Source organism: Streptomyces sp. AB3(2024), assembly GCF_041862025.1.
Classification (GTDB): Bacteria; Actinomycetota; Actinomycetes; order Streptomycetales; family Streptomycetaceae; genus Streptomyces.
Genome location: NZ_JBGWAB010000012.1, coordinates 1 through 103,564 on the forward strand (window position 1 = coordinate 1; position 103,564 = coordinate 103,564).

The 103,564-nt window shown below is 69.3% G+C and carries 97 protein-coding genes and 8 pseudogenes; 47 read left to right on the forward strand and 58 right to left on the reverse strand.

All coding sequences use genetic code 11. The annotated features are described in order from the left end of the window. Positions 1 to 346: 346 nt before the first annotated feature. Positions 347 to 751 (reverse strand): pyridoxamine 5'-phosphate oxidase family protein, encoded by a 405-nt coding sequence (locus ACEPPI_RS07725; protein WP_373914462.1) that lies wholly within the window; start codon positions 749 to 751, stop codon positions 347 to 349. A gap of 156 nt (positions 752 to 907) precedes the next feature. Then, entirely contained in the window at positions 908 to 1,192 is a 285-nt protein-coding gene (locus ACEPPI_RS07730; protein WP_373914463.1) for an SHOCT domain-containing protein, read from the reverse strand. Positions 1,193 to 1,375: 183 nt separating this feature from the next. Between ACEPPI_RS07730 and ACEPPI_RS07735 the strand changes: the two genes are divergently transcribed. The 3 genes from ACEPPI_RS07735 to ACEPPI_RS07745 all read left to right on the forward strand — a co-directional run bounded on the left by ACEPPI_RS07735 (position 1,376) and on the right by ACEPPI_RS07745 (position 3,292). Continuing rightward, positions 1,376 to 1,840: a cyclic nucleotide-binding domain-containing protein gene (locus tag ACEPPI_RS07735; RefSeq protein ID WP_373914464.1), complete on the forward strand. Its 465-nt coding sequence runs from the start codon at positions 1,376 to 1,378 to the stop codon at positions 1,838 to 1,840. 40 nt (positions 1,841 to 1,880) lie between these two features. Continuing rightward, the gene (locus tag ACEPPI_RS07740; RefSeq protein WP_373914465.1) at positions 1,881 to 2,525 is read left to right on the forward strand and encodes a CBS domain-containing protein; all 645 of its coding nucleotides are present in this window, start codon (positions 1,881 to 1,883) and stop codon (positions 2,523 to 2,525) included. A gap of 74 nt (positions 2,526 to 2,599) precedes the next feature. After that, on the forward strand, positions 2,600 to 3,292 hold the full coding sequence (locus tag ACEPPI_RS07745; RefSeq protein ID WP_373914466.1) for a response regulator: 693 nt from the start codon (positions 2,600 to 2,602) through the stop codon (positions 3,290 to 3,292). 14 nt (positions 3,293 to 3,306) lie between these two features. On the opposite strand, the gene ACEPPI_RS07750 is transcribed toward ACEPPI_RS07745, so the two are convergent. The 5 genes from ACEPPI_RS07750 to ACEPPI_RS07770 all read right to left on the reverse strand — a co-directional run bounded on the left by ACEPPI_RS07750 (position 3,307) and on the right by ACEPPI_RS07770 (position 7,349). Continuing rightward, positions 3,307 to 5,040 carry a GAF domain-containing protein gene (locus ACEPPI_RS07750; RefSeq protein ID WP_373914467.1) on the reverse strand — a complete coding sequence of 578 codons (1,734 nt, stop codon included), beginning with the start codon at positions 5,038 to 5,040 and terminating at the stop codon, positions 3,307 to 3,309. A gap of 68 nt (positions 5,041 to 5,108) precedes the next feature. Then, on the reverse strand, positions 5,109 to 5,378 hold the full coding sequence (locus ACEPPI_RS07755) for a DUF1918 domain-containing protein (RefSeq protein ID WP_373914468.1): 270 nt from the start codon (positions 5,376 to 5,378) through the stop codon (positions 5,109 to 5,111). Next, the gene (locus tag ACEPPI_RS07760) at positions 5,375 to 5,581 is read right to left on the reverse strand and encodes a hypothetical protein (protein ID WP_373914469.1); all 207 of its coding nucleotides are present in this window, start codon (positions 5,579 to 5,581) and stop codon (positions 5,375 to 5,377) included. Before ACEPPI_RS07760 ends, ACEPPI_RS07755 begins: the two co-directional genes overlap by 4 nt. An 8-nt stretch (positions 5,582 to 5,589) precedes the next feature. Then, positions 5,590 to 6,450, reverse strand: coding sequence for a universal stress protein (locus ACEPPI_RS07765; RefSeq protein WP_373914470.1), 861 nt, complete (start codon positions 6,448 to 6,450; stop codon positions 5,590 to 5,592). Beyond that, positions 6,447 to 7,349, reverse strand: coding sequence for a universal stress protein (locus ACEPPI_RS07770; protein WP_373914471.1), 903 nt, complete (start codon positions 7,347 to 7,349; stop codon positions 6,447 to 6,449). Before ACEPPI_RS07770 ends, ACEPPI_RS07765 begins: the two co-directional genes overlap by 4 nt. A 268-nt stretch (positions 7,350 to 7,617) precedes the next feature. Here ACEPPI_RS07770 and ACEPPI_RS07775 point away from each other — a divergent pair, with 268 nt between their 5' ends. The 14 genes from ACEPPI_RS07775 (at position 7,618) to ACEPPI_RS07840 (ending at position 20,029) form a co-directional block, all read left to right on the forward strand. Then, positions 7,618 to 8,304, forward strand: a complete 687-nt coding sequence (locus ACEPPI_RS07775; RefSeq protein ID WP_373914472.1) for a CBS domain-containing protein — start codon at positions 7,618 to 7,620, stop codon at positions 8,302 to 8,304. A 121-nt stretch (positions 8,305 to 8,425) separates the two neighbouring features. Next, positions 8,426 to 10,219 carry an acetate--CoA ligase gene (gene acsA, locus ACEPPI_RS07780; RefSeq protein ID WP_373914473.1) on the forward strand — a complete coding sequence of 598 codons (1,794 nt, stop codon included), beginning with the start codon at positions 8,426 to 8,428 and terminating at the stop codon, positions 10,217 to 10,219. 169 nt (positions 10,220 to 10,388) lie between these two features. Continuing rightward, the gene (gene pdhA, locus ACEPPI_RS07785) at positions 10,389 to 11,324 is read left to right on the forward strand and encodes a pyruvate dehydrogenase (acetyl-transferring) E1 component subunit alpha (protein WP_373914474.1); all 936 of its coding nucleotides are present in this window, start codon (positions 10,389 to 10,391) and stop codon (positions 11,322 to 11,324) included. Then, positions 11,321 to 12,325, forward strand: coding sequence for an alpha-ketoacid dehydrogenase subunit beta (locus tag ACEPPI_RS07790; protein WP_373914475.1), 1,005 nt, complete (start codon positions 11,321 to 11,323; stop codon positions 12,323 to 12,325). The genes pdhA and ACEPPI_RS07790 overlap by 4 nt, the downstream gene beginning before the upstream one ends. Before the next feature lies 1 nt (position 12,326). Continuing rightward, entirely contained in the window at positions 12,327 to 13,658 is a 1,332-nt protein-coding gene (locus tag ACEPPI_RS07795) for a dihydrolipoamide acetyltransferase family protein (RefSeq protein WP_373914476.1), read from the forward strand. Beyond that, a complete protein-coding gene (locus tag ACEPPI_RS07800; protein ID WP_373914477.1) occupies positions 13,655 to 13,906 on the forward strand; it encodes an acyl carrier protein in 252 nt (83 codons plus the stop codon). The genes ACEPPI_RS07795 and ACEPPI_RS07800 overlap by 4 nt, the downstream gene beginning before the upstream one ends. A gap of 155 nt (positions 13,907 to 14,061) precedes the next feature. Next, positions 14,062 to 14,637 carry a universal stress protein gene (locus ACEPPI_RS07805; protein WP_373914555.1) on the forward strand — a complete coding sequence of 192 codons (576 nt, stop codon included), beginning with the start codon at positions 14,062 to 14,064 and terminating at the stop codon, positions 14,635 to 14,637. Positions 14,638 to 14,781: 144 nt separating this feature from the next. Continuing rightward, positions 14,782 to 15,384, forward strand: coding sequence for a CBS domain-containing protein (locus ACEPPI_RS07810; protein ID WP_373914478.1), 603 nt, complete (start codon positions 14,782 to 14,784; stop codon positions 15,382 to 15,384). Positions 15,385 to 15,395: 11 nt separating this feature from the next. Beyond that, a complete protein-coding gene (locus tag ACEPPI_RS07815; protein ID WP_373914479.1) occupies positions 15,396 to 16,025 on the forward strand; it encodes a CBS domain-containing protein in 630 nt (209 codons plus the stop codon). Between the two features lie 9 nt (positions 16,026 to 16,034). Further along, complete coding sequence (locus tag ACEPPI_RS07820; RefSeq protein WP_373914480.1) at positions 16,035 to 16,514, forward strand: CBS domain-containing protein; 480 nt, start codon at positions 16,035 to 16,037, stop codon at positions 16,512 to 16,514. Positions 16,515 to 16,527: 13 nt separating this feature from the next. Next, on the forward strand, positions 16,528 to 17,196 hold the full coding sequence (locus tag ACEPPI_RS07825) for a DUF4389 domain-containing protein (RefSeq protein ID WP_373914481.1): 669 nt from the start codon (positions 16,528 to 16,530) through the stop codon (positions 17,194 to 17,196). A 2-nt stretch (positions 17,197 to 17,198) separates the two neighbouring features. Beyond that, a complete protein-coding gene (locus tag ACEPPI_RS07830; protein WP_373914482.1) occupies positions 17,199 to 18,086 on the forward strand; it encodes a universal stress protein in 888 nt (295 codons plus the stop codon). A 45-nt stretch (positions 18,087 to 18,131) separates the two neighbouring features. Next, entirely contained in the window at positions 18,132 to 19,007 is an 876-nt protein-coding gene (locus ACEPPI_RS07835; protein ID WP_373914483.1) for a universal stress protein, read from the forward strand. Between the two features lie 26 nt (positions 19,008 to 19,033). Further along, the gene (locus tag ACEPPI_RS07840) at positions 19,034 to 20,029 is read left to right on the forward strand and encodes a nitroreductase family protein (protein ID WP_373914484.1); all 996 of its coding nucleotides are present in this window, start codon (positions 19,034 to 19,036) and stop codon (positions 20,027 to 20,029) included. Between the two features lie 470 nt (positions 20,030 to 20,499). On the opposite strand, the gene ACEPPI_RS07845 is transcribed toward ACEPPI_RS07840, so the two are convergent. The 5 genes from ACEPPI_RS07845 to ppsA form a co-directional block, all read right to left on the reverse strand. After that, positions 20,500 to 20,802, reverse strand: coding sequence for a DUF1876 domain-containing protein (locus ACEPPI_RS07845; protein WP_373914485.1), 303 nt, complete (start codon positions 20,800 to 20,802; stop codon positions 20,500 to 20,502). A gap of 22 nt (positions 20,803 to 20,824) precedes the next feature. Then, a complete protein-coding gene (locus ACEPPI_RS07850; RefSeq protein ID WP_373914486.1) occupies positions 20,825 to 23,506 on the reverse strand; it encodes a cation-translocating P-type ATPase in 2,682 nt (893 codons plus the stop codon). Next, positions 23,499 to 24,122, reverse strand: a complete 624-nt coding sequence (locus tag ACEPPI_RS07855) for a hypothetical protein (protein ID WP_373914487.1) — start codon at positions 24,120 to 24,122, stop codon at positions 23,499 to 23,501. The genes ACEPPI_RS07850 and ACEPPI_RS07855 overlap by 8 nt, the downstream gene beginning before the upstream one ends. Before the next feature lie 34 nt (positions 24,123 to 24,156). Then, positions 24,157 to 24,660: a flavodoxin domain-containing protein gene (locus ACEPPI_RS07860; RefSeq protein ID WP_373914488.1), complete on the reverse strand. Its 504-nt coding sequence runs from the start codon at positions 24,658 to 24,660 to the stop codon at positions 24,157 to 24,159. 122 nt (positions 24,661 to 24,782) lie between these two features. Next, positions 24,783 to 27,224: a phosphoenolpyruvate synthase gene (gene ppsA / locus ACEPPI_RS07865; protein ID WP_373914489.1), complete on the reverse strand. Its 2,442-nt coding sequence runs from the start codon at positions 27,222 to 27,224 to the stop codon at positions 24,783 to 24,785. A 534-nt stretch (positions 27,225 to 27,758) separates the two neighbouring features. Here ppsA and ACEPPI_RS07870 point away from each other — a divergent pair. Continuing rightward, positions 27,759 to 29,114, forward strand: coding sequence for a nicotinate phosphoribosyltransferase (locus tag ACEPPI_RS07870; protein WP_373914490.1), 1,356 nt, complete (start codon positions 27,759 to 27,761; stop codon positions 29,112 to 29,114). Here ACEPPI_RS07870 and ACEPPI_RS07875 read toward each other — a convergent pair. The 5 genes from ACEPPI_RS07875 to ACEPPI_RS07895 form a co-directional block, all read right to left on the reverse strand. After that, entirely contained in the window at positions 29,080 to 30,591 is a 1,512-nt protein-coding gene (locus ACEPPI_RS07875; RefSeq protein ID WP_373914491.1) for an ATP-binding protein, read from the reverse strand. The two genes, ACEPPI_RS07870 and ACEPPI_RS07875, sit on opposite strands and share 35 nt — an antisense overlap. A gap of 115 nt (positions 30,592 to 30,706) precedes the next feature. After that, positions 30,707 to 33,109 (reverse strand): glycoside hydrolase family 65 protein, encoded by a 2,403-nt coding sequence (locus tag ACEPPI_RS07880; RefSeq protein ID WP_373914492.1) that lies wholly within the window; start codon positions 33,107 to 33,109, stop codon positions 30,707 to 30,709. Then, entirely contained in the window at positions 33,106 to 33,858 is a 753-nt protein-coding gene (locus ACEPPI_RS07885) for an HAD family hydrolase (protein WP_373914493.1), read from the reverse strand. The genes ACEPPI_RS07880 and ACEPPI_RS07885 overlap by 4 nt, the downstream gene beginning before the upstream one ends. After that, positions 33,855 to 34,541, reverse strand: coding sequence for a helix-turn-helix domain-containing protein (locus ACEPPI_RS07890; RefSeq protein WP_373914494.1), 687 nt, complete (start codon positions 34,539 to 34,541; stop codon positions 33,855 to 33,857). The genes ACEPPI_RS07885 and ACEPPI_RS07890 overlap by 4 nt, the downstream gene beginning before the upstream one ends. Continuing rightward, the gene (locus tag ACEPPI_RS07895) at positions 34,541 to 35,629 is read right to left on the reverse strand and encodes a zinc-dependent alcohol dehydrogenase family protein (RefSeq protein WP_373914495.1); all 1,089 of its coding nucleotides are present in this window, start codon (positions 35,627 to 35,629) and stop codon (positions 34,541 to 34,543) included. The genes ACEPPI_RS07890 and ACEPPI_RS07895 overlap by 1 nt, the downstream gene beginning before the upstream one ends. A 178-nt stretch (positions 35,630 to 35,807) precedes the next feature. Here ACEPPI_RS07895 and ACEPPI_RS07900 point away from each other — a divergent pair, with 178 nt between their 5' ends. From ACEPPI_RS07900 to ACEPPI_RS07915, 4 genes and pseudogenes are all read left to right on the forward strand, one after another. After that, entirely contained in the window at positions 35,808 to 37,235 is a 1,428-nt protein-coding gene (locus ACEPPI_RS07900; protein ID WP_373914496.1) for an MBL fold metallo-hydrolase RNA specificity domain-containing protein, read from the forward strand. A gap of 455 nt (positions 37,236 to 37,690) precedes the next feature. Beyond that, the gene (locus ACEPPI_RS07905) at positions 37,691 to 38,359 is read left to right on the forward strand and encodes a CBS domain-containing protein (RefSeq protein WP_373914497.1); all 669 of its coding nucleotides are present in this window, start codon (positions 37,691 to 37,693) and stop codon (positions 38,357 to 38,359) included. A gap of 173 nt (positions 38,360 to 38,532) precedes the next feature. Next, on the forward strand, positions 38,533 to 39,258 hold the full coding sequence (locus ACEPPI_RS07910) for a hypothetical protein (RefSeq protein ID WP_373914498.1): 726 nt from the start codon (positions 38,533 to 38,535) through the stop codon (positions 39,256 to 39,258). A gap of 60 nt (positions 39,259 to 39,318) precedes the next feature. Then, a pseudogene (locus ACEPPI_RS07915) lies at positions 39,319 to 39,945 on the forward strand (transposase family protein); the annotation flags it as partial. A 65-nt stretch (positions 39,946 to 40,010) separates the two neighbouring features. On the opposite strand, the gene ACEPPI_RS07920 reads toward ACEPPI_RS07915, so the two are convergent. The 3 genes from ACEPPI_RS07920 to ACEPPI_RS07930 form a co-directional block, all read right to left on the reverse strand. After that, positions 40,011 to 40,997: an ABC transporter permease subunit gene (locus ACEPPI_RS07920; protein WP_373914499.1), complete on the reverse strand. Its 987-nt coding sequence runs from the start codon at positions 40,995 to 40,997 to the stop codon at positions 40,011 to 40,013. Continuing rightward, positions 40,934 to 41,407, reverse strand: a complete 474-nt coding sequence (locus ACEPPI_RS07925) for an ATP-binding cassette domain-containing protein (protein ID WP_373914500.1) — start codon at positions 41,405 to 41,407, stop codon at positions 40,934 to 40,936. Before ACEPPI_RS07925 ends, ACEPPI_RS07920 begins: the two co-directional genes overlap by 64 nt. Before the next feature lie 83 nt (positions 41,408 to 41,490). Next, positions 41,491 to 41,910: a CBS domain-containing protein gene (locus ACEPPI_RS07930; protein WP_373914501.1), complete on the reverse strand. Its 420-nt coding sequence runs from the start codon at positions 41,908 to 41,910 to the stop codon at positions 41,491 to 41,493. Positions 41,911 to 42,750: 840 nt separating this feature from the next. Between ACEPPI_RS07930 and ACEPPI_RS07935 the strand changes: the two genes are divergently transcribed. From ACEPPI_RS07935 to ACEPPI_RS07965, 7 genes and pseudogenes are all read left to right on the forward strand, one after another. Further along, entirely contained in the window at positions 42,751 to 43,185 is a 435-nt protein-coding gene (locus tag ACEPPI_RS07935; RefSeq protein WP_373914502.1) for a CBS domain-containing protein, read from the forward strand. A gap of 345 nt (positions 43,186 to 43,530) precedes the next feature. After that, positions 43,531 to 43,878, forward strand: a pseudogene (locus tag ACEPPI_RS07940) (universal stress protein); the annotation flags it as partial. Next, positions 43,776 to 44,228: a universal stress protein gene (locus tag ACEPPI_RS07945; RefSeq protein ID WP_373914556.1), complete on the forward strand. Its 453-nt coding sequence runs from the start codon at positions 43,776 to 43,778 to the stop codon at positions 44,226 to 44,228. The pseudogene ACEPPI_RS07940 and the gene ACEPPI_RS07945, both read left to right, overlap by 103 nt. 54 nt (positions 44,229 to 44,282) lie before the next feature. Further along, positions 44,283 to 44,942 carry a CBS domain-containing protein gene (locus ACEPPI_RS07950; protein ID WP_373914503.1) on the forward strand — a complete coding sequence of 220 codons (660 nt, stop codon included), beginning with the start codon at positions 44,283 to 44,285 and terminating at the stop codon, positions 44,940 to 44,942. A gap of 242 nt (positions 44,943 to 45,184) precedes the next feature. Continuing rightward, complete coding sequence (locus ACEPPI_RS07955; RefSeq protein WP_373914504.1) at positions 45,185 to 45,790, forward strand: CBS domain-containing protein; 606 nt, start codon at positions 45,185 to 45,187, stop codon at positions 45,788 to 45,790. A gap of 12 nt (positions 45,791 to 45,802) precedes the next feature. Continuing rightward, positions 45,803 to 46,429, forward strand: a complete 627-nt coding sequence (locus ACEPPI_RS07960; RefSeq protein WP_373914505.1) for a CBS domain-containing protein — start codon at positions 45,803 to 45,805, stop codon at positions 46,427 to 46,429. A gap of 9 nt (positions 46,430 to 46,438) precedes the next feature. Further along, positions 46,439 to 47,095, forward strand: coding sequence for a CBS domain-containing protein (locus ACEPPI_RS07965; RefSeq protein ID WP_373914506.1), 657 nt, complete (start codon positions 46,439 to 46,441; stop codon positions 47,093 to 47,095). Between the two features lie 852 nt (positions 47,096 to 47,947). Here ACEPPI_RS07965 and ACEPPI_RS07970 read toward each other — a convergent pair. The 8 genes from ACEPPI_RS07970 to ACEPPI_RS08005 form a co-directional block, all read right to left on the reverse strand. Beyond that, positions 47,948 to 49,423: an AAA family ATPase gene (locus ACEPPI_RS07970; RefSeq protein ID WP_373914557.1), complete on the reverse strand. Its 1,476-nt coding sequence runs from the start codon at positions 49,421 to 49,423 to the stop codon at positions 47,948 to 47,950. 103 nt (positions 49,424 to 49,526) lie between these two features. Then, positions 49,527 to 50,402, reverse strand: coding sequence for a universal stress protein (locus ACEPPI_RS07975; protein ID WP_373914507.1), 876 nt, complete (start codon positions 50,400 to 50,402; stop codon positions 49,527 to 49,529). Positions 50,403 to 50,624: 222 nt separating this feature from the next. Next, on the reverse strand, positions 50,625 to 51,989 hold the full coding sequence (locus ACEPPI_RS07980; RefSeq protein WP_373914508.1) for a Ni/Fe hydrogenase subunit alpha: 1,365 nt from the start codon (positions 51,987 to 51,989) through the stop codon (positions 50,625 to 50,627). Beyond that, positions 51,986 to 52,804 (reverse strand): oxidoreductase, encoded by an 819-nt coding sequence (locus ACEPPI_RS07985; protein WP_373914509.1) that lies wholly within the window; start codon positions 52,802 to 52,804, stop codon positions 51,986 to 51,988. The genes ACEPPI_RS07980 and ACEPPI_RS07985 overlap by 4 nt, the downstream gene beginning before the upstream one ends. 1 nt (position 52,805) lies before the next feature. Then, the gene (locus ACEPPI_RS07990; RefSeq protein WP_373914510.1) at positions 52,806 to 53,612 is read right to left on the reverse strand and encodes an FAD/NAD(P)-binding protein; all 807 of its coding nucleotides are present in this window, start codon (positions 53,610 to 53,612) and stop codon (positions 52,806 to 52,808) included. Then, positions 53,609 to 54,010, reverse strand: coding sequence for a cyclic nucleotide-binding domain-containing protein (locus tag ACEPPI_RS07995; protein WP_373914558.1), 402 nt, complete (start codon positions 54,008 to 54,010; stop codon positions 53,609 to 53,611). The genes ACEPPI_RS07990 and ACEPPI_RS07995 overlap by 4 nt, the downstream gene beginning before the upstream one ends. A gap of 71 nt (positions 54,011 to 54,081) precedes the next feature. Next, positions 54,082 to 55,251: a 4Fe-4S dicluster domain-containing protein gene (locus ACEPPI_RS08000; RefSeq protein WP_373914511.1), complete on the reverse strand. Its 1,170-nt coding sequence runs from the start codon at positions 55,249 to 55,251 to the stop codon at positions 54,082 to 54,084. Positions 55,252 to 55,293: 42 nt separating this feature from the next. Then, a complete protein-coding gene (locus ACEPPI_RS08005; protein ID WP_373914512.1) occupies positions 55,294 to 55,830 on the reverse strand; it encodes a hydrogenase maturation protease in 537 nt (178 codons plus the stop codon). 728 nt (positions 55,831 to 56,558) lie between these two features. Between ACEPPI_RS08005 and ACEPPI_RS08010 the strand changes: the two are divergent. Next, positions 56,559 to 56,690, forward strand: a pseudogene (locus tag ACEPPI_RS08010) (CBS domain-containing protein); the annotation flags it as partial. Positions 56,691 to 56,836: 146 nt separating this feature from the next. Beyond that, positions 56,837 to 57,196: pseudogene (locus ACEPPI_RS08015) on the forward strand (hypothetical protein); the annotation flags it as partial. Between the two features lie 8 nt (positions 57,197 to 57,204). On the opposite strand, the gene ACEPPI_RS08020 reads toward ACEPPI_RS08015, so the two are convergent. Next, entirely contained in the window at positions 57,205 to 60,852 is a 3,648-nt protein-coding gene (locus ACEPPI_RS08020) for a hydantoinase B/oxoprolinase family protein (RefSeq protein WP_373914513.1), read from the reverse strand. Positions 60,853 to 60,963: 111 nt separating this feature from the next. Here ACEPPI_RS08020 and ACEPPI_RS08025 point away from each other — a divergent pair, with 111 nt between their 5' ends. Then, positions 60,964 to 62,010: an NAD(P) transhydrogenase subunit alpha gene (locus ACEPPI_RS08025; RefSeq protein ID WP_373914514.1), complete on the forward strand. Its 1,047-nt coding sequence runs from the start codon at positions 60,964 to 60,966 to the stop codon at positions 62,008 to 62,010. Between the two features lie 17 nt (positions 62,011 to 62,027). Here ACEPPI_RS08025 and ACEPPI_RS08030 read toward each other — a convergent pair whose 3' ends face one another. Beyond that, on the reverse strand, positions 62,028 to 62,666 hold the full coding sequence (locus tag ACEPPI_RS08030) for a hypothetical protein (RefSeq protein ID WP_373914515.1): 639 nt from the start codon (positions 62,664 to 62,666) through the stop codon (positions 62,028 to 62,030). 408 nt (positions 62,667 to 63,074) lie between these two features. On the opposite strand from ACEPPI_RS08030, the gene ACEPPI_RS08035 reads away from it, so the two are divergent. The 4 genes and pseudogenes from ACEPPI_RS08035 to ACEPPI_RS08050 all read left to right on the forward strand — a co-directional run bounded on the left by ACEPPI_RS08035 (position 63,075) and on the right by ACEPPI_RS08050 (position 66,310). Continuing rightward, entirely contained in the window at positions 63,075 to 63,539 is a 465-nt protein-coding gene (locus tag ACEPPI_RS08035; RefSeq protein ID WP_373914517.1) for a cyclic nucleotide-binding domain-containing protein, read from the forward strand. Between the two features lie 38 nt (positions 63,540 to 63,577). Further along, a pseudogene (locus tag ACEPPI_RS08040) lies at positions 63,578 to 63,900 on the forward strand (CBS domain-containing protein); the annotation flags it as partial. A gap of 358 nt (positions 63,901 to 64,258) precedes the next feature. Further along, the gene (locus tag ACEPPI_RS08045; protein ID WP_373914518.1) at positions 64,259 to 65,236 is read left to right on the forward strand and encodes a YbhN family protein; all 978 of its coding nucleotides are present in this window, start codon (positions 64,259 to 64,261) and stop codon (positions 65,234 to 65,236) included. Positions 65,237 to 65,401: 165 nt separating this feature from the next. After that, positions 65,402 to 66,310 carry a universal stress protein gene (locus tag ACEPPI_RS08050; RefSeq protein WP_373914519.1) on the forward strand — a complete coding sequence of 303 codons (909 nt, stop codon included), beginning with the start codon at positions 65,402 to 65,404 and terminating at the stop codon, positions 66,308 to 66,310. 124 nt (positions 66,311 to 66,434) lie between these two features. On the opposite strand, the gene ACEPPI_RS08055 is transcribed toward ACEPPI_RS08050, so the two are convergent. After that, positions 66,435 to 67,595 carry a site-2 protease family protein gene (locus ACEPPI_RS08055; protein ID WP_373914520.1) on the reverse strand — a complete coding sequence of 387 codons (1,161 nt, stop codon included), beginning with the start codon at positions 67,593 to 67,595 and terminating at the stop codon, positions 66,435 to 66,437. A 362-nt stretch (positions 67,596 to 67,957) separates the two neighbouring features. After that, on the reverse strand, positions 67,958 to 68,509 hold the full coding sequence (locus ACEPPI_RS08060) for an HPP family protein (RefSeq protein WP_373914521.1): 552 nt from the start codon (positions 68,507 to 68,509) through the stop codon (positions 67,958 to 67,960). Positions 68,510 to 69,022: 513 nt separating this feature from the next. Between ACEPPI_RS08060 and ACEPPI_RS08065 the strand changes: the two genes are divergently transcribed. After that, on the forward strand, positions 69,023 to 70,366 hold the full coding sequence (locus ACEPPI_RS08065) for a phosphoribosyltransferase family protein (protein ID WP_373914522.1): 1,344 nt from the start codon (positions 69,023 to 69,025) through the stop codon (positions 70,364 to 70,366). Positions 70,367 to 70,476: 110 nt separating this feature from the next. Here ACEPPI_RS08065 and ACEPPI_RS08070 read toward each other — a convergent pair. From ACEPPI_RS08070 to ACEPPI_RS08105, 8 genes and pseudogenes are all read right to left on the reverse strand, one after another. After that, positions 70,477 to 70,575, reverse strand: a pseudogene (locus ACEPPI_RS08070) (DUF5994 family protein); the annotation flags it as partial. Positions 70,576 to 70,683: 108 nt separating this feature from the next. Beyond that, positions 70,684 to 71,595: a universal stress protein gene (locus ACEPPI_RS08075; protein ID WP_373914523.1), complete on the reverse strand. Its 912-nt coding sequence runs from the start codon at positions 71,593 to 71,595 to the stop codon at positions 70,684 to 70,686. Beyond that, complete coding sequence (locus ACEPPI_RS08080; protein WP_373914524.1) at positions 71,580 to 71,942, reverse strand: DUF6119 family protein; 363 nt, start codon at positions 71,940 to 71,942, stop codon at positions 71,580 to 71,582. The genes ACEPPI_RS08075 and ACEPPI_RS08080 overlap by 16 nt, the downstream gene beginning before the upstream one ends. Before the next feature lie 737 nt (positions 71,943 to 72,679). Further along, positions 72,680 to 72,856, reverse strand: a pseudogene (locus ACEPPI_RS08085) (pirin family protein); the annotation flags it as partial. A gap of 484 nt (positions 72,857 to 73,340) precedes the next feature. After that, complete coding sequence (locus ACEPPI_RS08090; protein ID WP_373914525.1) at positions 73,341 to 74,174, reverse strand: transposase family protein; 834 nt, start codon at positions 74,172 to 74,174, stop codon at positions 73,341 to 73,343. A 72-nt stretch (positions 74,175 to 74,246) separates the two neighbouring features. Next, positions 74,247 to 74,702, reverse strand: coding sequence for a hypothetical protein (locus ACEPPI_RS08095; protein ID WP_373914526.1), 456 nt, complete (start codon positions 74,700 to 74,702; stop codon positions 74,247 to 74,249). A 109-nt stretch (positions 74,703 to 74,811) separates the two neighbouring features. Beyond that, positions 74,812 to 75,066 carry a transcriptional regulator gene (locus ACEPPI_RS08100; RefSeq protein WP_327686488.1) on the reverse strand — a complete coding sequence of 85 codons (255 nt, stop codon included), beginning with the start codon at positions 75,064 to 75,066 and terminating at the stop codon, positions 74,812 to 74,814. 74 nt (positions 75,067 to 75,140) lie between these two features. Then, positions 75,141 to 75,557 carry a hypothetical protein gene (locus ACEPPI_RS08105; RefSeq protein WP_373914527.1) on the reverse strand — a complete coding sequence of 139 codons (417 nt, stop codon included), beginning with the start codon at positions 75,555 to 75,557 and terminating at the stop codon, positions 75,141 to 75,143. A 284-nt stretch (positions 75,558 to 75,841) separates the two neighbouring features. On the opposite strand from ACEPPI_RS08105, the gene ACEPPI_RS08110 reads away from it, so the two are divergent. Together ACEPPI_RS08110 and ACEPPI_RS08115 are read left to right on the forward strand one after the other, a co-directional pair. Beyond that, positions 75,842 to 76,198, forward strand: coding sequence for a phosphotyrosine protein phosphatase (locus ACEPPI_RS08110; RefSeq protein WP_373914528.1), 357 nt, complete (start codon positions 75,842 to 75,844; stop codon positions 76,196 to 76,198). A gap of 34 nt (positions 76,199 to 76,232) precedes the next feature. Beyond that, a pseudogene (locus tag ACEPPI_RS08115) lies at positions 76,233 to 76,506 on the forward strand (NAD(P)/FAD-dependent oxidoreductase); the annotation flags it as partial. Positions 76,507 to 76,578: 72 nt separating this feature from the next. Here ACEPPI_RS08115 and ACEPPI_RS08120 read toward each other — a convergent pair. From ACEPPI_RS08120 to ACEPPI_RS08140, 5 genes are all read right to left on the reverse strand, one after another. Continuing rightward, positions 76,579 to 76,755, reverse strand: coding sequence for a hypothetical protein (locus ACEPPI_RS08120; RefSeq protein WP_373914529.1), 177 nt, complete (start codon positions 76,753 to 76,755; stop codon positions 76,579 to 76,581). A 19-nt stretch (positions 76,756 to 76,774) separates the two neighbouring features. Then, a complete protein-coding gene (locus tag ACEPPI_RS08125; protein ID WP_373914530.1) occupies positions 76,775 to 77,713 on the reverse strand; it encodes a hypothetical protein in 939 nt (312 codons plus the stop codon). 38 nt (positions 77,714 to 77,751) lie between these two features. Beyond that, on the reverse strand, positions 77,752 to 79,245 hold the full coding sequence (locus ACEPPI_RS08130) for an APC family permease (RefSeq protein ID WP_373914531.1): 1,494 nt from the start codon (positions 79,243 to 79,245) through the stop codon (positions 77,752 to 77,754). A gap of 128 nt (positions 79,246 to 79,373) precedes the next feature. Further along, the gene (locus tag ACEPPI_RS08135) at positions 79,374 to 80,537 is read right to left on the reverse strand and encodes an agmatine deiminase family protein (protein ID WP_373914532.1); all 1,164 of its coding nucleotides are present in this window, start codon (positions 80,535 to 80,537) and stop codon (positions 79,374 to 79,376) included. Between the two features lie 174 nt (positions 80,538 to 80,711). After that, on the reverse strand, positions 80,712 to 81,872 hold the full coding sequence (locus tag ACEPPI_RS08140) for an agmatine/peptidylarginine deiminase (protein WP_373914533.1): 1,161 nt from the start codon (positions 81,870 to 81,872) through the stop codon (positions 80,712 to 80,714). Between the two features lie 244 nt (positions 81,873 to 82,116). Here ACEPPI_RS08140 and ACEPPI_RS08145 point away from each other — a divergent pair, with 244 nt between their 5' ends. Beyond that, a complete protein-coding gene (locus ACEPPI_RS08145) occupies positions 82,117 to 82,338 on the forward strand; it encodes a hypothetical protein (protein WP_373914534.1) in 222 nt (73 codons plus the stop codon). A 17-nt stretch (positions 82,339 to 82,355) separates the two neighbouring features. Here ACEPPI_RS08145 and ACEPPI_RS08150 read toward each other — a convergent pair whose 3' ends face one another. The 10 genes from ACEPPI_RS08150 to ACEPPI_RS08195 form a co-directional block, all read right to left on the reverse strand. Next, a complete protein-coding gene (locus tag ACEPPI_RS08150; RefSeq protein WP_373914535.1) occupies positions 82,356 to 83,156 on the reverse strand; it encodes an ABC transporter ATP-binding protein in 801 nt (266 codons plus the stop codon). Then, positions 83,149 to 84,132, reverse strand: coding sequence for an ABC transporter ATP-binding protein (locus ACEPPI_RS08155; RefSeq protein ID WP_373914536.1), 984 nt, complete (start codon positions 84,130 to 84,132; stop codon positions 83,149 to 83,151). The genes ACEPPI_RS08150 and ACEPPI_RS08155 overlap by 8 nt, the downstream gene beginning before the upstream one ends. Next, complete coding sequence (locus ACEPPI_RS08160) at positions 84,132 to 84,983, reverse strand: ABC transporter permease (RefSeq protein ID WP_373914537.1); 852 nt, start codon at positions 84,981 to 84,983, stop codon at positions 84,132 to 84,134. Before ACEPPI_RS08160 ends, ACEPPI_RS08155 begins: the two co-directional genes overlap by 1 nt. Beyond that, positions 84,980 to 85,939 (reverse strand): ABC transporter permease, encoded by a 960-nt coding sequence (locus ACEPPI_RS08165; protein WP_373914538.1) that lies wholly within the window; start codon positions 85,937 to 85,939, stop codon positions 84,980 to 84,982. Before ACEPPI_RS08165 ends, ACEPPI_RS08160 begins: the two co-directional genes overlap by 4 nt. Continuing rightward, on the reverse strand, positions 85,936 to 87,600 hold the full coding sequence (locus ACEPPI_RS08170) for an ABC transporter substrate-binding protein (RefSeq protein ID WP_373914539.1): 1,665 nt from the start codon (positions 87,598 to 87,600) through the stop codon (positions 85,936 to 85,938). Before ACEPPI_RS08170 ends, ACEPPI_RS08165 begins: the two co-directional genes overlap by 4 nt. A gap of 79 nt (positions 87,601 to 87,679) precedes the next feature. After that, a complete protein-coding gene (locus ACEPPI_RS08175; protein ID WP_373914540.1) occupies positions 87,680 to 88,693 on the reverse strand; it encodes an agmatine/peptidylarginine deiminase in 1,014 nt (337 codons plus the stop codon). A gap of 187 nt (positions 88,694 to 88,880) precedes the next feature. Next, complete coding sequence (locus tag ACEPPI_RS08180) at positions 88,881 to 90,629, reverse strand: urease subunit alpha (protein WP_373914542.1); 1,749 nt, start codon at positions 90,627 to 90,629, stop codon at positions 88,881 to 88,883. Continuing rightward, complete coding sequence (gene ureA / locus ACEPPI_RS08185) at positions 90,626 to 91,330, reverse strand: urease subunit gamma (protein ID WP_373914543.1); 705 nt, start codon at positions 91,328 to 91,330, stop codon at positions 90,626 to 90,628. Before ureA ends, ACEPPI_RS08180 begins: the two co-directional genes overlap by 4 nt. A gap of 317 nt (positions 91,331 to 91,647) precedes the next feature. Beyond that, a complete protein-coding gene (locus tag ACEPPI_RS08190) occupies positions 91,648 to 92,226 on the reverse strand; it encodes a TetR/AcrR family transcriptional regulator (protein WP_373914544.1) in 579 nt (192 codons plus the stop codon). Positions 92,227 to 92,314: 88 nt separating this feature from the next. Then, positions 92,315 to 93,829, reverse strand: a complete 1,515-nt coding sequence (locus ACEPPI_RS08195; RefSeq protein ID WP_373914545.1) for a serine/threonine-protein kinase — start codon at positions 93,827 to 93,829, stop codon at positions 92,315 to 92,317. A 173-nt stretch (positions 93,830 to 94,002) separates the two neighbouring features. Here ACEPPI_RS08195 and ACEPPI_RS08200 point away from each other — a divergent pair, with 173 nt between their 5' ends. The 5 genes from ACEPPI_RS08200 (at position 94,003) to ACEPPI_RS08220 (ending at position 99,302) form a co-directional block, all read left to right on the forward strand. Beyond that, positions 94,003 to 94,596, forward strand: coding sequence for a TetR/AcrR family transcriptional regulator (locus ACEPPI_RS08200; protein ID WP_373914546.1), 594 nt, complete (start codon positions 94,003 to 94,005; stop codon positions 94,594 to 94,596). 262 nt (positions 94,597 to 94,858) lie between these two features. Further along, positions 94,859 to 96,022, forward strand: coding sequence for an agmatine deiminase family protein (locus tag ACEPPI_RS08205; RefSeq protein ID WP_373914547.1), 1,164 nt, complete (start codon positions 94,859 to 94,861; stop codon positions 96,020 to 96,022). A 71-nt stretch (positions 96,023 to 96,093) separates the two neighbouring features. Further along, positions 96,094 to 96,930 carry a DUF4436 family protein gene (locus ACEPPI_RS08210; protein ID WP_373914548.1) on the forward strand — a complete coding sequence of 279 codons (837 nt, stop codon included), beginning with the start codon at positions 96,094 to 96,096 and terminating at the stop codon, positions 96,928 to 96,930. Positions 96,931 to 97,050: 120 nt separating this feature from the next. Beyond that, on the forward strand, positions 97,051 to 98,646 hold the full coding sequence (locus ACEPPI_RS08215) for a sensor histidine kinase (RefSeq protein ID WP_373914549.1): 1,596 nt from the start codon (positions 97,051 to 97,053) through the stop codon (positions 98,644 to 98,646). After that, on the forward strand, positions 98,643 to 99,302 hold the full coding sequence (locus ACEPPI_RS08220) for a response regulator (protein WP_373914550.1): 660 nt from the start codon (positions 98,643 to 98,645) through the stop codon (positions 99,300 to 99,302). Before ACEPPI_RS08215 ends, ACEPPI_RS08220 begins: the two co-directional genes overlap by 4 nt. A gap of 322 nt (positions 99,303 to 99,624) precedes the next feature. On the opposite strand, the gene ACEPPI_RS08225 is transcribed toward ACEPPI_RS08220, so the two are convergent. From ACEPPI_RS08225 to ACEPPI_RS08235, 3 genes are all read right to left on the reverse strand, one after another. Next, positions 99,625 to 100,452 carry a sugar-transfer associated ATP-grasp domain-containing protein gene (locus ACEPPI_RS08225; protein WP_373914551.1) on the reverse strand — a complete coding sequence of 276 codons (828 nt, stop codon included), beginning with the start codon at positions 100,450 to 100,452 and terminating at the stop codon, positions 99,625 to 99,627. A gap of 32 nt (positions 100,453 to 100,484) precedes the next feature. Beyond that, a complete protein-coding gene (locus tag ACEPPI_RS08230) occupies positions 100,485 to 101,474 on the reverse strand; it encodes a 7TM domain-containing protein (RefSeq protein WP_373914552.1) in 990 nt (329 codons plus the stop codon). Positions 101,475 to 101,884: 410 nt separating this feature from the next. After that, positions 101,885 to 102,025, reverse strand: coding sequence for a hypothetical protein (locus ACEPPI_RS08235; RefSeq protein ID WP_373914553.1), 141 nt, complete (start codon positions 102,023 to 102,025; stop codon positions 101,885 to 101,887). A 145-nt stretch (positions 102,026 to 102,170) separates the two neighbouring features. Between ACEPPI_RS08235 and ACEPPI_RS08240 the strand changes: the two genes are divergently transcribed. After that, positions 102,171 to 102,734: an N-acetyltransferase family protein gene (locus tag ACEPPI_RS08240; protein ID WP_373914559.1), complete on the forward strand. Its 564-nt coding sequence runs from the start codon at positions 102,171 to 102,173 to the stop codon at positions 102,732 to 102,734. 521 nt (positions 102,735 to 103,255) lie between these two features. After that, a complete protein-coding gene (locus tag ACEPPI_RS08245; protein WP_373914554.1) occupies positions 103,256 to 103,420 on the forward strand; it encodes a hypothetical protein in 165 nt (54 codons plus the stop codon). Positions 103,421 to 103,564 lie beyond the last annotated feature (144 nt).

The window sequence follows — 103,564 nt, forward strand, 5'->3', positions numbered from 1 at the left end:
CATCGAAGCTGGCCGCCGATCCGCGGCTCCATGCGTACGTCCAGGAGCGACTGTCCGGAGGGATCTGTACGCCTGGCGGCACGGCGATCGCAGGACCGGCGACAGGCGCGTCGGCCCCACCGAGTTCGAGGCAGCCCACTACGCTGACACAGAACCAGGAGCCGACTGATCACCGGCCAACAAACCACCGGCAGGAAAGTCGGAACGGTTCACTGGGGCATGGCACTCCTTCTCGCCGCTGCCCACAGCATCCCGCGAGCCCCCCCTACGTCACGGGTACCGACAGTCCAGGTCCCGCCCGTCGGCCGCTACTTCACACGCCCGCCGACCAGGAGTCCGGGGGCGACTACTCGGCAGCGTCGAGCAGGAAGCCCGTGACAAGATCCGGCCTGATGCGCAGGGCCCTGGTCACCGTCTGACGCACCCACGGCACGAGCAACGCCGCGTACGGGTCCGCCCCGTCCTCTCCTGCGACCAGAGAGGCGTAGCCGGTGACGACGACGCTCCAGCCGAGGCGGGTCTCGGGGTCTACGACATCTGCCTCGTAGGCGACAACAACCCCGGGGGCATTGGGCGTCGCCACGAGCGAAGCGAGCGCTCCACCGTCCTGGAGCCTGACGACGATGTCCTCCCCGTCCACGAGATGGTTGACCAGCCTCACGGCCGGAAGAGCATGCTCGGTGAAAACGATGCGTCCCAGGGATACCGTGCCGAGCAGGCTCAGTGCTTCGCTTCGGTCCAACGGCTTCATGCTCCGAGTCGGCACCCCATCCGGGCCGCTGAGATCTGGTGGCCGCGTCGCTTCGTGGTTCATCATTCGCGCCCCTTGGTCGGCTCCCTCTTCCCGATTGATCGCGAGACCGGGAGGCTTCCTGCCGCGCCTTGGCTCCCTCTCGTAGGGCCGGGTTCAGCCCTCTCCAGGTCCGGGCCGGCTTCGACCAGGCCCGTGCTCACGCAGCACGGTCAGACTCCGTTCGAACTCTTCCTCGTCGATCTCACCTCGGGCAAACCGTTCGGCGAGCACCTGCTTGGCGGAAGGCGTAGCGCGGGGCTCCTTCGGGCCTGAGGGGAGACGGTCGACGCTGCGGAGGAGCAGAAGGACTGCCATGACGGCCAGAGCCACGAGGAGGACCATGCTGAACGACATGGCGACCCAGCCCCATCCGCCCATTCCGTGGTCGTACCAGAACATGGTTCACGCTCCTGGGTGAACGGCTTGGGACTCGGTCCACAGGGCAGGTCCCGCGTGTTCCTAATGTCCACCGGCCTGCGGCGTCAGGGCATGGGCCGGTCGGGGTCACGACCAGGGCCGATCGGCCCATCCTCGCAGCTCTGCCGTGTCCCAGACTGAAGGCGGACTCGAACGGAGGCCGCGATGAGCACACGTTCCCCCACCCAGATCGCCACCGCCCTGTCGGCGGAGTACCGCGCCCGTCTGACGGAGATCGCGCGTGAGGTCGGTTTTCCCGCAGGTACCCGCCTCTTCAATGAGGGAGGCCACGCCGACCGGTTCTGGATCGTGCGATCCGGCACGGTCGGCCTCGACGTCCACGTGCCCGGCAGACAGGCAGTGGTGATCGAGACTCTGGGTTCCGGCGAGCTGGTCGGCTGGTCCTGGCTGTTCCCTCCCTACACCTGGCACTTCGGTGCGGAGGCGACGAGCCCTGTACGCGCCCACGAGTTCGATGCGACCGCCGTGCGCACGATGATGGAGGCCGACCCCCGATTCGGCTCCGCCATGGACCACTGGGTGGGCCAGGTACTCGCCCACCGGCTCGTGGCCGCCAGGGTCCGGCTCCTCGACCTCTACGCACCTCACGGCAGCGGCAGCTCGCTGTGAACCAGATCCTCCCCATCGAGATCATGTGAGGGAGCCGGCCATGCCCGCATCCCAGTACACCGTCAGCGACGTCATGACCCAGACCGCCGTGGCCATCGGCCGCGAGGCCTCGTACAAAGAGATCGTCGAGCTGATGCAGCAGTGGAAGGTCAGCGCACTGCCGGTACTCGAAGGAGAGGGCCGGGTCGTCGGCGTCGTCTCCGAGGCCGATCTTCTGCCCAAGGAGGAGTTCCGGCAGGACGACCCGAGACTGCCCGAGCAGCTGGAGGAGGCGTCCAAGGCCGGAGCGGTGCTCGCCGAGGAGCTCATGTCCAGTCCTGCCGTCACCGTGCACCCGGACGCCACGATCGCCGAAGCCGCCCGCATCATGGCCAGGAAGGGCGTGAAGCGGCTGCCGGTGGTCAATGCCATCGGCCTGCTGGAGGGCGTCGTCAGCCGTAGTGACCTGCTCAAGGTGTTCCTGCGGCCCGACGAGGAGATCGAAGACGAGGTCCGCAATGCCGTCCTCGCGGAACTGGCTCCCCCGGTAGGCATCGACTGCACGGTCGAGGAGGGCGTCGTCACCCTTCGGGGCGACCTACGGGACCGCGCCCTGGCACCTCTGATCACCCGCGCTGTCCGCGCCGTCGAAGGGGTCGTGGACGTGCGGATGGAGCTCGCAGGTCCCGTCGGTACGGCTGTGTGACCCGCTCCCCCAGGTACTTTCCGACCCTTCCTGCGACAATGCGACTGAGACGTACACCGACCTCAGGGGCGTGGATGTCCGATACACCGGCTGCTTCTACGGAGGCGCCCGTCAGGGTGTTCCTCCTGGACGACCACGAGGTCGTCCGCCGGGGGCTGCACGACCTCCTCGACGCCGAGCCCGACATCGAAGTGGTGGGCGAAGCCGCCACAGCCGAGCAGGCTCTGGCCCGGGGTCCGGCCCTGCGGCCGCACGTGGCGGTCTTGGACGTACGGCTGCCGGACGGCGACGGCATCACCGTCTGCCGCGAGCTGCGCTCGCGCATGCCGGAGCTCGCCTGCCTCATGCTCACGTCCTTCGACGACGAGGACGCCCTCCTCGACGCGATCATGGCCGGCGCCGCCGGATACGTACTCAAACAGATCAAGGGATCCGACCTGGTCGCCGCCGTGCGGACGGTCGCGACGGGGCAGTCGATGCTCGACCCCGCGACAACCGCCCGGCTCATGCACTCACTGCGGGTTCCGGAAGCTGCCAAGCCGCCGGAGGACGAGCGCCTCGCCACGCTCACCGAGCGTGAGCGGGCTGTCCTTGAGCTCATCGGCGAGGGCCTGACCAACCGGCAGATTGCCAAGCAGCTCTATCTGTCCGAGAAGACCGTCAAGAACCACATCTCCCGACTGCTCGGCAAACTGGGCGTCGAACGCCGTGTCCAGGCCGCGGTCATCGCCGCCCAAGTACACGAGCACGAAGAAGGCAAGCCCTGACAACCGCTACGGGGTCAGGCGTCGGCCCTGGGCAAGGGAACCGTCCATTCGAGACAGGTGCCGTGTCCAGCCGCGCCTCGTGCCGAGACGGTCAGTCGGCCGCCCAGCTTCTCCGCCCGCTCGGCCAGGTTGCGTAGCCCACTGCGGCGCCCATGTTCTGGGAGCCCGACGCCGTCGTCGGTCACGGTGACCACGAGTACGCCGTCGACCGCCGCGATGGAGACTTCCGTATGCCGGGCACGTGCGTGCCGAACGACGTTGCTGAGCGCCTCACCGATCACGGCCAGCGCCTCATCGGCCACTGGCACCGGCACGTCGGTTTCTACCAGTCCCTCCATCCGCAAGGCGGGGGCGAAGCCCAGCACGGCAGCCGCCTCGTCAACCGCTCGGACGGCGCGGAGCCGGAGTTTCGGCTCCGCATCCGACACCTCGTGTTCTCGAAGGCCGAAGATGGTCGACCGGATGATCTTGATGGTGGTGTCGAGGTCGTCAATCGCCCGCCTCAGCCTTTCGGACGCCTCGGGATGCTCCACGAAGCGTTGGGCGCTCTGCAAAGTCATTCCCGTGGCGAACAGCCGCTGGATCGCGAGGTCGTGCAGGTCCCGGGCGATGCGGTCGTGGTCCTCGAGCAGACTCATCTGTTCCGCGTCCCGCCGGTGATCGGCAAGCTCCAGGGCGATCGCGGCCTGCCCGGCGAAGCCTGGCAACGCCAAGATCTCCGCAGCGGCGAACGGTGCGCGACCGCGTCGACGGGCCAGCATCAGTACGCCGCTCAGCCGCTCCTTGGTACCCACCGTCACCGCTACCGCGGGCCCGAAGCCCTTCCACCGCTCCGGCTGCACGGTCACTCCCTCGTCGCCCTCGACGTCCGGGACCGTGATCAGTCCGTCCTGGGCGAGGGCCGCTGCGGCGAGGGTGCCCTCACTGCTCGGCAGCACGATGCCCCGATGTGCCTCGGCTCCCTCGCCGACGGCCAGCGAGCCGCGCAGCTCGCCGCCCGGGCCGACCAGGTAGAAGACGCCCGTGTCGGCCGCGGTGATCTCGCGGGCCCGCTCCAGCATCCCTTCCAGTACCTGGATCTCGGAGGAGCCGGACAGCAGCTCGTTCGTGAAGTCGGAGCTGGCCTCCAGCCAGCGTTCCCTGAGCCGGACCTCCTCGAAGAGCCGTGCGTTCTCGATCGCGATTCCGGCCGCGACAGCCAGGGTCGACAGGACGGCCTCGTCCTCGGCATCGAAGTCCGCCCGGCCCCGCTTCTCCGTCATGTAGAGGTTGCCGAACACCTCCTCGCGCACCCGGATGGGCACTCCGAGGAAGGTGTGCATGGGTGGGTGGTGGGCCGGGAAACCGTACGAGGCCGGATGGTCGGACAGTTCCGTCAGGCGCAGCGGCTGCGGGTGCCGGATCAGCTCTCCGAGGATGCCGTGTCCGGAAGGCAGATCACCGATCTGGGCGCGCAGCTCGTCGCTGATGCCGACCGGGAGGAATTCCGCGAGTGTCCGGTCGTCCCCGATGATTCCCAGGGCCCCGTACTCCGCGTCCACAAGTACCACTGCGGCTTCCACGATCCCGGCCAGGACCTGGGGCAGGTCGAGTTCACGACCGATCGACATCACGGCTTCCAGGAGACCGTTCACGCGGTCCCGGGTACCGCGTACCTCATCTATCCGCACCTGAAGCTCGCCGAGCAGTTCATCCAGCCTGAGACGAGGCAGCTGGGCGCGTGAGGTGTCGTGGCCCTCCCCGACCATGGCACCTCCAAGGGCACGCGGGAACGAACTGACGTCTCCCTCCACGGTAGCCCCGCGTTGCGATGGGTTCATTTCGGAGAGGTGTGCGGCCGTGTCCCGCGGTCTGCCGGCTTTCCTTCGGCGTCGCCCAAATGCCTGACGTGGGCATCCGGACCGGGAAAGTAGAGCGTGACGCGGCCGGTGTCCGACCAGCGGATGTCGTACGGCGGAGTGCCGTCGTCATGGTGCAGTCCGACGACTTCGCCGTCACGGCCGGGCTTGCCGACAGTGGGTCCGCCCACGACCACCTGGTCCCCCAGGTGTGCGTGGATGCCGCTTCCGGTGGTGTCAGGGTTCATCGTCTTGTCTCCTTGTGGAACGCGGTTCTCGAAAGTCGGGCCGCGGTGCCTCCGGTGATGGCGGCGATTGCCGCGAGGCCGACGCCGGTCCAGCCGAGGGGCTCGCTGTCCAGCACCGCCTGGAGGAACGGCGCGCAGAGCGCGACCGCGCCAAGCAGGACCGAGGCGAGTACGGTGAACGGCTGAGCGGCGGACGTCGTCACGGAAGTCCTCACACGACGGGAACCGTGATCACCGGGCAGTGCGCCCGGTGCAGCAGCCCGTGGACGACCGATCCGAGCCGCATACCGGTGTACCCACCCCTTCCTCGACGACCCACGACTACGGCCAAGGCGTGCTCGGCGGCACCGGCGAGCTCCTCCACCGGGTGTCCGATGTGTATCTCGTGTGTCAACACGACATCCGGGTGCTTCTGCGACCAGCCTGCCGTCGTCTCCGACAACATCCGTCGCTGCGCCTGGAGCTCAACCTCCTCGTCATGGGGCAGGAAGACCGGAGCCTGCCACACGGAAACGGCCCGCAGCCTGGCGCCTCTGAGATCGGCCTCCTCGAACGCCAGCGCCAGCGCCGCCTTCGATGATTCGCTGCCGTCGATGCCCACCACCAGGTAGGGCGGCTGCTGTGTCACGTGCTCGGCGTCGCCCACGACCACGACCGGACACTGCGCTTGCGCGGTGACGGGGACCACGAGGGAGCCGGCGCTGAGGAACTCCGAGGTACGGCTCAGGTGGCGCGAACCGAGGACGATCATGCGGGCCTGCCCGGCCAGGCGGCCTATCGCCGCAGCGGGGAAACCGTCGACCAGGTCCGCGACCGGTTCGACTTCCGGGTGGCGTTCCCTGCTCCAGGCGGCAGCGGCGGTGAGGGCCTCCGAGGCGGCCTGGTGCAGGGCCGTGCTGCGGGGCGTGCCGTCGACGTGCCGCGTGGCGTGCTGCGGGGGTACTGCGGCGACGAGCCGCAGTCCGGTCCGGCGTCGACTGGCCTCGTCCACCGCCCAGGCCAAGGGCAGACGCCAGTCCCTGGCCGGGTCGATGCCGACGACGATCTCATCGTGGTCGCCCGGGGCCGTCACGACTCGCTCCCGTGCTCCTGGGCGTGGCGCGGAATGAGCTGCACGGGACAGTTCGCGTGGTGGACCAGAGTGTGCGTGACCCGCCCGAGGGTGGGCCCGAGGTAGCTGGGGGAACGTCGGCCGCCCATCACCAGCAGGTCCGCCCTGCGCGAGGCCTCGACCAGGACACCGGCCACGGACATGCTCTTCTCCGCGTCCACGTGCACGGTCAGGCCTGGGAACTCCTCACGGATCCGATCCCCCACTGCGTTCAGGTGATGGACGTGCTCGCCTGCGATTTTGTCCACGTCGTCGAGCATGGTCGCGACCAGGCCGACGGACTGCAGGATGTTCCACACGTGCAGCAGCCGCAGTGAGCCCTTGCGGAGCTCGGCCTCGCGTGCGGCGTACCGTGCGGATTCGAGGTCGTGTTCATCGCGGACGGCTGCGAGCACCACACCGGTCTCGGCATCGTCGTCGATCCCTCTGACAACGATGACGGGCGTCTTCGCGCCCGCAGTGACCTTCAGCCCGACCGAGCCGAGCATGAGTGAGCTGAATCCGCCGGCGCCGCGGTTGCCGACCACGATGGTGCCGTGGAGGCCTGCTGACCGGTGGAGGCTCGGGACTGGTGCGCTGCGGCTGAACTCGGTGTCGACCTTCAGTCCGGGGAACTGCTCCGCCACCGCGGTGGCGGTGGTGTCCAGCAGTTCACGGCCCGCCCGGCGGACCTGCTCGATGGTCTCCGCCGAGACGTAGAGGACCCGGCCGTCGGTGTCGGACCCGTACACGATGTGCAGCGGGCGCTCGCGGCGCGCGGCCTCGGCCGCTGCCCACAGCGCTGCCTGGCGGGCCGGCTCGGAGCCGTCGACGCCGACTACGACGGAGCCCGGTTCCGAGCTGCTCGTGGTGCCTTCCATGGTTCCTCCTCAGAGAGCCACCGAGGGTCCGGCTCTCGCGCTGGCACAGCGGACTCCCGCAGTGAGAGGGCCGCTCAGATCCCCGAAAGGGACCAAAGGTCCCGTTCTTGCGGGAAAGAGGCGCCCGCATGTGTGGGGGCAGGTCCGATCGGTCCCGGCTCCGGACCATTCGGCCCTCCTCCTCTGGTAGGGGTCGGTGGATCGTGGTTCTCAAGCGACCCCCGGCCTTCACGTCCGTGCGGATCGCCGGGACGACGGGAGGTGCCTCATGAAGCACATCAAGGTAGGAGACCTGATGACCGACGAAGTCGTCTCGGTCGTCACTTCCACCTCCTTCAAGGATGTCGCGAAGCTGCTCGCTCAGCACGACATCAGCGGACTGCCGGTCCTCGACGAAGAGGACCGGGTACTGGGCGTCATCTCCGAAAGCGACCTGATCGTCCGGCAAACGGCGGAGCATCCGCTGATGAGCGATGCGCCCGGCGGCCGAGGGACATTCGCATCTGAGGTGTCCTTCACCGCTGGTGAGGTCATGTCCGCGCCGGCAGTGACAGTCCACGCGGAGGAGACCGCGGCAGGCGCCGCCCGCCTGATGGCCCACCGAGGCATCGAGCGGCTGCCGGTCGTGGACGAGGAGGACCGCCTCGTCGGCATCGTCACCCGTCGTGATCTCCTCATGCTCTTTCTGCGACCGGACGCGGAGATACGGCGCCGCGTGGTCGAGGAGATACTCACGGACACGATGGGGCTGGGCGCGGGCCCAGTCACCGTCCACGTCCTGGACGGCATCGTCACACTGGACGGCCGGCTGGAGAGACAGAGCCAGGTTCCGGTCCTGGTCCGCCTCACCGGTCAGCTCGAGGGCGTGGTCGGGGTCGTCCCCCGACTGACCGCTCGCGTCGATGACTCCCCGCTCGCTGCCCCGCCACGCAGCCCCCTTGGGATGCCCCGGTGACCGTGAGGGCCGAGCGTGGACCGTCCGGGGGACGCCCGGAGACCGCGCAGCCGCGTTTGCCGCCGTCACAAAGCGTGACGGTGTCTGCTTGATGATTCCAAGGCGAGGCGAGGACCCGGTCATGGACCACCTGATCATCCGCAAAGAGCCCGGACCGGACGCCGTCTTCATGCTCCAGGACTACGAGCGTGCCCGCGCGGACTTCACCTGGGACGAGGCTCGATCCTGGCTGTCAGGGCTGCCCGGAGGAGAGGGGCTCAACATCGGATACGAGGCCGTCGACCGACACCTGGCGGCAGGTCACGGCGGGCGGGAGGCCCTCCGCTGCATCGCGGCCGACGACACCGTCACCCACCTCACATATGGCGAGCTCGGCGGCCTCACGGGCCGCTTCGCCAACGCACTCACAACCCTCGGCGTGGGCCGGCAGGAGAGGGTCTTCACGCTCCTCGGCCGCTGCCCTGAACTGTATGTGGCTGTCCTGGGCACATTGCGCAGCGCGCGCGTGCTGTGCCCGCTCTTCTCGGCCTTCGGGCCCGAGCCCGTGCGCCAGCGGCTGGAGCTGGGCGATGCCCGGGTCCTTGTCACCACCGAGGCGCTGTACCGGCGCAAGGTCGAGGAGAACAGGCACCGCCTGCCCCATCTGGACCATGTCCTGCTCGTGGGTCCGGTCACTGATCCACCCCCGGGGACCGTTTCCTTCGCCGAGCTCATGGAGCATGCCCCGCAGGAGTACGTCGTGCCGCCCACCGATCCGCAGGACATGGCGCTGCTGCATTTCACGAGCGGCACGACCGGTGCCCCCAAGGGCGCGGTCCATGTGCACGAGGCGGTCGTAGCCCACCACGCGACGGCGGCCTTCGCGCTCGACCTTCGCCAGGAGGACGTCTACTGGTGCACGGCGGACCCCGGGTGGGTGACGGGCACCTCGTACGGGATCATCGCCCCGCTCACCCACGGAGCGACGGTCGTGGTGGACGAGGGCGACTTCGATGTACACCGCTGGTACCGCATCTTGGACGGCGAGCGAGTCACCGTCTGGTACACGGCCCCGACGGCCGTCCGCATGCTGATGCGCGCCACGCCCAGGGATGGTGCCCGGGAGCTCCCGGGGCCGTACGACCTGTCGGCCCTCCGATTCATCGCCAGCGTGGGCGAGCCGCTGAACCCCGAAGCCGTGCTGTGGGGGCAGGATGTCCTCGGTCTGCCCATCCATGACAACTGGTGGCAGACGGAGACCGGCGCCATCATGATCGCCAACTTTGCCTCCTGCGACATCCGGCCGGGCTCCATGGGGCGCCCACTGCCCGGAGTCGAGGCCGCGCTGCTGCAACGCGGCGAGGACGGCCGCGCAGAGATCACCGACGGGCGCGTGCGGGTGATCGGCGAAGCGGGTATCGAGGGAGAGCTGGCGCTCCGTCCGGGCTGGCCCTCCATGTTCCGGGGCTACCTGAACGAGGGGGCACGCTACGCGGCGTGCTTCGCAGACGGCTGGTACCTCACGGGCGATCTCGCGAAGCGCGACGAGGACGGCTGGTTCTGGTTCGTCGGCCGCGCCGACGACGTCATCAAGTCGGCAGGGCACCTCATCGGCCCGTTCGAGGTGGAGAGCGCGCTGATGGAGCACCCCGCCGTCGCGGAAGCCGGCGTGATCGGCCGCCCGGACCCGGTCGTCGGAGCCGTCGTCAAGGCCTTCGTTTCCCTGCGTCCGGGGCTCGTCCCCGACGCGCCCCTCAAGCGAGAACTTCTGGCGTTCGCACGCCGGCGGCTGGGCCCAGCAGTGGCCCCCAGAGAGATCGAGTTCGATCAGAACCTCCCCAGGACCCGCAGCGGCAAGGTAATGCGCCGACTGCTGCGGGCCCGGGAACTGGGGTTGCCCGAAGGGGACCTGTCCACGCTTGAGAACCCCGGATGACCCGCTCGCGAGGGAAGGCGGAACGATGAGCAGCACCAGCGCGCGGACGGAAGGAAAAGCCCGTCGGGCAGCACGCAGGAGTGGACGCGGGAAGGCGGACTCCACCGCCTCGCGCGGCGCTCCCGACAGCCTTCCCCCACCCGGCCATCACCTCTCCCTGCTCCGGCAGATGCTCACCATCCGCCGCTTCGAGGAGCGGTGCGTCGAGCTGTACAGCAGCACGAAGATCCGCGGCTTCGTTCATCTCTGCATCGGCGAGGAAGCCGTCGCCGTGGGTGTCAACCAGGTGCTGGGCGAGGAGGACGCCGTGGTGTCCACCTATCGCGAGCACGGGCACGCCCTGGCCAGGGGGGTTCCCGCCGAGGCCGTGATGGCGGAGATGTACGGCAAGGCCACGGGGTGCAGCCGCGGGCGCGGCGGCTCCATGCACTTGTTCGACGCGGACCGCCGCTTCTATGGGGGCAATGCCATCGTGGCCGGCGGGCTGCCCTTGGCAGCGGGGCTCGCCCTCGCCGACCGGATGCGCGGCAGCACTCATGTCACCTGCTGCTTCTTCGGCGACGGCGCCTTCGCCGAAGGCGAGTTCCACGAGACGGCCAACCTCGCCGCCTTGTGGCAGCTGCCCCTGCTGCTGGTCTGCGAGAACAACCTGTACGCCATGGGGACGAGCCTGGCCCGGGAGCACGCGCAGACCAACCTCGCCATGCGCGCCGCGTCCTACGGCATGCCTGCCTGGACGGTCGACGGCATGGACGTGCTCGCAGTCGAAGCAGCCGCGCGGCGGGCGGTGGAGTCCGTACGAGCGGGCAACGGACCGCATTTCATCGAGGCACAGACGTATCGATTCCGCGCCCACTCCATGTACGACCCGGACCGCTACCGGGCCCAGTCCGAAATCGAGGCGTGGAAGGGCCGCGACCCCGTCCAGGGGCTGGCCGACCTGATGCGTACGGACGGCCGGCTCGACGACCGGACGATGGAGGAGCTCGACAAGGGCGTACTCGGCGAGATCGACCGGGCTGTCCGATCGGCGGAGGACGCGCCCATGGAGCCCGTCGCGGACCTGCTTCGCTTCGTCACGAGCGCACCCGGGAGCACCACATGAGCACGCGAAAGTCATCCACCGGGGCTCCGCCGCCGACCACGTACCGGGAAGCGCTGCGCGAAGGGCTTCGCGAGGCTATGCACGAGGACGAACGAGTCTTCCTCATGGGCGAGGACGTCGGGAAATACGGCGGATGCTTCGGGGTCAGTCTCGGACTCCTCGAGGAGTTCGGACCCGAACGGATCCGCGACACTCCTCTGTCCGAGTCGGGGTTCGTGGGTGCGGGCATCGGCGCCGCGCTCGGCGGAATGCGACCAGTAGTCGAGATCATGACCGTCAACTTCAGTCTTCTCGCACTGGACCAGATCCTCAACAACGCGGCCACCCTGCTGCACATGTCGGGAGGGCAACTGGGCGTCCCCGTGGTCATCCGCATGACCACCGGAGCCGGGCGGCAGCTCGGTGCCCAGCACTCCCACAGCCTCGAAGGCTGGTACGCCCACATCCCCGGGATCCGGGTACTCGCCCCCGCGACCGTGGACGACGCGCGGCACATGCTCGCGGCTGCTCTAGCCGACCCGGACCCGGTACTGATCTTCGAGCACGGCAGCCTCTACAACGCGGAGGGCGTACTGGACAGCACCATCGAAGCCGTCGACCTCGACACCGCCGCCGTGCGCCGGCCCGGCACGGACGTCTCCGTCATCACGTACGGAGGCTCGCTGCCCAAGGCCATGGCTGCAGCGGATGTCCTCGCCGGGGAGGGCATCAGCGCGGAGGTCGTCGACCTGCGTACCCTGCGGCCCCTCGACGATGCCACCATCATGGCCTCCGTCGGCCGCACCCACCGGGCGGTGATCATCGACGAGGCCTGGCGCAGCGGCAGTCTGGCCGCGGAGGTCTCGTCCCGCATCACCGAGCAGGCCTTCTACGAACTCGATGCTCCGGTGGAACGCGTCTGCAGCGCGGAGGTACCCATCCCCTATGCCCGGCAGCTCGAAGAGGCGGCACTGCCCCAAGTCGCGACCATCGCGGACGCGGTCCGCCGGACGGTGAGCTGACATGGCCGAATTCACCATGCCCTCCCTCGGTGCGGACATGGAAGAGGGCACTCTGGTCGAGTGGCTTGTCGGCCCGGGCGACACGGTGACGAAGGGGGATGTCGTCGCCGTCGTGGAGACGGCCAAATCGACGATCGAGGTCGAGTGCTTCGACTCGGGGACGATCAGCGCCCTCCTGGTAGAGCCAGGTACTACCGTGCCGGTCGGCACACCGATGGCATCCATCGACTCGGCCGTTGCCCCTCCCGCCCGCCCTGCGGCCAAGCAGCCCATCACACCCGCCCCGGCTCCTTCTCCCGACCTGCAGCCCGCCCCCAGCCGGCCCGTCACTCGGACCGAGAGGGCCGTATCCACCCCTCTCGTGCGGCACCTGGCCGAGGAGAAGGGCATCGCCCTGTCCACCGTCCACGGATCCGGCAAGGGAGGGCGGATCACCCGCTACGACGTCGAACACGCACCGACCGAGCCGCCGCACCGGCTGCGGGCATCGCCGCTCGCCCGCCGCCTGGCTCAGTCGATGGGCGTCGGTCTGGGGGGCCTACGGGGCACCGGGCGCAACGGCACCATCAGGGCGGACGACGTACGTGCTGCGGCGGTGGATCATCTGCCTCGTAAGGCGGAACCGCAGGAGCCGGTGGAGAAACCGGTGCTCGCATCGCCGGCCGAGTCCGCTCCGGGCGCGCGTGCGGCGATCGCAGCGCTGATGACGCGGGCGAAACGCGAAATCCCCCACTACTACCTGTCCACGAAGGTGGACCTCGCCGCCGCCATGACGTGGATGCGCGACCAGAATGCGGGCAAGCCGGTAGCGCAGCGGCTCGTGCCGGTCGCCTTGCTACTGAAGGCCGTAGCACTGGCCGCCCACCAGGTCCCGGAACTGAACGGCCATTGGAAGAACGACGCGTTCGTCCCGGCGAGCGGAGTACGACTCGGCATCGCAGTGTCCCTGCGCGGCGGTGGCCTGACGGCGCCCGCACTGGCGGACGCCGACACCATGCCGTTGCCGGAACTGATGGAGGCGCTCAGGGACCTCGTCTCTCGGGCGCGCGGCGGACGCCTGCGTGCTTCGGAGACCACCGACCCGACCCTCACGGTGACCAACCTCGGCGACCAGGGTGTGGAGGCCGTCTTCGGGGTGATCTACCCACCCCAGGTCGCGCTCGTCGGACTGGGACGCGTCATCGAGCAGCCGGTGGCCGTGAACGGAATGCTCACGGTCCACCCGACCGTGACGGCCACGCTCTCCGCCGACCACCGTGCGAGCGACGGTGCGACCGGCGCCCGCTTCCTGACCGTAATTGACCGACTGCTCCAGCGACCGGAGGACCTGTGAACCGTGATGCGGCTCTCGAATTGATCAAGGAAGTTCTGACGGAGGTGGTCCCGGGCGCCGACCCGACCGCACTCTCGCCCGACGAGAACTTCCGGGACACCCTGGAGATGGACTCGCTGGATTTCCTCAACCTCGTCGAGGCACTGAGCGGCCGCACCGGCCTCCCCCTCCCGGAGACGGACTATCCCGCCCTGAACACCTTGAACGGCTGCGCGGACTACATCGCCTCGCACACTTCCCCGGCGTAGTCGGGGCTGGTCGGTCCCACGAGGGACCATTTGGCCCCTCCTCCGACCCTGGCCACGCAGGCCACGCTGAGAGCCAGACCGCAGACCCGCGGCGCGCAGGAGGTCCCGCCATGAAACATCACGTGCCCGTCGGCATCGACGGCTCTCCCGAGAGCATGGCGGCCGCCCGTTGGGGAGCCCGGGAGGCGGCCTTGCGGCGGGTGCCGCTGAGGCTCGTCCACGCTGTCGACTGGCCGATCAGCCCTGCCATACCGCGGCTGGGCCACGAGGCGGCCGACCGGTGGGCCGACGAAGCTCTTACCGATGCGCTGGAGGACGTACGTCCCCGTCACCCAGATGTGGAGATCACCACAAGGTGTCTGTCCGGCAGGCCGGCCGCGGCGCTTGCCGCTGAGGCGATCGACGCGGGGCTGCTCGTCCTCGGTTCCCGAGGCCGTTCTACACCATGCCGCCGCACCTGTCGCGGTCATCGCCCACCACTGACGGACCCGCATGCAAGGGAGATCAGGCCATGCCGCATCGCACTCGCCACCACCCCATCGGCCTCATCTCGGAGGCCGACCTGCTCCGCCGGCAGGCCAGCCTTCCCGGCACCGACGGTCGGGACCACATGCGCGGGACGGCCGACGTGGACCAGCACGCCACGCGGCGAAGGCGGAAAGAGTCCGCCCGCTTCTCGCGGATCCAGATTGTGCGGTGCACGGCCGCCAGCCGCTTCTCCGCATCCGTAAGGACTCTTTCCGTCAATTTCATTCAAGCACCGCCGGGGCGCGGCCAACAGGGCCAGTCAGTCCCCAGCGGACCCCGGACGGCCCTACCTCCGGAGGACGGCGATATCGAGGATCGAAATACGGGCTGATATTTCAGGAGGCATCATGAAGCACCTGCGCACCGTCGACGACGTAATGACGCATGCCGTCATCTCCGTCGATCGCGGAGCACAATTCAAGGACGTGGTGGAGACCATGCGGCAATGGCGGATCAGTGCGCTGCCCGTCCTGTCAGAAGACGGACGGGTCGCCGGCGTGGTCTCCGAAGCGGACCTGCTACTCAAGGCGCAGGGCGCGGACGAGTCCCGCGCCGTCACCGCAGGCGAGCTGATGACCGTACCGGCCGTCACGGTGCGCAAGGACGCCACCATCCCGGGCGCCGCCCGCCTGATGGCCCACGGCCACTTGAAGCGGCTCCCTGTGGTCGACGGCGACGGCCGCCTCGTCGGGGTGGTCAGCCGTGGGGATCTTCTGAAGATCTACCTCCGCCCCGATGCTGACATCGGAGAGGAGCTCCGTGAGCTGATCATGGCTGAGCTCATCCCCGCCGGTTCGGCCGAGGTACACGTCCACGTCGCAAACGGAATCGTCTACCTCCACGGCTCCATCCCCGACGCGACTCTGCGGGACGTGTTGATGCGTGTCGCACGCACGGTACCGGGAGTCGTGGACGTCACAGCGCAGTTCGACGTCGAAGTTCCCGCATAGGGAGGACGACGATGAGGCACCGCAGCGTCGCCGAACTGATGACTCCGACAGCCGTCAGTGTCCGGCGCGGCACCCCGTTCAAGGAGATCGCCCGGCTCCTCGACGGGTTCGACATCACCGCTGTGCCCGTCGTGGACGAGTCCGAGCGTCCCGTGGGCGTCGTCTCCGAAGCGGACCTGCTCCGCAGACGTGATGGCGGAAGTGGCGCGAACACCGCATCCGACGTCATGACCAGCCCGGCCATCACCGCTGATCCCGAGTGGAGCGTCGTCCGCGCGGCGCGTGTCATGCGCAAACACTCGGTCAAGCGAATGCCCGTGGTGGACGCCGCCACCGGCCGGCTCATCGGGATCCTGAGCCGCAGCGACCTCCTTCAACTCTTCCTGCGCCGTGACCACGCGATCCAGGAAGAGATCCTCGAAGACGTACTGACCCGCACACTCCGGCTCAGCCCTTCCGCTCTGACCGTCGAGGTCACCGATGGCGTGGTGACCCTCAGCGGCACGGTGGTACGACACAGCCTCGTCCCCATCGTCGTGCGGCTGTGCCAGAGCGTCGACGGAGTGGTGGACGTGATCAATCGGCTCAACTACGAGCATGAAGACATGCCGCTCGGCTCGCCGACGGCCACCGAGCGGTAGGAGAAGACCGTGAGGCATCGAGAAGTGAGCGAGCTGATGACCCGGGAGGTCGTCACCGTCCCCCAGAACGCCGCCTTCAAGGACATCGTCCGGACACTCCTGGAACACCATGTGTCGGCAGTCCCCGTCGTCGACACCGCGGGGCATGCCCTCGGCCTCATCTCGGAGGGGGACCTCCTCCCGAAGTCCGCAGCCCAAGGCGACCACTTCCAGTCGCTGCCCGAACGGGAAGCGTGGCAAGAGGACAAGGCAGCGGGGTTGCGTGCCGAAGAGCTGACGTCCGCTCCTCCCGTATGCGCCAGACCCGACTGGACCGTCGCCGAAGCCGCCATCACCGTGGACGTGACCGACGGCCGGGTCCAGCTGCACGGAACGGTGCAGTTCAAGAGCCTCATCCCGGTCATCGAAAGGCTCTGCCGCACGGTGGACGGCGTGGTCTCGGTGAAGGAGCAGCTCGGCTTCGCCGTCGACGACACCCTCGCACCCTGAGGAGCTGAGCCTCATGATGCCAAGCGCCCTCCACCCGGTCCTGGTCTCGGCCCGGCTGGACTCTCCCTTGTCCCGGTGGCTCTGGCTGATCAAATGGGTCTTGGCAATTCCGCACTGCATCGTGCTGTTCTTCCTCTGGATCGCCTTCGCCGTCGTGAGCGTGATCGCGTTCTTCGCCATCCTCTTCACGGAGCGGTATCCGCGCCCCCTCTTCGACTTCAACCTCGGTGTGCTGCGCTGGTCTTGGCGCGTGTCCTACGACGCCTACGGCGCGCTGGGCACCGACCGGTACCCGCCGTTCAGCCTCGGCCCCGAACCCGACTATCCGGCTCGCCTGGACATCGCCTACCCCGAGCGCCTATCCCGCGGCCTGGTCCTGGTGAAATGGTGGCTGCTCGCCATCCCGCACTACCTCGTGATCGGCTTCTTCACCGGTGCCATGCGAGGCGGATGGTGGGGCGGCGGCCTGATCGGTCTCCTCGCGCTCATCGCGGTCGTCACACCGGCCTTCACCGAGAAGTACCCACGCGATCTGTTCGACCTCGTCATCGGGCTCAACAGGTGGGTGCTGCGCGTCGCGGCCTACTCCGGTCTCATGACCGACGTATACCCACCCTTCCGCCTCGACATGGGCGGAGACGAGCCCCCCGACCGCATGCCGAACCCTGTCAGAGGAGCATGAGGATGGCCATCATGAACGGACTCGTCACCGTCGGCCTCGACGGCTCGGCAGAAAGTGCGGCAGCAGCCCACTGGGCCGCGCGGGAGGCACTCCTGCGTGAGGTTCCACTCCATCTCGTCCACGCTGAAGAGTGGGCGTCCCCCCTCGACCTCACCCCCGTCACCAGTGCCGGCATGCGCTCTCGGTGGGCGGAAGCGCTCCTGCGCGATGCTGCAGACGAGCTCCATGACAGGTATCCCGAACTGAGCATCAGCACCCGGTCGCTCGACGACCGGCCGGCGAAGGCACTAGCTGCCGTGGCAACAACCTCAGACATACTCGTCCTCGGCTCCCGGGGGCTCGGCGCCCTCGCCGGCTTCGTCCTCGGCTCCGTCGGTATGGCAGTCATCCACTCGACAGAGCGACCCATCGTGCTGGTGCGCGCGGACGAGGATGCGATTGCTCACCCCCAGGACTGCCACAGAGACCGTGAACTGGTCGTAGGCGTCGACATCGGCCAGCCCTGCGAAGCGCTACTGGCCTTCGCGTTCGAGGAGGCATCCCGGCGGTCCTGCACGTTGCGTGTGCTCCACAGCTGGGCTCTTCCCCCGTTGATGGGGTACGGAGCTGTCTACGACCCGAGGATTCACGCACAACTCGACATCAGCGCGAAAGCCGGCCTGGACGAGATGCTCGAGCCTTGGCGTGAAAAATACCCGGGCGTACACGTCGCCGCGCGTGCGACCGCCAGCCATGCCGCCTGGCAGCTCGTGGAAAGCGGATCCGAAGCGGGACTCATCATCGTCGGCCGACGCATCCGCCGTTCTTCGGTCGGCACGCACATCGGCCCGATCACTCACGCGGTCCTCCACCACGCCCGGGCGCCTGTCGCCGTCATCGCACACCAATAGTGAAGCCAGGCCGTAGGAAGCGCTTCATCGAAGGAGATGCACCTCATGACGAGCCAAGTGACTGTGGGCCTGGACGGCTCCCCTGAAAGTACTGCGGCGGCCCGCTGGGCGGCCTATGAGGCCGAGCTCCGGAACGCGTCCCTGGATCTGGTCCACGCCGAGGAATGGCTGGAGAATCCGCCACTGCCGGTCTCGACCACCGAGGAACGCCGCCACTGGGCCGAAGGCATCCTCCGCGATACGGCCGACGAGCTACGGCGCGAGCATCCTTCGCTGGAGATCTCCACGCGCCGGGTGGGGGGCCTGCCCGCTTTGGCCCTGGCGTCCGCCGCGAAAGACTCCGACATGCTCGTACTCGGCTCCCGCGGGCTCGGCAGCATCGCCGGCTTTCTCGTCGGATCCACGGGCGCCGCCACCATCGCAGAGGCCGAGCGCCCGGTCGTGCTCGTACGGTCAGCCGACAGCACGGGGACCCCAGCCGTCCGTGACCGTGACCGGGGACCTGTCGTGGTCGGGATCGACATCCACCACCCTTGCGACAGACTCCTCGCCTTCGCATTCGAAGAAGCGGCCCACCGCGTCTGTCCGCTCATCGTCGTGCACGGATGGTCTCCGCCGCCGATTCTCGGCTATGCGCCGATTCTCGACCCCGGAGTGCAGTCGGAGATGGCTCACGGCATCAGCACGGGGATGGACGAAATCCTGAGCCCGTGGCAGGACAAGTTCCCTTCGGTGGCCGTCGAACCGCGCGTGACCACCGGTCAGGCAGCGATCCAGATCCTCGATGCCGCCACCGGCGCCGCCCTCGTCATCGTCGGCAGGCGTATCCGCCACTCCGCGTACGGCACCCACATCGGCCCGATCGCACACGCTGTGATGCACCATGCGGCAGCGCCGGTTGCCGTGGTCGCCCACGAGTGAGGTCCACTGCCAGGCAGGAAAGTCCCATGACCACAACTCTCCCGGACGTATCAGAAGTCCTCCCCCTCATCGAGGACGCCGTCATGGCGCCGTCCATGCACAATGCCCAACCCTGGAAATTCGTCTTCCAGCCGGACACCGGAGTCATCGAACTCCACGGCGACCCCGGCCGGGCGATGCCCCACGCCGACCCGGACCACCGCGCCCTCCACCTGGGCTGCGCCGCCGCATTGTTCAACCTGCGGGTGTCCGCCGCCTGGGCGGGCTGGGAGCCTGCCGTACGGATGCTGCCCGACGACGGCTCCCCGTGGCTCCTGGCCACAGTGAGTCTCCGGAAACCAGAAGTGACGGACACCGAGCGGGCTCTTGCCGCCCTGCACCCGGCCGTGCGGCGACGTCACTCCAGCCGATTCCCGTTCAGGGAGGAGGAGGTACCACCCGCCCTGCTGGACGGTCTGCGGGCCGCCGCTCTCCTGGAGGGCTGCCGTCTGGCCGTCCCGGAAGCCTGGCACACCGAGACCGTCCTCGGCCTGATCCACGACTCCGAGCACCGCGAGGAGATGGATCCCGTCATGCGGGCGGAGACGCTGGCGTGGACACATTCCGGTACGCCGGAAGGGCAGGTCCGACCCGACGGCATCCCGGCCTACGCCTTCGGGCCCAAGCAGTCCGGCCGGGGCGGCGGCGTACGCGACTTCGGCCGCTCCCAGACCGTACCCGGCCGCGGGTGGGCCGCGTTCGAACGGCGACCCCAGATCGCGCTGCTGGGTACCTCCGGGGACGGGCCCGAGGACTGGCTGCGCGCAGGACAGGCCCTGGAGCGAGTCCTGCTGCAGGCCACTGCTGACGGCCTGGTCACTTCCATGACCTCGCAGCCGCTCGAGTGGCCCGAACTCCGCTGGACGGTGCGCGACCCGGGCGCCACGATGAGCCACGTCCAGATGGTCATCCGGCTCGGCTACGGCCCCCAGGGGCCTGCAACGCCCCGGCGCCCCGTAGCCGAAGTCCTCGACGTCCGATGAGTTGCCAAAGGAGGCCCGGTGCTCGGCGACGGGGTGAGGTGTTCGCACCCTGGCGCGTGCCGTACCGGAGCAGCCCTGGTGCCTGCGAGAGCGTGGTGCCATGGTGATGTGGATCCGCACATATGACGAGGCCCGAGGCCTTTGGCAGTACTTCGAAGGTGATGAGGAAGGGCGGTCCTGCGACAAGTGGACTTGCGAGGCGATGACAGCACGCCGGTGACTGCTGCCTCCCTGGAGGAGGTTCTCCGACTTCAGGAGCGCGCGGACATCGCCACTATGAGCCGGTATGAGCAGTGGTACGGCCTCGTCACCGAGGGCAGACTCACCGGATGGGAAGAAGCGCCGCGCCGGCGAGATCTCGACCGAGGAGTTCGAGAGGGTATGGCTGGTCGCCCGGCGGACCTTGGGGCCCCCGGCACACGGAATGATGACGACCGCCCCCGCCCCCGTCCGGTGCCGCCAGTGGACACCTAAGAGGCCTCCATATCCAGCCAGCCCGAATACGGCTTCGGGGATTCCTCATGCGACGGCGCCCCGACGGCCTGCATGTCTCCATAGGCCGTTCGCTTCAGCTGCTGGGCCAGGTTCTCCATGGCCCGTGCGGCAGCGAGTTCGTCGCCGATTTCCGGCACATCCTTGTCCCGAGGTGCGCAGCGGGCGGTGCCGTGGCCGGTGAGATTGTTCGTGCCCGTGTCCAGTTCGAGGCGGGCCTTGGTCGTCTGGTCCTCTTCGAAGAGGTAGAGACGGACCTTCCATTCTGCGGTGTGTGTCATGGCGTGCCTCCGGTAATGGGTGTCAGGGCGTCGTGTGCTGGTGGGTGCGCCGGACCCAGCGCCGCAGTTCGTCGGTGCCCCAGACGAGGACGGGGAAGGTCGCGATGAGGGCGACGACGTCCAGCGGCAGGGCGGCGGTACCGAACAGGCCTTGCAGGGGCGGCGCGTATACGAGGGCCGCGGTGAAGGCGAGCTCGAAGGCGATGCCCGCCAGGAGCAGGGGGTTGGTGAACAGGCCGATGTCGCGCAGGGCCGCATGGTCGGTGCGGGCGGCGAAGGCTGTGCCGACCTGGCAGGTCACGATGCCGGCGAACGTGGCCGTGGTCGCGGTGACGTAGGCGTGGTGCAGGGGGCTGCCCGCGCCGGTGGGGTCGCCCGGGTGCCAGCCCGCGCGCCACAGTACGTAGAAGAACGCGCCCATGACCAGGACTGCGGAGACGGTACCGAGGTAGCCCCAGCTGCGGATGAGCATGTCTCGGGAGATGACTCCTTGCGAGCTCGGGCGGGGCGGGCGGCTCATGGTGCCCGGCTCGGCTCGTTCGCGGCCGAGGGCGAGGGCGGGGAGGGTCTCGGTGCCGAGGTCGATGGCGAGGATCTGCAGGACGGTCAGCGGGAGCGGGACCGTGCCGGCCGACAGCGCGAAGACCAGGAAGGGGACGACCTCGGGGGTGAGGTGGGCGAAGATGTAGACGATGAACTTGCGGACGTTGTCGTAGACGCGGCGGCCGGATTCGATCGCGGTGACGATGGTGGCGAAGTTGTCGTCGGTGAGCACCATGGTGGACGCCTCACGGGCCACGTCCGTGCCGGAGAGTCCCATCGCCACTCCGATGTGGGCTCGGTGCAGCGCGGGGGCGTCGTTGACCCCGTCACCGGTCATGGCGACGATCTGCCCGTGTGCGCGCAGGGCGTCGGCCACCTTCAGCTTGGTCTCAGGTGAGGAGCGGGCGAAGACGACTTCGGCGTCGGCTGATGCGAGGAGTGCGTCGAGTTCGTGGTCGCCGATCGACTCGGACTGTGCCACTACTTGCAGTCGAGGTTGACCGATGCCAACTTCGCGGGCGACGGCTGCGGCGGTGGCGCCGTTGTCGCCGGTGACGATGTGCACGCGGAGTCCTGCCTCGTGGCAGCGCCGGACGGCGGCGGCGACTTCGGGGCGTGGTGGGTCGTACAGGCCGACGAGCCCGAGCAGGCGAAGCCCGGTCTCCGCGTCCTGTCGACGACTCGGCACCTCGGCACCGGCCGGCAGTGTTCGGACGGCGACCGCCAGGACGCGCATGCCTTCGTGGGCGAGTTCCTCCGCCGCTGCGGCCGCGGACTGCGAACTGCCTTCCAGGGTTTGCAACACCGTCTCCGGCGCTCCCTTGACGATGACGCGCAGACCCTGCACGCCATCGGCTTGGACGACGGACATCAGACGCAGCCGGGGGTCGAAGCGGAAGAGGGCCCGGCGCCCGGTGTCACGCCCGTCGAGGTCGACGGGAGCGGCGTGGGCAGCGGCACCTCCTACCAAGGCCATCTCCGTCGGGTCGCCGTGAAGTTCGCTTTCTTCGCCGCGGGTGACCGTCGTGCACAGCGAGCTGGTCCGCAGCAGCTCTCCGTCCCAGGGGCCGGGCTCCCTTCCGTGCTCCGGCGTCCACACGGCTTGGAGTCGCATGCGGTTCTGGGTGAGGGTTCCGGTCTTGTCGGTGCAGATGACGTTGGTGGAGCCGAGTGTTTCGACGGCGCTCAGGCGTTTGATCACCGCTCCTTGGCGGGCGAGGACGCGTACGCCGACGGCGAGTGCGAGGGTGATGGTCGGCAGCAGGCCCTCGGGGACGTTGGCGACGAGGAGTCCGATCGCGAACATGAGGGTGTCCGTCAGCGGCAGGCCCACGGCGACTCCGGCCGCCAGGAACACGCCGCCCATGGCGACCGCTACGGCGGCGATGAGCCAGGCGACCTTCTTGACCTGCTGTTCCAGGGGGCTGGGGTCGCGGCGGGTGCGCTGACTCAGTGCGGCGATGCGGCCGAGTTCCGTGTGGTCTCCGGTAGCGAACACCATCGCCTGGGCCTGGCCCCCGGTGCAAACGGTGCCGCTGAACACGAGGTTGGGTTCCTGCAGCAGCGGCGCCCCGATGAGTCCGGGGCCAACGATGCGTTCGGCGGGGGTGGACTCCCCCGTCAGCATCGACAGGTCGACCTCGATGCCTCCCGCGGTCAGCCGTGCGTCGGCGGGAACCTTGGCGCCCTCTTCCAGAACGACCAGATCGCCCGGCACCAGCTCTCGTGCCTCCACCGCCAGGGGCCGGCCATCGCGGATCACCAGGGCGTGCTCGGGCAGGTACTTCGCCAGAGTCTCCACCGCCTGTTCGGCCTGCCGCTCCTGAAGGAGCGCAAACGCCGCATTGACGAGAACCACGGCGATGATGGCCCATCCGAGCACGGGGATGCCGGCGACGAACGCCAGCGCCGCGGCCGCCCAGAGCAGCAGGGCCAAGGGGTGTACCAGCTGCCGTACGAGTTCACGCCCCAGGGAGGTACGGGCCTTGCGGCGGACTTCGTTCGGACCGTAGACGGCGAGGCGTCGGCCCGCTTCCCGAGCGGAGAGGCCACTCGAGCCGGTATGGAGTTCACGGCGCAGCAGCGGCAGAGGCTCCAGCGGGTCCGGGCTCAGGAGCGGTTCCTGACCGGCGGGCAGAGGGGTGGTGGTGGCCTCAGTCATCTTCGGCTCCCGGTTCCCAACGCAGCCGGCCGGACCAGCGTGGCTCTACGAGATCCCACTCGCGGTCCCACCCAGCGAGGCTGCGCTCTTCAACGCGGCGGAGCCTGAGCCAGACGACTCCCCCGGCGGAGAGAACAAGTACCCCGAAGGCCGCGGCCCCGGCGGCAACGGCGGTGGAGGCGAGTTCGCCGTAGGGGCGAGGAGCCGGCGCCTTCCTTCCGGAGTCATCGACCCAGACCTTGACCGTCCCGCCCACGGCTGTGCCGGCCGGGACCAGGACCGTGTCGGTGTGCCGCTGGGAGGCGGGATACTGCCAGGCGGCCTGCGCCGTCGCCATCTGGACGTTGTTGACTCTCGCGGGGAGGGCGCGGTCGGCCTCACCAACCGTCTTCGCCGACACCTGATGCAGGTGCAGGGCCTCCGCACGGGCGGCGCGGACTTCGGTGTTCCAGACAGCCGTCCCGATGGCGATCGCACAGAGCACGGCGATGAAAGGAGAGAACGCGAAGGCGACGAGCCAGCGGCTGCGGGTACGGTCGGCGGCGCGCCGCAGTTCGTTCGAACGGCGACCGAGCAGCCGTCGCAGCGGGCCCTTCTCCGGGTGAGCCTCGAACACGTCCTGCCTCCGCGCTGTCGCCTTGCCGAGTCGCTCAGTTGAGGGCGGCGAGCTCGGCGCTGATGTGGTGAGCCCAGGTCTGGATCCGCTCGGGATTGCGGAAGTCACCACCCTTGCCATGCCGGACCAGCGCCTTGGCGATCAGACCCGGAGTGTGGGACGTGATGCTGCCGCCGAAGGTGACGTGTTCGCGTGCACCCAGGCTCTCCATCTGCTGCGCGACCGCCCGCACCGGAGGGATGTCGTGCTGCTCTGCGGAACCGTCGACCGGACCGCTGCTGAACAGCCAGACCGGGCGGTGCTTCAGGTAGTCGGCGTTGCGTTCGGCGCAGCGCTTGGCCTTGCGGCTCCAGTGCCCTGCGTACAGGGCTCCTCCGAGCACCACAGCGTCGTAGCTGCGTACGTCGTCCACGTCGTCGGCGGGGAGCACGACGGCGTCGAGACCGTCCTCGCGGAGGGTCACACCGATCTGCTCGGCGATGCCGGCGGTCGCTCCGTGCTTGGTGCCGTAGGCCACCAGTACCCGCTTCGAGGTCATGGCGTTTCTCCGTTCCCGTCGTTCTTGGTGTGCTTCACCGGAATGCCGCGCACCCTGGCGATGTGCTCGGGAAGGAAGCTGCGCCTACGCTCCCTCACCGTTCGTGGCATGGCGTGCTCCTCTCATCCGCTGGACGACAGGTCCACTCGGGGCATTCGGGGCTGGGACGGGCCCCTTCGGTCCGCGCCGTATCGCTTCAGTTCGGCGGCGGCCACGTGCTGCTTGACCGCCGCGAAGCTGTCCGGGGCCACGGAGATCGAGTCGATGCCGGTCTTCACCAGAAACTCGGTGAAGGCGGGGTCATCGCTGGGCCGCTGGCCGCACAGGCCGACCGTGGCACCCACCGACTGGGCACACGGGACGAGGATCTGGATGCTGCGGGTGACCGCGGGGTCGGTCTCGTCGAAGATGTGGGCGAGAGCTTCGGAATCGCGGTCGACGCCCAGGGTGAGCTGGGTGAGGTCGTTGCTGCCGATGGAGAAACCGTCGAAGCGCTCGGCGAAGTCCTGGGCCAGGATGATGTTGGCGGGGATCTCCGCCATGACGTACACCTTGAGCCCGTTCTCGCCCCTGCGCAGTCCCTGCTCTGCCATGACCTCCAGGACCTTGTCCGCCTCTTCGAGGGTGCGGCAGAAGGGGATCATGATGATCACGTTCGTCAGGCCCATCTCGTCACGGACCCTGCGCAGTGCTCGGCATTCGAGGGCGAAGCCTTCCCGGTATCCGTCGCTGTAGTAGCGGCTCGCGCCGCGCCAGCCGATCATCGGGTTGGCTTCGACGGGTTCGAAGGGGCGCCCGCCCAGGAGGCGCGCGTACTCGTTGGTCTTGAAGTCGCTGGTCCGCACGACGACCGGGGAGGGCCAGCGGGAGGCGGCGATACGGGCTATTCCGTAGGCGAGGCGGTCGACGAAGTATTCGCCGCGGTCGAGGTAGCCCTCGGTGAGCTGGTCGATCGCGCAACGGTCTTGGTCATCCAGTCGTTCGGGGTGCAGGAGCGCCATCGGGTGGACCTTGACCTGGTGCGCGACGATGAACTCCAGCCGGGCGAGCCCCACACCGTCCGCCGGCAAACGCCACCAGCGGAAGGCCGCGGACGGATCGGCGAGGTTCAGCATGACCCGGGTCCGGGTGGCCGGCAGGTCAGCGAGGTCGGTCTCGGTCTCCTCGTACGCGAGCAGGCCCGCGTAGACCCGGCCATGGCCGCCTTCGGCGCAGGAGACGGTCACATCCTGACCGTCGCGCAGCACCTGAGTCGCCCGGCCGGTGCCGACGACAGCGGGGACGCCGAGTTCGCGGCTGACGATGGCGGCATGCGAAGTGCGGCCGCCGTGGTCGGTGACGATCGCGGAGGCCCGCTTCATGATCGGTTCCCAGTCCGGGTCGGTGATGCCGGTGACAAGCACGCCGCCAGCCGGGAACCGGTCGAGGTCGACGGGCGAGTCCAGGGCGACGACCGGGCCCCGGCCGATGGCCTCACCGACCGCGATGCCCTCGATCAGGGCCTTGCCCGGCGTGGCGGTCAGCCGGCAGCGGCGCAAGGTGGAGGCGCGGCGCCGGGACTGCACGGTCTCGGGCCGGGCCTGCACGATCCACAAGTCTCCGGTGAGTCCGTCCTTGGCCCATTCCAGGTCCATCGGGCAGCCGTAGTGCTCCTCGACGGTCTGGGCCCAGTCGGCCAGCAGCCGAACTTCCGCATCGGTCAGCACACGCCGCGAACGCTCCTCGCCGCTCGTGTCGACGGTCCGGGTCAGCCCACGTTCTGCGTAGACGGCCTTCTGGCGCTTCGCGCCGATCCGTACGCCGATCACCGGGTCCAGAGACGGGTCCTTCATGCTCGGCTTGAACACCGTGTACTCGTCGGGATCGACCTGACCGCTGACGACGGTCTCCCCCAGCCCCCAGGCCGCGCTCACGACGATGACCTCAGGAAATCCGCTCTCCGGGTCGAGGGTGAACATCACGCCCGCACCTGCCAGGTCAGACCGGACCATCACCTGGATGCCGACCGAGAGCGCGACAGAGAGATGGTCGAAGCCCATCCGCTCCCGGTAGTCGATCGCACGGTCGGTGAAGAGCGACGCGTAGCAGCGGTGGCAGGACTCCAGCAGCTGGGCGGGCCCCCGGACGTTCAGGTAGGTCTCCTGCTGCCCCGCGAAGCTCGCCTCCGGCAGGTCCTCGGCCGTGGCGCTACTGCGTACGGCGACCTCAGGTTCCTCCCGCCCCTGGTCACGGGCGAGCTGCTCGTACGCCGAGACGATCTCGGTCCGCAGCCCGTCCGGCAGCGGCTCGGCCATGATCAACGACCGGATCGCCGCCCCCACCTCGTCCAGCGCAGCCCCCTCATGCAGACGCCCGAGCTGCTCCTCGATGCGCCCGCGCAGCCCGTGGCCGCCCAGCAGCTCTCCGTACGCGTCCGCCGTCGTGGCGAACCCGGGAGGCACATGCACACCCGCAGGGGCCAGGTGGGCGGTCATCTCTCCCAGGGAGGCATTCTTGCCGCCTACGTGGCCGACGTCCTGCCGGCCGAGTTCTGCGAACGGTATGACGCGTCGAATGGTGGCCATGACGTCCTCCGTCGTACGTGCGGTGATCGCGAGGCTCAGTAGGGCAGCGGGCGGCCGGACGGGGTGCGCAGGTCCAGCGGCGCGGGCTTGTGAGGCTGCCTCGGTCGGGTCGGGATCCGAATACGCTGCATCATCGTCACCTCTTCGGGAGCGGAGCCCTGAGCGACGTCCGGATTCCACGATCACGCTGCGCGTTGCCCGGGCCGCAGTGCCGAGGAGGTCAGGACCAGGGGGCCGAGTGGTCCGTATTCGGGAGGGGCCGATCGGTCCATGGGCCTCAACAGGGCAGCTGCGATGGAGGCGGCCCAGCGCCCCATACCGCTGCCGTGCACGACGTTGCCGTGGCTCCCAGGAGCAGAAGGACATGCCGCCAAGATCAAGATGCTCATCCAGACACCTCCGAGCGGTTGGTCCAGGCGGATGGAACCTCTTTCCAGGGAACCCGCCGGGCCGTACCACGGACAGGGCCGCGTGGGGCAATCGAGGGCCCAAAGGGCCCATGCCGCGACGGCCGGGCGCGGTCACGCTGGAGGTATGTCCGAGACGACGACCACCGACCTCTACGAGGTGACGATGGCGATGTCATACCTGCGTGAAGGTATGCGTGCCCCGGCCACCTTCAGCCTGTTCGTCCGGGATCTGCCGCCCGGCCGGGGTTTCCTCGTCGCCGCAGGTCTGGAGCCGGCGCTGGACTACCTCTCCCGGTTCCGCATCACGGCGGATGATGTGCGGGACTTCGCCCACGCGCTGCACAGGCCTCCTGAGGAGCTGGCCGCCCTGCTGGACCTCCGCTTCGACGGGGACGTCCGGGCAATTCCCGAGGGCCGGCTCGTATTCGCCGGCGAGCCCCTGATGGAGGTCACCGCCCCGCTGCCGCAGGCCCAGCTCGTCGAGACGTATCTGCTCACGCAGGTGTGCCACCAGACCGCGGTCGCGTCCAAGGCGGCCCGATGCGTGATCGCCGCGCAAGGACGGTCCCTGGTGGACTTCTCGCTGCGCCGCAACCACGGCCCCGGGGCCGGGCTGCAGGCCGCCCGGCTGGGTGCTCTGGTGGGGTTCTCCGGCACCAGCAACGTCGCTGCCGCCACCCAGCTCGGTATCTCCGCGTCCGGCACGATGGCGCACTCGTACGTCGAGACCTTCGCCTGCGAAGAGGATGCCTTCCGCGCGTTCGCCCGCGCCCACCCCGGCCCGCTCACGTTCCTCGTGGACACGTATGACACGGAAGGTGGCGTCGCGACCGCCGCCCGTGTCCTGGCCGACCTGCGCCGCGGCCCGGGCTGCGCGATCCGTCTCGACAGCGGCGACCTCGGCGCACTCGCCCACCGCTCACGAGCCCTGCTCGACACGGCCGGGCTGGAGGACGTACGGATCATCGCGAGCGGCGGCCTGGACGAATACGCCATCGCCGCGCTCATCGGCGACCAAGCTCCGATCGATGTCTTCGCGGTCGGGACCCGCGTGGGCGTGGCAGCCGACGCCCCGTACCTGGATGCGGCGTACAAGCTGGTCGAATACGACGGGAGGCCGGTGATGAAGCTGTCGGCCGCGAAGGTCACCGCGCCGGCTCCCAAGCAGGTGTTCCGCCGACCCGGGTGCACGGATGTGATCGGCCTGCACCGCGAAGAGCCACCGACCGGCGCGACGCCTCTGCTGCGTACGGTGATGGGGGGCGGCCGACGGACCGGACCGCCCGATTCGCTCGCCGCTGCCCGAGCACGATTCGAGGCGGATCTCTCCGGGCTGCCGGCAGCCGCGCGCCGCATTCAGGACCCCGAGGCGCCGGTCCCGGCCGCTTCGCCGCAATTGGAGGCGCTGACCGCCGAAGTACGCGGGCGCCTCGAAAGGGCCCTCGCTACGCGCCCCGGTACAGGCGCTCCAGGTCGATGAGCATGACCTCGTCACGCGCCCCAGCCGCGTGCAGCTCGGGGCTGAACCCCGAGGCACTGTAAAGGGCCGGGCGGACTCTGCTGACGTCTTCATCCTGGGCTGCGAGTGTGCCGAGGATGCCGTGCAGTCGTTGCAGATGGTGGATGTCCATGCCTGTGTGCCATCGCGCGATTCCCACCGACAGGAGGGCACCGTTCTTGTGACCGTCCCGTTTGCGGACCACGACCTCGGCCTCGTGCCCGCTCGTCGACAAAGGGTCGCCGAGCGAGCCGTACGACGCACTCAGGTGGTCGGCGCCGAAGGAATCCGGGGAGGCGAAGTGGACCACCCAGTCCCTGCATGTCTGAGCGAACTGGGGAGCCGCGACACGGGAGTTGAAATCGGTTCGCGCGTCTTCCCACACCGCTTCGGCGGGGCCTTGTTCCAGCGCGGTCCTGCGCGGGCGCGCCACGGCATGCTCGAACGCCAGGAGCTGGTCCGTGGGCCGGTGACGTACGACGGCCGACCGCAGTCCATCGTGCTCCAACCGAAGCAGGCCGTTTTCTCGGAGAACGGCGAGGGCGCGAGAGGCATCGGAGAGCTGCTGCCCGAGGAAGGCGGCGATCTCCCCCTGGGTCGTGCAGCCCGCGGCCAGGGCGGCGAGCACGGAGTGACAAGCCCCGGGGCTCTGGTGCCCGGTCTCCTCATCGACGAGGTGGCGGGCTTCACGGAACAGCGGCGTGCGTGGATTCAGGACGGTTCGGCAGACCCAGGCATCGAAGTCATTCCGGTCGACGGGGACGTCCTCGCCCACGTAGTCATGCCGGTAGGCCGGCGTTCCGCCGACAACGGCGTACACGCGGAAGGCCAACTCCGGGTCGTCGATGCCCCACAACTGCGCTGCCTTGCGAAAGTCCAGGGGCTGAAGGTCGAGCTTCAGACCGGATACGGCCTCCAGCGAAGAAGCGGGCGCGAACAGCCGGTTCATGACCGGTGCGGTCGAACCTCCCAGGATCAGGCGCGCGCGGTTCACCTGCGGAGAGCGCTCAAGGCGGCGAAGGGCGCCGTGAATGGTGGATGTCAGCGCCGGGCTCGCCGCGACGAGGTCGGGAAACGAGTCGATGATGACGGGCAGTGCCCGCGAGTCACCCAGTGCGAGAAGAGCGTCGATGGCTTCCTTCCCATCACGCCAGTGACTGGGTGGTGCGACCTGCCGATATCGCGCGTACTCTTCCCCCAGTCTGCGCAGGGACTCGGCTTCGGTGGCTTCCTGGCCACAGAAGTAGAACCCGCCGGTGACCCTCGCCACCGATTCAAGCAGGAGTGTCTTGCCTTGGCGCGGCCGACCCAGGACCGCGCCCAGCCCCGTTCCCGCATGCGGATCGCTGGAGAAGGCGATCAGAGTCGACCATTCGTCCTCCCTGTCGAAGAGCCGATCCGGCTTGGCAGAGAGGTCAGGGACCGCCATCTGGGGTCGCTGTCCGTGTACGGCATTCACACCATGCACCTCCGGAAGCAGCTGGGGGCTGACTCCATTCTCGGGCTCGTGACCGTCCGGCGCGCGGCGCGGTGCCCTCCATCGTTCCGGCGCACCTCGTCGGGGCCCGCCTGGGTCAGTCCCCAGTCAGTCGGAACCATCGCTCCTCCCCCGCGGCGACGGCCGCAAGCCGTTCGCCGGCCAGGCACACCGGCAGCGGCGATGCCAGCGAGGAGGTGGGCACACTGATGCCCAGCCTGCCGGGAAGGAGCTGGACACGGATGCCTCGGTTCCCGAGATAGCAGAAGGTGAACGAGGAGCGGGGAACCTCCCGGAGCGGGACGGGGTCGATGAGGAGTCCCCCCGGGCCCGCCTCGAGCCCCGCGATACCCCGCTCGATGAGGTCGAGGGTGCCGGCCATGGCGCCGAGGTGGACGCCTTCACCGGTGGTTCCGCCCTGGATGTCCGCCACGTCACTGAGCAGGGCTTCCTCGCAGTACCGCCAGGCGTTCGCGCCCTGCTGGCAGGCGAGGACCCACCCGTGCACCAAGCTGCTGAGAGTCGACCCATGGCTGGTGCGGTTCAGGTAGTACGTGACCGTCGCGCGCCAAACGTCGTCATCGAGCCGGTAGCCGAGACGGGCGAAGAAGGCCCGTAGGTCCGCGGGGCGGAAGAGGTAGCCGAGCATGAGGGTGTCGGCCTGTTTCGAGGCCTGATAGCGGTTGACCGTGTCGCCTTCGGCTTCCAGGATGCGGTCGAGCCGGCGGATGTCGCCGTAGCGGGCCCGGTAGGCCTGCCAGTCCAGTTCCGCCAGGCTTCCGTAGTTTTCGAACTGGCTGATGACTCCGGCGTGGAACGGCACGTACATCCGTCGGGAGATGTCCTCCCAGCGCTCCAGCGTCTCCTCGTCGGGGCCGAGTTGTTCGGTCAGCTCTCTCCGGCGGGATGCGGGCAGCCTGTCGAGCAGCTCGCGTGCGCGCGCGAGGGTCCAGGCCGCGGTCACGTTCGTGTACGCGTTGTCGTCGATGCCGGGCCCTGGCGCCTCGGGGTAGGCGTCGTGGTACTCGTCCGGGCCGACCACACCGCGGATCCGGTAGCGCTCACGGTCGGCGTCGAAGGTGGTCACGGAGCCCCAGTAGCGGGCGATGTCGAGCAGCAGTTCCGCTCCGGGGCCTTCGATGAATCCGGTGTCCCCGGTGGTCTGACCGTAGCGCCAGACGTTCCACGCGATGGCCGATCCGACGTGGCGCTGCAGGTGCGAGTGATCGGGCATCCACCGGCCCGATCTGGGATTGAGGTGGAGCGTCTGCGTCTCCTCGACGCCCGAACTACCGCTCTGCCAGGGGAACATCGCACCGCGAAGACCGCGCCCCTGCGCAGCGGTACGGGCCGCCGGGAGCCGGCGGTGGCGGTACATGAGCAGGGCGCGTGCCACTTCTGGAAAGTGCAGTGTGAGGTAGGGCAGGACGAACAGTTCGTCCCAGAAGACGTGGCCGCGGTACGCCTCGCCGTGCAGTCCTCGGGCGGGCACACCGACATCCATCTCCGCCGTGTGCGGGGAGAGCGTCTGGAGGACATGGAAGAGGTGGAGCCGAAGGATGCGCCCCGCCTCACCGGGTACCTTCACTTCACCCTGGCTCCAGAGGCGTTTCCACGCAGCGCGGTGGGAGGCCAGCAGCACCTCGAACGCGGCGGCGTGTGACGCCGCCTCGACGGCGCGTGAGCGGGGGTCGCCCTGTGGGCGGTCCAGGGATGTGTACAGGGCTGCGGACTTGACGACGGTTGCGGAACGATTGCGGGAGATCGGCAGCCTGAACGTCTGGGTCGTGGCGTCCTGTGTGCAGCTCATGGCCGCCGCGACGATGGGCCGGGAGATCGTCCTGACGGCGACACCGATGCCGATCCGGGAGGCACTGGTCCGGCAGGAGAGCCAGGCGACACCCTCCGCGCCGACTCCGGCGCGGTGGCCGGTGAGGTGGTGCCCGTCCAGGTCCCGATAGCGCTCGACGCCCGCGTTGGTGACGTTGCCGTCGAGGATGGCCTCGGCCTCGATCGTCCCGCGCCAGCCGTACGCGCGAAAGGTGGTCCGCTGGGCGGCGAGGTACGGATCGCCCATGTGGACCAGTCGGGTGTGGGTGACGCCGAGTCGTCGGCCGTGGCCGTCCTGGAAGAGCATCCGGCGGGTGAGGACGCCGCCGCGGAGGTCGAGCGAGGTCTTGTGGTGCCGCAGGCTCGGGTCGTCGGGAGTGAGCCAGGCACCCGTCGGCCCGTCGTCCGGCAGGCAGCGGTAGCGCAGGCGGAGCCAGTCGGGCAGGTTGACCAGATCCTCGTTGGCGACGCTTTTGCCCGCGACTTTCGAGGAGAGCCGGTTGTAGCAGCCGGCCGCATACGTTCCGGGGTAGTGGATGGTGTCGGCGCTGACCTCGGACGCGGCTCCCCGGGTGGCGAATCTGCCGTTGCCGAGTGCGCACAGGGCTTCGACCAGACGCTCCTTCTTCGGGTCGTAGTCGTTGAAGGCCCAGGTCCACGAGGTGTTCACGGCACTGCTCCGCACACTCTCTCCGCCACGGCGGTGAGGCCGGGGAACACCACGTCCGCGCCATGAGCGCGCAATTGCACTTCGGCCTCAGGGGCACGGGTCCGACTGATGCCTACGACCAGGCCGAAGTGACCGAGACGTCCTGCTTCCACCCCGGCGAGCGCGTCTTCGACGACGGCCGCGCGGGCGGGGGCGATGCCCAGCCGGTCAGCGGCTTCGAGGAACAGCGCGGGATCCGGTTTGCCGGCGAGACCGAGCCGGTCGGCGTCGGCCCCGTCCACCAGAGCGTCGAAGAGGCCGGCCAGGCCCGCGGATTCCAGCAGGGGGCGGGCATGACGCGAAGCCGATACGGCCGCGCACCGCACGCTCTGGTTCCTGAGCCTGCTGAGCGCGGGCCTGACGTCATCGAAGGGCTCGACGCGGCGGGTCCGCAGCGTTTCCATGAACGCGTGTTCCTTCCTGGTGGCGACCGCCCAAACGGTGCCGCAGCCAGGTGGATCGCCGGGGGCACCCTCCGGCAATGCGATCCGCCGGGCTGTCAGGAGAGCCAGCGCACCGTCATGGCGGGGTTTGCCGTCGACCAGGCCCCGGTACTCCCGTTCGGCGTCGAAGAGCGGCTGCCTCCCGCCGGCCGATGCCCAGGTGTCCAGGCAACCGTCGACTGCCGACTTCCAGGCAGCGGCGTGCAGCGCCGCCGAGTCAAGCAGCACCCCGTCGGTGTCGAAGATGACCGCGCGGAGTGTGCTCACGGGTCCACCACGCGGCGTCCGGTGATCCGGATCGGTGTGATCTTCATCCAGCGGGTGCGCTCGCTCCCCGCCCAGGGCATCGAGCGCGCAACGGCATCGAGACGCTGCTTGCCCGCCGCATCGATGACGCCCTCGGCCTCGCCCACGGCCATGACACTCCAGCCTTGTTTCATGGCGTCGTCGATGTGGTCGACCTCGAAGGCCACCTCCGTCCCCGCGGCCCTCGCGAGAACCGCACCTTCGGACGTGCGGAACGCGATCTCGTTGCCGGCCACCACGTAGTTCACGGGGAAGATCGCAGGTCCCTCGGGAGTGAAGACCGCGACCCTGCCGACGCCGTGGGTGGACAGCAGACGTCGGCACTCGGCGTCGGTGAGCGTGATCAGTTCCGCGTCCCGCAGAGCGGTGCCCCGCCCGGGCGGATACTCGGTGGTCGCGCCGGCCAGTTCCGCCACGGTCGTTCCCAGAGCGTCGGCGATGCGGGCGAGGGAGCCGATGGCGGGGGCCGCAGCGTGTTCTTCCAGGTAGGCGACGTACGTGGCGTCGGCCCCGCAGCGCTTGCCCACCTGCTCCCGGGTGAGGCCGAGTTCCTGGCGGCGCGTGGCGATCCGGCGCCCCAGGTCGGTACGACCGGCGGGCACCTCGGTGGAGGCGGGTCCGGACTTGTTCCTGCTCACGACCATCACGTCCTCTCGACTTCGCGCTGGGCCGCCTCGGCAACCACGTCGTGCCGGGGGCTGCCCAGTACTACTTTCAGTGCACCCGTGTCACCGGCTCGGGCGAACACGTCGTACGCCTCTTCCATCTGTCCCAGCTCGAAGCGGTGGGTGACCAGCGCGCTTGCGGGGAGGCGGCCGGCCGCCATCATGCGGAGCAGCATCGGTGTGGAGTAGGTGTCGACCAGCCCTGTGGTGATGGTGATGTCCTTGATCCACAGGTCTTCGAGGTGCAGGGTGGCGGGCTTGCCGTGCACGCCGACATTCGCGACGCGGCCGCAGGGACGCACCATGCGGGTACACATCTCGAAGGCTTCCGGGACGCCGACGGCTTCGATGACCACGTCGGCGCCGAGCCCGTCGGTGAGGTCGGCGACCAGCTGTTCGGGTTCCTCGGTCGCGCTGGCGGTTGCGTCCGCGCCGAGTACGCGGGCGGCTGCCAGCCGCGAGTCCGCAAGGTCGACGGCAACAATCCGGCCGGGGCTGTAAAGGCCGGCGGTGGCTATGACTGCGAGGCCGATCGGGCCCGCCCCGACCACCACGACCGTGTCGCCCGGCCGCACGTTTCCGTTGAGCACGCCGACCTCGTACGAGGTGGGGAAGATGTCCGCCAGTAGGACCGCGTCGTGGCTGTCCACCGCGCTCGGGAGCGGGTGCACGGAGAGGTCGGCGAAGGGAACGCGGACGTACTCGGCCTGGGTGCCGTCGATGGTGTGGCCGAGGACCCATCCTCCGCCTCCGCGGCACTGTCCGTAGTGGCCCTCGCGGCAGAAGCGGCACCGGCCGCACGAAGAGATGCAGGAGATGAGGACCCGGTCCCCGGGCCGGACGGTGCGGACGTCGCCGCCGGTCTCCACCACGGTCCCGACGGCCTCGTGGCCCAATACGCGGCCCGGGGTCACCTCGGGCACGTCGCCCTTGATGATGTGCAGGTCGGTGCCACAGATGGTTACCGCGTCGATGCGGACGATCGCGTCGGCGGCGTCCTTGATGCTCGGATCGGGCACGTCCTGCCAGGCGGTCTGTCCCGGGCCGTGGAAGACGAGTGCCTTCATGACATCGCCCTTCTTCCTCTGTCTCGTCCGGTGGGGGACATCGCCAGGCTGACCCCGACAGCTGCTTCGCCGCATGGGCCGGTCGGTCCCTGTCCTGCCCCTGTCGGCCCCCTCTCCGCCCCATGCGGCAAATGCGATGGTGAAGACCGGTACCCGCCTCGGAAGGAGGGCTGCCGCCATGGCCGAGACAGCCCCGACAACCGTGCCCTCGTCCTCCCGCCCTGCCCTGCTGCGCTTCCTGGGAGGCGTGCGGACCGTGACCGGCAGCAAGTTCCTGGTCGAGAGCGACCACGCCCGCATCCTCGTCGACTGCGGCCTCTTCCAGGGTTTCGCGGACCTGCGACGGCGCAACTGGGAGAAACTGGCGTGCGACGCCTCCGACATCCACGCCGTGGTCATCACCCATGCCCACCTGGACCACTGCGGCTACCTGCCCCGCCTGGTCCGGCACGGCTTCCGCGGGCCGATCCTGACCAGCGCCCACACCGCCCGCCTCGCCGAAATCGTCCTCCGTGACAGCGCGAAACTGCAGATGGAAGCCGCCCAGCACGCAAACGAACACGGCTGGTCCAAGCACCGGCCCGCCGCTCCGCTTTACGACGACAACGACGTGGACCAGACGGTCAAGTATTTCGACCCCGTGCCGGTGGGCGAAGAGGTCGAGATCATGGTGGGAACGAAGCTGAAGCTGCACCACTGCGGCCACATCCTCGGCTCCGCCTGGGTCCACCTCACGCTGGAGGACGGGCACACGCTCGCCGTCAGCGGCGACCTCGGCCGCCCCGGACACCCCTTGCTCCTCCCGCCGGAGCCGTTCACCGGCGCGGACGTGCTGTTGATGGAGTCCACCTACGGAGACCGGCGCCATGATCACGAGACGGCTCAGCGGGAGTTCGCCTCTGTGATCACCCGAACCCTCTCCCGGGGTGGAACCGTCGTGATCCCGGCCTTCGCGATCGACCGCACCGAGGTCGTACTGCACGAACTCGCCGGACTGCGCCGGGACGGTGTCCTGCCCCGCCACGTGCCGGTATACGTGGACAGCCCCATGGCCCTGGCCGCGCTCGGCGTCTACCGCGACGCCCTTCGTTCCCACTCCCCCGAGCTGCGGCCGGAGGCCCTGGCCCAGGGCGACCAGGCGATCAGCCCGGATCCCTTCCTTGCCGCCCGCACGGTGCAGGAATCCATCGACATCAACAACGCCGAGGGCCCGGCCGTCATCGTCTCCTCCGCCGGGATGGCGACGGGCGGGCGCGTCCTGCACCACCTGAGCAGGGTTCTTCCAGACCCGCGGAGTGCCGTGGTCATCGTCGGGTTCGCCGCAGCGGGCACCCGGGCCCGCGACCTCGTGGACGGCGCACGCACCCTCAAGATGTTCGGCGAGTACATCCCCGTACGAGCCGAGATCGCCGATGTACCGCACTTCTCGGCCCACGCCGACGCCGGTCAGATCATCGACTGGCTGCGCGGTGCCCGCGCACCCCACACCACCTACCTGGTCCACGGCGAGGAAAGCGCATCCGGGACACTCCGGGACCGCATCGACCGCGAGCTCGGTTGGACGGCCGTTGTCCCCAAGTCCGGGGAAGCTGTCCTGGTCCGCTGACCTGGGCCGCACGGCCCTGCGTTAGGTGCTCCCGAAGCCCCTGAGCCGGGCGCGAGCCCCTGGGGGAAGGGTTGGAGGCGCACACCACCATGGGCACCATGAGGTCCCTGCATCGAGAACGGCACCTTCGCCCTCGACATGCACGTTCCCGGGCACAGGGCCACGGTTGTCGATACCCTGGCCTCCTGGGAGCTGTTCGGCTGGTCCTGGTTGGTTCCGCCCTACGTCCGGCACCTCGGCGCCACCGCCACCCACCCGGTCCGGGCCCTCGAAATCGACGCCCACCGCCGTCCGGGAGCTCTGCAAGGAGGACTTCGCGGTAGGACGCGCCGCCTCGATCGCCGTCGCGGCCGTGACAGCGCAGCGCCTCTCCTCCGCCCGCACGCGGATCCTAGCCCTGTTCGCCCCTCACGGCAGCGGTCAGCCGCTCGCCCACGCCCGCTGAGGAACATGCCATGACCTCCACCCCGTACACCGTCGCCGACGTCATGACCCACAAGGTCGTGGCAGTCACTCCCACGGCAGAGTTCAAGGAAATCGTCACCGCCATCGAGCGGTGGAAGGTCACTGCCCTCCCCGTCGTCGAAGGTGAGGGACGGGTGGTCGGCGTCGTCTCGGAAGCCGACCTCCTGCCGAAAGAGGAGTTCCACGAACACCGCCCCGGCATGATCGAGCACATGCGTCGTCTCGCCGACACCTCGAAGGCCGGCTCCACGTGTGCCGCAGACCTTATGACGACCCCTGCCGTCACGGTGCACCCCAACGCGACCCTTCCCCAGGTCGCCCGCCTCATGGCCGAGCGGCACATCAAGCGCCTCCCGGTCGTCGACGCCGACGGCACCCTCAAGGGCATCGTCAGCCGCGCCGACCTCCTCAAGGTCTTCCTGCGTTCCGACGATGCACTCGCCGCCGAGATCAGCCACGAGGTCGTCGAGCAGCTCTTCCCCGTCTCGCGTAAGACCGTCAAGGTCGATGTCACGCAAGGAATCGTCACACTCTCCGGCCAGGTACGCGACGCACACCGCATCCCCTTGGCCACACGCCTCGCCCAAGCCGTCGAGGGAGTCGTGAACGTGCGCAATCGCCTGGAAGCGCTCGCCTCCGACCTGGATGACGGAGGCTAACGGGCTACACATGATCTGCGAGTGCGTGACGGGCCCCATCGGCGGTCCCCCAGCCAGCGAAGACGAGTAAGGAGCGGGGCACGTCAATGCCTCCTCCGGCCGACCGAGCTGGTGATTGCTCTGATGGGCGTGCCCCGGCATCGTGCGCGTGAGGCTTCGTGCACACTGCTGGCATGCCTGAGGACGAGGCGCACCACACCCCTCCAGACTCACTGCTCCAGGTGATCGACAACCTCGCGCGGTTCCATCGAGAGCATGAGAAGTACTACTCACAGGCCCCACTGCGGCAGGCCGGAGAGCTACAGGCGCGATCTCGGGCGTTGAAGTCACTGGCTGACTGGTGGAGCGACGTCGAAGCTGGTGAGCAGACGTCGACAATTGCGTTCGCCGGCACGGAGGACCTGAATGCACCGGGGCTCGTAGCGGAGTCGGGGATCCTCTTCATGGAAGGGGAGGACGAGCCCGCCGAACTCCGAAAATTGAAGAGGGAAGTCGGCATGCTTGCCGAAGACACCGAGCGGGGCGGCGCCTGGCTGGCCCACGCGATGGAGCAGGCGTGGGAGATCGCGGGAAGCCTGGCAGCCTACCCGGCGCTTGCCGACCTGTTGGGGGAGCGGCACCGGATCATCGCCAATGACTGGCAGTCAGCGGGACTGCAGGCTCTGGTCGCACGGCTGTTGCGCCGCGCCCTTGACCTGCTGGCCAGGGTCGACTTCTCTCCGGCGGCGCTCCGGGCCGACCTGCGAGGCGAGCGGAAGGCCCCTGACTACCTCTATTCGGCTTCTGAGCTGTTCGACCGGGCAGCCGACCTGATGGCGGAGTCAGCGACGCTTGTGCACGAGAACGAGAGGCGCTGGCGCATGTTCCGTGCCCGGGTTCGCGAGTTGCGATCCGAATAGGGCAGCAGCCGCAGGAGGGATCCGACCTCGCAAAATGATCTCCATGTTGCAGGTGTGCTCATGGCTACGGTGCTACGGTGCCGTCCTGGCACAGTCCCGTTAAGCGGGCTGAGCCCGCGCTGTTTCGGCAAGCTGGTCGCCGCACTGCGGCGGGAGGGTGCACACGCCTCGACCGGCGCTGAAACCTCGACGCAGAAGACCGACTGCTGGTGGTCATGGCTCACTGGCGTACGAATCAGAGGCCGCGTCAGCTCGGCCCGCTCTTCGGGATCTCGAAGCCGCGGCCGATCGGATCATCAACGACCTTGGGCCGCAATCGGGCACTGCAGGCCGCAAGGACACCGTGCTGACCGTGGACGGCACCTTGCACGACCTGGCCGAGCAGTCGAAGAACCGCCGATAGCCCACCATCCACCAGGTCGTCATCGACGCGGACACCCCGCTCGTCGTGGTCGTCGGCTGTGGCCATCGAGCACAGGGCTGGTAATCCTGCAGAGCCCGGACAGGCCGAACTGCCAGCCTGGAACGAAGAGCACAACGCTTCCCACCGCCAAGTCCGCAGCTGCGTGGAGTACGTCTTCGCCCGGATGAAGTGCTGGAAGCTCCTGCGTGATTGCCACCTGAAAGGCGCGGGGTCCACCACGCCACGCTCGGCACGCCCGGCTGCACCACCCCGCCCTTGCCGGACAGACGGAGCCACGAGGCAACCAGCCACCCTGCCACGAGCACGGTGATCATCCGCGGGACAGTCCTCAGGGGGACAGATCCCGCCTCATCAGCAAGGCGTGTGCCGCAACGAGTCCCAGCACTCCGACGCCGACGAGTACCCCCAACTGCGGCCACAGCACGTGTCCCTGGGCAAGTGCGTCACCCGGCGTGCAGTAGTGGAACGGGCTGGTGAAGCGGAGCGGCGCCGCCTTCGACCACGCCAGGGCAATGAAGTTCACCGCGAAACCCACGGCCCCGATCGCGATGGTCGCCCCGATCACCTGGGCCCGTCTGCGCCCCCACGCAGATACAGCCAGGGCCGGCCCCATCAGGCACAACGCAAACCCGCACCCCATCACCCCGGCGGCGAACACTCCGCTGAGCGGCACGTCCCGATGGATGTCCGGCGACAGAGCCACCCCCGTCGCCACCGTCAGCGTGGCGGCCGCGTTCAGAGCCAGCGCGGCCAGCCCCAACGCGACCGTACGCTCGGCCAGAAGGCGGTTGCGGGACACCGGGCGAACGATGAGCAGCTCGATGGTCCCCAACTCCACGTCGGCGGCCACGGCCGCAGCCGCAAGGGCACCGATCGCCGTCAGCTGCATGGCGATCCAGAACGGATGCACCAGGCCGGCCCCCAACAGCCCCGGGTAGCTCGCGATCGACACATCACCGGTGGACCCGCTGAACGCCCGGAAGGCCGACGGCGTCCCCTTCCCCCCCTCCCGGAGAACAGCTGGCCCGGCGGAATCGTGTTCGCCACGACGACGATCAGTGCCTCGAAGACGGCCATCCCGATCACCAGGGCGACCAGCATCCGCCGACGCCGGTGGAGCGCCAGCCACAACAACGGCCATCGGGAGTTCACAGCCCCGTACGATCGCGACGCGCCCGCAGGCCCGTTGCACCTCGGGCAGCACATGGCTGGACAGCAGCACCGTCCGGCCGCCGGCCGCGGCCTCCCTCATCAGCTCGAAGAACGTCTCCTGCACCAAGGGATCCAGTCCCTCGGTGGGCTCGTCCAGCACCACGAGCCGCGGATCGTGCTGCAACGCTTGACGAGGCCGATCTTCTGCTTCATGCCCCGCGAGTGCTCGCCCACCGTCCGCCGCAAGATCGCCGAGTCGAGCCCCAGCCGCTCGCACAGCTCCCCGCGGCGCCGCGACGGCACACCCTGCAGGGCGGAGAGAAAATCCAGGGTCTGCTCGCCCGTGGGCTCCGGATACAGCCGTAGCTCACCTGGCAGGTATCCGACCTCCGGGGCCAGCCGCCGGTGATCAGCTATGGGGTCCAGCCCCAGCATCAGCGCCCGGCCCGAAGTCGGCCGCAGCAGCCCCGTCAAGCACCGCAAGGTGGTCGTCTTGCCGGCCCCGTTCGGCCCGGGAAACCCGAAGACCTCCCCGGCCCGCACATTGAGCGTCAGCCCCTCCACACCGACCACAGCCCCGTACATCTTGGTCAGCCCGCTTAGCTCGATGGCATACCCGGCCGGGCCCCAGATCCCTTACCCGCCCTCACAGGGCTTCAAGGGACGGCGCAGACGGCCTCGACGAAGTGCCCAACCTGGTCTTCTGACAGATGGCGTGCCAGGTCGGCTTCGCTGATCATGCCGACGAGCCGGTGGTCTTCGATGACAGGCAGTCGTCGGACACGGTGCTCTTGCATGATGTGCAGGACCTGTCCGCTGTCTGCGTCCGCGGCGACCGTGAACGGCTTGCCCTCGGCCAGCATGCCTGCCGTCATGTGGTGCGGGTCCTTGCCCTTGGCCAGGCACTTGATCACGATGTCACGGTCGGTGATGATGCCGTGCAGCCGGTCATCCGGCCCACAGATCGGGAGTGCTCCCACTCCCAGTTCGCTCATGCGGCGTGCCGCGTCCATGAGCGTCTCCTCCTCGCGGGCGCAGGACGCGCCCTCGTGCATGATCTCTCGCGCGGTCGTCACGGCCGCCTCCTGGTTGGTTGTGGTGACAGAGCACGGAACTCCGAGTGACCTTTCTGAGGGTCCGGGAACACGCTGTGCCTAAGTTCCCCCCTCCTCGATTCATCTGCCCTGGGCTCGAGCGCCCGACAGGGACTCCTCCAATCTGCGCCTGGCCTGGAGAACGGTCTTGAGACCATCGGGTCCCTTGAGGGGACCATTCGGCCTAAACGAGAGGTGATGACTGTCAACTCGGGCCACCAGTGAAAGCCTGCGGCCACATGGGTGGCTTCGGCACCGCCCCCGGCCGGATACACGGGCTGGCATCGAGGTAGTGCCTGTCGGTTTGCCGCCCGGGCCGGCCCGGGCGGCGCAGCACCCCACCCACGACCTCCGAAGCGGATACGCGTACTCAACGTTCACGCCGCGCGCTGCGCTTCGAGGGGATGGCGCAGTCCGAGCGGGAGAACTCCGGGTGGCGACGCTGGAAGTCCGAGGCCAAGGCCCTCATGACACGCTGAGTTACATTACACTTCGCGGCAGCTTCGGGAGAGCAGGGCCATGACCGCTTGCACACCCGCCGATCAGCCGTGGTTCTCTCACCCGGACGGGTCCCCGCTGCCACGTCGGGCCAGGCGGAACTGCCGCCCAGCTCCGAAGTCGTCGCCTACTGCCGCAGCGAGTACTGCGTCCTGTCCCACGACGCCGTTCGGCTCCTCAACCCCCTTGGCCATCGCACCTGCAGCTGACCGACGGCATGCTGGAAGGGCGGCTGTCAGAACGGCCCGTGGACACCGAAGCCGCAGCATGAACTCCAACCTCCTGCTGCCCCACGGGCTGCAGGCTTCAGGGAGCAGCTGAACGATGAACGTATCCGATCGAATGAGCGCACCAGCAGTGACGATTCCTCCGCGGACACCGGTCGGTGAGGTGGCCCGGCAGATGGGCGAGTACGGGATCGGTTCCGTGGTGGTCACGGAAGGTGGGGCGCTTCGGGGTATCGTCACCGACCGTGACCTGGCCTTGCGCGCGCTGGCCGGGGGCCTGGATATGGGCGAGCCGGTGGATGCGGTGATGACATCCCCAGTCGTCACCGTGAATGCGACCGACGACATCCACGAGGCGTACCGGACCTTCCGGAGAACTGGGGTCCGCCGCCTGCCCGTGCTGGACGGAAGCCAGGTGGTGGGCATGCTGACCGTGGATGACCTGCTGATGGACGTCTTCCAGCGGGTGGCGGACCTACTCGGTCCCGTCGCGTGGAGCGTCCTCGAGGAACCACCCGGGCCGCCCTCCTGAACGTGTGCCTTCGCCCTCACACACGCCTTGTCCCGGCCGCGGAGAACGATGCCCGCGACGGATCACTCCCCCTCCCGAGTATGGGCGCGCCGGCGCACGGCGGTTTGCCGACAGCTCGACTCCCTCAAATTTCATCGAGGCGCTGAGCGAGCGCACCGGTCTCGCCCTGCCCGAGACCGACTATCCGGCGGTGAACACCCTGGATGGCTGCGCGGACCGCACCTCCGGGGAGTAGCGGGGGGCTGATCGGTCCCACATGGGGCCACTCGGCCCCTCCTCGGTCACCGCGCCGCAGGTGACGCTGGAAGAGGGCCGCCGTCCCGCGGCGCCCAAGGAGGTCTCGCCATGAAGCACCATGTGACCGTCGGTGTCGACGGCACTCCCGAGAGCCGGGCTGCGGCCCGTTGGGGCGCCCGGGAGGCGGCCTTGCGGGAAGTGCCGCTGAGGCTCGTCCACGCTGTCGACTGGCTGATCAGTCCCGCGGTACCGGGGCTGGGCAGCGAAGAAGCCGACCGTTGGGCCGCCGAGGCGCTCACCGACGCATTGGAAGACGTGCGACGCCGGTATCCCGGGCTGGAGACCTCGACGAGATGTCTCTCAGGCAGGCCAGCGGCAGCCCTCGCCGCGGAGGCGGTGAACGCCAGGCTGCTCGTACTCGGCTCCCGCGGGGTGGGAGGCCTGGTCGGATTCCTCATCGGCTCGGTGAGCTTGTCGACACTGGTATCCACCGAGACGCCTGTGGTGCTCGTACGCGTGTCGGACAAGAGCGAAGAAGCCCGGCCCATCCGGTACGGGGAGATCATCCTGGGGATCGACATCCACGAAGCAGCGGACATGGTCTTGACCTTCGCCTTCGAGGAAGCCGCCCGTCGCGGCTGCGCCCTGCGTGCGATCCACGGCTCGTTCAGGCCGCGGCTAGGGCAGACCTGGTGGTTGTGGGTCGCCATCTGCGCCGCTCGCCCCTGGGCGTGCATCTGGGGTCCGTGGCCCATGCGGTCCTGCACCACTCCGCGGCGCCCGTCGCGGTCATCGCTCACGACTGACGGCCCCACTCACAAGGAGATCGGACCATGTCTCATCGCACTGTCGCAGACGTCATGACCCGGAACGTGGCCACGGCGAGCCCCGAAGCCTCGCTCAAGACGGTCGCCCGGAGCCTTGACGACAACGGGGTCTCGGCCCTGCCCGTCGTGGACACCCGTCTCCACCCGATCGGCATCGTCTCCGAAGCCGACCTGCTCCGCAGGCAAGCCGGCCTGCCCGATACCGAAGGGCGCGACCCCATGCACACCACGGCGCCCATGGACCGTGCCTCCATGGACGCCCGGACCGCCGGCGATCTGATGTCCACCCCCGTCCTGACCGCCCGGCCGGAGTGGGGCATCGTCGAGACGGCCCGCTTCCTGCACGAGCGAGGTGTCAAGCGTCTGCCGGTGGTCGACGACACCGGAGCCCTGGTGGGCATCGTTAGCCGCACCGACCTGCTGCGCCCCATGCTCCGTCGCGACGACGCCATCCGCGATGAAATCGTCGACGACGTACTGGGCCGGACGCTCAGGATGACCCCGGGAGGCGTTGCCGTGACCGTAAACGAAGGGGTCGTCTCCCTGAGCGGCCAGGTCCAGGAGCGGTCAACCATTCCGATTGTCGAACAACTGTGCCAGTCGGTCGACGGGGTCGTCAGCGTGGACCAAGCCCTCGGCTACGCGATCGACGACCTGTCTCCAGTTGCCGACCCTCGCCATGCCACGCATTGACCCCCGCGACACAGGGCGGAAAGAGTTCCGCCTGCTTCTCGCGGATCCCGATCGTGCGGTGCACGGCCGCCAGCCGCTTCTCCGCATGCTCCCAGGGACCCTTTTCGTCAATTTCATGAAAGTACGCCCGTCACCTGGAGAACCGGGCTGATCAGCCCGAAGTGATCCCCTGGACGGCCCTGCCGCCAGGCGGGCACAGGTGGCGACGCTCGGACGTATCAGGACGCCGCTCTGGAGGCATCATGAAGCACCTGCACACCGTCGAGGACGTGATGACCCATGCCGTCATCTCCGTCGACCGCAGAACACCGTTCAAGGACATCGTGGAGGCCATGCGGCAGTGGCGGATCAGCGCCCTGCCCGTCCTGTCGGAGGAAGGTCGGGTCGCCGGCGTGGTGTCCGAAGCGGATCTGCTGCTCAAGGCCCAGGGCGCGGACGAGTCCCGCGCAGTCACAGCCGGGCAGCTGATGACCATACCGGCGGTCACCGCGACCAAGAACGCCACCATCCCCGGCGCCGCCCGCCTGATGGCCCGCAGCCACCTCAAGCGGCTCCCCGTCGTCGACGACGACGGCCGCCTCGTCGGCGTGGTCAGCCGGGGCGACCTCCTCAAGATCTACCTCCGCCCCGACGCCGACATCGCCGAGGAGCTCCGCGAACTGATCATGGCAGAGCTCATCCCCGCCGGCTCGGCCATGGTCCAGGTGCATGTGGCCGACGGCATCGTGCACCTGGACGGCTCCATCCCCGACCCGGCCCTGAAGGACGTGCTGGTGCGTGTCGCACGCACCGTACCGGGCGTCGTGGACGTCACGGCCGTGCGCCTCGACGCCGAAGTCCGCACGTGAAGGAGGCCGACGATGAGGCACCGCAGCGTCGCCGACCTGATGACCCCGACAGCCGTCAGCGTCCAACGGGGCACGCCGTTCAAGGAAATCGCAAGGCTGCTCAAAGAGTTCGACATCTCCGCCGTGCCCGTGGTGGACGAGGCCGAACGCCCCGTGGGCGTCGTCTCCGAGGCCGACCTGCTGCGCAAGCGCAGCTCCGGCAGCGGCACGAACACGGCCGCCGATCTCATGACCAGCCCCGCCGTCACCGCACAGACCGAATGGAGCGTCGTCCGCGCGGCGCGAGTCATGCGGGGGCGGCAGGTCAAGAGGCTGCCCGTGGTGGACGCCGCCGGCCGACTGATCGGCATCCTGAGCCGTAGTGACCTGCTTCAGCTCTTCCTTCGCAGGGACCACGCGATCCAGGAGGAAATCCTCGAAGACGTGGTGACCCACACCCTCGGGCTCAACCCGTCGTCGTTGACCGTCGAGGTCACCGACGGGCTGGTGACCCTCAGCGGCACCGTAAGCCGGCGCAGCCTGGTCCCCATCGTGCTGCGCCTGTGCCAGAGCGTCGACGGCGTCGTCGACGTGGTCAACCGGCTCGACTACGCACAGGACGACGTGTCGGTCGGCGCTCGAACGCCCACAGAGCGGTAGGAGAAGAGCATGAAGCATCGGGAAGTCCGCGAGCTGATGACCCGCGAGGTCGTCACCGTCCCCAACAACGCTCCGTTCAAGGACATCGCCCGCACCCTGACGGAGCACAAGGTGTCGGCCGTCCCGGTCGTCGACTCTGCCGGCCGTCCGCTCGGCGTGATCTCGGAACGGGACCTGCTGCCGAAGTCCGCCGGCCAAAGCGACTACTTCGGGTCACTTCCCGAACGGGAGGCCTGGCAGGAGGACAAGGCCGCGGGTACGCGCGCCGAGGAGTTGATGTCTTCGCCCCCCGTGTGTGCCCGGCCGGACTGGACCGTCGCCGAAGCCGCCCGGTTGATGGAAGCACAAGGAGTCAAGCGGCTCCTGGTCGTGGACGACGCGGACGTACTGATCGGAATCGTCAGCCGACGGGACCTGCTACGGATCTTCCTGCGGGACGACGAGGACATCCGTCACGAGATCATGGGTGACGTGCTCGACCTCAGCCTGCGCCAGAGCCCCTCGGCCATCACCGTGGGCGTCACCGACGGCCGGGTCGAGCTGCAAGGAACGGTCGACTACAAAAGCCTCATCCCACTCATCGAACGCCTCTGCCGGACCGTGGACGGCGTGGTCTCCGTCACCTCACGTCTCGGATACGCCATCGACGACACGCCCTCAGCCTGAGCGAGCCAACGACCGTGTCGAGTACCTCCGGATCCCACGGCCGGTCAGCACGTCGGCGCGGTCAAACCATCCCCTCCTCACGGTGAACGTGGCCCGTCAAGTGGATCCCGGTCATCCCCCATGCATGGGGAAGCCATCATGAACGATCGAATCGTCGCCAGCCTCTACTGATCCACGGAAAGCCCCGGAGCAGCCCACTGGGCGGCTCCTCGAGCGGCTGTGCCGATGAGGAGGGAGTGGACGTCTCCTACCCCCCCTCGTCGCCTTCCACCATGCGGTCCTCCCAGTGGCACTACAGGCCCTGGGCCAGGAGACGCTCATGAGCCAGCCGTGCGCCGCGCGCCGCGTGGGCCGATCCTTCTGTCTCCTGTGAGGGGTTGGCCTCCAACCCTTCGGCCAGTGCCCGCACTGCCTGGGCGAGCGTCTGCACCTGTGCTTCGACGAGGGACAAACGGTCCTGTTCGGAAGGGGTGCTCTGGGTGATGACAAAGCCTCCGTGATCAAGACAGCGGGTGTACGGCGTCACGTGCCACTGTGCGCCATGCCAAGGGGCGGGTCCACCGGAGGCATTCGGCACCTGCTCTTGCCGGGGGCGAGACAGATCTGCCGCAGGGCGAAGCGATCACCGCGGCCGTCCGCTTCGCGCTTCTTCTCTCCGGCCGGGCCGGCACCGGCAATAGAGGCCGCACTACCTCCCCCTGCACGTGCGTCATGCCGGAGAGACCCTGATTCACCCGGTCGTCGTGATCAGCCGCCCTGGCTTCGTGTTGGGACCACCGGCTCGCCCGGGCCCTTTGGAACAGGACGTTCGTTGCGGCGAGCGGGCGACTGCACACAGGCTCGCCACGCTGCTCAGTCCGGCTCCATGTAGGGGCGGCGGAAGACCGGGGCCTGGCCGGAGCCGTACGGGCGTACGGCCGCCATCGCCTGGATGACGGCGGCATTCAAAGGGCCGCCGGTGTCGATGGGGACGGCCTCGTCCCACGGCGGCTCCGTGGCTGCCATGGCCTTGGCCACCTCAGGGGTGGCGTCGGATGCTCCGGGGGCGCGGGTGGTCAGGCGTGCGGCCGACACCTCGCCCGGAACCTGGCAGTGCAGGGCCACCAGGTCGGCACTGGTGCGTTCGGCCATGCGCAGGGCAGCCTCACGCTGTCCCGCCTCGGACCAGGTGGCGTCGACGACGACGGACTCGCCCAGGGACAGCAGCGCGGACGCCCGGTCGAGCAGGGCGGCGTAGGTCCTCGCGGTCCACTCGGGCGTGTACAGCCCTTCGCCGTAGTCGGCGGCCGCGGATTCCTCCGCCGGGATGCCTGCCAGCTCCTTGCGCAGGCGGTCGCTGCTGAGCAGTGTGACGCCCAGACGATCGGCCAGTGCGCCGGAGAGCGTGGACTTCCCGCTGCCCGGGAGGCCGCCGACGAGGGTCAGGCCGACGGTGGAGGTGCGCAGATGGCGCAGCGTCGTGGTGACCAGTCGCCGTGCTGCCGCCTTCGCGCCGCGGGCGCCTTGAGCTGCCTGGATCAGGGACACCTTGGCCCGGACGAACGCGCGGTAGGCGACGTAGTGGTGCCACAGGGACGGCGGCGCAGGGTCGCCGGAGTACTCGCCGTACTGGGCGAGGAAGAGCGCCGCGGCCTCGGGGGCACCCGTCTGCTCCAGGTCCATTGCGAGGAAGGCCGCGTCGTCGAGTCCGTCGACGTAGCGGAGGCGGTCGTCGAATTCCAGGCAGTCCAGGATGCGGGGGCCGTCGTCGAGGCAGAAGATGTCCTGGGCGAGCAGGTCGCCGTGGCCGTCGACCACCCGTCCCTGCTCGATACGGGCGTCGAACAGTGTCTCGCGGCCGGTGAGGTAGCGACGCACCAGGCGCTCGATCTCCTCCACCCCGTCGAGCAGCCGGCCGTCTTCGGTCAGTTGCCTGACCTGCGTGAAGCTCGCTTCCCAGCGCGCGGACAGCGCGTCCCGCCTGCCCTGCTCGTCGATGTCCGGGCCGCGGGGCGCGTCCGCGTGACGGGCCGCCAGCAGGCGCGCGACGGACCGCAGGGCGTCGTCGACGTCGGCGCCTTCACTCACGAGCAGGGACAGGCGGCGTTCCGCCGGCATACGACGCATCACCACGAGAGGTTCTGGCGTGTCGGCGTCCGGTCCGCGAAATTCGCCCAGCCCCAGGTAGACGTCAGGGGCAAAGCGACGGTTGAGGGCGATCTCCCGTTCGCAGACGATCCGCCGGGCCGCCGTGGTCGTGTAGTCGAGGAACCCCAGGTCGACCGGCTTCTTGAGCTTGTAGGCGCGGTCGCCGACGAAGAACAGGACCGCGGTGTGCGTCTCGCACACCTCTGCGCGCGGGAGCGGCGGAGCATCGAGGCCGGTGCCGGTCCGGAGCGCGGACGCGTCGGTGCGGTGCGCCGGCACCGGCAGCTCCTCGTGGTGGCTCGACTCAGTCATGGGGAATGACGGCGACGGGGCAGCGCGCGTGATGGATCGCGGCGGTGGCCACGGAACCCAGTGGGGGTGCCAGGGCGGGTCGATGCATGCGGCGGCCGACGACCAGGAGCCCTGCGCCCTTGGCGGCCCGCACCACGGCCTTGGTGGGGCTTTCAAGACCGATGCTGTCGGCCACCTCCACACTCGGAAACTTCTCGCGCCAGGGGCGAAGGGCGTCGCTCAGGAGCTTCTGCGCCTCCTGCCTCATCTTCTCGGTCACGTCATGGTCCGTGCCCCAGGGAGCGTGAGCGTGGAGGGGAACGCTCCGGCCATGGACGGCCCGAAGGGGCACGCCCCGGGCTGCTGCGGCAGCGAAGGAGAACGCGAGCAGGTCGTTGCACGGACCGTGCAGTTTCAGTGCCACCACCACGCCGCCCGAGGCGCCCGGAGCGGACGGCGGACCCTCATCGCGCGTCCCGGCGCGCACCAGGACCACCGGCCGTTCGGCCCGTGCCACGACGGGCATGCTGATGTCGCCCAGGAAATAACTCTCGACGGGCTCCAGTCCTCGCGAACCGAGCACAGTCATCTCGGACTCCGCCGACGCTTTCAGCAGCGCCTCCTGTGCATCCTCGGCGACCAGGTTGCCGACGATGGTCAGGCCCGGGTGGCGCGCTTGGAGCTCCGCCTTCGCGTTGTGCACGATCCGCTTCGCCCAGTAGTTCTGATCCATCTCGGCGGGAACATGGGTCGGTTCCGGCGCCAGGAGGGGCCACGCGTGCAGCAGCCGCAGCGTGAGTTTGCGGCGGGCGGCTTCGTCAGCCGCCCAACGGGCGGCGGCAAGGCTCTCGGGTGAGCCGTCGAGGCCCACGGTGACGACTGGCTCCATGCCGACTGCTCCGTCTGGTAGATGACTGGAATGGCGGTGAGGTGTCCATCCGGCGGCCCAGAGCCCTGTCGTCCCCGCGCTCGCGCCGGTAGCCGTGCAGCGACCGTAAGCGGTACTCGACGAACCACCTGTGCCAACGCGCCGAGCACACGGCCGCATGTCATCCGAGCAGCACTCGAAGCCTCCCCGCAGCGCGCAGGAGGCCGTTCTTCCAGAGCGTGATCAGTGGGTTCGCTCGATGTCCAGTTCCAGGAAGTGGGCCGAACACGAGATGCACGGGTCGTGGTTGCGGACGGCCCGCTCGCACAGCCGGGTGAGCTCGGCCTCGGAGCCCTCGCCCCGATCGAGGCCGGCTTGGACCAGCCGACGCAGGTCCTCCTCGATGGCGCCCTGGTTCTGGGCGGTCGGTGGCACGATGCGGGCGTCCGTGACACGCCCCCCGTCGTCGAACGCGTAGCGGTGGTAGAGCAGGCCGCGTGGCGCCTCCGTGGCACCGTGGCGGGGGCCGGCCCGGGCCGGCACCTCCACGTACGGGCGGGCCGGACGTTCGTACTCCGTGATGATCCTCAGGGCCTCCTCCACCGCGTACAGGACTTCCACCGCCCGGACGAGGATGCTTCGGTACGGGTTCCGGCAGACCTCTCCCCGCCCGGCACCCGCGCGCGACGGGGGGTCACCCAGTCCGGCCTCCCGTGCCGCTTGCAGGGCCAGCGGGGACAGCAGGTGGCCGCTGACCGCCCAGCGGGCGAGGGAGCCGGTGAGATGCCTTCGGCCGTCCAGCCGGGAGTGGAGGGCGGTGGAGTGGGAGACCTGCTCCTCGGCCACGTGCTCGGTGAAGTCCCGCAGGGGAAAGCTGTACGGCGGGAGCGTCGCGTCGTACGGGAGCACGGTGGGCACGCCGGACTCGATGGCGTAGGTGCCGGTCTCGGCGAGGGCGAGCAGGTCGGCGTCGCACGCGGCGTCCGGGAATTCGAAGCCGGCGACCCAGCGCACCGTGTCCCAGGCGTCGTCGAGGGCGGTGCGCAGCCGTTCTTCCAGGGGTCGGAGTTCGGCGCGGGTCGGAGCGCGGTGGAAGCCGCCGATCCGGACGTTGACAGGGTGGATGGCCCGGCCCCCGAGCAGTTCGACCACGACGTTGCCGGTCTGCTTCAGGCGCAGTCCTCGCTTGACGTGCTCCGGATAGGAGCGGGACAGACCGATCACGTCGTCCTCGCCGAGGAAGTCCGGTGCGTGCAGCATGTGGATGTGCAGCGTCTGGCTCTCGATCCATTCGCCGCAGTACAGCAGGCGGCGAATGGCGGCCAGTTGTCCGTCGACGACAACGCCGCACGCGTCCTCGATGGCACGACAGGCACTCATCTGGTAGGCGACGGGACAGATCCCGCAGATGCGGGAGGTGAGGTCGGGTGGCTCCGTGTGTGCTCTACCCCGGAGGAAGGCTTCGAAGAACCGCGGTGGCTCGTAGATCTTGAGCCGCGCCTCGACGACGGTGCGGTCGTGGATCCTCAGGTGCAGCGCGGTCTCGCCCTCGACACGGGCGAGCGAGGAGATGCGAAGCTCCTGGGTCCGGGGCGTGGGATCGCTCATCCGAGGCCATCCGCGTCGGTCGTGCCGGGCTGCTCCTGCTCCTCCACGGCGGTGAAGGCGGTCACGTTGAAGGTGTGCAGGAACCTGCCGATGTCCTCCTCGCTCATCCCGTCACGCTGCATGAGCGGGACCAGCGCGGGAAGGTTCGTGGTTCCGGCCGGCCCGAAGCAGCCATAGCAGCCGCGCCCGTAGGTCGGGCACAGGGCCCCGCAGCCCGCGTGGGTGACGGGGCCGAGGCAGGGTGTGCCGTGGGCGACAGTGACGCAGACGTTGCCGCGCCGCTTGCAGGCGAAGCAGACGCTGTGGTTCGGGATGGCAGGCTTGCGTCCGGCGAGGAACGCGGTGATGACCTCCACGAGCTGACCGCGGTCGATGGGACAGCCGCGCAGTTCGAAGTCGACGGGTACGTGGGCCGAGACCGGCGTGGAGGTCGCGAGGGTCTCGATGTAGTCGGGGCGGGCGTAGACGGTCGCCAGGTACCCCTCGACATCGGCGTAGTTGCGCAGCGCCTGCACGCCGCCCGCCGTGGCGCAGGCACCGATGGTGACGAGGTGGCGGGCTTCGGCGCGGATGCGCCGGATGCGCTCCACGTGCTCAGGTGTGCTGACCGACCCTTCGACGAGGACGAGGTCGTACGGGCCGGGCGCGGCTTCGCTGGACGCCTCCAGGAAGTGGGCGATCTCCAGTTCGGCGGCGATGCCGAGCAGTTCGTCCTCGCAGTCGAGGAGGGTGAGCTGGCAGCCGTCACAGGAGGCGAACTTGAACACGCCGAGGCGGGGACGGGCAGGAGGCTGGCGTGTGGTGGGGGCGCTCATCTCACAGTTCCCGGACGGTGAGCAGGGGCTCGGCCTGGTCGTAGCCGACGACCGGGCCGTCGCGGCAGAGCAGCAGGGATCCGAGCTGGCAGTGTCCGCAGTGGCCGGTGGCACAGCGCATGTTGCGTTCGAGGGAGACCCGGATGCGGTCGGGGCGTACCCCCTGGTGGATCAGCGCCCGTGCGGTCGCGCGCATCATCACCTCGGGACCGCAGACGAAGGCGACCGTCTCCGACGGTGTGAACCGGGCCTCGTGGAGCAGCGTGGTGACGACGCCGACCCGGCCGGTCCAGCCGCCGGAAGGCCGGTCGACCGTGACGGCGCCGAACGGTTTTCCCCAGGCGGGGAACTCGTCCCCGTACAGCAGATCGGCGGGGGTCCGGGCGCCCGCGAGGACGTTCAAGCGCCCGAACGCCCGGGGCTCGGCCAAGACCGCGTCGACGAGGGGACGGAGCGGAGCGAGCCCGATGCCTCCGGCGATGACGAGCAGGTCGTTGCCGTGAGCGGCGGCCGAGTCCCAGGCAGTGCCGAAGGGGCCGCGCACGCCGACCCACCCGCCGGTCCGCAGGCCGCACAGTGCGCGGGAGACGGCCCCGACGGCGCGGACCGTGTGCGTGAGCCGGTGCCCGTCCGTGATCCGGGACACGGACACCGGGATCTCGCCGACACCGAACGCGTACAGCATGGCGAACTGGCCGGGTGCGAAGGGCTTCAGGGCATCCGCGGCGGGTTCCAGTACGAGCGTGACCGTGTCGTGCGTCTCGTCGCGGCGGTCCACTACACGGTAGGAGAGGGGCGTGAGGGTCATGGCACCGGCCCGCTCCCCTGCGGTCCGTACAGGTCGAGCAGCCGGGTGCGGGTGGCTCGAAGCCGGTCGCCGATGGTCTCGGCGACGACGGTGACCAGCGACAGGCCCAGCGCCGTGTCCTCGGCGCACAGGTCCTGGACCGCGGCGGCATCGAATTCCCAGGCGCGGACGGGGTCCCGGGTCTCGGCCGCGAGGTGCCACTGCCGCGGCGGGCACAGCCATGACCAGCCGAGCAGGCTGCCCGCACCGATGGTCTCGACGACCGCTCGCCCCCGGCCGGGCATGTGGACATCGAGCGCGACCGTGCCCGAGCGGATGACCCAGAAGCGGTCGGCCTTCTCCCCCTCCTCGAAGATCCGCGTGCCGCCCGGAAGGGCGACTTCCCGGGCGAGGGCCATCAGCTTCCCGCGGTGCTCCGCAGTCAGAGCGGTGAACACCCCCTCGCCCGGAGACCCAACCGGATGCGAGGTCACGGCGTGCTCTCCCGCTGCGTGGCTTCCTGGTGCAGGGCGTGGGCTTCCTCGGTGAGGTCGATGCCCGTGGGACACCAGACGATGCACCGGCCGCATCCGACACAGCCGGAGCTGTCGAACTGGTCGTGCCAGGTACCCAGCTTGTGAGTGAGCCACTGGCGGTAGCGGCTGCGCGGGGTGGACCGGACCGGGCCGCCGTGGAGGAGCGAGAAGTCCAGGTCGTAACAGGAGTCCCAGAGGCGCCAGCGCTCGGCATGATCGCCGGTCAGGTCGGTGACGTCCTCCGTGGTGGTACAGAAGCAGGTGGGGCAGACCATGGTGCAGTTGCCGCAGCTGAGGCACCGGGCGGTGACGTCGTCCCAGCGCTCCGCTTCCAGATTGTCCCGCATCAGCGTGCGCAGGTCCACCGGCGGCATCGAGCGGCCCATGCGTTCGGCGGCGGCGCTCACGGCCTGGGCTGCGGCCGCTCGGGTGGAGCCATCGGCGCTCCGCCCCGGCAGTTCCGCGAGGACCGCGGCTCCCTCCTCACTCCCGCTCCGGCACAGGAACCGGTGGCCGGCATCGTCCACGACCTCGGTGAGGGCGAGGTCGTACCCGGCGTCGACGGCCGGCCCGCTCCCCATCGAAACGCAGAAGCAGGTGGCACCCGGCTCGGTGCACTCGGCCGCGATCAGGAAAGCACCCGTCCGCCGGGACAGGTAGGCGGGATCCCGGTACCTGCCCCCGCTCATCACCCGGTCCAGGATCTGAATGGCACGCAGATCGCAGGGCCGCACGCCGAGGAACGCGTACGAAAGGCTCTCCTGCTTCTCCTCGCGGACCACCGGCGCACCGTCCGGGCCGCGGTCCGCGGACCACTGGCGGACTCGCTCCGGATGCAGGAACGACTTCCACGACTGGGGCCCCGCGCTGTGCGCGAACACGGCCCCGTCCTCGCGGCGGCGGAGCCGGTACTGCCCCGCCTCCAGCTCGACCCCCCACCCGTAGGGAAGCGCATCGGCGGAGTCGAGCTCGGCGAGGACGATCGCGCCGTCGCGCACGGTCGGGCCGATCACCGTGCGTCCGCGCGCCTTCAGGACCCGCACGAGCGCGGCCAGACCGTCGCGGTCGAGAACCGCCTCGGTCTGGTGGTCGAGGACGGCTCCGGCATCCGAAGCGTCGGTCATGGTCCACCTCTCGGTCTCCACGTGCCTAGATCCGGCAGCATGTCAGACCTGCGGGCTCCCGGGTTCGAACCTGGTCCGGCGAGTCCGCTCGCCGTGTTTGCGGACGTCTTCCTCGATGTGCCGGACCAGATGCGGCAGGGCGGCCGCCACCGCCGGGGTGAGCCCCGTGCCCAGCGAGCGGTCCGCTCCCTCGACCGCGTACACGATGAGGAGGCCGGGGCCGCGCCCGAGACTGTCGGCGAGGCACAGAGCCTCGGCGAGCCCCAGCCCGTGGGTGCTCTGCCTGCCTGCGGCAGCCGGGTGCGGCATCTCGCCGGGAGCCACACACCACCGGTGGGTCCGCCCAGGCTGCGCCGCAGGTGGGAAGCAGGCGTCGACGACGAAGGTGAGGGCCTTGCCTTCCCAGAGGCTGATCAGCCGGCCGGGGTCTCCGTCGCACTGTGCGAGCTCAGTGCCGGACGGGAGAGGTCGCTGCGCTTTCCGCGCGCGCAGCAAAGCGATGGCGGCCCACCCCACCCCGTCATCGCGCCGGAACTCGTTGCCGATCCCGATGACCGCCGTGCCGGCGAGCGGCTTCATACGGACCCGCTTCCTTCTCCGGGGGTCTCCAGGCACAGCCTGCCCCACTCGCGGGATGACGTCCTGTGCCACGGGGCAAACGGCGCACGGCACCGCACCGAGTGATGTGCGGGGCCCGGCCTCCCACCAAGGTGCCCGCGCCCGTTACGGCCATCGGTGATCCGTTGCGTCGGTGGTCAGATGCTTGCATCCCGGGTTTGTCATCCCTCCCCGTTGGGGAGTTCCCTCGGCCGTTATGGAGGCAGCCTCACCACGCTCCGGGGTCCTGAGGCCGAGCATGGGACGCGCGGCTCTGGAAAGGGACCGTCCGGCACTGGCCGTCCGTTCGGCGGGCGCCGGATCGTGGGAAACGCGGGGCTGGGCTTCCCGGCACTCTCCATTCCATCCGACCCCACCGGTATCCCCCGCCGCCACAGGGTGGTCGAGACCAACGCCCGGTGCTGGTCATGAACCACCCCGACACGCGAAGCCAGGAGCAGAGGATGAAAGAACAAGAGAAGTTTTCTCTGCCACCAGCGAGGCCAGCCGGGGCGCGCCGGCGTACGCGTTGCGGCCCGACGAGTCACAGAAGCAGGACTCGCTGCTGCGTTATGTGGGTGCCGTGGCCGATGTGGCCGCGCGGAGGGCGGCAGGCACAGCCAGTGCCGACGGTTTCCAAGAGCGACGCCAACGAGCCCCCGGCGTCCCAGCCCGAAATCCCGGCCGAGGTTCTGTTGGTGCGCGACATCATGAACGCCGCAGCCCCATCGGTGCGCGGCGACACGCCCCTCACCGAAGTGGCCCGGGCGCTGTCCCGTGAACACGCCGGGTCGCTGCCCGTCCTGGACCCTCAGGACGAGGTGATCGGCGTGGTCTCGGAAGCCGACCTCCTCGTGAGGGCCGCCGTGGAGGGTACCGGCCCCCTGCCCGGGGCCCTGGCCCGGTACCGCGAAGTACCTCTGGGTCACGAAGCACGCAAGGAGACGGCGGAACGGCTCATGACCTCTCCGGCCATACCGTCCGGCCTGGCACGACCGCGGCCGAGGCGGCCTGGCCGGCATGCCTGTCCCGCCTCAAGCGCCTCCCTGTCGTCGACCACGAGGGACACCTGGTGGGAACGGTCCTCCGGCACGCCCTGCTCGATGCCCTGGTCGGTGACGCCGGGTTGCGCACCGAGATCGAGGCCGTGGTCCGCTCCACGGCGCCGGAAGCCGCGGACACCGTCCAGGTCTCGGCACACGCGGGGCAGTACGCTCACCGGTTCTGTTGGCGGAACCGACGTGGGCAGGATCCTTGCCGAAATCCGCAAGATCGACGGGGTAGCGGAGGTGACCGATCGGCTGATCGCCGCATGAGGGCCCGCCCGCGCCCCCTGACATCCAGATGACATCCAGATCATCGCTCTCCCTCTCGGCCCGGCTCGCCGTACCCGCCTCCTCCTGGGGTCTCCACCACGAGCACATCGCCGGTCCGGACCTCGACGGAGTCGCAGCCTGCCATCGGGACGGAGGTTCCGTCGACCCGCTCCACGTGGTTGACGCCCAGCCCGCCGGGGGCTCCGCCGGCCATGCCGTAAGGCGGGACTCTGCGGTGGCCGGAGAGGGTACTGACCGTCATCGGTTCGCGGAAGCGGATCTTGCGTACGGTGCCGTCACCGCCCCGCCAACGACCCTCGCCGCCGCTGCCGCTGCGTACGGAGAACTCCTCCAGCAGCACCGGAAGGCGCCACTCGAGAACCTCGGGGTCGGTGAGCCTGGAGTTGGTCATGTGGGTCTGCACCGCTGACGCCCCGCAAAACCCCGGTCCTGCGCCGGAGCCGGAAGCGATGGTTTCGTAATACTGGTGGCGTTCGTTGCCGAAGGTGAGGTTGTTCATCGTGCCGCTGCCCTCTGCCTGGGCGCCCAGCGCGGCGTAGAGGGCCCCGGTGATCGCCTGCGAGGTCTCGACGTTCCCTGCGACGATGGCCACGGGGTAGACCGGCGCGAGCATTGATCCGGCTGGGACGATGATGCGCAGTGGCCTGAGGCAGCCGTCGTTGAGCGGGATGTCCTCGGCCAGCAGCGTCCTGAAGACGTACAGGACTGCCGCGTTCACCACGGCTGTCGGCGCGTTGAAGTTCGTCTCCAGCTGTGGCGATGTACCGGTGAAGTCGATCGTTGCCGACCGCTGCTCGCGATCCACGGTGATGCGTACGGAGATGACTGCGCCGGAATCCATCTCGTAGCGGTACGCGCCGTCGGCGAGGGAGACGAGCGCGCGGCGGACGGCCTCCTCGGCGTGGTCCTGGACGTGGCGCATATAGGCGCGCACCACGTCGAGGCCGAAGTGGTCGATCATCTTGCCGACCTCCTCGACGCCCTTGCGGTTGGCGGCGATCTGGGCCCGCAGGTCGGCGAGGTTGGTTGCCGGGTCTCGCGACGGGTAGGGCGCCTCCGTCAGCAGTCGCAGCGTCTCGTCCTCCCGGAGCCTGCCGTTCTCGACGAGCAGCCAGTTGTCGAAGAGGACTCCTTCCTCGTCGATCTCGTGGCTGTTCGACGGCATGGATCCCGGTGTCAGGCCGCCGATCTCCGCGTGGTGACCACGTGAGGCGACGAAGAAGAGGATCTCCGTGCCAGGGGCCCTGTCCCTCCCGCCCCGCTCGTCGAAGACCGGAGTGACCACGGTGATGTCGGGCAGGTGAGTGCCGCCGTGGTACGGGTCGTTGACCGCGTAGGCGTCGCCGGGCCGCATCGCACCGTGGCGGCGGCGGATCACTTCGCTGACGGCGGTGCCCATCGAGCCCAGGTGCACCGGGATGTGCGGGGCGTTGGCAACGAGATTGCCATCCGGGTCGAAGAGCGCGCAGGAGAAGTCCCGTCGTTCCTTGATGTTGACTGACTGAGCCGTTGCCTCCAGACGGCCGCCCATCTGCTCGGCGATCGACACGAAGAGGCTGTTGAAGATCTCCAGCATGACGGGGTCCACCCTGGTCTCGACCCCGGTCTCGGCAAGACCGACCACTCGTTCGAGACGCAGATGACCTGTGGTGGTCGCGGTCGCCTGCCAGCCGGGGTCGACAACGGTGGTGGCGTCGGCCTCGGCGATGACGGCCGGACCGGCCACGACGGCGCCCGGTCCCAGACACTCCCGTCGCCGCAGGGGGACATCGCGCCAGGTTCCGCCAGTATGGAGCGGTACGGAGTCCGCTTCCTGCGCGCCGTCGTCAGCCGTTCCGGTCGGGGTAAGGCGGCCTAGATCGGGCTGCCGGGTCAGTCCCGTCGCCTCCACCGAGAGTGCGTCGACGATGACGGGGCGGTCCAGGAGAAACGAGTACGTCGCCCGGTGGTTCTGCTCGAATTCCGCTGTCATGGCGGTGGGGTCGGCCAGTGCCACCGTGACGGTCGTGTCGGTGCCGTCGTACCGCAACCGTGCCTGCCGCGACACCTGGATTCGGTCGGCGGGGACGTCCTCGTCGTGGAGCACGGCGCGGGCGGCGTCTTCCAGTTCGCGCGCCACAGCGAGGATCCGCGCCATGCTCGGCTCTTCGAGGGGAAGTTCCACCGACTGCTCGCGCAGGGTAGTGGTGTCGGCGAGTCCGATGCCGAGCGCGGAGAGTACTCCGGCCATGGGCGGTACGAGGACAGTGCGGATGCCGAGGGAGTCCGCGACGGCGCACGCGTGCTGGCCGCCTGCTCCGCCGAAGGAGGTCAGCGCGTACTCGGTGACGTCGTGGCCACGCTGCACGGAGATCCGTTTGACGGCGGTCGCCATGTTGGCCACCGCCACCTGCAGATAGCCTTCGGCCACCTGCTCCGGCGAACGCCGGTCGCCGGTATGCGCCTGAATCTTCCCGGCGAGTTCGGTAAAGAGCCGTCGTACGACCTCGTGGTCCAGGGGCTGGTCGCCGTCGGGCCCGAAGACGCGCGGGAAGTGGGCCGGCTGCACGCGACCGAGCATCACGTTCGCGTCGGTGAGGGTCAGCGGGCCCCCCGCGCGATAGCAGGCGGGGCCGGGGGCCGCTCCGGCCGAGTCTGGTCCCACCCGGTAGCGGATGCCGTCGAAGTGCAGGACGGACCCGCCGCCGGCCGCGACGGTGTGGATGTCCAGCATCGGCGCCTGGATCCGGACTCCCGCCACCTGGGAGGTCGACACCCGTTCGTACCCGCCGGCGAAATGGGACACGTCGGTGGAAGTGCCTCCCATGTCGAAACCGATGACCTTCTCAAAGCCCGCCAGCTGCGACATGCGTGCCATACCGACGATGCCGCCGGCCGGACCGGACAGGATCGCGTCCTTGCCGCGGAAGTGTCCCGCCTCGGCCAAACCGCCGTTGGACTGCATGAACATCAGCCGAACGCCGCGCAGTTCATCGGCCACCCGGTGTACGTAGCGGCGCAGGACGGGAGAGAGGTAGGCGTCGACCACAGCGGTGTCCGCACGCGGGACCAGCTTCATCAGCGGACTGACCTCGCTGGACAACGAGATCTGTGGAAAGCCGATTCGCTCGGCCAGGGCACCGATCGCCTGCTCGTGTGCGGGGTGGAGGCTGCTGTGCATGCAGACGACCGCCACGGCGCGAATCCCGTCGGCGTACGTGCTCCTCAACTCGGCTGCAAGGGCCTCCAGATCGGGCGGGGTCAGCACCGTGCCGTCGGCGGTGACGCGTTCGGAGACCTCGACCACCCGTTCGTACAGGGCTTCGGGGAGGACGATCTCCCGCTCGAAGATCCGGGGGCGGTTCTGGTAGCCGATGCGCAGGGCGTCCCGGAAGCCGCGGGTGATCACCAGTGCGGTCGGCTCACCAGCACGCTCCAGCAGGGCATTGGTCGCCACCGTGGTACCCATCCGCACCGCATCGATCGCGCCGACGGGAATCCCTTCCTGCTCGGAAAGGCCGAGCAGCGCGCGGATTCCCGCGACGGCCGCGTCGCGATAGCGGGCCGGATTCTCCGAAAGGATCTTGCGGGTCAGCAGTTCGCCGTCCGGGGAGCGGGCCACGATGTCGGTGAACGTACCTCCTCGGTCGACCCAGAACTGCCATCCGAGACCGACACTGGGGGCCATGTACCCAGCATTACCCGTGCGGCGCGCTCAGTGACCATGCGACTCGCCCTGAGCGAGATCCATACTGAACGGGGAACGCGTTCGGAGGGTGGTGCAGCAGTGACGGCTCCCATGATCGTCGGCGTGTGCGGGGAGACCGCGCCCGGGGAGCGTCGCGTTGCCCTGGTGCCGGACGCCGTGGGCGCGGTGCAGGCGCTCGGGCTGGAAGTGCTGGTGGAATCGGGGGCCGGAGCAGCCTCCTGGCTGCCCGACCCCCTTTACCGGCAGTCGGGTGCGCGGGTCGCGACGCGCGACGAACTGCTCCATCGCGCGGACATCCTCGTGGGCGTACGACCGCCCGCCTTCCCGGCGGGGCACCGGTTTCGCCACGGACAGGTTCTGATCGCGCTCCTGGATCCCCTGCGCATTCCGTTCGACGTGCGGCGGTGGGCGGACGAGGGCGTGACCGCCATCGGGCTGGACCTGGCTCCCGACACCTCGGTACTGGCCCGGCCCATGGACGCCGTCGCCTCCCAGGACCGGCTCGCCGGCTACAAGGCGGCGCTGCTGGCAGCCGACCGGTTCGGGCATCCCCTGTCGGGCACGATTGTTCCCGCCGCTCCCCGGGCGGTTCGGGCATTGGTCCTCGGCTCCGATGCCGCTGCCCGGCAGGCTGCAGACATCCTCCGTCTCCTGGGGGCGACCGTAGCCGTCAGCGATCTTGTTCCGCCGTACGGTCCGACATCGTCCGGTCTGGTGGCCGGTGCCGACATCGTCATCACCACGGTCCGCCCACGCCGGGGCCTACGGCCACCGGTGCTGGTGACGGCACCGGCCATGGCGGGCATGCGGCCAGGCTCCGTGATCATCGATACCGCCGTCGGACCGGACGGCGGAAACGTCGAAGGCGTTCTGCCGGAGTCCACGACGACCGTGGGCCCCGGCGTCACCCTGATCGGCGCCGGCCGACTCCCGGAGCGCATCCCCCAAGCGGCTTCCGCGGCATACTCGCACAACGTCACGGCACTACTCGGGCACCTCGTATGTGACGGTGAAGTGCTGATCGACCCGGCCGACCCCGTCCAGGCGGCAATGCTGGTCACCCACGGCAACGTGGTCCTGCACAAGGGCGTGTGGCAATTGATCGTGGAGCAGACCGCTGTGGCCGGCCTGCCCTGACCCGCCGGCCGGCCTGCTCACCGCCCTGGTGCTGTCTCCTGTAGCAGGGCGATGTGACGGGCCACGGCAACGGATCTCTGGGCGCACTCCTGGTAGCAGCGGCCGAGGACCGCCGCGTCGACGGCGTCACGGGTGGTGAGCAAGTCCCTGCTGGACAGCAGGACGCGACAGAGCTCCTGCTGGCGACGGTCGATGTCCTCCACCTGCCTGTCCATGACCGCATGAGGCGCGGACAGCTCAACGACATCAGCCGCCCGTCCGACCAATGCAAGGCAGTCATCACCCATGTCACGTACGCGGAACCGCACTTCGTCGGGAAGAGGCTGCCTCGACCGGCGCGCCCACGCGATGTCACCGACCTGACGGATCAGCAGATCGATGCGCCCCGCGTCCTGGCCGACGTACATGTCCGTCACCAGGGATCGGAGGTCTGCCTCCTCGATCGTTCCGATGGAAGTATCTGCCGCGACCAGCTCGTCCGTCTCCTGCCGGAGCTCGCCCAGCGCTCCGCTCAGGGTGATCATCCCCTGCTCCAGCCCGGCCTCGGGCGTCGCCAGCAAGCCTGTCGCCCGGCCTACGGCGGCGTGAGCCAGCCGAAGCACGTGCGCCACACGGCGGACAGCCTGCTCCGTCTGCTCCAGCGCTCTTTCACTCATGTCGAGCTCCCGCTCCTGCGGCCGGCCGAACCGTCGGCCGCGTCGGCCGCGGCATCCCGAGGACCGCAGCCGCGGCAGCTTTCGCAACCGCGCAAGCATGGCAGAGAACAGCCTGCCGGACGTCGGCACGCCGCGCCTGACGACACCCTCACCAGGGCCGCTCGGCCAGCGCCGGGTGACCACAGCTCCCGTTGCCATCCAATCCCCTGCGTGCGCGTACCGGTGGACGGTATCCGGTCCCGGCCGCTTCCACCTGGACCTGCCGGGTCTCTGCGAGCCCCTGCGCGCCGCATTCGGAGAAGGCTGCACTTCGTGCGGGTCTGATTGGGCCACCTGTGGGGCCGGTCGGCCCATGCCCGGCGAGGGACCTCTGAGCAAGACTGGAAACGGACTCGAACGGAGGCCGCCATGAGCACCCCTTCTCCCATCCGGATCACTGCCGCCCTCTCGGCGGAGCACCGTACACGGCTGATGAGCGTGGCCCACGAGGTGAACTTCGTGGAGGGAGCACGGATCTTCAGCGAAGGAGGCCCTGCAGACCGGTTCTGGATCGTGCGGACCGGCACCGTCACTCTCGACGTCAAGGTGCCCGGCACGAAACCTGCGGTGATCGAGAGCCTCGGTCCCGGTGAGCTGGTCGGCTGGTCCTGGCTGTTCCGCCCCTACACATGGCACTTCGGCGCCGAGGCGATGACACCTGTACGTACCCACGAGTTCGACGCCGCGGCCGTGCGGATGATGATGGACGCAGACCCGGCGTTCGGGTCCGCGATCGGCCACTGGGTGGGTCAGGTACTCGCCCACCGGCTTCTCTCCGCACGGATTCGCCTGCTCGACCTGTACGCCCCCCACGGGAGTGGCAGCACGCTGTGAGCCGCCACGGACCGAGAGCGGGATCCAAGGAGCCGGTACTGCACGCAACCCGTTGGGCCATCAGCGACGTGATTTCGCATACGGCCATCGCCGTGGGCCGCGAGGCCTCGTACAAGGACATAGTCGAGCTGATGGATCAGTGGAAGGTCAGCGCCCAGCCGGTGCTGGAGGGCGAAGGAGACGTCGTGGGCGTCGTCTCCGAGGCCGATCTTCTACCCAAGGCGGAGTTCCGGCGGGACAACCCGAGATCTCCGGAGCAACTGGCGGAGGCCCCCAAGCCGGAGCGGAGCTCGCCGAGGAGCTCATATCCAGCCCAACCGTCACCGTGCACCCGGACGCCACGATCGCCGAAGCCGCCCGCGAGGAGAGGCCGGGGCTGCGGCAGTGGAGAGACACGCCGGGTACAGAGTGCCAGGACCATCGGCGCCCGAGTGTTTGGGGATTCGACGACCGCCCCGGGCGGAACCGGTCGTGCCTTGAGAGGGCGCTGACCCTGCGGGGCCGCGCCCGCTGCCGGAGATCATCACCGCAATCGTCCTGATCCGCAGAGCCGGGCCGGTGCGCGGCGGACGGTATGCCGCGCCGACGGCGAGCCCGTCCGTAACGTGGCCTGTATGGCGCATGGAACTGGCGAATCGGACGGTACCGGGCAACCGGTTCTCCGGCCGCTGCCCGCATCGGCCCGTCACCCGTTGTGGTGGCTGCTGTCGGCCGTATTCGTGACGGCTGCCGCGGCCGCCGCTGTGAACCGGCGCCACGACATCGCCTCGGCCCTCCACCTGATGGGGGCGGTGCCACCGGCGTGGCTGGTACTGGGCGCCCTGCTTGAGGTGCTGTCCCTGACGTGTACGGCGGCGATGCAATGGTGGCTGCTGAAACTGGGTGGCGCCCGTCTGGGATTCGCCCTGATGGGCGCCATGGTCGCCGCAGCCAACGCGGTGGCTGGAGCACTCCCCGGTGGTGCGGCGTTCGCCGCTGCGTGGCTGTTCGGGCAGTTGCGGCGCCGACACGTATCGCTGGTGCTCGCAGGGTCCGTCCTCGCGGTCTCCGGCCTGTTGTCCGCTCTCGCCCTGTTCTTCTTGCTGCTGGTCGGTGTCCTTGCCGGCAGCGCATCGGGGCCCGGCGCCGGTCTGCGCTCCGCCGTGCTCTGGCTGACGGTGGCCCTCGTGCTCGCCGCCACCGCGGTGGTGGCCCTGTCACGGTTTCCTTCCTCACGGCGCCGCGCATGGCGCCTGTGGCGAAGGATCGGAGTCCGCACCCCCCGCATGTGGGACATCGAGGAGGGGCTGTCCCACCTCGTCCGACACGTTCGGGTGAGCAGGCCCGGTATCCGCCCATGGCTGGCGCCGTTCGCCCTGGCCGTCTCGAACTGGATTCTGGACGTGGCCTGCCTCATCGCCTGCTCATGGGGGCTGGGGATCACGCTGCCCTGGCCCGGGACACTGATCGCCTACACCCTCACCCAGATGACGGGGGCCCTGCGGCTCACACCCGGCAGCCTCGGAGTCATCGAGACCAGCCTCGCCGCGCTCCTGGTCCTCTACGGGCTCCCCGCGGATCAGGCCATCGCGCTCACGCTCCTGTACCGGATCGCGAGTTACTGGGTGCTGCAGCCGATCGGCTGGGTGAGCTGGCTCGCCCTCACCATCGCCTCGCGTCATGGGGCAGTCACTCTACGAAGGCGTCCGAAGGGGTGAGGGGAGTTGCCCGGGCGGCGCCTCGCCGCTGCGGGGCGAGAATGGAACTGAGTGCTTCCACTCGGCCGTGGCTTCCCCTACCAGTTGAGGGCGGGGCCCGGGCGGCCGTCTCGGGCTGGTGCGAACGTGCCGGTGAGTCGATCCGAGTCTCGAGAGGCGGTGGGGATGATGAAGACCCTGGCTCCCCTTGTCGTGGGCGTCGACGGTTCCGATTCCAGTCTCACCGCGACGGACTGGGCCGCGGACGAGGCAGTACGACTCGCGCTCCCCCTGCGCATCGTGTACGCCTCGTTCTGGGAGCGGTACGAGGGAGCCGTACCAGCCTGGAGCCTGGACCGTCCCTCCGAACAGGTCCTCGCCGAGAACATCGTGGCGGTCGGCGCCGCGCGCGTCCGGCGCCGCACACCCGGCCTGCAGGTCACGACGGACATCACGGCCGAGGACGCCGCGAGCGCTCTGCTGCGCGAGGGACGCACGGCAGACGCCGTCGTCCTCGGCTCGCGCGGACGCGGGGAACTCGCCGACCTTCTGCTCGGCTCCGTGGCCCTCGTCGTGGCCGCCAGGTCCTCCGGCCCGGTCATCGTCGTGCGCGGGGACCGACACGCCCTGGAAGCACGCCACGGGCGCGTACTGCTCGGCACAGGCCCCTACGACGTGGACTCTCCAGCCGTACGGTTCGCCTTCCGCGAGGCCGCCGCACGGGACGCGGAACTCGACGTCGTCTGCGCCTGGCGACGCTCACCACACGAACCGGTCGACCACATGGTCCTGCCCGACGACGCCCCCCGCGACCACGAGGAGCGGGCGAGAACGCTCCTCGACAAAGCCGTGGAAACCGCGGCCCGGGAACATCCACAGGTACGGCTCCGCCGCACCACACTCGAAGGCACCGCACGCAGGGTGCTCACCGAGCGGTCGGCCGCAGCAGACCTCTTGATCGTCGGCGCACGGCGGTCAGGCGGCCCGATCGGCATGGAACTGGGCAGGATCGCCCACCGAGCCCTGCATCATGCCCTCTGCCCCGTCGCAGTCGTCCCACAGCACCACGGCACACCGCCTCGGGAAGCACCGTGACCCCAGGGGTGACCATGACGGCACACTCTCCTGCGCCGCCGCGGGGCCATGCGGTCCCGACGAAGCGGATCCGGGAAGCCAAGCGCCGCTCCGTGGGGAACCCGCTGCTGCTCAGGGCACATCTTTAGGCACCGCCGCTGTGTGGGCGCCGCTTGGCGGGAGCGGTCATCAGCCAGGCCACGGTGCGGCTGATGTCCGAGGACGCGACGATGCCGACCAGGCTGCCGCTCTCGTCGACGACGAGGGCACGCTGCCCGCCTCCCGCCAGCATCTGCGGCAGTACCTCGGCCAACTGGTCGTCCGGGCCGACGACGGTGACGCCGGACCGCGGGACCATCACCTCCCGAACCCTCGTCACGTCGCGTTGCCCCTCGGCCACCCGCCCTGCCGTGGCAAGCGTCAGCAGCCCCACCAGGGAGCGTCCGTCATCACCGATGACGGGGAAAGCCGAGTGGCGATAGCGGTAGCGGGGATCGGCCAGGAGCTCCGCAATGGTCAACCCGGCGGGAACGGTGACCGGGGAGGGCGTCATGGCGAACCGCACCGGTACACCCGCCAGCACCATCCGCAACTGCGCCTGCTGCCCCTCCGCGGTCGCGGCGGCGATCAGGAACCAGGCGATCATGACCAGCCACAGCCCGCCGACCACGTCACCGCGCGCGAACAACAGCAGGCCGATCAGGAGGAGGAACCAGCCGAACCCGCGCCCCGCCGCTGCCGCACCGGCCGTGGCCCGTGCCCGGTCTCCCGTCTTCCACCACAGGAAAGCGCGCAGCAGTCGGCCTCCGTCCAGTGGAGCGGCCGGGACAGAGTTGAACAGAGCCAGCAGGAGATTGATCACCGCGAGCCACAACAGCGCCTCGCTCGCCAGCCCGGGCCCGGCAGCCGTGCCGACCAGCCACCCGGCCAGCGCGAAGCCCACCCCCAGAGCCAGGCTCACGAGGGGTCCGACGCCGGCGATCCGCAGTTCGGCTGCGGGCGTGGACGCCTCCGACCTGAGCCTGGCCACGCCGCCCAGAAGCCACAGTACGATGTCGTCCACTGCCACCTTGTTGCGCCTGGCCACCACGGCGTGGGCCAGTTCGTGGGCGAGCAGAGACGCGAAGAAGACCGCGGCGGTCAGCAGCCCCACCAGCCAGTACACCCACCAGGCGCGCCCCGGGTGCGCATCGGGCAACCGTCCCTCGGCCAGCCCGAGTGCGATGAGCGTGAAGATGACCAGGATGCTCCAGTGCACACCGACCCGGACTCCCGCGATCCGGCCCAGTACGAATGTCGGCTTCACGGTTCCTCCAGCGTCGCGCCCCCGCAGATCGTGATCCGGCAAGGCCTCGCCGCCGTCGACACCGGCGAAGCCGAGTCCCGTGCTCGCCTCGCAGCCCACTCACCAGGCTAGACACCGGCCCGTCTCCCCACAGGGGCCGACTGGTCCCGCTCCTGTCCCCATTGGTCCCAGGCTCGGAACGCTCGACAACTGGCTGTGAGAACCGCCCGGAGGACCGGCCCGGTGGCCTCGGCCGCAGTCACCGGCAGCGGACCGCTCGGTCCGTCGGCGTCACCCGGTTCCTGCCGCTGCTTCGGACGTGTCCTCTGCGTGCCCGCCCGGTCGTTCATCCTGGTCGCCCTGCCCTCATCCTGTGGCGCCGCTCATGGGACAGGGTTCGCCCGGTCGTCGCGGCGGGGCCCGAGTCCCGGAGTCAGCGTGGACGGACCGATCGCAGTCGCCTCGGCGTTCCCGGACACGGAGGCCGGGTACCGCACGAGGCCGGCCACGATGTCGGAGGCCGTCAGCAGGCCGACCAGCCTGCCGGCGCTGCCGAGCACTGGAAGTGCCTCGCAGTGGTTGTCCGTCATGGCGACCGCTGCCTTGCGCACGCTTTCCTCGGGCCTGACGGCCGGCCGCCGACGCCCGGAAAGCAGGGCGCCGACGTCCTGCGCCGAGAGCACGACCGCGGGCGCGGAGCACGCGACCGCGACTTCGCAGCGGTCGAGGAGTCCGGAGCAGCGGCCGTCCGGCAGCAGGACGGGAAGGTACGCGGCACCGGTCCTCTCCAGCAGCTCCCAGGCCATGAGCACGGTCTCGTCGGCGGCGACGGCCACCACCTCCGTCCGCATGACCTCCCCGACGGTCCAGGCCATGACGGCCGTGTTCGCCGGGGCCGCTGGGGGATGCGTCTGCGGGTGCGTCGCCGATGCCATGGCGGACTCCCCTCACCGTGTTGCGGGGCCTTGTTGTCGGACCTCCAGCATGGCTCAGTCTGAACGCCGACGGCGACACCTGCTCACCGGCCGCCACTGCGGAGTCCATGACGGCCACGGAGTCGGTGCGGGCACGGCCGCGGTCGCGGCGCTCGGCGAGGCACAGATCCCCGTACACCTCGCCCTGGACCCTGCTCGCCGTCCCCGGCTCCCGGGAGCCCCGATTCCAGAGCGCGCCGCTCCGCCCGCGATGCCCTGCAGAATGCCCGCCGACCGCTCGACGCGGGCACCATCCGGATGCGGACTTCGTGCACCGGTACGACCCTGAAGTCAGGGGTTCTGTTGCGTGCCCGCCGGCACCTGATGCGCAGGTTGTCGGGGCTCACAGCTCGTCGAACCCCGCACCACCGCGACCTGGCCCGCCACCGAAGCCGTCTGGTTCCGACCCGGCCCTCCGGCCGGTGTCCCTGCGGACGCTTGCCGACGGATCGGGGCCGTGAAAGGAGGCGCGGTATGTTCTTCTCCAATCGAACGGCTGCCGGCAGACAACTGGCCGGTGAGCTGGCCCGGCTCGGGCTGGTCGAGCCGGTGGTACTCGGGCTCCCCCGCGGCGGAGTACCCGTGGCCGCGGAGGTCGCACGCGTCCTGGGCGCGCCGCTGGACGTGATCGTGGTCCGCAAACTCGGGGTGCCCTTCCAGCCCGAGGTGGCCTTCGGCGCCATCGGCGAGGGCGGCGTACGGCTGATCAACGGGGCGACGGTCCGTGCCGCCGGCCTCGGGGAACGGGACTGCGCAAGGGTGGAGGGAGCCGAACGGGCCGAACTTCAGCGGCGTCTGACGCGCTACCGGCAAGGCCGGGAGCAGATCGCGCTCACCGGACGGACGGTGGTCGTCGTGGACGACGGCATCGCCACCGGATCGACCGCGTCCGTGGCGTGCGAGGTTGCGCGCGAGCACGGGGCTGAGCAGGTGATCCTGGCCGTGCCCGTGGCGGCTCCCCAGGCAGTGGAACGGCTTCGGCGCGAGGCGGACGAGGTGGTGTGCCTGTCGGTGCCCCGTCTCTTCTCCGCGGTCGGCCAGTGGTACGAGGACTTCTCGCAGGTGGGAGACGAGGAGGTCGCCGCGCTGTTGGCCGAGGCGATGCGGGCACGCCCGGCAGCACCGGCACAGGCTTCAGGTCGGGTCCCGCCACAGACCGGTGATGTGGTGGTGGACGCGGGAGGCACGGCGTTGCCCGGTCTGTTGACCGTGCCCGAGGACGCCGAGGCTGTCGTCGTCTTCGCGCACGGCAGCGGCAGCAGTCGCCTCAGTCCCCGAAACCGCCACGTGGCCGAGATCCTGAACCGTGCGGGGCTGGCGACGCTGCTCTTCGATCTCCTCACCCCGGCCGAGGCACGTGACCGGGCGAAGGTCTTCGACGTACCGCTCCTCGCCCTGCGCCTGACTCAGGCCACGGGATGGATCCGGGCGCGGCTTGCCCTGCGCATCTGCTACTTCGGCGCCAGCACGGGCGCCGCGGCCGCGCTCATGGCCGCCGCCGAACCGCGATCGGACATCGCCGCGATCGTCTCGCGGGGCGGACGCCCCGACCTGGCGGTCTCCCGGCTCGCGGCCGTACGTGCTCCGACCCTGCTGATCGTCGGCGGAGCCGACGATCAGGTACTGGAGCTCAACCGCCAGGCCGCGGCGCGCCTGCGCTGCGAGCACCAGATGGGGGTGGTTCCCGGTGCGACCCACCTCTTCGAGGAACCCGGCGCGCTGGACGCCGTGGCCGACGCCGCGCTGGACTGGTTCGGCCGCCATCTCCCCCATCTCGGCGTCGTTCCCCACAGGTCCGACGAACACCGAGAGACGTGATGGCCGCGCCTGGTGGCAGCGCCGGAGCCACGGGTGCGCGCCGGCGAAATCGGTGTCGGCGTCGGACGACGCAGGTGTCGCCGCATTGACGTCTGGCGAGGACGAGGGTGTGCGGCTGCCATGAGCCGTGCCGCGGCGGCGGGCTCGGTCTCGGGCGGGATCACGAGCAGGTCCCGGCGGCCGCGGGTGTAGGAGAGCAGGATCAGCTTGACGCTCCGGGGCAGCCTCCACAACCGTGCCTTGGTCCCTCTGGTCGTGCGCGGCAGGCCCGGAGGCGTTCCACGACGCGGACGCCGATTCCGCGGCCTTCGGGGTGGTCACAACCCTTGGTCCTCGTCGTCCTGCTTGCCATGGCGCGGAATGAGTTCCACGGGGCAGTGTGAGTGGTGCAGGAGGCTGAGCGCCGCCCAGCCCAGGGTGGGCCCGAAGTATCCGGGGGTGCGCCGTCCGCCCATCACCAACAGGTCCGCGTGGCGTGACGCCTCCACCATCACCCCTGCGACGGACGAACTCTTCTCGGTGTCCACGTGCACGCTCAGGGCCGGGAACTCGTCACGGATCCGGTGGGCCACTGACGTCACCCTTCGTACGTGCACCTGCACCCCCTCGGCCGCGACGTCGAACACGATCACGCTCTCCCCCACGGACTCCAGCACATTCCAGACGTGCAACAACCGCAGTGACGACCGGCGCAGCTCCGCCTCACTCGCCGCGTACCTCGCGCACTCCACGTCGTGTTCGTCACGGATGGCGGCCAGGACGACCCCCGCTTCGGCGGTGTTCTCGTCACCCCGGACCACGACCACGGGCGCCTTGGCGCCTGCGGCGACCTTCAGGCCGACCGAACCCAGCATCAGCGACTCGAAGCCGCCGAGGCCGCGGCTACCGACCACGATGGTGTCGGAGTCCGCAGCCGCAGCGTGCAGGCCGGCGACCGGCTCGTGGGGACTGAGTTCGGTCGACACGTGCAGCCCCGGATGGCGTTCGGCGACCTTGGCGGCGGTCTCCTCGAGCAGGTCCCGGCCCGCCCGACGTATCCGCTCGACGGCGTACATAGATGCATACAGCATCCGGCTGTCGGTGTCCGCGCCGTGCACGAGGTGCAAGGGGCTCTCCCGCCGCACGGCCTCCGCTGCGGCCCAGAACACCGCCCGCTCCGCAGGCCGGGATCCGTCCACTCCCGCCACCACAGTGCCGAGCTCAGGACCATGCGTCATACCGACTGCCATGAATCCTCCTCACCGAAAGCCAAGGAGGGGTCATCCATCACACGCTCCGAAACCCGATGACGAACGAGGCAGAGGTCCAGTATGTGGTGCCCCACTCCGTAACTCAGAGCGTAGACCCCATGGGCAGTGCGCATGAGGACAAGGCCGACTGCGGCACGATTCCTCTCGTTGACGTCGAGGCCGGTGACGGACTCGACGGTGTCGCACCAGTCAGCGCGCTCGCGTGGGACTCCTCCCGTCATCAGCAGTCCCTCGATGCCGTCACGGGTGAAGTACCGGACCTCATAGTCAGCGCCGTCAGGGTGCTTGTGGCGCACGAACTCTCTCAGCTCAACGGCATGGGCCATCGGTCTTCAGCCGGTGGGGCGTGGACTTACGGGTGGCGGGTCGGGGTCTGCGGATATTGCCCAAGGCGACCTCCACGCGCTTGCAACGCAGGACCTACCGAGAAAGCAGATAGGGAGGTGTCTCCCACCACTGCACGGACCCTTCGAGTTCTGCTCGGATGATGCCGGCAGCACGGAGAGCGCCCACGGAGGCGAACGATCGATCCAACGCTGCTGCGTCAGGAGGACGACCTACCCGCTTCAGCCGATAGGGCCGGCAGCCGGTGAGCCGAGGTACGGCAGCGGCCACCATGGAGTGGCCGCCCACTGGACACCCCGCCAGGCACGGAGCCCTGCCTGCGCGACCGCGGGGCGCCGGCACCGCGTTTTGTCGGCTGCCAACAACCTCTAGCGGCTGACCTCCGCGACAGGCCAACGGCGAGCTTCGGCCTTGACGCGAGAATCGAGCAGGACCCGCCTGCGGCAGCCGAATACTTCACGACCGGGCACCTCTGCATGACGCGCCTCCGTCAGGAGCAACCTCTCGACTGCCCCTCAAGCAACCAACTACTCGTCAGTAGAGTCAGCAAAGTGTCAGCATCCGCTCGATCGGACCTGACCACAGTCTGTTACTCCTGAGCCTCGACCTCAAGATCAACAAACCGGCCCAGGGGCCGCGGAGATTTCCGCCGACCCCTGGAAACGGAACGCGGACGGTCGCCGCACCCAAGACCATCCTGAGATGTCATCAGCACAGTTCAGCGCATCCTTCCCCTAGGCTTCAGGCGAGTTGATGGAAGTCCCGGGGCTGGAACCGGAGGGCCGTCGCAGCCCTTCACCTCGCCGAAGCGGCTGCCGTTCATCCAGTCCTCGCGGGCCTGTGCGACATCTGCCTGGGACCGCCCGATCCAGTTCCAGAACCATTTGACCTCCTGACATTTTTGCAGGTCAGAGCGTTGGCGCCGGGGATCGTCGGCACCGGACGGAAGAATGCCACGGTGCTGTGGGCGGCTTCCGCCAGGGCTTCGCTGAACGGATCGGCGGCCGGTTCCGGGGTGGGCACGGTCGGCTCTCCTCGCGGCGGGTCAGCAGGGACGTCCGGTGTGACGAACAGGGAGTGTTGTGCCCGGATCAGCGGGGCGGGCGCAGCCTGCTTCAAGGTGCGGTCTCAGGTGCGGGTCAGAACTGGGAGACGCGGCTCGGATGGTTTGCGGGTGTGGTTGTTTAGTGACGCAGTCGATGTCGAAGAGAGGGGCGGGAGCAACGAGGTTGGCGATGGGCGCGACCGTGTGGTGTTCGATGGCCATGACGGTCAGGGAGCCTCCGCCAACTTGAAGTCGCAGGTCAAAGGGCTGGTGTGAACGGTCCTCGGGGTGCTCATGCTGGTCGTGGACGGGAGTCCGCGGAGAAGATCATCCGTCAGCGGTTGACTTCGAGGTTCGTCAGGACGAGCAGAGCGCGCAGAAGCCGGGTGGCGCGGGCGGGATCGGAACGGAGCTTGGCGAGGATCCGCCAGTGCTTGAGGTGGGCGAAGCCGTGCTCGACCGGTGCACGTCCGACGGCGAGGACGCGGTTGGCGTCCTTCTGACCCGGGGTGAGCTTGTGGGTGCGGCTGGCGGCGTAGCCGGTGACGATCACGGGGTCGCGGATGTCGTTGTCCAGGCCGCGGAAGCCGAGGTCGGCCAACGCTCCGAGGCCGGCCGCGCGCAGGTGGGCCAGGATGTGGTCGTGGCGGGCGGCGGTGTTGTCGTGGGTGCGGCCGGGCCGGGAGGCGGATATCCAGATCAGACGGCCTCTCTCGTCGGCCAGGGCGAGGAAGTGCAGGCCATGGCTGTGGTGCTTGCCGGAATAGTTCCGCCGATCGGCCTTCCCGGTGCGACGTTGGGTGCGGATGAGGGTGCCGTCGATCCGGACCACCTCCCCGCCCTGCCGGGCGACCGTCTTCAAGGCGCGGTCCAGGCGCGGCGCCTGGGCGGCGAGCAGTCCTATCAGCTCGTCGCGCCAGCGGCGGACGGTGGACTCGGACACGTTGTTGCCGCCGGCCATGTCGGCCAGGCGCTGATCGTGGCGCAGTACGGCCAGGACGATCACCGCGATCTTCCCCGGTGGCAGGATCCGCCACCGGGACCGAATCGCCTTCAGATGGCGCCGCAGTAGATCGGCGAGGTGGTTGACGGTGCGCGTGGACAGCGGCAGGCGACACTGGTAGACAAACGAGCAGGTGTCCTCGGCGCGCTTTTTGACATTCTTCACACAATTCCAACGGCCGCCGGGGGCACCCCGGTTACGCCTGTGCCGAGCCGTTCCGAGTAGCGGCGTTCCTGGTCACAGGCGGGTGGTGAACCGACCGTCGGGCAGTTTCCGGAGCCAGCCGCGATCGACGAGTCTGACCAGCTTGCTGCGTAGTGGTTCCAGCTTGGCCCGCACGCTGACGTCCACTCCCACCACTTCGCCGACCCCGCGGGCCATGACTGGTCCGGCGGCCTGCCGCACGGCGGCGAGGATGCGCTGGTAGTCCGGCGGGAGCATGCTTTCGTCCGCGCCCGGCTCACGGTGCGGGATCAGCATCACCGCCCGGCCGCCCACCTGGCCAGGTATCGGCACAGCCTGGGCGCGTTCGTCGGCGAGCTGCTCACTCACCCGCTCAAGGACACGTTCGGCGACAGCGAGTTCGTCACGCTCAGCCCGTACTTCCGCCAGCTGCTTGGCCAGCCGTTCTTCGAGTTCGTCCAGTTCCGCACGCCGTGCAGTGATCCGTTCCACCAGTTCGGGATCCAGCATGCGTCGGATCGTAGAAGGCATCCGGGCGACACCGAGGAGAAACCGACCAGCTGGCTGAGAACGGCTGCTCACACACCGTGGCCAGCCGTTCTCGCCTGTCCATGCCGCTCTATTGCAGTGGGCCCGCGATCGCCGTCAGCGCGGCAAGGTGGCGCCGGTAAGCATCTGCTCCGTCCTCGGTCAGACGCAGCCAGGTCCGCGGCCGACGTCCGACCTGCCCTTTCTCGACTGTCACCCAGTCCGCTTGTTCCAGGCGCGAGACCTGTTTCGACAAGGCGGAGTCGGTGATCTCCACGAGATCCCGCACGTAGGCGAACTCGGCCTTCTCCACAGCAGCGAGAGCTGCGACGATCGACAGACGCACAGCTGAGGCCAGAAGAGGAGCGAGGTCGTGTCGCGGGTGAGGGGCCTGCCCTGCACCGACCGAGGCTTCCGGCATCATGCGGCGCGCGCTTCCCGCCAGGCCGCCGCGGAAGCCGGCAGCGCGCATACGAGAGCAGCCACGGCGGCGAAGGCGACGCTGCTCACGAAGACCGTGAAGCCGAGCACGAGGGCCAAGACGTAGGCAGCCGCCCAGGCACCCACCACTTTGAGGTGCAGGCCGCCGTAGCCGCGCGGAATCACAGGCTGTCGTACGGCGAACAAAGACAACCCCATGACCACGAGGGCATTTGCAAGTGCACTGACCAGTGCCCCCGTCGCCCCGTGCCACAGCAGCACGGCAGGAACCAGGACCAGCTGCCAGACAGCGAACAGCCACAGGTAGCCCACGTACCAGCGGCTTCGCACCCGCGCGGTCGCCTCGATCCGCGCAGTCCCCTTCAATGCTGCGGCTGCAGCAGCCTGTTCACCCATGGCACACCCCTCCCGTTGCCGCCGAGGGGCCCTTGTCTACGCCCCGGCATCTACTTTCCATATTAGCAACTACTTGACGGGATGGAGACTCGGCAGCGTGTATGCGGGACCTATCGGCTCGAGTTGGCGAGCGTCACCCCGTGCTGTCCGGTCCGGGTCTACTGGATCACTCTCCATGGCGCGGCCACGTGGCCAAACAAGCCGCCCGACTGACAGACGATCTTCTCCTCAGACTCCCGCCTACGACCAGCACGAGTACCCCGAGGACCGTTCACACCAGCCCTTTGACCTGTGACTTCAAGTTCGCGGAGGCTCAGGGCACGAACACCCCGAACTCCGCCGGTTCCGTGACCGGCGAGCAGACCAACCCCTCCGCCGTCGCCGCCATGGCCGAGCTGGGCATCGACATCTCCGACCAGGAGCCGAAAGCCCTCACCCCCGAGGCCGCGCAGGCGTCGGACTACATCATCACCATGGGCTGCGGCGACGCCTGCCCCTACTTCCCCGGCAAGACCTACCTCGACCGGCAGCTCGAGGACCCGGCCGGCCAGGGCATCGAGGCCGTCCGCCCCATCCGCGACGAGGTCAAGGGCCTCATCGAGGGCCTCGGCGCCGAGATCGACGCCAAGAAGCAGGGCTGACCGCGTGACCGACGCGACCACCGCCGACGACGGTATACGCAACGTCGTCATCATCGGCTCCGGCCCCGCCGGATACACCGCAGCCCTCTACACCGCCCAGCGCCCAACGCCCAGCGCCCAGCGCCCAGCTGAAGCCCCTGCTGTTCGGCAGCTCGATCTTCGTCGGCGGCTCGCTGACGACGACCATCGAGGTGGAGAACTTCCCCGGCCTCCCGGACGGCGTCGACGGCCCGGACCTCATGGCCAACATGCGGGCCCGGGCTGAGAAGTTCGGCACCGAGATGATCGACGACGACATCGTCGTGGTCGGCGGCGGCGACACCGCCGTGGAAGAAGCCACCTTGATCTTCCACGACCGCGGCACGCGCTCGATGACGACTTCAGCGGCGTCGTGATGACCGGGTGGCTGCCGCGTCCTTGACGGTGTCGCCGAACCGGGCGGTGATTACCGCCTGGTTGGTCACCGTCCAGTTCGTGTCGGAGCTGAGCAAGTCCTTCTGCCTGCCCACCGGTATGCGAAGCAGGGTGTCGGGGCCCTCGATCTGAACCATCACCACGCCGGGTTTGAGTGGGTGGTCAGTCCGGCGCGGTCTTGTTCCGCCAGCGGATGAAGAGCTGTTCCGGATCCCCGGTGCAGGACCAAGGCGCCTCGGTGGCATGGTTGTCCAGCAGACGGAAGACGGCGCCCGCCCGGTCCGCCATTCCCGCCTTGACCAGACCGTGCGCCAGATGGTTGAGGTCCGCGACGTCCTGTGCTGCGGGTACGCGGTGGACGATCCACCTGTCCAGCGCGTCGCGCAGGTCCGCGCGGGCCCGCTCGTCGTTCCAGAGGTGGGTCAGGCCGATGGCGGTGTTCCCCTCGGTCGCCACGCGGTGGCGGTAGTGCTCGGCGCGCGCCACCTGGGGGAGGATCGCGAGGGGCGATCCGTTCGGGGCGCAGATCGTGGCCTCCCAGGCGAAGTTGAGTGCCGTGCCGTACGAGCCGTGCCAGCGGGCGGAGAGGTAGCGCAGCGCCTGGTGGTGGCCCTCGCGGTGATAGGGATCCCGCCCACGGATCTCCTTCCACCATTCGTTCGTCCTGGGGTGACCCCCCGGGTAGAGCCTGCCGAGGGCGAGCAGCGAGACCCACGGGTACGGATCCGCGGGCGCGAGTTCGGCCGCCCGGTGGCAGTACCAGGCCGCCCGCTCCAGCCTTTCGGCGTCGGCGTGCTGTCCGGTGCGTGCGGCGGCGAACATCCGCATCACCTCGGTTTCCGCCAGGAGTACGGCGGCGTCGGGGTTGCGCGGTTCGGATGCCTGCCAGAGGTCCACGGTCCGTCTGCTCGCCGCCGCGTCGGCGAGCAGACGGATACGATGGGCCCGCCTGTCCCAGTCGCCCGGAGTCCGTGCCAGCAGATCGCGGGCACCCTCCCAGCGGCCGAGAAGCATGTCCTGGCGGCCTTCGGCGAGTGCCGTATCGCCGAAGGCAGGATCGTAGACCGGCGCTCTCTCGCTGCGGCGCAGCCAGGCAGACATGGCGTATCTCCCTTGGGTGGGTTCCCGATCGGCGTGGCTCAGAAGTCGGACAGCAGACCGTCCCGTCGGCCGCCCGGCGCCCCGACGGCCGGCTGGGCGTCCGCGAAGTGCTCGTCCCCTCTGTCCACGTACGTCGGATTGAGCGGCCGGGGGCGGAAAAAGGACCGCCCGCCCTGCAATCGTGCGACGGTCACCGGGACCAGCCCGAGGCCCAGCGCGCCGAGGCCGATGGCGAGTTCCGTGCCGGTCAGCTTCGGGATCGATGCCGCGAACACCCAGATGTTGAAGGCGGTGCCGATGAGCGGCCACAGGCCCAGGAAGACCAGATTGCCGATGGACGCGAACAGCACGCTGCGGCAGGCCACGGCGACGGCGATTCCGGCAAGGGCGTAGTAGAACGCGATCAGCAGGCCGATCCCCATCAGAGCGTGCGCGAGGATGCCGACCCCGGAGTCGGCGAGCGCGATGAACGCCAGGGCCGTCACCGTGACCACGCCGACCGCCACTGTGGAGGCGACCGGGGTCTGCCTCCCGGGGTGGATACGGCCGAGGAATGCGGGGACCGTCCGGTCCCGGCCCATGGCGAACAGGGTACGGGTCGCCTGGAGGAGCGTGGTCTCCAGCGTGGCGACCATCGAGAGCGGCACGGCGAGAACGAGCAGGGTGCCGCCCGTTCCGGGCCATGCCGCCTCACCGAGCTGGTGCAGGAAGCCGCCGTCCGTCGACGTGACGGCGTCCGGGCCCAGGAGCACGTTCGCGCCGACGGTCAGCGTGAGGAGCGTGGTGGCTACGACCAGTAGGCCGATCAGACCACCGAGCCCGGAGCCGCCGCGGCCGCTGCGGGTCTCCTCGCTGAGGTTGCCCGTCACGTCCCATCCCCAATACAGGGCACTCGTGATCAGCGCACCCGCGGTGAAGGTGTGGGTCGCGTCGAAGTGCCCGAAGCCGAACCAGGAGAACGAGAACGCGGAGGCGTGTACGTCCCGCGTCAGCGCGGCGACGGCGACGGCCAGCAACAGCGCCACCTGAGTACCGACGGCGACGGCCCGCACTCGGGCTGCGATCCGGGCACCTGATGCGACGAGGGCGGCTATCAGCAGGAACCAGCCGAGCCCGACCGCGGTGGCCAGTACGTCGTCCTTGGCGAGTTCCTCGTCGAGGAGCAACAGGGTGGCGCTACCCGCCGGCGTCGTCGAGGCGATGATGAAGAGGGTGGTCGCGACGACCACGGCCCACCCGCTGAGGAATCCGAGGAAGGGGTGCAGGGTCCTGGCCACCCAGGAGTAGGTGGCGCCGGAGCTGACGTCGAGGCGTGCCAGGTGCCGGAAGGCGAGGGCGATGCCGACCGTCGGGACCGCGCAGTAGAGCAGGACGGCCGGGGCGCCGAGGCCGGCCGCCGCGATGAGCGCCGGAACCAGCGCGACGACGGTGTACGCCGGTCCGCAGCCGGCAACGGCCATGACCACGGAGTCGAACGTCCCCAGGGACCCCGCTCTCAGCCTTCCTCCGCCGTTGCTACGTCTGTCGTTCAACTCTGCGCCCTTCCTCGGCTGTGCCGGACAACGGTTGTGGCGTCGGGCCCCCGGCCCGAGGCTGGTGGCCCATGGTGTGCCCGCCGCCCCTGGGCAGGGACGGCGGGCATGCCTGCGGCGGGTTGGGGTCAGGCCGCCGGGGGCACGGCCGGCTGCGACTGGGTGCCGCAGTGGATGCCGCCGCCACCGCTGGCGATGTTGTCGATGTTGAGCTGGACGACGTTCCGGCCGGGGTACGCGGCCTGCAGGATGGAGTAGGCCACGCCGTCGGCAGCACTGTCGCCGAACTGGGGGGCGATGACGGCGCCGTTCACGGTGTAGTAGTTGGTGTAGCTGGACAGGAAGTCCTTGCCGCTCCCGCGGATGTTGCGGCGGTCCGGGCCGGGGAGTTCGGTGATGGTCAGCTGGCGGCCCTGAGCATCGGTGGCGCTCTGCAGGACCCGCTTGGTCTCCTCGTAGACCGCGACCCACTTGCTGTCGGCACCGGGACCGGGCTTGTCCAGCATGACCTTGCCGGGCGCGGTGAAGCGGGCGAGGCAGTCGATGTGGCAGTCGGTGATGTCCTGTCCCGCCAGGCCGGGCACCCAGATCACCTTGTCGATGCCGAGTGCCGCCTTCACCGCCTGCTCGACCTGATCCTGGGTCTTGCCCGGGTTGCGGTTGCTGTTGACCAGTGAGCTGACCGTGGCCAGCAGCGTTCCCTGGCCGTCGGTCTCCAGTGAACCGCCTTCGCCCACGAACGACGCCTGGATCCGGTTGACACCGTACTGGCCGAGGAGCGTCGCGGCGGCCGCCGCGTCGTTGGCGAAGGGCTGGGCGTACGACGTCCCGGTCTTCCCCCAGCCGTTGAAGTTGGTGTCCACCCCGGCGATCGCGCCGGGGCCGACGACGAAGGTGGGACCGAAGTCCCTGATCCACAGGTCGTCGTTGGAAATCTCGATGACCTCGATGCCGTAGTAGGCGCCGGCTCCGCACGAGTACCGGGCATCGGCGGCCTGCTCGGGGCGGGCCAGCATCACGACCGGCTCGTAGCGCGAAATCGCGTCCGCCACGTTCGCGATATCCCTGCGCACCGCGCCGAGGGAGTTTCCCCAGACCGACGAAAGGGCCGGCCAGGCCATGAAGGTACGGACGTGCTGGCCCTCCTCCGCGGGCATCCGCAGTGTCGCGGATCCGGCATCGGCGGTGGCCGCCCGGGCGACCGCGGGGAGAGCGGCACCGAAGGCCGCGAGCGGCAGGGCTGCCGCGCCGAACTGAAGCAGCCTGCGTCGGGACGTGACTGGCGTGTCCATGAGACTCCCTGGTGAGAAATGGGCAGGGGATGCACTGAGCATCCTGGATTGAACTGAAAATTCAGTCAATGGAGCGGAGGGGTGTATTCCAGGCTTTGAACGACGGTGGACAGATGCGACAGGAACGGTGCGGCCGCATCTACCCACCCGAAGAGCGCGCAGGCGCCGAGGCCGCTACGGGACCGGCTGTTGCTGGGTGACGCAGTGGATGCCGCCGCCGCCCGCGCCGAGGTAGTCGGTGTTCAGCTGTACGACGGTCCGGCCGGGGAAGAGCTGGACGAGTGCGGCCTTGGCGGCGGCATCGGCGGAGGCGTCCCCGAACTGGGAGGAGATCACCGCCCCGTTGCACACGTAGTAGTTGGCGTAGGCCGCGACGAACTTCGGGTCACTGGACCGGATCTTGTAGTAGTCCGGACCCTGGAGCTTGGTGACCGCCATCGGGGCACCGCCCGCCGTCGTGGACGTGGAGAGGATCTGGTACTGCTGGCGCGCGTCCTTCGCGTACGCGTCGGTGTCCGCGGGCATCGGCATCTGCACCAGCGCGCGCCCCGGTGCGAGGAAGCGGGACGTGGCGTCGACGTGGTCGTCGGTGATGTCCTGGTTGACCACGCCGTCGAACCAGATGACTTTGGACGCGCCGTACGCATTGCACATGGCGGCCTCGATCTGCGTCTGCGACATCCCGGGGTTGCGGTTGCTGTTGATGATGCTGCTCCGGGTCGCCATCAGGGTGCCGGCGCCGTCCTGTTCGATCGCCCCTCCCTCCGCGACCAGGTCCGCATAGGTGATCGGCACTCCGGCGTAGGCGGCGATCCTCTCGGCGACGAGCTCGTCCCTGGCGTGCGTCTGCCTGTTGCCCCAGCCGTTGAAGTTCAGGCCGACCGTGTCCAGGCCTCCGGCGCCGTTCGTACGGAAGACGGGTCCCGTGTCGCGCATCCAGCAGTCGTCGACCGCGATGGAGGTGATCACCGTGACCGCCGGCCCGCACAGCGAACGCGCCTTGTCGGCACTGGCGGGGTTGGCGCACATGACGACCGGCTCGTAGTTCGCGATCGTTTTCGCGATCAGGGCGATGTTCGCCTGGACGCCTCCGAGCTTGCCCCGCCAGATCGTGGTGCTGTCCGGCCAGGCCATCCAGGTGCGGGTGTGCCGCACATCCTCGGCGGGGACCGTGAAGGCGCCCGCCGAAGGGGCCTGGCCGATCCTGGACGCGGCCCGCGCCACCCCTTGGGACGCCGCCAGTGCGGTGCCGGCCGCGAGGGCCGCGGCCGTCATGAACCCGCGTCGGCCGAGGGCTCCGCCGCCCGACGGCCTGGCTGCTACTGGATCGTTCATCTACGCCTCCTGTGTCAACTGCCCACGGACATACTGTGGTTGGTCCGGAAAGCTATTATTGACCGAGCGCTCGGTCAATAATTTGGGCGCCATTTCTCCCGGTCGACGACACGTCGGGTGATGGCGATCTTGCATGGTCCGGGGAAACGCGCAGGCGGTGGTCGGTCTCTCGTGAGAGTTGCGCCACGCCAGCCCCTCCGGAGCAACCTCAGACACGTTTCACGACACGCAACGTCGCCGCCCTGTGCGGGGTGTCGCACGGCAGGGCCACTACTGCTTCGCGGGCCGTACGGACCTCTTCCAGGCGCCGGCCGACGAACGAGGTGGCGGCATCGACCCGCGGCCGCTCGGCGAGGCGGTTGCCGCCGCCGTGGACGGACTGGCCGCCATCCGCTCCCTCCGCGCTGATGTCGATGCCGAGTCCGTCTTCCGTACGCTGATCCTCACGCTCGCCGCCGGAGCCTGAGCCGGCAGCCGTCCCGCCTACCGTAGGGCTCGGCGCGCCGCCGCGATCCGGTCGGGGTCCCAGCCGGGCCGGGGAACCGACTCCAGGAGCAGCCGGGTGTAGGGATGCTCCGGTGCCTCGAGCACCGAGGCCGTGGGTCCCGCCTCGACGATCCCGCCGTGCCGCATGACGATCACGTCATCGGTGACGCACCGGACCACGCCCAGGTCGTGCGTGATGAACAGGTAGCCGATCGCCGTCTGCTCCCGGATGTCGGCCAGCAGGTTGAGGATCTGCGCCTGTACCGACACGTCGAGGGCGGCGACGGCTTCGTCGAGGACGAGTACGGCCGGTTCCACCGCGAGCGCGCGGGCGATGGCGACGCGCTGACGCTGGCCGCCGGAGAGCTGGCGGGGCAGGGCGTCGGCGGCGCGGGTTCCGAGTCCGACCTGGTCCAGCAGTTCACGGATGCGCCCTGCGTGGTCCTTACCGGGGAAGTGCAGGCGCAGGGTTTCGCGCAGCACCGCCTCGACGCTGGTACGCGGGTCCAGGGAGAGGTAGGGGTCCTGGAAGACCATCTGCACTTCGCGGGCACGGGCCAGGCGCTGCGCGCGGCCGCGGCTGCGTCCCGTGCGGTCGCGGCCGTGCACCAGGACCTCGCCGGCATCGGCCCGCTCCAGACCCACGACGATCCGGGCCGTGGTGGTCTTGCCGGATCCGGATTCGCCCACGATGCCGAGGGAGCCGCCCGCCGGGAGGGTGAACGACACGTCGTCCACGGCTCGTACGTCTCCGTAGGCGCGGTGCAGACCCGCGACTTCCAGCACGTTGTCAGGCATCGACGGCGCTCCCTTCGAGCCGGTCGCTGTGGTGGCACGCCGCCCGGTGTCCGGGTTCTCCGGGCGCGGGCAGCGTCTGGGGGGCCTGCGCGTCGCACACCTCGGTGGCGAGAGGGCATCGGGGGGCGAACGGGCAGCCGTGCAGTTCCTGGCGCAGGTCCGGGGGCTGTCCGTCGATGGCGGCGAGCCGTCCGCCCGGCGCTTCCAGACGGGGCGTGGAGGCGAGCAGAGCTGCCGTGTAGGGGTGGCGGGGGTGCGCGAAGAGGGCTTCTGCGGGTCCGCTCTCGACGATGCGTCCCGCATACATGACGTAGACGCGGTCGCTGATGGCCGCGGCGAGGTCGAGGTCGTGGGTGACGAAGAGCAGGCCGGTGCCGAAGCGTTCACGGATTTTGGCGAGAAGGGCGATGACCTCGGCCTGGGTGGTGACGTCCAGTGCCGTGGTGGGCTCGTCGGCGAGCAGGAGGACCGGGTCGCCCATGAGAGCGGCCGCGATCATGACGCGCTGCAGCATGCCGCCCGAGACCTGACCCGGGTACTTGCCCAGGGCGGAGGCGTCCAGGCCGACCGCGTCGAGGAGTTCGACGGCCCGGGCCCTCGCCTGCGTCCGGCTCACACCCGTCGTCTTGGTGAGCGTGACGCTCTCGGTGAGGAAGTCGCCGATGCGGCGCAGCGGGTTGATGGCTGCGCGGGGATCCTGGAAGATCATGGCCACCGTGCCGGTGCGCAGGGCGCACAGCTGGTCGGCGTTCATGGTCAGGACGTCCTCGCCGCCTACGCGGACGGCGCCCTCGACCATCGCTCCGGGTGGCAGCAGGCGCAGTGCGCTGCGCGAGGTGAGGGTCTTGCCCGAGCCGGATTCGCCGACGAGGGCGACGGTCTCACCGGCGGCGACGGTGAGGTCGACGCCGCCGAGCACGGGGCGGGCGGTACCGGGCAGGGTGATCCGCAGCCCTTGGATGTCGAGTGTGTTCATCAGTCTCTCCTTGCGACGCGGTCGGCCCAGCGTTCTCCGACCACGTTGAAGGCGACCACGGTCAGCACGATGACGGCGCAGGGCAGGACCGCGGAGAGCGGGTAGCCGTGCTGGATCGCGGTCTGGCCGTCGAAGACCATGCGGCCCCAGTCGGGGGTCAGTGCGGGGACGCCGAGGCCGAGGAAGGACAGTGCCGCGAGGTCCATGAGGGCGTAGCCGAAGTTGATGGTGGACTGGGCGAGGACGACGGGGGCGATGTTGGGCAGGACGTGGCGCAGGCAGATCTGCAGCGAGGAGTGTCCCTGCACCTGGTAGGCGCTGACGTAGGGGCGCTCGCGTTCGGCCAGGACCAGGGAGCGGGTGAGACGGCTGACGTAGGGGAGGTAGGCGACGGCGAGTGCGATGACCGGTGCGGTCAGCCCCTCGCCGTAGATCGAGATGATCAGGATGGCCAGCAGCATGCCGGGGAAGGCGAAGACCAGTTCCGTGCTGCGGGAGAGGACGGAGTCGAGCCAGCCGCCCTTCCAGGCCGCGGCCATGCCGACGGCGACGCCGGCGACGGTGGAGAAGGCGACGACGCCGAGCGGGCCGAGCAGGGAGGTGCGGGCGCCCAGCAGCAGGCGGGACAGGGTGTCGCGGCCGGCCGCGTCCACCCCGAGCGGATGCCCGGCGGATGGCCCGGCGAGTGCGTTGCCCAGGTCGATGACGTTGGGGTCGTACGGCACCACCCAGGATGCGAGCAGCGCCGCGACCACGACGAGGGCGACGAAGCCCAGGCAGATCAGGTACAGCGGTGACCGGGCCGTGCGGATCCCGGAGAGGCCGGGCCGGCGGGTCAGGACGGCGGTCATGCGGAGGACCTCCTCGATCCGAGGGTGATCCGCGGGTCGACCAGCGGCAGCAGCAGGTCGACGATGAGGTTCACGATCATGAACAGGGCAATGATGATCAGGGAGATGGCCTGGACGGTCGGGAAGTCCTTGGTCGTGGTGGACAGTTCGAGGAGCTGTCCGATGCCGCCGATGCTGAAGGCGGTTTCCACGAGGATGGTGCAGACCAGCAGGGTCGAGACGATGAGGCCGCCGGTGGTGAGTACGGTGCCCAGCGCGTTGCGGAAGACGTGGCGACGGACGACCTGGCGTTCGGGAACGCCCCTGCTGCGCGCCACGGTGACGTGCTCGCTGTCGAGGGCTTCGAGCATGGCGGAGCGGGTGACCCTGGCCAGCATGCCGATCAGGTACAGGGCGAGCGCGATGGCAGGGAGGGTGAGGTGCCAGAGCATGTCACCGAAGCCGTCGCCCGCACCGCTGCTGGGGAACCAGCCGAGATTGACGGCGAACAGGCCCTGGAGCAGCACGGCCGCGACGAAGGAGGGTGTGCCGACGGCGAACGTGGTGGTCACGAGGATGGCGGAGTCCGTGGCGCCGCCGCGGACGGAACCGATCCAGCCGAGCGCCAGTCCGGCGGCCACGACGACCACCAAGGCCATGGCCACCAGCATCAGGGTGCTGGGCAGCCGGTCGGCCAGGAGCCGGGAGACGTCGGTCCGGTAGGTGATGGACCGCCCGAAGTCTCCGTGCGCGACATCACCGAGCCAGCGGAAGTACCGTACGAGGAACGGGTCGTCCAGGTGGTACTGGGCGTTGATCGCGGCCAGCGCCTCCGGAGAGGCCGAGCGGCCGGCGAGCAGGAAGCTCGCCGGGCTGCCCGGCGCCAGGTACATGGCGCCGAAGACCACGAACGAGGCGGCGAACAGGGTGGCGGCCATCTCTGCCAGCCGTCGCACCGCGAATCTCAGGAAGTTCACTGGGCTGCACCCACATCTGCGGCCCACGGGTAGTACATGTAGGAGATGCTGGTCGGGGCGCCGGTGATCCTCTTGTTGAGGAAGACCGCGGTGGGCCACTCGGCGACCGGGATCCACAGGAGCTGTTCGGCGGCGTGCTTCTGGAGCTTGGCCTCGACCTCCATCCGCGCCTCCGGCTGGTAGAGGGCGCCGGCCTGCTCGACGAGCTCGTCGTACTGCTTGTCGCTGTAGCCGGCGAAGTTCATGTAGGCGCCGGTCTTGAAGTTCGTCAGCAGGTCGAGCGGGTCGGTGATCGAGTCGTAGTAGGTGAGCGGGAACATGTCGATGCCCTCGCGCGCCTTGGGATCGGTGAACAGCGCGGTGAACGCGTTGGGAGCGATGGTCTTGAGCTTGATGTCCAGGCCGATCTGGGTGCCGGCCGCCTGGACGGCGGTGGCGAGGAGGGAGACGTCCTGGCCGATGGAGCTGGTGGCCACGGTCAGGGTCTTGCCGGTGGCTCCGGCTTCCTTGATCAGCGCCTTGGCCTGCTCGATGTTCCGGTCGGGGCCGGGCAGGCTGTCGAGTGCGGTCTTGCGGGTGCTCTCGGGGGCGGCGGCCCAGGCGGCGCGGGTGGTGAGGGAGCCGGTGACGGTTCCGGCGCCGCCGAGACCGGCCTTGACGAACCCGGCCCGGTCCAGGGCCAGGGACAGCGCGCGGCGTACGCGGACGTCGCCGAGCGGGCCCTGCATGTTGGTGATGTTGACGTTGACCGTGCTCAGGCCCTCGCCGAAGTACAGGGTGCCCACGCCGCTGCCGCGCAGCCGGGCGTAGCTCTCGGTGGGGATCAGGTAGCCGCCGTCGGCCTCCCCGCTGAGCATGGCGTTGGTGCGGGCGGAGGGGTCGGTCAGGACCCGGAAGACGGCCTTCTTCGACTTGGCCTTGGTCCCCCAGTAGTCGTCGAACCGCTCCAGCTCGATCGACTGGCCCTTGTTCCACGTGCCGAGCTTGAACGGGCCGGTGCAGGCGAGGCTGCCGGTGGTGCCGTAGTCCTTGCCGGCCGCCTCGACTCCGGCCTTGGAGGCCACCACGCCGGCGGCGGTCGCCATGTACTGGGGGAACTGGGAGTCGGGCTTCTTGAGCTTGACGGTGACCTGGAGCGGGCCGGTCTTCGTGACGGATTCGACGTTCTGGAAGTTCTGGGCCCAGGCCGCCGCGTTGTTCGGATCCATCTGCCGGCCCAGGCTGAAGACGACGTCGTCGGCGCTCATCACGCCGCCGTCGTGGAAGCGCACGCCCGCGCGGAGGTCGTAGACCCAGGTGGTGGGGTCAGGGTTCGATGCCTTCTCCGCCAGGCCGGGTTCCGTGGTGAGCCCGGGCGTCCACCGCATGAGGCTCTCGCAGACATTCGAGAGGATCGTGTTCTGCGGGTAGTCGAACGCCATCGTGTAGTCGAGCGTGGGCGGCTCGGCGTAGACCGCCCAGGTGAAGGAGTCGATCTCGCCCTTGGCCGTCGGTGTGCTCTTCGACAGGGTGACCTTGTCGACCGGGGAATTCGCTCCGCTCTTGGGCGGACCCGAGCAGGCCGCGAGCAGGGCGAAGGACGCCAGGACAGCGGTGGTGGCAGCGAACCGGCCGCGCGGGTGGTGGGTCCGTCTCGCGGTTCGGGGCGGAGGTGTGGTCATCGTCGCGCTCTCTTTCCGTACGTGATGCGGGTGGCTGACGGACCGCGGGGCCGGCCCGTCAGGAGCGGTCGGTCGCTGGTCAGCCGGTGGCACGCGCCGCGGGGATCTGCTGCGTGATGCAGTGGACACCCCCGCCGCCGAAGGCGATGGCGAGCGCTCGTACCCCGACGACCTTCCGGCCGGGGTAGGCCGACGCGATCACGGCGAGGGCCTCCTCGTCCTGGGGCAGACCCGCCACCGGGACGACGACGCCGTCATTGGCCACGTAGTAGTTCAGGTAGGAGACCTCGATCTCGCCGCCGGCCAGGTCGGCGAAGGCCGACTGGGTGACCGCGACGATCTCCAGGCTGCGGCCGTGCGCGTCGGTGGTGGCCTCCAGCACCGCACGATTGGCGCGCATCCGGGCGTAGTCGGGGTGCGCGGGGTCGTCGGGCAGGCAGATGACCACCTTGCCGGGGGCCGCGAAGGCGCAGACGCCGTCGACGTGACCGTTGGTCTCCGTGTCCAGGAGACCGCCGTACGGAAGCCAGATAACCTTAGCCACGCCGAGCCGGGATTTCAGTTCGGCTTCGATCTCATCCCGGTTCATCCCCGGGTTGCGGTTGGGGTGGAGCAGGCACTGCTCCGTGGTGATCAGCGTGCCCTCACCGTCGACCGTGATCGCCCCGCCCTCCAGGATCATGTCGGAGTGGATGCGCTCGACCCCGAGGTGCTCCAGGAGGAGTCCGCTGATCCGGTCGTCGGAGTCGAACGGGTGGTGCTTGCCGCCCCAGGCGTTGAACCGGAAGTCCACCCCTGCGCGGCGGCCGTCTCCGTCGAGCACGAACAGCGGGGCGGAGTCGCGGAACCAGGAGTCGTCCAGCGGCATCTCCACGACGGTGACGTCCGCTCCGCAGCAGGCGCGGGCGTCGTCGCCGTAGCCGGGCGGGGCGACCATCGTCACCGGCTCGAACTCGGAGATGGCGCGGGCGACGTTCGCGTACTCCTCCTTGACGTCGTCCAGCACGCTGCCCCAGAGGTCCGTGCGGGTGGGCCAGGCCATCAGGCACCCGTCATGCGCGGACCACTCGGCAGGCATACGGAAATCAGTCATCACGTGTCTCTCTTCTTGTCGCCAGAAGTACCGGTCAGCGGCAGTCGGTGTGGCGCTGGGCCAATTCGAGCCAGAGGCTGGTACGCGGTGGTTGGAATCTTCCCCTCGACTGAAAATTCAGTCAAGAGTTTGGGTGCGGATCTAACAGGATTCTGAAATTCCCATCAGTCTGCCCGGATGTAAAGGGTCACAGGAAGTAGAGGCGGCTGAGGGGAACCCCCTGTGCCGGCTCCGAGCGCAGGGGTGCTCCGTCGAGGGTGACCAGCCCACTGCGGGCGTCCACCTGGACCTCGCCCAGGCGGGCGTTGTTGACCATGTCCGCGGGGCCGATCCCCCGCGTGCCCCGCACGGCGACCCGACGGCGGCGTGTCGCCATCGCGTCATAGGGGCTGCCGGAGGAACCGGCCTCGGCCGCGGCGCGGCTGACGAAAGCCACCGACAGGTCCGCGGGCGCCGCTCCGTGGCCTCCGAACAGCGGACCGAGCACCAGGGGTTCGCAGCTGTCCGTGGCCGCGTTGGGGTCGCCTGTGACCCCGTACGCCGGAAAGCCCGACTTGAGCACCATCTGTGGCTTGGCCCCGAAGAACGGCGGACGCCACAGCACGATGTCGGCGAGCTTGCCGACCTCGATGGAGCCGATCTCGTGGGCCAGGCCGTGAGCGATGGCCGGGTTGATCGTCAGCTTCGCGATGTACCGCAGGACGCGGGCGTTGTCGTCGCCCTCGCCGTCGCCCTCCAGCGGGCCCAGCTCGCCCTTCATCTTGGCGGCCATGGCGAAGGTACGGCGGATGGTCTCGCCGGCCCGGCCCATGCCCTGGGCGTCGGACGAGGTGATGCCGATCGCGCCGAGATCGTGCAGCACCCCCTCGGCACCCATCGTGCCCGCACGGATCCGATCGCGCGCCATGGCGGCGTCGCCGGGCAGATCCGGCTTGAGGGCATGGACCGACACGATCATGCCGTAATGCTCGTCGATGGCATCCCGTCCGAAGGGCAGGGTCGGGTTGGTGGAGGAGCCTATGACGTTCGGCACGCCCGCCATCTTGAGCACGTTGGGAACGTGCCCGCCGCCGCAGCCCTCGATGTGGAACGCGTGGATGGTCCGCCCGTCCAGGACCCGCAGGGTGTCCTCGACCGTGAGGCACTCGTTGAGGCCGTCGCTGTGCAGGGCGACCTGCACGTCGTGCTCCTCGGCCACCCGCAGCGCGGTGTCCAGGGCCCGGGTGTGGGCGCCGAGATCCTCGTGGACCTTGAATCCGCAGGCGCCGCCCTCGGCGAGCGCCTCGACCAGCGGGGCCTCGTGGGAAGAGGAGCCGCGGGCGAGGAAGCCGATGTTGACGGGCCAGGCGTCGAAGGCGCTGAACCCGTGTTTCAACGCCCACGGGGAGTTGACTCCGACACCCCAGCTCGGCCCGATCTCCTGGCCGATGATCGTGGTGACGCCGGAGGCGAGAGAGGCCTCCATGATGCGCGGCGAGAGCAGGTGGACGTGGGTGTCCACGGCACCCGCCGTGGCGATCAGCCCTTCGCCGGAGACGATGGTCGTGCCGGTGCCGACGACCACGTCGACCCCGTCGAGGGTGTCGGGGTTGCCGGCCCGGCCGATCGCGTGGATGCGGCCCTCGCGGATACCGATGGACACCTTCCGGATGCCCAGCACCGCGTCGATCACCAGGACGTTGCTGATCACGACGTCGCAGGTCTCGCGGACGGCGGCGGCCTTCAGGTGCAGGCCGTCACGGGCGGTCTTGCCGAAACCCGCCAGGAACTCGTCCCCGGGCACCTGCGAATCGGACTCCACGCGCACGACGAGGCCCGAATCGCCGAGGCGGACCCGATCACCGGCGCGAGGGCCGTGCACGATGGCGTATTCGTGCGGGTCGATGTGGCGGCTGCCCGGCGCGCAGTGGTCACTGTGTCTGGTCTGCTTGCTCATGACTGTTCTCCTCGCGGGCGCTCGGCACCCAGGTAGCCGCAGGCAGCAGCCCTGCGCAGGGCCTCCGCCTTCGCGCCGGGCGCGTCCAGCGGGCCGTCGACCAGGCCCGCGAAACCGATCGCGATCCGGGCGCCGCCGATCGGCACCAGCGCGACTTCCACGGACTCACCGGGCTCGAAACGCGTGGAGGATCCCGCCGGCACGGCAAGGCGCATCCCGTAGGCGGCGGCGCGGTCGAAATCGAGGCGGGGGTTCGCCTCGAAGAAGTGGAAGTGGGACGTGACGCTCACCGGCACCGTGGCGGTGTTGCGCACCGCCAGGGCCGCTGCCGGCTCGGGCCCTTCCACGGTCTCCGAGGCCGGTATGACGGCACCCGGGGCGCCGGAGTCCCAGGGCCGGTCTCCGAACGGACTGCTGACCACGGCCAGGCGCGTGCCGTCCTCGAAGACGGCCTCGACCTGGATCTCGGTGACCACGTCGGCGACTCCGGGCAGCACCTCGTCCGGCCCCAGCGCAGTGCGACCACGCTCGACGGCGGCAGCGAGGCGCAGGCCGTCACGGGCGGCCTCGCAGACCGTGTCCGCGATGAGCGCGGTCGCTTCGGGGACGTTCAGACGAAGCCCCCGGGCACGACGGGACCGCGCGAGCTCGGCCGCGGTGAACAGCAGGAGCCGGTCACGCTCGGTGGGAGTCAATGCCATGAGTTCATTCCTTCCTCCGGAAGGTGAGCAGGGCGCCGCCGAGGAATCGTCACGCGGCAACGGTCGGTATCGACCGGGAAGCGACCTGGGCGAGCGATGGGGGCAACGAGGACGGCACTGCGGCCCTGACGGCCGCGTCTCGCATCTGATGCGGTGCGGCAGCGTGCCCACCAGTGGAATCACTCTGGCATTGACTGAAAAATCAGTCAACACTTGCGGCGCGCAAAACTGCACCTGAACGACTCTCGAACATCTCAAGACGGGGCGACGGCAGCGATCGCTGATGCCGAGCACGGGGCGACGGCCCCGGCGTGAGGTTACTTCCGGCGCAGCCGCGCCAATTCGACGTCGATCGCGCCCTCCATCAGCGCACGCGCATGCGTCATCCGGAGCCCTCCGCTGAGCCAGCGCATGCTCAGACCCTCCAGGAGCGCGGTGAGCCGCTCACCGGCCGCGGCCAGTGACGTCGCAGAGGCCATCGGCTCCACCTGGCCCAGCAGAGCAGCCACCTCCTGATCCCACACCAGGGTCGCCCTGGCCAGATCCTCCCGCAGCACCTCGTCGAAGACGGCGCTCGCCCGCAGCTCACCCCAGGCGGAACTGTTCTCCCTGACCTCCACGGTGTCCTGGAGCTCCAAGAGGAGGGTCTGGGCGAGTTCCTCGCGGGGGCTGAGCGGTTCGGCATCCGCGTCGCGGGTCGTGGTGTAGCGGTCGGCCCGGTCGTTGATGAACTCGAGCGTCGCCCGCAGGAGCCCGATGCGGTCCTTGAAGTGGTAGTAGAGCAGCGAGGTGGACACGCCCGCCTCGGCGGCCACTTCCTCCACGCGCAGGCCACGGACTCCGTTCCTGGCAATCACCCGGGCGGCTGCTTCAAGGATGTGTGTACGTCGGGCCATGCGGCGAACCTTACCCGGCCGCTCCTGGCCACGTGGAATCCGTGTCCGGATCACACTCTCCAGCGGCCACCGCCTGGGCACAGAGACGTCACCCCACCTTCCTGTGGTGGCTCACTTCCACTGTGACGGGTCCGCCGCCCGGGGCGGCCTCGATCAGGCGCACGATGGCGATGTCCTTCTGGTCGGCGCTGCGGATGCAGAAGGGACGCCCATTGCCCAAGCTGCTGAACGCGATCATGGTCACCGGTTGCGTCTCGACCCCCCGTACGCAGTCGGCAGGGCTCAGCTCGTCCCCGGCCGCGATGAAGGCATCGCTGTCCTCGGGGGCGACGAACTCGGTCTGCCTACGCGCCAGATACCAGCCGGCGGTCTCTGCCGGAACCACCTTTCCGGCCTTGAGGTCGAATTCGTAGGTGGGATCCGGAGAGGTCAGCTGGGCGTTCGCGTAGCCGGCCGTGAAGGAGGCGGCGGGGGAATCCGCTGCCGGGCCCCCCGGGTCGTCCAGGTAGTAGTACGCCGCACCGCCCGCCAGCGCCAGCGCGGAGGCCGCCGCCAGTGCCGTGAGGGGCAGGCGGCGTCCGCGCCGGCGGGCTCGGCGGGAGGGTGGATCCGGCCGAGCACCGGTCGTGGGGCGCGGAGACGGGGCCGCGGGAGCTGTGTGGGTGAGTTGGTCATGGGTCGGGGTGGGCTGCTCGGCGTGCCCGGATATCTCCCTGCTGACCGGGTGCGGGAGCCAGCCGTCGATGAACTCCGGACGACGGCCCACGGCGGAATGTGCGTGTACGGCCGAGATCAGATCACTCGGCGTGGGGCGGTCACCGGGACGCTTCGCCAGACACCACGACAGAAGATCTTGCAGGTCGTGCGGCACCCTGCTGAGGTCGGCCTGCTCGTGAACCACCTTGTACAGGGCGGCCGACTCCGCTCCGGCCCCGAACGGGGGCACTCCCCCGGCTACGTACGCCGCGAGCGCTCCGAGCGCGAAGACGTCGGTCGCCGGGCCGACTTCCACGCCCATCGCCTGCTCCGGCGCCATGAACGCGGCAGTGCCGATCCGCAACCCCGCACCGGTCAGCGCGGTGGCATCGGCCGCACGCGCGATCCCGAAGTCGATCACGCGTGGGCCGTCCTCGGCGATCAGGACGTTGGCGGGCTTCAGGTCCCGGTGGATCACCCCGGCCCGGTGGATCGCCTGGAGCGCCTCGGCGATCCCTGCCATGAGCAGCAGCACCGTACGTACCGGCAGCGGACCGTGGCGCTGCACCACCTGCTGAAGGGACGGGCCGGGCACGTAGGCGGTGGCCAGCCACGGGGTGGGTGCGTCCACCCCCGAATCGACCACCTGGGCGGTGAAGAGGCCGTGAATGCGCCGGGCGCTGGCGACTTCCTGAGCGAAGCGCCGACGGAATTCGGGGTCTCCGGCAAAGTCCGCACGCACCGCCTTCACTGCGATCGGGCGACCCCCCGGGGTGTAGGCCAGATACACCACCCCCATACCGCCCGCGCCGAGCCGGGCGTGGAGGCGGTAGCCGCCGATCTCGTGAGGGTCGTCGGCGGACAGGGCCTTGTGGGTGGGTTGCGCACCGGGAAGCTGAGCGGACATGCGGTGGCTCTTTCGGCGATATGAACGAGGTGCAGGACGCGGCCGGCCCGGTACCTCCACGGCCACAACCGGCACCGCGCAGGCGGAGCCGGCTGCCCCGCATGGTGCCGCTAACTAAAGATTCAGTCAATGTGAGACGATGTCGGCCGAGACCACCAAGAGGGGATCAGGCAGTGACGGACCGCAGAACGGCAATCTTGGAAGCGGCCGCCCGGCTCATAGCCCGGCGGGGGGTCCGCGGGCTGCGAGTGGATGAGCTCTCGGCCGAAGCCGGAGTGTCCACAGCACTTGTCTACTACCACTTCAAGGACCGGGCCGGCATTCTCCGGCACACCCTGGAGTTCATAAACCACCGGGCGGAACGGTACACAGGCAGCCTCGACGACCCGGCCGCATCCCCCTCCGACCCGCGCAAGGCCCTGGAACAGTCCCTCCTGCTCGAATTCCAGGACATGGCCGCGGTGCGCGAGAACAGCATCGCGTGGGGCGAGCTGCGCGCGAGCGCGATCTTCGAGCCCGAACTGCGGGAAGATCTCGCCAAAGCCGGCCTGAGCTGGGTCCAGGAAGTCGCCTTCCTCCTCGCGTGCGCGCAGCCGATGACACCCGCCCCCGCACTCACGGCCTCCGCGGAACGACTGACCGCGCTGCTCGAAGGGCTCAGCATGCGCTGGCTCAGCGGCGTACTGCACGTGACGCACGCCCGCGAGCTCATGCTGGAAGCCGTCGAAGTGGAACTGGGACACCTGCGCCGGCTGGATCGGCACTGACGCCAGCCACTCACCCGCCCCTGACCGGCAAGACGACCGGGTTCAGGTAGACACCTACCCAAGAAATTGACTGAAACTTCAGTCAATGTAGAGTGGCGGCATGACGCTCCACCCGCCTTGGCGGGCCCGGCCCCCACACGCGTCGAAGCGGACGCGCTGTGCTCCACCCAGGCCCAGGCTGCGATCCCTGGCGCCATGCGTCCCCGCGATGCTCATCGCCGCCGGATAGCTTCATCCCGCCAGTTCACGATCGGAGCCAACCGTGTCCGCACTTTCCCCCTCACGCCGTACGGCTCTTCGCACGTTCGCAGGCTTCGGCATGCTCGCCCTCGGCGCCTCGGCTTGCGGCCCCGGTGAGTCCGGGCAGCCCGGCGCTTCCTCCCCCGCCACCGGCCAGGCTTCCCGACCGGCCGGCGCCCGGAGGCTGGGCGCCGAGTGGGAGAGCCACACCCGCACCTTCATGTCCTGGCCCGCCCTGGCGTCCGTATGGGAGCAGGACCTGCCCTCTGTGCGGGAGGACATCGCCCGTGTGGCGCGGGCGATCGCGAAGTACGAGCACGTCGTGCTGATGGCCAGGCCCGACCAGCAGGATGCGGCCCAGAAGGCGTGCGGCTCCGAGGTCGAGGTCATCCCCCTGCAGGTCGACGACCTGTGGGCCCGTGACACCGTGCCGGTGTTCGCGGAAGAGGGCGGCAAGGTGATCGGCGTCGACTTCAACTTCAACGGCTGGGGAAACAAGCAGGAGCACAAGAACGACGCCCAGGTCGGCCGCACCCTGCTGGAGAAGTACAAGATCCCGCGCACCCAGGCACCGCTGGTCGCCGAGGGCGGCTCCTTCGAGACCGACGGCGAGGGCACCCTCCTGATCACGGAGAGCTCGATCGTCAACGACAACCGCAACCGCGGCAAGAACCGGGACCAGATCGAAGCCGAACTCAAGCAGACCCTGGGCATCGAGAAGGTGATCTGGCTGGCCGGCGTACGTGGCGAGGACATCACCGACGCACATGTCGACAGCCTCGTACGGTTCACGGCGCCCGGTGTGGTCCTCCTCGACAAGGCGTTCCCCGGCATGCCCGCCGATTCCTGGTCCCGCTCGGCCGACCAGGCGAAGTCCGTCCTCACCAAGGCGACCGACGCCAGGGGGCGGCGTCTGGAGGTCATCGACCTGCCACAGCCCGACCTGGACAAGATCACGGGCCGCGGCGACAACTTCGTGTCGACGTACGCAAATTTCTACGTCGCCAACGACGCCGTGTTCATGCCCCGCTTCGGCGACGCGAAGGCCGACGACCGCGCACGGGGGATCCTCCAGGAGCACTTCCCCAAGCGCGACATCGTGCCGGTCAAGATCGACACCATCGCCTCGGGGGGCGGCGGCATCCACTGTTCCACCCACGACCAGCCCGGCAAACCCGCTGCATAACGGCAGAACTCACCTTCGGAGCCACTGTGTCCAGGACACGACGACACCCGCCGAGCCGCAGGAGGCTACTCGTGCCGGGCCTGGTCCTCCTCGCCGTGGTGGCGGCCGTCACCGTGGGGTCCTGGATCCAGTTCGGAGAACGACAGGCCCTGGACACTCGACATGTGGCGGGCAGTTCCGCTCCCGACCGCGTGGACGTCGATGCCTCGATCCAGCGCGTCGACGCCGCCGGCCGGGAGCTGACCCTGCGCGTCCTGGTCACCCCGCGCGGACGGCTCGCCGAGGCAGGCGGCATCTCCCCCGTCGAAGACCTCACCCTCCAGACCTCACCCTCCGTCCGGGGAGACCTGACCTTCAAAGCCCACAGCCGGATCTCGACCGTGGACGTCCCCGTCACCTTGGCGGGTGGCTCGATCACGGACTACCCCTTCGACGCGTACGACGCCGACATCGAGTTCGGCGCCACGCAGGGGGGAGAGAAGGTCCCCGTTCACATGAGGCTGTCCAACAACGACGTGCTCTTCTCGACGTCCGTGGACGCTTCGGAGACGGACGGTGCGGCAGCTTTCGAGATCGGCCTGGGACGCTCCAACAGCGTGCTCGTCTTCTCCGTCTTCATGATGACGGCCATGTGGGCACTCGCCGTCTCCGTAGTGATCGGAACCTGGTTCCTGGTCACTCGGCGCAAGGGCCTGGTCTGGCCCGCCCTGGGGTGGATGGCCGCCACCCTTTTCGCCCTCGCCGCATTCCGCAACACCGCCCCCGGAACGCCGCCCATCGGCTGCCTCCTCGACTACATCGCCTTCCTCTGGGCGGAAACCGTCATCGCCTTCTGCGTCATCACCGCGGTCGCCGTGGGCATCCGAGCCGAAACGCACCCGGGCCCGCCCACGGGCGCCACCGCATAAACGGGCACTTCTTCATCGGAAACGGTACGGGGAGGCCTTCGGGACGCCCACAGGGCGACAGTGCCACCCGGGCAGCCGTCATCCCCCGGCTTCCTGCACACCGTCGAAAGAGTCACCCGCATGTCCACTGCGCGCCCTGCCGTGCACCCCGGCCCACTCCCGTTGGTCTGCGACCTCCTGCTGCTCGCAGCCGCCGCTTCGACGGCTCTGATCCTCTTCGAGTGGGTCGACAGCTGGGGCGTCAGCGGTCTGCTCGGCCCGGCGGCCTACCTCGCGGCGACCGGCTGCGCGGCAGTGGCGGTGCTGGTCCGCCGACGGTGGCCCTCGGTCGCACTGGCGACCGCCGCCACCGTGGCGGCGGTCGAGCCGCTGACCGGCGGAGCTCTGGTCGTAGTGGCCTACACGGCGGGCTCCCGCTGGGCCGGTATGCGCCACCGGCCCGCTCTCGTGGCCGTGAGCGTGGCAGCCCCAGCGGCCATCACCATGGTGATATCCGCCGGCCAGCCCACCCCGATCCGCGAGTACGAGGCCACGGTCGTCATCATCACGGGAATCGTGTGCGGCGCCATCCCAGGTCTGGTGGGCGCGCTCTCGGGTCAACGCGAACGGCTGATCCAGGCCCTCCGGGAACGGAACGCGTCCCTGGAGCGGGCGCACCGCTCGGCAGAGGAGCAGGCCAGGTCGCGGGAACGGTCCCGGATCGTCGGAGAGATGCACGATCTGCTCGGCCATCGGCTGAGCCTCGTCGCACTGCACTCCGGCGGCCTGGAGATGGCCAGCGCGGCGGGCGATCCGGAGCTCCACCGCACCGCGGTGCTCGTGCACAGCACCGTACGGCAAGCGATGCGCGAGCTGCGCGGCGTGTTGGGAGTGCTGCGGGCCGAGGATCCGGGCACCGGCGCGTCGGAGCCGCTGACCGATGCGACGGGCACTCGCTCGGACGTCGCGGCCCTCGTCTCACAGTCCCGGGCCGCCGGCATCGCCGTGTGCCTGAAGTGGACCGGTCCGGATCTGATCGACGGCATGCCCGCCGCCCGGCGAGCAGTCCACGGTGTGGTCCGCGAAGCGATGACCAACGTGCACAAGCACGCCGCGGGGACCTCCGTGACGGTGACCGTCCTTCGCGATACCCGGCAGGTACGGGTCCAGGTCCGAAACGGGTCGGAGCCCGCTGTCCGGCCGGTTCGGCGGCTGCCCGGCAACGACCTCGGGCTGGCCGGCCTGCACGAGCGCGTCCGTCTGCTCGGCGGCGCGTTCAGGGCCGGCCCCACGTACGACGGCGGCTACTGCGTCGACGCGCACATCCCGCTCAACGCCGACCCGGCAGCCCCCCGCACGACCCCCGACGCGGATGAGAGCCCCGAGCCACTGGCAGCCGTACAGACATGGCTGAGCCGGACGGCGGCAGCCGCAGTGATGGGGCTCGGGGTCGTGGGCGCTGTCGCGCTGCAGTTCGTCACGCTCGCGTTCGTCCCCTCCCCCGCGGAGGACGAGGGACCGCCGACGTTCGACCAGTCCGGCATCTCCAGTGAGGACGCCGCCCGCGGGCGTGATCCCATCGGCTCACTCGCGCCCGGCCACGGCGGCCCTGCGGGTAGCCCCTCGTCTACCACGGCCACCGTGGCCGCACTGGTTCCTCACCGTCCGCGGGCCACCGGGGACACCGCACCTGTCGCCGCCCGACCGACTCGACACTCCGCGAGGCCCATACTGTGATCCGTGTTCTGCTTGCCGACGACCAGGACCTGGTGCGCGCCGGGATAAGGATGATCCTCAAGCACGCCGAGGACATCGAGGTGGTGGCGGAGGCCGCCAACGGCCATGACGCGGCGCAGCTCGCCGTCCAGCACCAGGTCGATGTGGCAATGCTCGATATCCAGATGCCCGGTGCCGACGGGCTCTGGGCGGCCGAGCGGATCGCCGCCCGGGCGCCCGCGGTTCGTGTGGTCATGTTGACGACATTCGGTGAGCAGGAGTACGTGGCCCGTGCACTGAGGGCGGGCGTGGTGGGATTCCTGCTCAAGGACAGCACCCCGCAGGAGCTCATCCAGGCTGTCCGAACCGCTGCCGGTGGAGCGCCGGTCATGTCGCCGCAGATCACCCGGCACCTCATCGACCGGTACGTCGCCAAGGACGCGGAGCTGCCGACCGACCCGCGGCTCAGCCGGATCGCCGCGCTGACCGGCCGCGAGTACGAGGTGCTCGTCATGCTCGCCACCGGTGCCTCGAACGCGGCGATCGGAAGGCAGCTGCATCTCGGAGAGGGCACGGTCAAGGGCTACGTGAGCAGGATGCTCACCAAGCTGAGCTGTACCAACCGGGTCCAGGCCGCCATCCTGGCCCACGACGCCGGGCTCCTCCCCGACCGGTGACGCCCCCGGATCCACACCCGTCGGCACACCTGCGGTCAGCGGCGGGAAGAGGCGCTGGGAGAAGCTGTTGGGGAGGGCTGCCCAGCCAGGGGCGACGGCACTTTCCCGGGCCTCGTCGTGCTCGGTGAGACTGCGGGCCGAGTAGCCGGCCGACCTGTCGGAGTGGCCTGTTCCGATGCCTGACCCGAGCCGACACGCTCCTCCCTGAAGGGATCGAAGTCGGATGCCGGCCGTGGCGGCTCCGCCCGTACGGCGCTCACCGCCAGGAATGCTCCTGCGGCGCCGGCAACGACGATCTTGGACATCACTGCGGCCCAGCGCATCAATGCTTCCTCAGCGGTGTGGGCGCGGCCATCAGGCCGCGGCCGGTGACGTTCTGTATCTGGAGACCCGGCCGGGCATTGACCTCCAGGATGAGGGGGCCGTGGCACGCGTCGACGACGATGTCCGCGCCCAGATATCGAAGGCCCGTTGCCCCCGCGCACCGGCGGGCCGCCTCCAGCACCTCCGGCCAGTGCGGTACGGTCGCGCCGATCAGGGGTTCGCCGGTATCGGGATGGACCTCGGTCGGCTCCTTTCCGACCAAGGCATGGGTGATGCGGCCGGTGACCAGGTCGACGGCGGCGCCGATCGCCTTCTGATGGAGGTTGGCGCGGCCACCGCTGAAGCGGGTGGGCAGGCGCAGCATCGCCAGCTGCGGCCGATCGCCCCGGCAGATCACCCTGATGTCCGGCAGGCCCTGGTGCGACAATCGTTCGAGGTTCGGGTGCGCGCGGATCAGCGGCTCGAACATCGCCCAGTCGTTCGCTCGCGGGGAGAAGTCTCCGTCCAGGATGCGCCTCAGGTGATCAGCGACCGACTCTCTCGAAATGCGCTTCCCGGACGAGGACTGCCAGTTGTTCCGACGTCTGCCGAACGCCAGCAGGATCCCATTGCCACCCAGGCTCTGGTTCGGTTTCAACGCCCACGAGTCGGGCAGACCGGACCAGTCCAGCGCCGTGACCTCGCGGCGGGAGCGCAGCACCGCCAGCGTCGGCGAGGTCGGAGCGCCCACCGATGCCAGCGCCTGCTTGGTGGCGTATTTGTCGTTGACGAGGCGGATGGCGGCCGAAGGGTTCTGCTCGGCGATCCGGGCGTTGCGCAGGTTCATGCCGAGGAGCGGGTCCCAGCCGCGGAACCGGATCACGACGCGCCGCCCTGTGCCTTGGCGGCAGGGCTGAACCGGAACAACTCGCCCAGCCGGAGTCCGCGGTACGTCCCGACGACCACCGCCCATACGGCGCAGGCGATCGCCAGCTGCAGCGGTACGGCCTCGGCGAGGTGGCGCACGTACGGGGTGAGGAGGAGGAGCGCCACCAGGATGGCCGTGCCCATGGTCAGGGCGGCCCCCACGACGGCCGCCCGGGTGCCGTCGATATCCCACTGCTCCCACAGCCGTTCGGTGATGATCGCGGTGACGACGACGGGGAGCGTCATGCCCCACGAGTCGGAGAGTCCGAAGCTGCCGAGGGCGAGCTGACCCGCGATCAGTCCCGTGGTGACCACGCCGATCAGCACACCGAGACGGGCGACGCGCGGCAGGTGCAGGCGACGCAGCAGGGGCTGCATGAGGAAACCGAGCCCGAACAGCGCCAGCGTCAGAGGTACGCCCAGGAGCAGGCCCGACTGCGCGTACGCGAGCGCGAGCAGGACCGGGCTGAACGTCCCGAGCGTGTTCAGCCCGACGACTACCCGGAACAAGACGATCACGAGGGCGGCCAGTGGCAACAGGGCCATCATCGACACGGGGTCGATCGCCGGCGCCTTGGCGAACAGGATCCGCAGGGCGGAGGGCGCCTTGGGCGCTTCGGGCCGAGTGAGCAGCCGCTTCCCCACCGCCACTTGGAGGCCTTGAACGTCCTGGCGGCCGAGCAGTACGGGCGTCTCGCGCTTGGCCCGGTTGTTGACCGTGGTCCTGGCCACGAACGACCGCCCCGCAAGGCGCACGGTGGAGTCGACCACGTGGCGCTTCTCCCGGCCGAGCGCCGAGGCGACGGTCACCTTGGGCGCCGCGGCGAGATCGAATCCGAGATCCTTGGCCAGCGCCGTGTCCATCGACGACGCGGACGCTCCGGTGTCGATCACGGCGAGGACTTCGACCGTCTTGCCGTTCGGTCCGCTGATGCGCACCATCTCCCGTTCCCCGATAACCTCGGGAGACCGTCCCAGGGACCGATCAGGGGAACCGAGCACACCGAGCAGGAGAACACCGAGGCCGGCAACCGCCGCCAGCACTTTGAAGAGCACCGGCGTCCTCCTGCGCCCGCCCCGGTGGTCGCTGGTACCGGACCGGCCGACGGAGTCCGCTCCGGCTTCTTTCCCTTGAATCTCATCCACACGGCCAGCCTTGGGGAGCAGGCGCGCCGCTCAGTAGTAACGATCGGCCAGGGGTACGCAACGAAAGTTGGTCACAACCCCTTCTCTGTCGACCTTCCGCCCCCCCCGGGGGTCCCCCGTCTTCGACACCGAAGACACGAGAGGAACCACCCAAGAATTGATCACCACCGTGGCGATGGAGAATTGCCGCTCCTTGCGCAAACTGATCACGCAGCAGCACCGGCTACGAGAACCAGGTCGTCGAAGACGCCGCCGAACTCGGCATCGACGTCGACGCCGCGCCAAGGAACGTCCAGGTCAAAGGCTTCTGGGGTCGCCACGCCGAACCGGGCTTGGGGTTGGATCACGATGCACCTCCGGCTCGCCCTCGACTACGAAGCCAAACCCGAACACTCCGGGCATGCGTCAGTATCGGCTTGGCCGCAGCCGAGGCTGGAGCGTGGGTCTCGGCTGGGTCTCGGGCTGGCTAGGCTGCCCGTCATGAATCCGGCCATGACCAGCGGTGTGACCACTGAGCCCGCCATCCTTGACGCTTTGGAGCTGACTTCCGATCCGGAGCTGGAGGTCCGGTTCGCGGAGTCGGCTCACCAGATCCTGGCCGGCCTGGTCAGTGGAGGTGCCGCGCTGGGCTGGGTGGAACCACCCTCGCGGGATGAGGTGGCGGAACTTCTCGGCCATGTTGTCTCAGCGGTGCAGGCCGGAGATGCAGCCCTGCGGGCCGCTTACCTCGACGGCCGGCTTGTCGGGTTGGGGTACTGGCTCCGCTACGCCCGCCCGACCCATCGGCCACACGCCGATCTTGAGAAGATCGCGGTAGATGCTGCTGCCCATGGTCGTGGTGTCGGTCGGGCGCTGGCCGCCGCCTTGATCGTTGACGCCCGGGAGACGGGTATCGAGGTCCTTACTCTGGATGCCCGTGGCGACAACACCCATGCCCTGCGCCTCTACCGGTCGCTGGGCTTCACCGAATACGGCCGTCTGCCCGACTTCGTCGCCGTCGGCGAACACCGCTACGACAAGGTCTTCTACATGCTGGACTTTCGCCGACAAGGCTGACCGCGGTGATCACGATATGCGTGGTGGGGATGGACCGTTCGAGGTCCAGCCGGTCGAGAAGAAGCGGCCCCAGGGCCGTCCGACAACGGTGGACAAGACGTTTCGGGCCTTCGACCCCACCATGCCTGCTGCTGTCCACGCCGCTGAACGACTTCCGCCAGCGAGCCGACAGCGGTGAACATGAGGATGCGAGTACGCGCTCCCTCTCCGCCACTGGGCCAGTTCCTGGCAGATCCGGTCGCCATGGACGTCCGGGAGATCCCGGTCGAGCCATCCCGCGGGACTACCTGGGGTTGAGCATTGACGGCAGGCCCAGCCCAGGCGACCATGAACTGACTGAATTTTTCGTCAGATCACTTCCAGGGCGAGGACTGTCGTGGGCACGCCGAGGCTGCCGGCCACGTGGTCGGCCCTGGAAGTCCATCAGGGGTTGATGTGAGGTCAGGCCGCCTGCTGAATGCGGATCACAGGTTCGGTCCGGCGAGGTAGAGGCCTTGGGTGCAGTCCGGACACCTGATCAAATGATCGGTTACCTGTTGGCGATGGTGGTGTACGCAATGTCCGGCGTGATCACCCGCGTGCGCCCGCCACGGCGAGATGGGATGAACGCGTACTACCGGGCCCTGCCACTCTGCGATCCGGACAAGCTGCAAACGCATCACCATACGGGAGAGACCAACGCATGAATACGCCACCATCGCCACCTGGAGCGGGGCGGAGGGTCTGCCGCACGATCGGGTGACATCTGAACTGGCTTGCCCTGTGGGGCAGGTGGGAAGGATGTCGCTGTGCCAAAGCCCTATCCGGAAGAGTTCCGCCAGGACGTCGTG

Excerpts from the sequence above, each read along its gene's own strand:
- ACEPPI_RS07725 (WP_373914462.1), bottom strand. The coding sequence starts at position 751 with ATGAAGCCGTTGGACCGAAGCGAAGCACTGAGCCTGCTCGGCACGGTA.
- ACEPPI_RS07730 (WP_373914463.1), bottom strand. The coding sequence starts at position 1,192 with ATGTTCTGGTACGACCACGGAATGGGCGGATGGGGCTGGGTCGCCATG.
- ACEPPI_RS07735 (WP_373914464.1), top strand. The coding sequence starts at position 1,376 with ATGAGCACACGTTCCCCCACCCAGATCGCCACCGCCCTGTCGGCGGAG.
- ACEPPI_RS07740 (WP_373914465.1), top strand. The coding sequence starts at position 1,881 with ATGCCCGCATCCCAGTACACCGTCAGCGACGTCATGACCCAGACCGCC.
- ACEPPI_RS07745 (WP_373914466.1), top strand. The coding sequence starts at position 2,600 with ATGTCCGATACACCGGCTGCTTCTACGGAGGCGCCCGTCAGGGTGTTC.
- ACEPPI_RS07750 (WP_373914467.1), bottom strand. The coding sequence starts at position 5,040 with ATGGTCGGGGAGGGCCACGACACCTCACGCGCCCAGCTGCCTCGTCTC.
- ACEPPI_RS07755 (WP_373914468.1), bottom strand. The coding sequence starts at position 5,378 with ATGAACCCTGACACCACCGGAAGCGGCATCCACGCACACCTGGGGGAC.
- ACEPPI_RS07770 (WP_373914471.1), bottom strand. The coding sequence starts at position 7,349 with ATGGAAGGCACCACGAGCAGCTCGGAACCGGGCTCCGTCGTAGTCGGC.
- ACEPPI_RS07775 (WP_373914472.1), top strand. The coding sequence starts at position 7,618 with ATGAAGCACATCAAGGTAGGAGACCTGATGACCGACGAAGTCGTCTCG.
- acsA (WP_373914473.1), top strand. The coding sequence starts at position 8,426 with ATGGACCACCTGATCATCCGCAAAGAGCCCGGACCGGACGCCGTCTTC.
- pdhA (WP_373914474.1), top strand. The coding sequence starts at position 10,389 with ATGCTCACCATCCGCCGCTTCGAGGAGCGGTGCGTCGAGCTGTACAGC.
- ACEPPI_RS07790 (WP_373914475.1), top strand. The coding sequence starts at position 11,321 with ATGAGCACGCGAAAGTCATCCACCGGGGCTCCGCCGCCGACCACGTAC.
- ACEPPI_RS07795 (WP_373914476.1), top strand. The coding sequence starts at position 12,327 with ATGGCCGAATTCACCATGCCCTCCCTCGGTGCGGACATGGAAGAGGGC.
- ACEPPI_RS07805 (WP_373914555.1), top strand. The coding sequence starts at position 14,062 with ATGGCGGCCGCCCGTTGGGGAGCCCGGGAGGCGGCCTTGCGGCGGGTG.
- ACEPPI_RS07810 (WP_373914478.1), top strand. The coding sequence starts at position 14,782 with ATGAAGCACCTGCGCACCGTCGACGACGTAATGACGCATGCCGTCATC.
- ACEPPI_RS07815 (WP_373914479.1), top strand. The coding sequence starts at position 15,396 with ATGAGGCACCGCAGCGTCGCCGAACTGATGACTCCGACAGCCGTCAGT.
- ACEPPI_RS07825 (WP_373914481.1), top strand. The coding sequence starts at position 16,528 with ATGATGCCAAGCGCCCTCCACCCGGTCCTGGTCTCGGCCCGGCTGGAC.
- ACEPPI_RS07830 (WP_373914482.1), top strand. The coding sequence starts at position 17,199 with ATGGCCATCATGAACGGACTCGTCACCGTCGGCCTCGACGGCTCGGCA.
- ACEPPI_RS07835 (WP_373914483.1), top strand. The coding sequence starts at position 18,132 with ATGACGAGCCAAGTGACTGTGGGCCTGGACGGCTCCCCTGAAAGTACT.
- ACEPPI_RS07840 (WP_373914484.1), top strand. The coding sequence starts at position 19,034 with ATGACCACAACTCTCCCGGACGTATCAGAAGTCCTCCCCCTCATCGAG.
- ACEPPI_RS07845 (WP_373914485.1), bottom strand. The coding sequence starts at position 20,802 with ATGACACACACCGCAGAATGGAAGGTCCGTCTCTACCTCTTCGAAGAG.
- ACEPPI_RS07850 (WP_373914486.1), bottom strand. The coding sequence starts at position 23,506 with ATGACTGAGGCCACCACCACCCCTCTGCCCGCCGGTCAGGAACCGCTC.
- ACEPPI_RS07860 (WP_373914488.1), bottom strand. The coding sequence starts at position 24,660 with ATGACCTCGAAGCGGGTACTGGTGGCCTACGGCACCAAGCACGGAGCG.
- ppsA (WP_373914489.1), bottom strand. The coding sequence starts at position 27,224 with ATGGCCACCATTCGACGCGTCATACCGTTCGCAGAACTCGGCCGGCAG.
- ACEPPI_RS07870 (WP_373914490.1), top strand. The coding sequence starts at position 27,759 with ATGTCCGAGACGACGACCACCGACCTCTACGAGGTGACGATGGCGATG.
- ACEPPI_RS07890 (WP_373914494.1), bottom strand. The coding sequence starts at position 34,541 with ATGGTCGTGAGCAGGAACAAGTCCGGACCCGCCTCCACCGAGGTGCCC.
- ACEPPI_RS07895 (WP_373914495.1), bottom strand. The coding sequence starts at position 35,629 with ATGAAGGCACTCGTCTTCCACGGCCCGGGACAGACCGCCTGGCAGGAC.
- ACEPPI_RS07900 (WP_373914496.1), top strand. The coding sequence starts at position 35,808 with ATGGCCGAGACAGCCCCGACAACCGTGCCCTCGTCCTCCCGCCCTGCC.
- ACEPPI_RS07905 (WP_373914497.1), top strand. The coding sequence starts at position 37,691 with ATGACCTCCACCCCGTACACCGTCGCCGACGTCATGACCCACAAGGTC.
- ACEPPI_RS07910 (WP_373914498.1), top strand. The coding sequence starts at position 38,533 with ATGCCTGAGGACGAGGCGCACCACACCCCTCCAGACTCACTGCTCCAG.
- ACEPPI_RS07935 (WP_373914502.1), top strand. The coding sequence starts at position 42,751 with ATGAACGTATCCGATCGAATGAGCGCACCAGCAGTGACGATTCCTCCG.
- ACEPPI_RS07945 (WP_373914556.1), top strand. The coding sequence starts at position 43,776 with ATGTCTCTCAGGCAGGCCAGCGGCAGCCCTCGCCGCGGAGGCGGTGAA.
- ACEPPI_RS07950 (WP_373914503.1), top strand. The coding sequence starts at position 44,283 with ATGACCCGGAACGTGGCCACGGCGAGCCCCGAAGCCTCGCTCAAGACG.
- ACEPPI_RS07955 (WP_373914504.1), top strand. The coding sequence starts at position 45,185 with ATGAAGCACCTGCACACCGTCGAGGACGTGATGACCCATGCCGTCATC.
- ACEPPI_RS07960 (WP_373914505.1), top strand. The coding sequence starts at position 45,803 with ATGAGGCACCGCAGCGTCGCCGACCTGATGACCCCGACAGCCGTCAGC.
- ACEPPI_RS07965 (WP_373914506.1), top strand. The coding sequence starts at position 46,439 with ATGAAGCATCGGGAAGTCCGCGAGCTGATGACCCGCGAGGTCGTCACC.
- ACEPPI_RS07975 (WP_373914507.1), bottom strand. The coding sequence starts at position 50,402 with ATGGAGCCAGTCGTCACCGTGGGCCTCGACGGCTCACCCGAGAGCCTT.
- ACEPPI_RS07980 (WP_373914508.1), bottom strand. The coding sequence starts at position 51,989 with ATGAGCGATCCCACGCCCCGGACCCAGGAGCTTCGCATCTCCTCGCTC.
- ACEPPI_RS07985 (WP_373914509.1), bottom strand. The coding sequence starts at position 52,804 with ATGAGCGCCCCCACCACACGCCAGCCTCCTGCCCGTCCCCGCCTCGGC.
- ACEPPI_RS07990 (WP_373914510.1), bottom strand. The coding sequence starts at position 53,612 with ATGACCCTCACGCCCCTCTCCTACCGTGTAGTGGACCGCCGCGACGAG.
- ACEPPI_RS07995 (WP_373914558.1), bottom strand. The coding sequence starts at position 54,010 with ATGGCCCTCGCCCGGGAAGTCGCCCTTCCGGGCGGCACGCGGATCTTC.
- ACEPPI_RS08000 (WP_373914511.1), bottom strand. The coding sequence starts at position 55,251 with ATGACCGACGCTTCGGATGCCGGAGCCGTCCTCGACCACCAGACCGAG.
- ACEPPI_RS08005 (WP_373914512.1), bottom strand. The coding sequence starts at position 55,830 with ATGAAGCCGCTCGCCGGCACGGCGGTCATCGGGATCGGCAACGAGTTC.
- ACEPPI_RS08020 (WP_373914513.1), bottom strand. The coding sequence starts at position 60,852 with ATGGCCCCCAGTGTCGGTCTCGGATGGCAGTTCTGGGTCGACCGAGGA.
- ACEPPI_RS08025 (WP_373914514.1), top strand. The coding sequence starts at position 60,964 with ATGATCGTCGGCGTGTGCGGGGAGACCGCGCCCGGGGAGCGTCGCGTT.
- ACEPPI_RS08030 (WP_373914515.1), bottom strand. The coding sequence starts at position 62,666 with ATGAGTGAAAGAGCGCTGGAGCAGACGGAGCAGGCTGTCCGCCGTGTG.
- ACEPPI_RS08035 (WP_373914517.1), top strand. The coding sequence starts at position 63,075 with ATGAGCACCCCTTCTCCCATCCGGATCACTGCCGCCCTCTCGGCGGAG.
- ACEPPI_RS08050 (WP_373914519.1), top strand. The coding sequence starts at position 65,402 with ATGATGAAGACCCTGGCTCCCCTTGTCGTGGGCGTCGACGGTTCCGAT.
- ACEPPI_RS08060 (WP_373914521.1), bottom strand. The coding sequence starts at position 68,509 with ATGGCATCGGCGACGCACCCGCAGACGCATCCCCCAGCGGCCCCGGCG.
- ACEPPI_RS08065 (WP_373914522.1), top strand. The coding sequence starts at position 69,023 with ATGTTCTTCTCCAATCGAACGGCTGCCGGCAGACAACTGGCCGGTGAG.
- ACEPPI_RS08075 (WP_373914523.1), bottom strand. The coding sequence starts at position 71,595 with ATGGCAGTCGGTATGACGCATGGTCCTGAGCTCGGCACTGTGGTGGCG.
- ACEPPI_RS08080 (WP_373914524.1), bottom strand. The coding sequence starts at position 71,942 with ATGGCCCATGCCGTTGAGCTGAGAGAGTTCGTGCGCCACAAGCACCCT.
- ACEPPI_RS08095 (WP_373914526.1), bottom strand. The coding sequence starts at position 74,702 with ATGCTGGATCCCGAACTGGTGGAACGGATCACTGCACGGCGTGCGGAA.
- ACEPPI_RS08105 (WP_373914527.1), bottom strand. The coding sequence starts at position 75,557 with ATGGGTGAACAGGCTGCTGCAGCCGCAGCATTGAAGGGGACTGCGCGG.
- ACEPPI_RS08125 (WP_373914530.1), bottom strand. The coding sequence starts at position 77,713 with ATGTCTGCCTGGCTGCGCCGCAGCGAGAGAGCGCCGGTCTACGATCCT.
- ACEPPI_RS08135 (WP_373914532.1), bottom strand. The coding sequence starts at position 80,537 with ATGGACACGCCAGTCACGTCCCGACGCAGGCTGCTTCAGTTCGGCGCG.
- ACEPPI_RS08140 (WP_373914533.1), bottom strand. The coding sequence starts at position 81,872 with ATGAACGATCCAGTAGCAGCCAGGCCGTCGGGCGGCGGAGCCCTCGGC.
- ACEPPI_RS08150 (WP_373914535.1), bottom strand. The coding sequence starts at position 83,156 with ATGCCTGACAACGTGCTGGAAGTCGCGGGTCTGCACCGCGCCTACGGA.
- ACEPPI_RS08155 (WP_373914536.1), bottom strand. The coding sequence starts at position 84,132 with ATGAACACACTCGACATCCAAGGGCTGCGGATCACCCTGCCCGGTACC.
- ACEPPI_RS08160 (WP_373914537.1), bottom strand. The coding sequence starts at position 84,983 with ATGACCGCCGTCCTGACCCGCCGGCCCGGCCTCTCCGGGATCCGCACG.
- ACEPPI_RS08170 (WP_373914539.1), bottom strand. The coding sequence starts at position 87,600 with ATGACCACACCTCCGCCCCGAACCGCGAGACGGACCCACCACCCGCGC.
- ACEPPI_RS08175 (WP_373914540.1), bottom strand. The coding sequence starts at position 88,693 with ATGACTGATTTCCGTATGCCTGCCGAGTGGTCCGCGCATGACGGGTGC.
- ACEPPI_RS08180 (WP_373914542.1), bottom strand. The coding sequence starts at position 90,629 with ATGAGCAAGCAGACCAGACACAGTGACCACTGCGCGCCGGGCAGCCGC.
- ureA (WP_373914543.1), bottom strand. The coding sequence starts at position 91,330 with ATGGCATTGACTCCCACCGAGCGTGACCGGCTCCTGCTGTTCACCGCG.
- ACEPPI_RS08190 (WP_373914544.1), bottom strand. The coding sequence starts at position 92,226 with ATGGCCCGACGTACACACATCCTTGAAGCAGCCGCCCGGGTGATTGCC.
- ACEPPI_RS08195 (WP_373914545.1), bottom strand. The coding sequence starts at position 93,829 with ATGTCCGCTCAGCTTCCCGGTGCGCAACCCACCCACAAGGCCCTGTCC.
- ACEPPI_RS08215 (WP_373914549.1), top strand. The coding sequence starts at position 97,051 with ATGTCCACTGCGCGCCCTGCCGTGCACCCCGGCCCACTCCCGTTGGTC.
- ACEPPI_RS08225 (WP_373914551.1), bottom strand. The coding sequence starts at position 100,452 with ATGAACCTGCGCAACGCCCGGATCGCCGAGCAGAACCCTTCGGCCGCC.
- ACEPPI_RS08230 (WP_373914552.1), bottom strand. The coding sequence starts at position 101,474 with ATGGTGCGCATCAGCGGACCGAACGGCAAGACGGTCGAAGTCCTCGCC.
- ACEPPI_RS08240 (WP_373914559.1), top strand. The coding sequence starts at position 102,171 with ATGACCAGCGGTGTGACCACTGAGCCCGCCATCCTTGACGCTTTGGAG.
- ACEPPI_RS08245 (WP_373914554.1), top strand. The coding sequence starts at position 103,256 with ATGATCGGTTACCTGTTGGCGATGGTGGTGTACGCAATGTCCGGCGTG.